Genomic DNA, 113,761 nt, shown 5'->3' with positions numbered 1-113,761 from the left:
GATGAAGGAGATCACCGAGCACACCACGAAGGTCCGCTGGGTGAACAGCCGCGGGGGCAGGACCGGCTCCTCGGCCCGGCGCTCGATGAACACGAAGACGGCGACCAGGGCGACCCCGCCCACCGCGAGGGCGATGGTGGCGGGCGAGCCCCACGGCAGGGTGCTGCCGCCGAGCGAGGTGAAGAGCACCAGGCAGGTGGCCGCCGCGGCCACCACGGCCATGCCGAGGTAGTCGATCCGGTGTGACGTGCGGCGCACCGGGATGTGCAGGACAGCGGCGATGACGATGAGCGCGACGGCGCCGATCGGCAGGTTGATGTAGAACACCCATCGCCAGGACAGCTGCTCGGTGAACACCCCGCCGAGCAGCGGCCCGAGCACGCTGGCGGCGCCGAACACCCCGCCGAAGACGCCCTGGTAGCGGCCCCGGTCGCGGGGCGGCACGATGTCGCCGACGATCGCCATGGACAGCGCGATCAACCCCCCGCCGCCCAGGCCCTGGAGGGCGCGGAAGGCGATCAACTCCCCCATGCTCTGGGCGATGCCGCACAGCGCTGAGCCGATCAGGAAGATCACGATGACGGTCTGGAACAGCCGTTTCCGGCCGTACATGTCGCCGAGCTTCCCCCACAGCGGGGTGGCGGCGGTCGACGCGAGGAGGTAGGCGGTGACCACCCAGGACAGGTGGTCGATACCGCCGAGTTCGCTGACGATGGTCGGCAGCGCGGTCGACACGATGGTCTGGTCGAGGGCGGCCAGCAGCAACCCGAGGGCGAGGGCACCGATCGCGATCCGCACCTGGCGCCGGTCCTGGTCCGCGCCCGGCGCCACGGCGGTGCTGGTGTCCTGCGCCATGAAACGGCTCCTCGCGTCGCCCCCCGACGGTCGGACTCTCATATTGACACCGTTTGTATGGTTGTGACCTGCGGGAGTGCGCCAGCGGGGAGGGGACCGGGTATGCGGCGGCAAGGGGTATCGGCATAATCACTGACACGTCTTTGCGAACGCGCGAACGACGCGGGAGGGGAACCCAGTGGCGCCGCAACAGCCGGACCTGACGGTAGGGCCGTACGAGCCTGACGATACCGATGTGACCGGTGTGACCAGCGAGTACGCCGAGGTCACGGGGGCTGACGACGAGGGCGGCGGCGAGGTCAGGGCCGCGGAGCGGTCCGCCGAGCGGGCCGCCGCGCTCGCGGTGACCGAGGGCTTCCACCCGCTGCGGGTACGCCCCTACGTCGGCGACCCGGACGACACGTTCGGCGGCGGTACGACCGTACGGCCGCTGCTCGACGTGCGGCGCGGCGGCGACGGCCCCGACACCCAGGACCTCGGGCTGTTCCCCGCGGCATATGCCGCGATGGCCGCCGCCAAGGAGTACCCGGCGGACGACGGGGCCCGCGAGGTGGCCGCCGCCGTGGCGGCCGCGCACGGCCGCCACCGCCGGCGGCGGCGCGGCATCGTGGTCGCCGCCGCGGCCGTGGCCGCCTCCGCGCTGGCCGCGGGCGCGGTGGCCGTCACCGGCTCGGTGATGGGCGAGGAGCAGGGCGGCACCGACCGGGCGCTGCCCGAGCCCGCCTCGGCCGCGCCCGACGTCACGCTGCCGGCGGACGCGGCACCGGGCGCCGTGACCGAGCCGGTGAAGGTGACACCGCACCATCCGATGCGGGCCACGACGACGCCGGCGCCGAAGGTGGCGACGTCGTCGCCGCCCACATCGGCGGCGCCATCCACGACGGCCTCGGCGTCGGCCCCGGCCGCCACCGCCACCACGACGGCGCCGCCGCCCTCGTCGTCGTCCCCGAGCCCCCCGCCGTCGGGGACGCCGTCCACGCCGGACGTCCTGCAGCTCGGGGCAAGCGGGCCCGAGGTCACCGACCTCCAGCAGCGGCTCACCGCGGTGTGGGTCTACCACGGGCCCATGGACGGCCACTACGACTCGGGCGTCGAGCACTCGGTGGCGATGTTCCAGGTCTGGTACGGCGTCCACGGTGACCCTTCGGGCGTCTACGGCCCAGCCACCCGCGCGGCCCTCCTCCACGCGACCCCTTCCGACCACACCCACCACCACTGAGCCGGTTCCTCTCTGCGACCCCCTGCCACTTGCGGCGGCCCGCCGCCTTCTCACCGGTGGGGGCTGAGCGCGCAGTTCCCCGCGCCCCCAGGTGATTGCCACTTGCGGTGGCGTTCGCACCTTTCCCACCATCTCGGCTGGTCGCGCAGTTCCCCGCGCCCCTGCAAAAAACGCTCACCCTCCGCGCAGAGGGCAAGCCCCCAAGGGGCGCGAGGAACTGCGCGCGCAACCACAGCGGCGGTGAAGGCGATCTGCCACCGCAAGGGGCAGCCCCCCAGGGGCGCGGGGAACGGCGCGACCAGCCACGACCGGCGAGAAGGCTGCGGGCCACCGCAAGTGGCACTGGCCCACGAAAGAAAACTAGGCTCGGCGGAGTGCCGCACTTCGGACTTCCCCAGTTCCAGCTGGTCCTGCTGCGCAGGATGGCCGACCATCACCCCGACCTCGTGGACGACGCGCTCCGCGCGCTGGCGGCGTCGCACGCCGACTTGCGGGAGGCGCACCGCGGCTGGCAGGCGCGGCTGCGGAGCCGGACGTATCCGGGCGGCGAGCGGGGCTACCGGCTGGCGCTCGGGCCGCCCGTGGCCGAGGTCGAGCGGGAGGTCGGGGACCTGTCGTGCCGCGCGCTCCAGTGGCCGATGCCGCTGTGGCCCGACCTGCGGTTCGAGGTGCTTGTCGCCCCCGGCGGCACCGCGGTGTGGAACGAGTGGCTGGTCCGCGCCCCCGGCGCCCCGCCGCCGCGGCTGGAGCGCGTCGAGGACCTGACGCCCTGGTCGTGCGTCGTGGACGACGTGGCTCGCGCCTTCCCGCCCGCCGCCCCGCTGCCCGCGGACGCGCCGAGCCGTGCCCGGCTCGCGGTCACCGCGCCCGGCACCGGTCAGCGGGTGGTGGCCCACTTCACCTGGGGCCTGCTGCAGTTCGTCGTGATGCCCTGACGTCAGGGGTGGCGCACCGCCCCCCTGTTTTGTATATTCGAGGAACAAAGTGGCTCCGCCCGTTCGCCCTGACCGGCGGGCGGAGCCACGGAGTAGACCCGAAGGCAGTCCGAGGAGCCCCATGCCGTCCGTGTTCACCGCCCGCGCCCTGCTGCTCGACATGGACGGGACGCTGGTCGACTCCGACGCGGTGGTGGAGCGCTGCTGGACCCGGTGGGCGGTCGGCAAGGGCCTCGACCCCGCCGCCGTGCTCGCGGTGGTGCACGGCAGGCAGGGCCACGCGACGATGGCCGCACTGCTCCCGCACCGCCCGACGGAGGAGAACTACGCCGAGAACTCGGTGGTCCTCGCCGAGGAGACCGCCGACCTCGACGGCATCGTCCCGGTCCCCGGCGCCCCCGCCTTCCTGGCCTCGCTGGCCGGCCTGCCGCACGCCCTGGTGACCTCGGCGGGCGTGGAGCTCGCGACGGCCAGGATGGGCGCCGCCGGGCTGCCGCTGCCGCCGGTCATGGTGACCGCCGAGCGGGTGGGCGCCAGCAAGCCGGATCCCGAGGGCTTCCTCAAGGGCGCCGCGGAGTTGGGCTTCACGCCCGCTGAGTGCCTGGTCTTCGAGGACGCCGAGGTCGGCATCGCGGCGGCCCGCGCCGCCGGGATGCGGGTGGTCGGCGTCGGACCGCGCGCCGTCGCCCACGCGCCGTCGGCCCATGCCGCGTCCCTGGAGGACGTACGGGTGACGGCCGCGGACGGCGTGTTCACCGTCACCGTGGGCCGGGACTGAGCCCGAGGGCCCAGTCCCCGCCGCGGCGTGCGGCCCGAACTCAGCCGGCCGCCGCCTCGTAGAGACTGAAGCCGGCCAGCACCACCATCACCCCTGCGGCGATCTTCGTGATCAGTGACAGCGGCACCCGCTTCATCAGCATCCGGCCGCCGAAGATCCCGAGGCCGCCGACCGCCCACAGGCCGAGCGTGGCTCCTATCCCGACGGAGACCGGATTGTCGTAGCGGGCGGCGAGGTTGGCGGTCATGATCTGGGTGAGGTCGCCGAACTCGGCGACCAGGATGAGCATGAAGCCCGTACCGGCGACCTTCCAGAAGCTCTGGTCGGCGGGCGGTTTGACGGTCTCCTCGTCGTCCCCCTTGGACAGCAGCAGCATCGCCGCACCGCCGAGGAAGAGCAGCCCGACCACGCCCTGCACCCACCGGTGCGGCAGCAGCGTCAGCAGGCTGCCGGCGGCGATGGCGAGGCCGACATGGACCAGGAAGGCCGCCGCGACGCCGGTGAAGACGTACGAGGCGCGGTAGCGGGTGCCGAGCATGAGACCGGCGAGCGCGGTCTTGTCGGGGAGTTCGGCCAGGAAGATCACGCCGAAGACGACGGCGATGACGGTGAGGCTGAGCACGGTCGGATTCCTCGATCGGTAGGGGGCTGCCCTGCCGCGAGAGACCTGCTGGAGAAGTGGGGTCGCTTCGGCACGGCAGCGTCGGAACACTGCGGCCGAAGGTCTCGCTGGCCGCGTCACGTTTCCGCATCGCTGCCTCCGGGCGCCGGCCCCGGTCCCTCGCCGCACCTCGCGGCGCCGCGTGCGAACCCGGGCAGTATGTCGACGGTCCGGCGAAGAGCTACTCCCCTTCTGCTGCCGAACAGTGTACGGGACGCCGGACCTGGGCAGTTTTCAGCAACGGCGTTTTCCGGCAGCCATGGGCCGGAACGGCGCCGGCGCGGCATTGCCGCGGCACGGGGCACCATCCCGAGGAACGAAGCGCTCTTCCGGTGAGTATTCCTGTCGTGACAAGGTCGTGATTGTCTCGTACGTCACGCACCCTGACCGGTGCCGTCGGCCCGTGCTGGCGTACGCTGTACGGCTGACGGTGGTTGAAGATCCGCTCCCGTCGACGAGAGACCGGCACTGACAGCTCCGCCAGGCCTTGACCAGCGCAACTGGTACGGACACGGCACGGATCAAGCACCGCCAGCTATCGGAAACTCTTCTTGCGGCACTGCAGGACCCGACAGGACCGGTATACGGCGCGTAGGACTGGCGAAGGACGAGGAGGCGCGGTGCTGCAAGGCCTGGGCTCTCTTTTCGAGTGGCCGTGGATCTACCTGCTCGTGGCACTCTCCGTCCTGCTCGACGTCTTCGTGCCGGTGCTGCCCAGCGGTGTGCTGGTGGTCAGCGCGGCGACCGCCGGGTCGTCGGGCACCAGTGACGGCATACTCGACGTCCTCGCCCTGCTGGGCTGCGCCGCCGTGGCGTCCTGCCTCGGCGATCTGATCGCCTACCGGCTGGCCTTCCGCGGCGGTGACTGGTTCGACCGCCGGATGGCGTCCTCGACCCGGCTGGCGGCGGCGCACGACCGGCTGGACCAGGTGCTGGCGAGCGGCGGCGGCGCCCTGGTGGTGCTCGCCCGTTTCGCGCCGGCGGGCCGCAGCGTGGTCAGCCTCGGCGCGGGTACGGCCCGCCGCCGCCCCGGCGAGTTCCTGCCGTGGTCCGCGCTGGCCGGCGTCTGCTGGGCCACCTACAGCGTGGGCCTGGGATGGGTCGGCGGCGAGTGGCTGGGCGCCAGTTGGCTCGGCACGCTGATGTCCTTCGTCGCGCTGCTCGGCGCGGGCGCCTTCGCCGCCTACGTCTTCCGCCGCGAGCGCCGTACGGCGATCGCCGCAGCCTACGCGGCGGTGCCGTTGACGATCCCGCCGCAGGGCACTGCGGGCCCGGACCGCAGTTCGGTCGTCGAAGCGCTCTGACCCGGAGCGCGGGGCCGGCCTCCGCGCCGCCCGCCGACGGGGAGTTGTCCGTCGCACTCCCCCACCGACGTCAAAAGTATTCTCACTCGATACGGCAATAGGCAGCACGCAGCGTCACGGAAAGAATACTCCCGTATCACCCCCATACGGGAAGGACATGCACATGTCGGTTGATGCGGGCCAGGACACCGCAGTCGGCAATTCGCAGGAAGACCCGCGTACGAGCCTCGACACGGCCGCCGCGCGGAATCTGGCCACGACAACCAAGTCCGCGCCCCAGATGCAGGGCATCTCCTCCAGGTGGCTGCTGAAGGTACTGCCCTGGGTGCAGGTCAACGCGGGCACGTACCGGGTCAACCGGCGGCTGAGTTACGCCGTCGGGGACGGGCGGGTGACGTTCGTCAAGACCGGGTCGCAGGTCCGGGTCATCCCGCAGGAGCTGGGGGAGATCGCCGCCCTGCGCTCCTTCGACGACACCGATGCACTGTCCGCGCTCGCGGACCGCTTCGTGCAGCGGGAGTTCGGCCCCGGTGAGGTGCTCGCCGAGGCGGGACAGCGGGCCGACACGGTCTTCCTGATCGCCCACGGCAAGGTGGAGAAGCTCGGTGAGGGGTCGTACGGCGAGCAGAACCGTCTCGGCACCCTGGCGGACGGCGACCACTTCGGCGAGCAGGCGCTGATCACCGGTGACGGCGAATGGCCTTTCACCGCCCGCGCCGTCGCGGCCACCACCGTGCTCGCACTGCCCCGGGAGGCCCTGGAGCAGCTGCTCGGCCAGGCCGCGCCGCTGCGCGAGCATCTGGACGCCGTCCGCACGATCCCGCACCAGCGGGCGAACAAGCGCGGCGAGGCGAACATCGAACTCGCCTCCGGGCACAAGGGCGAGGCCCAACTGCCCGCCACCTATGTGGACTACGAGGTCAGGCCCCGCGAATACGAACTGAGCGTCGCCCAGACCGTGCTGCGCGTGCACAGCCGGGTCGCCGACCTCTACAACGAGCCGATGAACCAGACCGAGCAGCAGCTCAAGCTCACCGTCGAGGCGTTGCGGGAGCGCCAGGAGCACGAGCTGATCAACAACCCGGAGTTCGGGCTGCTCAACAACGCGGAGTACGAGCAGCGCATCCAGCCGCACGCCGGCCCGCCGCTGCCCGACGACCTGGACGAGCTGATCAGCCGGCGCCGCGGCACCCGCTTCCTGCTGGCCAACCCCAGGACCATCGCGGCCATCGCCCGGGAGTGGACCCGGGCGGGCATCTACCCCGACCCGGTGGAGTGCCTGGGCTCCACGGTGCCCGCCTGGCGCGGCATCCCGATCCTCAGCTGCAACAAGATCCCGGTCAGCGAGGCCCGCACCAGCTCGATCATCGCGATCCGTACCGGCGAGGACAACCAGGGCGTGATCGGCCTCAACCAGACCGGCCTGCCCGACGAGTACGAACCCGGCCTGAACGTGCGCTTCATGGGCGTCGACGAGAAGGCCATCATCAGCTACCTGGTCAGTACGTACTTCTCGGCGGCCGTCCTGGTGCCCGACGCGCTGGGCGTGCTGGAGAACGTGAACGTGTCCAACTGGCGCTGAGCACGGCCTGAAAGGGGTGTGGCCCCGCCGCCCGGACCTGACCGGGCGGCGGGGCCACACTTCTGCGTGCGGGCGGTGCCCGCCGGCTCAGAACAGCTGGCGGAAGACGTCCGCGGAGACGGCCAGACCGCTGCCGAACGGCGCGTCCAGGTCCCAGATCAGGAACAGCAGGAAGGCGATGAGCGCGCTGAACACGCCGGCCAGCAGCAGCTCCTTCGGCGACCTCCTGATCTGCAGCGTGAAGATCAGCCCGACCGTCACCAGCGCGCCGGTGACCAGCCCGAACCACACCACCCCCGGCATCGTCGCGCCCGCGCTCTGGCCGCGCGAGGCCCGTGCGGTGTCGGCGGCGGCGACCTCGTCCACCACCGGCTGGTAGGCCTGCGCCGCCAGATCGCTCTTCGGGTCGAACCGGGTGACGTCGGTGCGCACCTGGTTGAGCAACTGCGTCCCCTGCGGCGAGAGTTTGCCGTGGTCGCGCATGAAGGACCATTCCTTGTCGGCGACGAAGGCGGCGTAGGCGTCGACGTCGGCGCGGATCTTGTCCCTGACGGCGGGCGGATAGACCTGCACCCGGGCCTTGACCTCGTGCAGCGCCTGCGCCTCGGCCAGCACGTCGGCCTGCGCCGCCCCCCGGCCCTCCCACACTCCGGCGATCGCCAGGCCCAGCACGATCGCGTAGATCACCCCGATCATCATGACCATGTACTCGATGACGTCCGGCGTCTGGCTCGGGTCGTCGTCCTCGGCGATCCTGCGCTGCCTGAGGACGACCACGCTGACGACGACCGCGGTGACCGCAGCCATCGCGATCAGCAGTACCACCCATTGCGACATCTGAACTCCCCCTCGCGTCCTACCGGTTGTTCCTGCGATACGCCCCGGAGCCGGGCTTGAGCACGGCGGCCGCCAGCAGTCCTGGCACCGTGGTGAGCAGCAGCGTGGTCGTGAGCTTCCGCCGGTGCGGCGCGGGTGCCGCGGCCGGCCTGACCACCTGCCGCGGCCAGTGCACGACGGCGGGCGGCGCGGGTTTCGGCGTGGGCTTCTGCACCGGTACGGGTTTCGGCTTCGGTGCGGGTGTGTGCACCGGCTGGGGTGCTGGCTTCGGTACGGCTCTCACCACCGGTTTCGGCTTGGGTACGGGTTTGGGCGCGGGTTTGGGTGCCGGTTTCGGCGCGGGCCTGGGCGCCGGCTTCGGCGGCGGCACGGGGGTGGGTGTCGGCGCCGGCTTGGGCGGCGGCGCGGGCTTGTGGCAGTGCAGCGGCTTCGGCCACTTCCAGTGCGGATGCCAGTGCCCGCACCAGTAGGCAGGCCGCGGCAGCCGCGGCCGGTGCGGCAGCCAGGGATGGTGCGGGTGCGGCGGGTCGGGATGGTGGACCGCCGGCGGCTCGGGATGGTGCGGCGGCTTCGGCTCGTGGGAATGCGGCGGCTTCGGACGGTGCGCCGGCCGCGGCAACTGGTGATCGACGGACACGGGTACCCGCACATGGACGGGCCCGGGCAACACGGGCAGGCGTACGGACACGGCTACGGGCAGGCGTACCGGCACGGGCGGGTGCGGGTGGGCCGGGGCGGCCGCGGCCGCCCCGCACAGCCCCCACGACCCCACGGCCGCCGTCACCACGGCAAGTGCCGCCCACGCGCGTACGCGCTTCCCCCTCGGAGTGCTCACGCGTTCATCGTCAGCACCCCGGCAGTCGCCGTGACCGCATATGTCCGCCGTTCCCCGGAAGGAGTAATAGGCACGGCAAACAATCGATCATATGTGCGACTCGGCACCGGGGAGTCCCGGCCGGAGCCGCGGGACGGGGAGGGAGGGTGGGCGTGGACGGTTTCGAACCGCCGACATCCGCCTTGTAAGGGCGGCGCTCTACCACTGAGCTACACGCCCCGGAGACTGCGACGTCACAGGTTACCCCGCCGCGGGGGCCGGTGGGCAAGCGCCTCCGCCGACGCGTACGGGGAGCGTGCGCGGGGCGGACCGGGCCGTGTGTTCGGGGCGGTCGGGTGGGAGTATGGAGCGGACGGGGTGGGCGGCGAGCGCGGGGAGAGAGAGTCACTGTGACGACGGCACGTTCGTGGTGGCGGCGCGGCGACAATCTGCGTGCGGAGGCTCAGGCCGCGAAGGACGCCGCCGCACAGGCCTTCTACGAGCTGGACACCGCCCAGCGCGAGCTGGAGATCTCCATCGAGACGATCTCGGCGGTCGAGCAGTCCCCGGAGGCGAGCAGGGCGCTGTCCGGCTTCCGGTCCCTCGGCGAGCGGATCGACCAGGTCAGCGCGGCCTATATCGCCACCGTCGACGCCCACGACCTGGACCGGGACGAGCTGGACCACGCGTCCGCCGCCCGGGCGGTCAGCGAGCTGACCCGCGCCAAGGACGACCTGGTCAACGCCAGGACCGAACTGGAGCGCTACCAGTCGACGATGACGCCGCTGCTGAACCGCGCGGAGACCCAGCTGGCCCGGCTCGCCCCGGCCCGGGAGCGGGCCAAGCAGTCGCTGCTCGCGGCCAGCAACGCGCTGGACGCGGTGCGCGCCGCCGGGATCACCGCCGACGACCTCGCGTCCCGGCTGGCGGCGCTGGCGCCCGAGCTGACCAAGCTGAACGAGGGCCCCGCCAAGCACGGTGTGAAGGAGACGGTGCAGCGCGCCGACGACGTCCGCCGCAAGGCCGACGCGGTACGGGCCGAGGCCGAGCGGCTGCCCGAGCAGGCCAGGGAGATCGACAAGCGGCTGGTGTCGCTGCGTACGCGGGTGCAGGCGCTCGGCACCCGGGCGGAGGGCGTCGCGCCGGTGCTCAGCGAGCTGCGGCGGCGCTTCTCGCTCGCCTGCTGGGAGGACCTCCAGCAGGTGCCCGAGCAGGCCGCGCAGGCGGTGCGGCAGGCGGAGACGGCGCTGGCCGAGGCACGCAGGGCGCGGGACGGGCAGCAGTGGGCGCAGGCCACCGCGAAGCTCGCGTCGGTGCGCGCGCTGATGGACGACGTGGACGGCGCGGTGGGCGCCGCGGGCGACCGGCTGCGCCGGCTCAACGAGGTCAGCAAGGACCCGAAAGCCGAGGTCGAGCGGACCCGCTTCGTGATCAGGGACGCCCAGCGGCTGGCGATGCAGGGCCGTACGACCCCGGAACCGCGGCACGCCAGGCCGCTCGACGAGGCGGTGGCCCGGCTGGACCGTGCGCTGGCCGCCCTGGAGGGCCGGCACCCGGACTACTGGGCGTTCCTCACCGAGACGGCCGCCGTCCGGGAGACGGCGAACCGCGTGGTGTCCAACATCAGGGAGGACCGGGCGGCAGGCCGCGCCTGACGCCCCCGCTCCCGCGTGCGGTCAGCCGCAGCCGCAGGCGCCGCCGCAGCAGCCGCCCCCGCCGCCCGCGGGGGCCGGCGCCGGACCGGCGGAGCCGGCGGTCGAGGCGGTGCCGCCCACCGACACGGTGGAGAGCAGCTTCACCGTGTCGCCGTGGCCCTGCGGGCAGGGCGCGGGGGCGCTGGACTGCGACATCGGCCGGCGCATTTCGAACGTGGAGCCACAGGTCTTGCAGCGGTACTCGTAACGAGGCATGGCCTCAGCGTAGCGGGCGCCCCCCGCCTGGTGCCGCGCTGCTGCCCTGGCGACCCGCACCTATCCTGAAGGCTACGGCGTCCTCGACGAGTCCAGCCCCCGAAGGAGGCGCCCATGCGACTCGACGACAAACAGCCCGCAGACCACCGGCTCAGCCAGGTCTACCGGTACGGGGCGGGAGCGATGGGCGTGCTCCTGTTCGTCTTCGGGATCCTCGGCCTGCTGAACGACGTGTCGTACCTCTCGGAGGCCGGCAAGCGCATCGCCGGGCTCAACTCCAACGGCGCCCTCAGCACGATCTCCATCGTGATCGGCGCGCTGCTCTTCGGCGGGGCGATCATCGGCGGCCACATCGCCTCCACGCTGAACATCTGCCTCGGTGTCGCCTTCCTGCTGAGCGGTTTCGTGAACCTGGCCCTGCTGGACACCGACAGCAATCTGCTGGCGTTCAAGATGTCGAACGTGCTGTTCAGCTTCGGCGTGGGGTGCCTGCTGCTGTTCTTCGGGCTGTACGGGCGGGTCACCGGCGGGTTGCCGCACGACAACCCGTACTGGAAGCGCCGCCATCCCGAGGAGGTCACCCGTGAACGCCAGGCCAGGCAGCACGCGGCGGTGGCCGCCAGACGGCCACCGCCCCGCCGCCGGCAGCCCCAGCACTGACGTGGCTCAGGGGAGTCTGCGGGCCAGGGTGAGGCCGTCGGCCACGGTGAGCAGCACGTCGTCCACCCGGCCGTCGGCCCGCACGTGGTCGTTGAACGCGCGGACGGCGGCGCCGCCGCCGCGGGCCGCGGGATCGGCGACGTCGCCGTGGTAGAGGGTGTTGTCGACCACCAGCAGGCCGCCGGGGTTCATCCGCGGCACCAGTTCCTCCCAGTAGTCGATGTACGACTCCTTGTCGGCGTCGAGGAAGACCAGGTCGATCCAGCTGCCGCCGGGCAGCGCCCGCAGCGTCTCGATCGCCGGGGCGAGCCGCAGGTCGATCCGGTCGGCGACGCCCGCCTTCGCCCAGGCCTCGCGGCCCACCGCGGTCCACTCCTCGGAGACGTCACAGGCGATCAACTGCCCGCCGGCGGGCAGCGCCTGCGCCATCGACAGCGTCGAGAAGCCGGTGAAGGTGCCCACCTCCACGATCTGCCGGGCGCCGGTCAGCCGGACCAGGAAGGCCAGCAGCGGGCCCTGTTCCTCGGCGGTCTGCATGCCGGCCGCGTGGGCGAGGCGGCGGTGCGTGGTGTCGACCAGTTCGCGCTGGACGGGGTCAAGCGGCGGGTTGTGGTCGAGGACGTATCCGTACAGCTCGGGCGTGAGCTGCGGGTTCTTCGTTTCGTACAAGGGTCTGCTCCGATGTGTGGCGCTTAGGGTGACGGGATGCTTGTCGATGACGCGGTCGCCCTGGTACCCAGCATCCCAGGCCGTCGCGCCCTGCTGGGCCTGGCGGGGGCGCCCGCGGCCGGCAAGTCGACGCTGGCACGGCGGCTGGTGGCGGGCGTGAACGACCGGCTCGGCGAGGGCACCGCCGCGTATGTCCCGATGGACGGGTTCCACCTGTCCAACGCCCAGTTGGACCGGCTGCGGCTGCGCGACCACAAGGGCGCGCCGGAGACCTTCGACGTGGACGGCTACGTGGTGCTGCTGCGGCGGCTCCGCACGGAGCGGTCCTCCCCCGTCTACGCGCCGGACTTCGACCGGCGGCTCGACGAGCCCGTCGCGGCGGGGCTCGTCGTCCCGCCCGGCACGGCGCTCGTGGTGACCGAGGGCAACTACCTCGCCGACGACGGGAGCGGCTGGGCGCAGGTCCGCGACCTGCTCGACGAGCTGTGGTACGTCGAGACCCCACGGCGGCTGCGGGAACGTCGCCTGCTGCGGCGGCACGTGCGCGGCGGGCGCAGCGAACACGAGGCTCGCGCGTTCATCGCGTCCAGCGAGCGGTCGAACGCCGCGCGCATCGAACGGACGCGCTCGCACTGTACGCGCGTGGTCACCCCCCGCGACCCCTAGCCAGGGGGGTGGGGTGCCACCGCGCGTGGCAGTCACCCCGGCGTACCGCCGGAGGTCGTGGTGGACAGGAAGCTTCGCAGGATCTGTTCGCCGGCTGCCACGCCGCCGATCGGGAGGGCGGTGACGTGGGGGGCCGTCCAGCCGGAGTCGGCGAGTTCGCCGTGGGCCGGGGTGAAGCCGATGTCCGCGGCCAGCAGGAGGTCCGCGTCGAGGAGGGAGTCGCCGGCCGCCAGGACCCGGTCGGCGCCGGTGCGGCGGACGACCTCCGCGAGCGCCGCGCTCTTGGACAGCGGCTTGGGCACGGCGTAGATCTTGCGGCCCTGGAGGGACACGGTCCAGCCCAACGGCTCGGCCCAGGCGGCGAGTTCCTTGACCCAGCCGGCGGGCAGGCGGTCCCGGTCGACCACCAGGTAGGCGAAGAGGTCCTCCGCGATCCGCTCCTTGCGCAGCCACTCGGGGTCCGCGGTCGCGGCCAGGTGCTCGCGGACCTCGGCGAGCGGCGCGGACCCCTCCGCGAGCCGCCGCCGCATCTCGGCGTTCCAGTCGTGGTCGGTGCGCCCGGCGACCAGCAGGTGCCCGCCGTTGGCGCAGATCGCGTAACCGGGCTGCGGTCCGGGCAGGCTGATCCGCCGGTACTGCTTGCGGGTTCGTGTGGTGGCGGGCACGAAGCGTACGGCGTCGGCGAGTTCGACCAGTATCCGGCCCGCCGTCTCCGTCATGTAGGAGAGCGGCTTCGCCTCGTGGACCTCGACGGTGAGCAGCCGGGGCGCGTCCTCGTCGGGCATGGACAGGGCGAGCGCGGCGGCGGAGTAGATGAGGGTGCGGTCGAGGTCGCTGGCGACGATCGTCCGGCTGTGGGTGCGGTTCACTGGCCGGCCACCGCCTTGCCGTCGGTGCCGGTGGCGCCGCGGGTGTAGCGGGGGTGGATGAGTCCGACGCACGAGTAGGGCAGCCCGTCGGTCTCCTCGACCGGAACGCCGCGCTGGGCGGCGAGCAGGCGTACGTGGTCCAGGTCGGCGCCGGCGCCGCGCTGGGCGAGGATCTTCCACGGCACGCGGCGCAGCAGCACCCTGGTGGTCTCGCCGACGCCCGGCTTGACGAGGTTGATGTCCCCGATGCCGTACTCCTCGCTGATCCGCTCCACCGCGGCCCAGCCGGCCCAGGTGGGCGAACGGTCCTGGGAGCGCAGCGACTTGACGTCCTCGGTGACGGCGTCGCCGACCGTGTCGAAGGCGGCGGCGACGGTGTCGAGGAAGAGGCCGGAGACGTCGGAGCCCGCGAGGTCGCGGTAGAACTTGGCGCCGTGGAATTCGCCGGGCCCGATCAGGTCGGCGCGCAGCACCGTACGCGAGACCAGCCCGGACACCGTGGAGTTGAGGCACGCCGAGGGGATCAGGAAGTCGTCGCGGGTGCCGTAGGTGGACACGCAGCCGCCGGGGTCTGCAAGCACCGCGATCTCCGGCCGGAAGCCGGGGAAGTCGGCCATGGCGTCGGCGAGTTCGCGGGTGATGGCGCCCTTGCCGGTCCAGCCGTCGACGAAGACCGCGTCGGCCGGGTCGTGGTGGGCGGCGAGCCAGCGGAGCGCGGCCGGGTCGATGCCGCGGCCGCGGACGATCGAGACGGCGTAGTGCGGCAGTTCCAGCCCGTGGGCGTGCCGGGCCCAGCGGCGCATCAGCACGCCGACCGGGGTGCCGGCCCTGGCCAGCGACACCAGGACGGCGTCCGGGCCGCGTTCGGCCAGCACGAGTTCGGTGACGGCGCCGACGGCGCGGGCGATCCGCTCGGCGGAGGTGGCGAGCGCGGCCTTGAAGAGCTGCTGGTACTCGGGGCTCGGCTGGTACTCGACCGGCAGGGACTCCGCGTAGTGGGCGCCGCCGCTCTGTATGGCCTCCTCGCGCTCCTCGGTGGGGGCTTCGAGCCGCACGTCGGACAGGTCCTTGAGCAGCCAGCCCACCTCGTCCGCCGCGTACGATCCGAAGGCGGGGCCGCGCAGCGGCCGGGGGGATGCACTCATGAGGCCGGGGTTTCCGTTCGGTCGGTAGGAGGGCACGACAGCGAGCAGCACCGTGCCGGTGTGCGGGGCCAGCTGGGCGAGCAGCCCGCCGGGGGCGTGCAGCGCGGGGGTGTCGCCCGCGGAGTCGACGACGCAGAGCACCGCGTCGAAGCCGCCGCCCGCGACGTTGTAGGCGTACCTCTCGGGCGATCCGCCGTCGGTGGGGTCGTCGTGCGCGGGGAAGACCAGGCGGCTGCGGATGGCGTAGCCGGGGTCGTCCACGGCGAGCACGGGTGACCGGGTGGTGGTGGAGAAGTACGCCTGCACGCCGTCGCCGGTGTGCGCCTCCAGCGCCTGCGCGAGCCGTAGCGGCGCGTACATCAGCTCCTCGTTGCCGAGGACCAGCACCCGGCGGGCGCCGGGGGGCAGTGCGGCGGCGATCCTGGCGCCCATCGCGGGCAGCGCGGCTGCCAGGCGCTCGCGGTGCGCGGGCAGGAAGCCGTGCCTGCCCCCGTCGGGTATCCCGGCCGGCCAGCCGAGCTCGACCCGGTCCGCCGGCGCCGCGGGAGCCCGCGGGTCGTCGGCGGCGGGGAAGGACGCCACCAGGGCCTGCGCGCGGGTGAGCACGTCGGCCGGGAGGGAGACCGTGCCCGCGGCCAGCGACAGTATGTCCACCCGGGCGCCGAGGTCGGCGGCGAAGGCGGCCAGCCTGGCGTGGTCGGCCGGGGAGCGCATGTCGGTGAGGGCGACCACGACGTAGCGGTCGCGCGGGTGGCGGCGGTGCAGGTCACGGACGGTGTTGAGCACGGTCTGCCCGGTGGAGAACTCGTCGTCCACCAGCACCAGCGGTCCGGTGCCGGTGAGCAGGGTGGGGTCCTCGGGCAGCAGCAGATGGCCGGTGGCGTGGCTGTGCTCCTCCTGGAAGGCGCCGCCGGAGGCCATGCCGGGCACTTCCCGGCGGGTGGAGTGCAGGTAGGCCGCCGCGCCGACGCCGTCGGCGACCGCGTGGCCGAGCCCGGTGGCGGTCTCGGCGTAGCCGACGACGACGGCCGCGGCCGCCTCCTGCTCGCCCAGCAGGGCGCGGACCCGCAGGCCGAGGTCGTACGCGTGCCGGTAGACCGTGCCGGGGCGCTGCGGGACGTGCTTGCCGAGCACGTGCGAGACCAGCAGGTGGGCCCGCTTGGGGTTGCGCCGCAGGGCCAGGCCCAGCAGGTCCCGCAGGCCCTCGCCGTGCACGGCGATGCCGAGGCGGTCGGCGACCCACTGTCCGGACCAGGTCGGTGTGGTCAGCATGCGGTGGCGGTCTTCTTCCGTGGATTCCATGACTACTACAAGGATGCCTGGTCAGCTCGGCGGCAGGCTGGCCGCGAGCAGCTCGACGAAGCTGATGCCCTCGCGGGCGACCCCGAACAGCTCGGCCCTGCGCAGGGTGCGCTCGGCCCAGGCCCGGTGCGGCTTGACCTCGTTCATCTTGTTCGTGTACGCCGAGCGCAGGACGCCGCCGCCGCTGCGGTCCTGGTGCAGGATGTCGGCGGCGTCGGTGTATTCCTCGTGGGTGACGACGCTGAGCGCGTGCACCACCGGCACATGGGTGGGGTGGATGCAGGTCTTGCCCTGCAGCCCGTTGGCGCGGTCCAGCTCGATCTCGCGCAGCAGCCCGTCCATGTCGCGCTCCAGCAGGGCCTCACGCAGGTCCTCGGCCTCGGGGCTGAAGGGGCTGCGGCGCAGCTGCGGCTTGAACATCCGCTCCTGGTGGCGGAAGTACTCCCAGACCGGCCCGGTCACCACGAAGCCGGTGCCGTCGGCGCGGCCGAGCACGTTGACCACGTCGGCGATCACCGCGGCGACGATCTGGACGTCGTAGGCGGTCATGGCCGGGGCGCGGCGCAGCCCGTAGGGGGAACAGAAATCGGTCACGCCGAGTCGCAGCGCGAGCACCCGCTCGCGGTACTTGTCGACGGTGCGGGAGATCCCGTAGAGCGTCTCGACCCGGCTCTCCAGGTGCAGCAGCTCGGGTGACTCCAGCACCGGCATGGCGAAGAGCCTGCGGCCGCTGGCGGCCTCGGCGAGGCTGAGCGCCTCCAGGAAGGGGACGCCGGACTCCTCGGTGAACTTCGGCAGCACGAAGCCGGTCAGCAGCGCCACGGTCTCGCCGAGGCGCTGGACCAGGTCGGTGATCTGGGCGGGGGTGCGGACCCGGATGAAGAGCAGCGGGATCGCGCCGGCCGCGCCGGGGCGGCCGGCCAGCTCGCGGAACTGCCGGACGAGGTTGGCCTCGCCCGCGGGCACGTCCCGGTCGTCGATGGAGTCCTCCAGGCACAGCACCATGGAGACGACCCCGCGGGCGGCCTGCTTGAGCACGTCGTCGGCGAGGGTGCCGCGGGTGGCAGGGCTGTACAGGGTGGCGCCGAGGGCGGCCGCGAGCACGCCCGCCGGCGAGTCGGCAGTGAACTCCTGCGGCTCGCGGTGGAACAGTTCTTCCCTCGTCTCTGCGGCGAGGTGTCCGAAGTGTCGCATTGCGCCCCCTTTCAAACATACGGGCCCTGAGCGCATCTGGCCGATTATCGTACGGGTGAGCTTGTGAGACACGTTCCCTTTGCGCGTGAAAAACAGGTAACCGACACAGGTCCACCATGTGACCTTCCGCCTGCCGAGCGCAGTCCCTCCGCTTGCGGGCGGGTCCGCCGGACATGTCGCCCGGCCGGCGATCTCCGGCCGGAACCCCGGCCCGGCGTTGTGGGAGGCCCGGTGGGAAGGGCAGGATGACCGGCATGACGCACGTGATGGTGAAGGGCTCGAACGTCCCCCTCGACGCCCCGGGCATCCGGGCGGTGCTGCGCTGGAGCCCCGGCTCAGGCACACCGGACGTCGACGTCTCCGCACTGCTGCTCGGCCGCGACGGCCGGGTGCGCTCGGACGACGACTTCGTCTTCTACAACGAACCCCGGCACCCCTCGGGCCGGGCCCGGCACCTGCCCAAGCAGCGGGTGGCCGAGGGCCTGACCGACACCGTGGAGATCGACCTCGCCGCACTGGAACCCGGCGTCGACCGGGTGGTGATCGCCGCCTCCTGCGACGGCGGCCCCTTCCGGCTCGTCCGCGACCTGTGCGTGCTGCTCTACGATACCTCCGGACCGCGGCACTCCCCGCTGGTCACCTTCGAGGTCCGCCCCGACACCGGCGGCGAGACCGCGCTGAACTGCGGCGAGCTGTACCGCAAGGACGGCGGCTGGAAGTTCCGGGCGGTCGGCCAGGGCTACACCAGCGGCCTGGTCGGCCTCGCCACCGAGTTCGGCATCACGGTCGACGACGTGGAGACCGGCTCAGGCCGTACGCCGCCGCCACAGGCCGCCGGGCCGTCGCCGGCGCAGTCCCAGGAGCTGGAGCCCACCAGGGCCTCGCAGGAGGCCATGCCCACCAGTGCCTACGGATACCCGCTGCCGGCCCCCGCGGGCGGCCATGTGCCCGCCCAGCCCGCCTACGGCTACCCGCAACCGGTCGCCGCGCCCCTTCCGCCACCGGTGGGCCCGCCTGTCGCCCCGCCGGTGCACCAGCAGCCGCAGCCGGGATATCCGGCGTACGGCTACCCGCAGCCGGTGGGCGCCGCGGCCGCCGCCAACGGCGGTACGGCCTTCACGCTGCCCCCGCAGGGCCCGCAGTTCCAGCCGGGGCGCTGAGCGGTCCGGCCCTGCGGGCTCAGACCTTGGTCTTGTAGCCGCGGCCCCACTGCAGGCCCCAGCCGTACAGCCGGTCGATCTCCGCCTGGAACCCGTAGACGTACCTGACCTCGCGCCGTACGGTCAGCTCGCCCTTGACGTTCTCGATCAGCACCACCGCGCAGGAGCGCGCCTGCGGCTCCCGCTCGGTCAGCGGTATCTCGATCCGCGGGCCGGAGCCGGGGAAGATCTCCACCTTGGCGTGCGTGCGGTCGAAGGCGGGCGTGCCGTCGTAGATGTACACGAAGACCAGCAGCCGCTTGAACTCCTCGCGCTTGTCGAAGTTGATGTACAGCGTCTCGCCCGAGGTGCCGCCGAAGCGGTCGTCGCCGCTCATCTGGATGTACGGGGGCGCGTCGAGGTCGCCGAGGAAGTTGCCCAGCGGCTGGACGACGCCCTTGGAGCCGTCCGCCAGCTCGTACATGCAGGCCAGGTCCAGGTCGACGTTGACCATCGCGGGGCCCGCCGCCTGCACCACCTGCGGGCGGAAGACGTCGAACTGGCGGCGCAGGAAGCCGCGCCGGTCGCTGTGCCAGCCGCCGGTGTCGGAGGTGCGCATCGACCACGACAGGTTGACCCGCATGTTGCCGACCGCCGCGCCCTGCTTGGTCAGCGACACCACCGGATGGCGCTTGGTCAGCTCCACCGTGTGCGCGTTCGCGACATCGAACTGGCCCGCACCGCTCGGCCGGAAGAAGTCCCACCAGGCCATCCGCCGCCACCCCTCCCCTTGTTGCCCGCACACACCGCTGCCCCCGCCGGACGACGGGGGCAGCGTTTCGCCGTAAGCGACCGGTCATACGCCGGTCTTCACTTCCGTCTTGTCGTCGTCCGACTCATGGGATCCTTCCCCGAGACGGCGGTTGCGTACCACCGACGACCAGTACGAAGCAGCGATCAGCAGCACGCCGACCAGGCCGGTGACCACTTCGCTCACGTCGTACTTGATGGTGATCAGCAGGATGATCGACAGCGCGCCGATCGCGTAGTGCGCCCCGTGCTCCAGGTACACGTAGTCGTCCAGGGTGCCCTTGCGGACCAGGTAGACGGTCAGCGACCTGATGTACATCGCGCCGATGCCGAGGCCGAGCGCGATCTCGAAGATGTCGTTGCTGATCGCGAAGGCGCCGACGACACCGTCGAAGGAGAAGGACGCGTCGATGACTTCCAGGTACAGGAACATGAAGAACGCGGCCTTGCCGGCCAGCCCGGCCACCTGCCCGGCGGTGGGACCGCTCTTGGCCGGCGCGCTCCCCGCGGCCTGCCCGGCCTCGCCGCGGTCGTCCCCGGCGTCGTCGTCATCGTCGTCATCATCCTCGTCCTCTTCGAGGCGATCCTCGAAGAAGCCGGAGACCCCGCCGACCACCAGGTAGGTGATCAGACCGCCGACACCGGCGAGCAGCACCGTCTCGGCCTTGTCGATGGTGCCGTGCCCCCCGTGCACCGGCACCCCGGTGGCGACCGTGGTGGCCACGATGACCAGCGCGATCAGCGCGATCGCCACCGAGAGCATGTCCAGCTTGCCGAGCCGGGCCAGCGGCTTCTCCAGCCAGCCCAGCCAGGTGATCTCGCGCTCCTCGAAGATGAAGTCCAGGAAGATCATCAACAGGAACATCCCGCCGAAGGCGGCGATGGCCGGGTGGGCCCCGGTGACCAGGCTCTCGTAGCGGTCGTGGTCGTTGATCGCGACATTGACCGCCTCCCACGGGCTCAGCTTCGCGGTGATCGCCACGATGATGATCGGGAAGATCAGCCGCATGCCGAAGACCGCGATGAGCACGCCGACGGTGAGGAACATCTTCTGCCAGAAGGCGTTCAGCTTGCGCAGGATGCCCGCGTTGATGACGGCGTTGTCGAAGGAGAGCGAGATCTCCAGGACGGAGAGGATCGCCACGATCGCGAGCCCGTTCCACCCCCAGAGGGCGAAGGCCAGGGCGAGGCCGGCGGCAGTGATGCCCAGCGACCAGCCGAATGTTCTGAGGAGCACGTGCTTCCCACCCAATCCTTGTGACCTGTGACCACGAGGTCCCCCGCGCGGTACGCGGCTTTACGAAACGTTGACCCCGAAGTCTAGGGCGATTCCGCGCAGGCCGGACGCGTACCCCTGTCCTACCGCCCGGAACTTCCACTCGCCCCCGTAGCGGTAGAGTTCGCCGAAGATCATCGCGGTCTCCGTCGAGGCGTCCTCGGTCAGGTCGTAGCGGGCCAGTTCGGCGCCGTCCGACTGGTTGAGCACCCGGATGTAGGCCTCGCTGACCTGCCCGAACGTCTGCACCCGGGAGTCGGCGTCGTAGATCGAGACCGGGAAGACGATCTTGTCGACCTGCGGCGGGACCAGGGTCAGATCCACCAGGATCGTCTCGTCGTCACCGCCGCTGCCGCCGGTCAGGTCGTCGCCGGTGTGCTCGACCGAACCCTCCGGACTCTTCAGGTTGTTGTAGAAGACGAAGAAGTCGTCCCCCAGCACCCGGCCGTTGCCGCACAGCAGCGCGCTGGCGTCGAGGTCGAAGTCGGCCCCGGTGGTCGAGCGGGCCCTCCAGCCCAGGCCGATCTGCACCCTGGTGAGATTCGGCGCGGCCTTGGAGAGGGAGACGTTGCCTCCCTTGGCGAGCGTGACGCCCATGGTGGTCCTTTCCCCCTTGGCGGGTGCTGCTCAGACGTTGACGCCGAAGTCCTGCGCGATACCCCGCAGCCCGGAGGCGTATCCCTGGCCGATGGCACGGAACTTCCACTCGCCGCCGTGCCGGTAGAGCTCGCCGAAGACCATCGCGGTCTCCGTCGAGGCGTCCTCGGTCAGGTCGTAGCGGGCCAGTTCGCGCTGGTCGGCCGCGTTGAGCACCCGGATGTAGGCGTTGCGGACCTGGCCGAAGCTCTGCTGGCGGGACTCGGCCTCGTAGATCGACACCGGGAAGACGATCTTGACGACGTCGGCGGGCACCCCGGCGAGGTTGACGTTGATCACCTCGTCGTCGCCCTCACCCTCACCGGTGAGGTTGTCGCCGGTGTGCTCGACCGAGCCGTCCGGGCTGCGCAGGTTGTTGAAGAACACGAAGTGCTGGTCGGAGAGCACCTTGCCGGTCTCGTTGGTCAGCAGCGCGCTCGCGTCGAGGTCGAAGTCGGATCCGGTGGTCGTCCGCGCGTCCCAGCCCAGACCGACGACGACCGCCGTGAGATTGGGGGCCTCCTTGGTCAGCGAGACGTTGCCACCCTTGCTCAGGCTGACTCCCACGAGTCCTCCCCTATCGGTTCGATTGTGTACGTTATGGCCGCCGGGCCGATTGCCCGATCAACGAGCCGAGCTTAGTGACCGGTTCCCGTCGACCGCACCGCTTCCAGCGCCTTTACGTACTCATGAAGGTCCCGGGCGTCCGGCAGGCCGTTCACCACGGACCACCGGACGATGCCGGCCCGGTCGATCACGAAGGTGCCGCGCAGGGCGCAGCCCTTGTCCTCGGCGAACACCCCGTACGCACTCGCCGCCGCCCCGTGCGGCCAGAAGTCGGAGAGCAGCGGGAGCTCCAGGCCCTCCTGGTCGGCGAACACCCGCTGGGTGTGCATGGAGTCGCAGGAGACGGCGAGGATCTCGGCGCCCTCCTCCCGGAAGGCGGCGGAGTTCGCCTGCAGCGCCTGCAGCTCACCGGCGCACACGCTCGTGAAGGCGAAGGGGAAGAACACCAGCACGACGCTCTTGGCGTCGCGGAAGTCTGCGAGGCGGGTGGTGCGGCCGTGCTGGTCGGGCAGTGCGAAGCCCGGGGCCGGGGTGCCGATGTCGACCATGGGGAGTGTCCCGCCTTCTCGCTGCGCGGCTCGGGTGAGTGCCACGTGCGGTGGCGTCGCCTGCTTTCCCGCCGCCGTGGTTGCGCGCGCGGTTCCCCGCGCCCGTGACGGTGCACGTCTTCCGCGTCGACCAGCCATAACAGGGGCGCGGGGAACCGCGCGACCAGCCACGCACGTGGGGCAGTCGGCAGCGCACCGCGAGCCCGGCGGCGGTGGGCCGAAAAAGCGCGGGCCCCGCCTCCGCGGCGATGGGCCGCGAAGCCGGGAAGCCCGCCGGAAAGGGCTAGCGCTTGCCGGCGCGCGCGGCCTTGGGGGTGACGAGCCGGCTGCCGGTCCAGTCCTTGGCAGCGTTCACGCTGCTGGTCTGTGCGAGACCGGCCGTCTGGGCCGCCTCACCGATCTCGCTGGGCTCGACGTGGCCGTCGCGGCCCGTCTTGGGGGTCATCAGCCAGATCGGGGCGCCGGGATCGACGGTCGATGTGGCGTCGACCAGCGCGTCGGTGAGGTCGCCGTCGTCCTCGCGGAACCACAGCAGGACGGCGTCGGGCACGTCGTCGTATTCCTCATCGGCGAGCTCTTCGCCCGTGAGCTCCTCGATCCCCTCGCGAAGCTCCTGGTCGCAGTCCTCGTCGTACCCGAGCTCCTGGACCACCTGTCCGGGCTCGAAACCAAGCCGGCTCGCCGGGTTGGTCCGCTCCTCCGCGTGGTCCGCGGTCGCGCTCACGCTTTGCCTCCTGTCATGGGGACTGTCGGTTCGTGTCAGTCCAGTGTGTGCCCGCGCGCACGCGGACTTATTGGCGGTAGTCCACACGGGCGCGGCGGATCGCGCAAGTACCCGGCGTACGAGACCGCCGAAACAGTGACGATTCGACCGTGTCGCCGCAACCCGTACCCCCAATGGTGACGCAGCTCACGACGGTTTGCCGGTGTTGCGCACGATTGGCACCGCCAGTCGGCCGTACGTCCGACTGGGCGTAGAGTTCAGGTTTGGCCGCAGGGGCGACCACCGGTCCCGCAGCCGCCGTCCCGCAGGCCCTGCGGTTACCACTGGGTAGAGATGACGTTTCGCGCGGCGCGGTACACGATGGATGCGACGCGACCCAGTAGAGCACCGAGCACCGACGAGCAGCAAAGGAAAAGCGTGGCTTCCGGATCCGATCGCAACCCGATCATCATTGGCGGCCTTCCTAGCCAGGTCCCGGATTTCGATCCCGAGGAGACGGCGGAATGGCTGGACTCGCTGGACGCGGCCATCGACGAGCGCGGCCGTGAGCGTGCCCGTTATCTGATGCTCCGCCTCATCGAACGCGCGCGCGAGAAGCGCGTCGCGGTGCCCGAGATGCGCAGCACCGACTATGTGAACACCATCGCGACCAAGGACGAGCCGTTCTTCCCCGGCAACGAGGAGATCGAGCGGCGCATCCTGAACGCGACCCGGTGGAACGCCGCGGTGATGGTCTCCCGCGCGCAGCGCCCCGGGATCGGCGTCGGCGGCCACATCGCGACCTTCGCCTCGTCCGCGTCGCTCTACGACGTGGGCTTCAACCACTTCTTCCGCGGCAAGGACGACGGCCTCGGCGGCGACCAGATCTTCTTCCAGGGCCACGCCTCCCCTGGTATCTACGCGCGCGCCTTCCTGCTCGACCGGCTGAGCGAGCCGCAGCTCGACGGCTTCCGGCAGGAGAAGTCCAGGGCGCCCGACGGGCTGTCCAGCTACCCGCACCCGCGGCTGATGCCGGACTTCTGGGAGTTCCCGACCGTGTCCATGGGCCTCGGCCCGCTCGGCGCGATCTACCAGGCCCGGATGAACCGCTACATGGAGGCGCGCGGCATCGCCGACACCTCCGGCTCGCACGTGTGGGCCTTCCTCGGCGACGGCGAGATGGACGAGCCGGAGTCGCTGGGCCAGCTGTCCATCGCCGCCCGCGAGGGCCTGGACAACCTGACCTTCGTGGTCAACTGCAACCTGCAGCGGCTGGACGGCCCGGTGCGCGGCAACGGCAAGATCATCCAGGAGCTCGAGTCGCAGTTCCGCGGCGCCGGCTGGAACGTGATCAAGCTGGTCTGGGACCGCTCCTGGGACCCGCTGCTGGCCCAGGACCGCGACGGCCTGCTGGTCAACAAGATGAACACCACCCCCGACGGCCAGTTCCAGACGTACGCCACCGAGTCCGGCGGGTACATCCGCGAGCACTTCTTCGGCGACGACCAGCGGCTGCGCAAGATGGTCGAGAACCTGACCGACGAGCAGGTGCTGCACCTGGGGCGCGGCGGCCACGACCACCGCAAGATCTTCGCGGCGTACACCGCGGCGCTGGCGCACAAGGGCCAGCCGACGGTGATCCTCGCCCAGACCATCAAGGGCTGGACGCTCGGGCCGAACTTCGAGGGCCGCAACGCGACCCACCAGATGAAGAAGCTCACGGTCGACGACCTCAAGCGCTTCCGCGACCGGCTGCACCTGCCGATCACCGACCAGCGGCTGGACGAGGGCTACCCGCCGTACTACCACCCGGGGCGCGACTCCGAGGAGATCCAGTACATGCACGACCACCGCAAGGCCTGCGGTGGCTACGTGCCGACCCGGATCGTCCGCGCCAAGCCGCTGCCGCTGCCCGGCGACAAGGCCTACGCGACGGCGAAGAAGGGCTCGGGACAGCAGTCCATCGCCACCACCATGGCCTTCGTGCGGGTCCTCAAGGACCTGATGCGGGACAAGGAGATCGGCAAGCGCTTCGTGCTGATCGCCCCCGACGAGTACCGCACCTTCGGCATGGACGCGTTCTTCCCGAGCGCGAAGATCTACAACCCGCTCGGGCAGCAGTACGAGTCGGTCGACCGCGAGCTGCTGCTGGCGTACAAGGAGTCGCCGACCGGGCAGATGCTGCACGACGGCATCTCCGAGGCGGGCTGTACGGCGTCGCTCATCGCCGCCGGTTCGGCGTACGCCACGCACGGCGAGCCGCTGATCCCGGTCTACGTCTTCTACTCGATGTTCGGTTTCCAGCGCACCGGCGACCAGTTCTGGCAGATGGCCGACCAGCTCGCGCGCGGCTTCGTGCTGGGCGCCACCGCGGGGCGTACCACCCTTACGGGTGAGGGCCTGCAGCACGCCGACGGTCACTCCCAGCTGCTGGCGTCCACCAACCCGGCCTGCGTCGCCTACGACCCCGCGTACGGCTTCGAGATCGCGCACATCGTGCAGGACGGCCTGCGCCGGATGTACGGCGCCACCGCGGACGGCAAGCCGGGCGAGGACGTCTTCTACTACCTGACCGTCTACAACGAGCCGATCCAGCACCCGGCGGAGCCGGCCGACGTCGACGTCGAGGGCATCCTCAAGGGCGTCCACCGCTTCAAGGCCGGCGAGTCCGGTGCCATCCCGGCGCAGATCATGGCGTCCGGCGTGGCGGTGCCGTGGGCGCTGGAGGCGCAGCAGCTGCTCGCCGCGGACTGGAACGTACGCGCCGACGTGTGGTCCGCGACCTCATGGAACGAGCTGCGGCGCGACGCCGTCGCCGTCGAGCAGCACAACCTGCTGCACCCCGAGGAGGAGCAGCAGGTCCCGTACGTGACCCGCAAGCTGTCCGGGGCCGAGGGGCCGTTCGTGGCGGTCTCCGACTGGATGCGCTCGGTGCCCGACCAGATCGCCCGCTGGGTGCCGGGTCGCTACAGCTCGCTCGGCGCGGACGGCTTCGGCTTCGCCGACACGCGCGGCGCCGCACGACGTTTCTTCCACATCGACGCGCAGTCGATCGTGCTCGCGGTGCTCACCGAACTGGCGCGCGACGGGAAGATCGACCGGTCGGTGCTCAAGCAGGCCGTGGACCGCTATCAGCTGCTCGACGTGGCCGCGGCCGACCCCGGCGCGGCCGGCGGCGACGCCTGACCGCACCCGTCACGGAGCCCCGACCGGCAGCCCGCCGGCCGGGGCTCCGGCGTTTTCGGCCGTCCTTTCCTCCCGGATCACGCGCCCGCGAAACCTGATCCGGGTCCTTCCGCGTCCGCGGGGCGCCGCCGATCTTCTACGCTGGCCCGGCCGCCCGTGCTCCCGGCACGGGCGGCCGTCCGTGCCCGGCTCCCCGGCTCCGCCCTCCCCCCGCGAGGCATCCGCGAGTGACCCTCCTCGAAGCGCGTATGAGCCCCACCTCCTTGCGTGCCCTGCTGGCGCTCGCCGTCGTCTTCGTCATACTCGGCACCACCGGCTGGACGGCGGTACGCCCGCACGGGCCGGCCGACCTGCGGACCGCCGCGGTCTCGGCGTGGATGCGCGCCACCGTCGCCGGCCACCGGCTGCCGGACCCGGACAGCGCGCCGGCTGGCGCCGTCGCCCGCTTCTTCGCCTCGCTCACCCACCCGCAGGCGCTGCGCCTGGCCCGCCGGCACCCGCTGGTCGTCGGCAACCTCAACGGCGTGCCGCCCGCCCTGCGCTACCGGGCCAACCGCTACGAGCTGGCCAGGGCAAGGGCCGGCGAGCGGGCCCGCGCCTCGGGCAACACGCTGACCCCGGCCGGCCGCAAGGACGCCGCCCGGCGGGCCGAGCGCTACACCTCGCTGCTCGCCGGGCACCGGCAGATCCTGGCCTTCGACCCCAGCGGCGCGGGCCGGGCCGCCGAGGTCTTCGGCGACCTGGCGACCGCCACGCGGGTCGCGGTCGTGGTGCCCGGGGTGGACACCAACATCCTCACGTTCGAGCGGGAGACCAAGACCTATCGGGCGCCGGTCGGCATGGCCCGCGCGCTCTACCGGCGCGAGCAGGCCGCCGAACCCGGCGCGAAGGCGGCGGTGATCGCCTGGGCCGACTACGTGACCCCCAGCGGGGTGGGTCTCGACGCGTCCACCGCGAATCTGGCCGAGCACGGCGCGACCCGGCTCCAGGCACTGCTCAGCGCGCTGCCGCGGCGGCAGCGGGTGTCGCTGTTCTGCCACTCCTACGGCTCGGTGCTGTGCGGGGTCGCCGCGCCCGGCCTGGCCGGCGGCCAGATCGCCGACATCACCGTCTTCGGCAGCCCGGGCATGCACGTGCGGCGGGCCGCGCAACTGCACACCACGGCGAACGTGTGGGCCGCCCGGGACAGCAGCGACTGGATCGAGGACGTCCCGCACCTGGAGTTCGCCGGCCTCGGCCACGGTACGGATCCGGTCTCCAGGAAGTTCGGCGCCCGGGTCGTCAGCGCGCGGGGCGCCGCCGGCCACCCCGGGTACTTCGCGCCGGACACCACCAGCCTGGCCAACTTCACCGACATCGCGCTCGGCTCCTACGCAGGCGTCGTCTGCGGCGACAGCACGGCTCCGACCTGCACATCCGGTCTCATCTGACCCCGCCAGTCACGCCCGTCCCGCGGGTGCGGGGGATTCGCGGCGCCCGGGGGCACAAACCTGCCCGGAGTGCGCTTCGCGCAATAAGCTGACGCGTATGGGCGATGTTCTGGCCGGAACCAATGCCGTATGGGAGTTCGAGCCCGACGCAGTCGTGATCCGGTACAGCCGGGGGGCACGGGGAGCGCGGCTGCTGCACGCGCTGGGCGAGCGGCGGGTGCCGCACGCCGCACTGGAGTCGGTGGAGCTGGCGGAGGGGCGGCGCGGCCATGTGGTGCTCAGGGCGGTGCCGCGCGCCGGAGCCGACCCGCTGGTCGAGGCGGCCGCGGGCCAGCTGAAGGACAGCGCCGACCCGTACCGCCTGGTCCTGCCGGAGCAGTCGGGCACCCTGGCGGAGTTCTACCGCGACGAGCTACGCGCGAAGATCGGCGGTCCCGGTGAGGCGGCGACCCGCTTCCTGGTCGACGCCCCGGCGGCGCCGCGGTCCTTCAAGGCCTACGACGCGAAGGCCCTCTTCGACGGGCGCACGGTGAGCTTCCGCTGGTTCTGGACCGGCGCGTCCACGGCGAAGTGGAAGGCGGGCGACCAGAGCTTCCCGGTCGAGGAGCTCAGCGGCGTCGACTGGCGCTCCCCGGAGATGCTGCACGGCTATCTGCGGCTGCTGCGCAGGGACGGCGGCGGGGAGCAGCCGGGCGAGCCCGACCAGGACCCCACCGCCGTGGTCTTCGGCCTCGGCTACGGGCTGGTGCACGAGTCGCTGCCGTTCGCGGCGGCCGTGCTCGCCGCCATCCGGTCGGTCCGCCTGCGGCAGCAGCCGTAACGGCTACTCGCGGACGGTCGCCGTGGTGCTCATGTCCGGGTAGCGGTCGCCGGCGACCTGCGCCGCGATCGGCTCCAGCTCGGCCAGCTCCGCCGCGTCCAGGGTGATCGCGGCCGCCGCGGTGTTCTCCAGCACCCGGGCCGAGCTGCGGGTGCCCGGGATCGGCACCACGGTCAGGCCGTGCACCCGCGCCTGCTGGTGGACCCAGGCCAGCGCGATCTGGCCGAGGGTGGCCTCGTGTGCCTTGGCCAGCCGGCGGACGGGCGCGAGCAGGTCCGCGTTGTGCCGGGCGTTCTCGCCGGTGAAGCGGGGCTGGCGGCGCCGCATGTCGCCGTCCGCCAGCTCGCTCGCGGCGTCCTGGAAGGCACCGGTCAGGAAGCCGCGGCCGAGCGGGGAGTACGGCACGAAGGCGACGCCCAGCTCGGCCGCCGCGCCCACCACGGACCGCTCCACGTCCCGGCTGAACAGCGACCACTCGGACTGGACCGCGGCGATCGGGTGCACCGCGTGCGCCTCGCGCAGCTCGGCGCCGGTCACCTCGGACAGGCCGAGGTGGCGGACCTTGCCCGCCGCCACCAGCTCGCCCATCGCGCCGACCGACTCGGCCAGCGGCACGCCGGGGTCGCGCCGGTGCATGTAGTACAGGTCGATGATCTCGACGCCGAGCCTGCGCAGGCTGGCGTCCACGGCCTGCCGGATGTAGGGCGGGTCGTTGCGGATCGCCCGGTAGGCCGGGTCGTCCGGCCTGCGCTCGTTGGCGAACTTCGTGGCAAGGGTGATCTCGTCGCGGTGCGCCTTGACGAAGGGGGCCAGGAACTCCTCGTTGGCGCCCTGGCCGTACATGTCCGCGGTGTCGTAGAGCGTCACCCCGGCGCCCAGCGCCGTCTCCAGCGTCTCGCGGGCCGCGGCCTCGTCGGTGGCGCCGTAGAACTCGCTGATCCCCATGCAGCCCAGGCCCTGGACGCCGACCTGCGGCCCGTCCGTACCCAGCTGTACCGTCCCGATCCGTGCGGCCGACATCAGGCGCCCGTCCTCTCCGGCGCCGGCTCGGCGCCCGCGTACGTTCCGATCTTGTAGTCGAGCACCGTGAGGGTGTCCTGCAGCTCGGCGATCCGCCGCACCACGTCCGCCCGGGTCGCCTCCAGCAGCGCCTTGCGCTGCGGCTCGGTGCGCTTGCCGGCCTTGACCAGCCCGGCGTACGTCACCATGTCGGCGACCGGCATCCCGGTCAGCCGCAGCTTGCCCACGAAGGCCAGCCAGTCGAGGTCACGGTTGCTGAAGCGGCGCTGCCCGGTGTTCGAACGGTCCACGTGCGGCATCAGCCCGATCCGCTCGTACCAGCGCAGCGTGTGCGCGCTCATACCGGTGAAGGCGGCGACCTCGCTGATCGTGTACTGGTCCCTGCCGTCGGGGCGCGGGTGCGGATCCTCCGCGACGCACACCGCCAGCGGGCCGGTTTCCTGGTTCACCATCTCCACGACCGTCATGGCCTCCACGCTAAGACCTTGGAGTGCACTCCAGGCAAGAGCGGGCCATCAGGGCCCGCCCGGGTGGATCTCCGCGCCGTCGCGGCGCCCGGTACGCACACCTGCCGCGTTGTCGTCGGTCGACGCCGCTCCTCCCCCCAACGGAGACCCGCACGACAGGCCCTAAGCTCACCATATGGACAGCCTACGGTTGATCGATCAGTGGCCGGTGCCGAACGCGGCGGCGGTCGTCGTCCGCCGGGACGGCACCCTGGCCGGGTCGTACGGGCCGCAGGGGCACTCCTTCGCGCTCGCCTCGGTGACCAAGCCGCTGGTCGCCTACGCGGCGCTGGTCGCGTACGAGGAGGGCGTCTTCGAGCTGGACGACCCGGCGGGACCTCCCGGGTCCACCGTGCGGCACCTGCTCGGGCACGCCTCGGGGCTGGCCTTCGACGAGCACCGGGTGCAGGCCGCGCCCGGCACCCGGCGGATCTACTCGAACGCCGGGTTCGAGGTCCTCGGCGACACGATCGCCAAGGCGGCGGGCATACCTTTCGCGTCCTACCTCCAGGAGGCGGTGCTCCAGCCGCTCGGGATGACGAACACCACCCTCGACGGCTCGCCCGCCGCGGGCGCGGTCTCCACCGCCGAGGACCTCGGGCGGTTCGCGGCGGAGGTGCTGGCGCCGCGGCTGCTGGACGCGTCCTCCGTGGCGCTGGCCAGGGAGGTCTCCTTTCCCGGGCTGCGCGGGGTGCTGCCCGGGTACGGGCCGCAGAACCCCAACGACTGGGGGCTCGGGTTCGAGATCCGCGGCCACAAGTCGCCGCACTGGACCGGGGCGCGGTCCGCCCCCACGACTTTCGGCCACTTCGGGCAGGCGGGCACGTTCCTCTGGTTCGACCCCGCCGCGGGTGCGGCGTGCGCCGCCCTCACCGACCGCCCCTTCGGCCCCTGGGCCATCCCCCTCTGGCCCGCCCTCACCGACGCGGTCCTCTCCGACCTCACCTAACCGGCTGCGCCTGCGCCTGCACCCGACCTCTCCGCCCCGCCGTCTCGGCTGAGCGCGCAGTTCCTCGCGCCCCTGAGGTGAGTGCCACTTGCGGTGGCGTTGCTTCCTTTCCCACCGTCCCGGCTGGGCGCGCCGTTCCCCGCGCCCCTGGGGGGGCTGCCCCTTGCGGTGGCCGTGCTGCTTTCCCACCGCGGTGGTTGCGCGCGCAGTTCCCCGCGCCCCTTCGGGCGCGGTTCCACCTGCGCCCAGCGTTTTCCCCTGCCAGGGGCCTCGCCCTTCTGCCGCAGCGGGCAAGCGTTATCCGGGGGCGCGAGGAACTGCGCGACAGACAGGGGCAACCGCCCGGGTCAGGGGAGGGACCAGAGGAGGAAATCCGTGGCGGGGGAGGTGTGGAGGGGGAGGGTCGGCGGGCCGGACAGCCGGGCCGCGTCGCCCGGGTGGAGGAGCTCGCCGCCCAGGCGCACCGTGCCGCGGATGACGTGGAGGTAGGCCAGGGGGGCCGGGGGCAGCGCCACCTGGTCGGGGGCGAGGGGGCGGCCGGCCCACAGGGCGGCACCCCGGCGGCGCAGCCGCAGCGGCGCCGCAGCGCTTGGCTCTCCCGAGGCCAGCAGCGTGAGCCCCGCCCCCCGCCCGACCGGCGAGGTCACCGCGGCGTATTCGGGCGGCCCCCCGAAGACGTCCGGTTCCAGCCACATCTGCAGGAAGCGCAACGGCCCGCTCCCCGCGTTGCGCTCCTCGTGCCGCACCCCGCCCCTCGCGCCCAGCAGCTGCGCGTCGCCGGCAAGCAGCCGCGCGACCCGCCCGCCGGCGTCCCGGTGTTCGAGTTCGCCCTCGATGACCCAGGTGACGATCTCCGTGTCACGGTGCGCGTGTTCGGCGAATCCGGCGCCCGGCGCGAGCCGCTCCTCGTTGCAGGCCACCAGCGGCCCGAAGCGCACGTTGCCGGGGTCGTAGAAGCCGGCGAAGGAGAAGGCGTGGCGGGTGTCGATCCCGGCGTCCGGCTCTCCGCCGGAGTAGCGGTCGGCGCCCCGGCGTACGTCGATCATGCCCCTACGGTAGACGCCGGGACCGGCGGCGCCCCGCCGCCGCGGGAAGCCGGAAAAACCGACCCCATAGGCTTGGCTTCGTGCCGAACGCCACGCAGTCACCGCAAACCCCCGCCGAACCCGGTCGCGGGGAGCACTCCGCGACGCTGCGCCGGCTGGAGAAGTCCGCCGGGCGACTGGCCGCGAACGCCATCGCGCGGATGGACGCGCAACTGCCCTGGTATCGGGCGATGCCGCCGGAGAACCGTTCCTGGATCGGCCTGGTGGCGCAGGCCGGCATCGCCGCGTTCACCGAGTGGTTCCGGCACCCCGAGGCGCCGCAGGCGATCAGCACGGACGTGTTCGGCACCGCGCCGCGGGAGTTGACCCGGGCGATCTCGCTGCGGCAGACCGTGGAGATGGTGCGGACCACGATCGAGGTGATGGAGGCCGCGATCGACGAGGTCGCCGCGCCCGGCGACGAGGCGGTGCTGCGCGAGGCGCTGCTGGTCTACGCGCGGGAGATCGCCTTCGCCACCGCCCAGGTGTACGCGCAGGCCGCCGAGGCGCGCGGCGCGTGGGACGCGCGGCTGGAGTCGCTGGTCGTCAACGCGGTGCTGTCGGGCGAGGCCGACGAGGGCGTGCTGTCCCGGGCCGCCGCGCTCGGCTGGAACTCGCCGGACAAGATCGTCGTGGTGCTCGGCACCGCGCCGAGCGGCGACAGCGAGCTGACCGTCGAGGCGATCCGGCGGGCGTCCCGGCACGCGAAGCTGCAGGTGCTGACCGGCGTGCTCGGTGAGCGCCTGGTGGTGGTCGCGGGCGGCGACGACGACCCGCTGCGGGTGGCGAAGGCGCTGATCGGCCCGTTCGCGGCGGGCCCGGTGGTGGCCGGTCCCGTGGTGGGCGACCTGCTGTCGGCGACGCGCTCCGCGCAGGCCGCCGCGGCCGGGCTGCGGGCCTGCCACGCGTGGCCCGACGCGCCGAGGCCGGTGTCGTCCGACGATCTGCTGCCGGAGCGTGCGATGGCGGGTGACCGCCATGCGCGTGAGCAGTTGGTGGAGGAGATCTACAGGCCCCTGGAAGAAGCGGGCTCCGCGCTGCTGGAGACGCTGAGTGTCTATCTCGAACAGGCGTCGTCCCTCGAAGGGGCCGCGCGGATGCTTTTCGTGCACCCCAATACCGTCCGCTACCGGCTGCGACGTGTGACCGATGTCACCGGATGGTCACCCTCCGACGTGCGTTCGGCGTTCACACTGCGCATCGCCCTCATCCTGGGCAGGCTCTCCGATGCGGAGCGCCCGGGCTGAGCCTTTGTGGGACACCCACAAATCGCCCGACAGTTCTTGGTCCCTGTCCCCACGGGCGGTCATCCCCGCCCGCGAGAGAGAGTGTGAGGGTGCTCGTACTCGTCGCTCCCGGCCAGGGCGCACAGACGCCCGGCTTCCTCGCCCCCTGGCTCGAACTCCCCGGCGCCGCCGACCGCCTCGCAGGCTGGTCCGCCGCGGCGGAGCTGGATCTCGCCCGCTTCGGCACCAAGGCGGACGCGGACGAGATCCGCGACACCAAGGTCGCGCAGCCGCTGCTGGTCGCCGCGGGCCTGCTGTCCGCGGGTGAGCTGGGGCTGACCCCCGACCTGGTCGCCGGGCACAGCGTCGGCGAGATCACCGCGGCCGTGCTGGCCGGGGTGCTGTCCGCGCAGGACGCGATGACCTTCGTGGCGGCCCGCGGCCGCGCGATGGCCGACGCGGCCGCGGTGACCGCGACCGGCATGTCCGCGGTGCTCGGCGGCGACCCGGACGCGGTGGTGGCCCACCTGACCGGCCTGGGGCTGACCCCGGCGAACGTGAACGGGGCGGGCCAGATCGTCGCCGCGGGCACCCTGGAGCAACTGGCCGCGCTCGCCGCGGACAAGCCGGAGAAGGCCCGGGTCATCCCGCTCAAGGTCGCCGGCGCCTTCCACACCGCCCACATGGCCCCCGCGGTCGCGACGCTCGAGGCGCTGGCGCCCTCCCTCACCGTCTCCGACCCGGCGCTGCCGTATGTTTCGAATGCGGACGGGCAGGCGGTCGGCAACGGCGCCGACGTCGTACGCCGTCTGGTCGCCCAGGTGTCCAATCCGGTGCGCTGGGATCTGTGCATGGAGACGTTCAAGGAGCGCGGGGTCACCGCGATCATCGAGGTGTCGCCCGGCGGCACGCTGGTGGGTCTGGCCAAGCGGGCGCTGCCCGGGGTGCGGACGCTGGCGCTGAAGACGCCCGACGACCTCGACGCGGCCCGCGCGCTGGTGGCCGAGGCGGCGGCCGAAGCCGCTGCCCCGGACGCCGTACCCGAAGCCTCACCCGAACAGGAGCCGTTGCAGCGATGACAGCGAAGATCAGCCCGAGCAAGGGCGCGCCCTACGCACGGATCCTCGGCGTCGGCGGCTACCGCCCCACCCGGGTGGTGCCCAACCAGGTGATCCTGGAGCACATCGACTCCAGCGACGAGTGGATCAGGTCGCGGTCGGGCATCGCCAGCCGGCACTGGGCGGGCCCGGACGAGACGGTGGCGGAGATGTCGCTGGCGGCCGGCGGCAAGGCCATCGCCGACGCCGGGATCAGCGCCTCGGACATCGACGCCGTCGTCGTCGCGACCGTCTCGCACTTCAAGCAGACCCCCGCGGTCGCCACCGACATCGCGCACCGGATCGGTGCGGGCAAGCCGGCCGCGTTCGACATCTCGGCGGGCTGCGCGGGCTTCACCTACGGGCTGACCCTCGCCAAGGGCATGGTCACCGACGGCACCGCCGGCTACGTGCTGGTGATCGGCGTCGAGCGGCTGAGCGACCTGACGGACCTGGAGGACCGCGCGACGGCCTTCCTGTTCGGCGACGGCGCGGGCGCGGTCATCGTCGGCCCGTCCAACGTGCCCGCCATAGGCCCGACGGTGTGGGGCTCCGAGGGCGACAAGTCGGAGACGATCAAGCAGACCGTCTCCTGGGAGGTCTACCGGGACACGCCCGGCGAGCAGGTGCGTTTTCCGTCGATCACGCAGGAGGGCCAGGCGGTCTTCCGCTGGGCGGTCTTCGAGATGGCGAAGGTGGCCCAGGAGGCGCTGGACGCCGCCGGGATCACCGCGGACCAGCTCGACGCCTTCATCCCGCACCAGGCGAACATGCGGATCATCGACTCGATGATCAAGGCGTTGAAGCTCCCCGAGCACGTCGCCGTGGCCCGCGACGTCGAGACCACGGGTAACACCTCCGCCGCCTCCATTCCGCTCGCCATGGAGCGGCTGCTCGCCACCGGCCAGGCCAAGAGCGGGGACACCGCGCTGGTCATCGGCTTCGGGGCGGGTCTGGTCTACGCGGCGACTGTGGTTACTCTCCCCTAGTCACACACACCCTCGCGGCGCCGCAGTCCCGCCCGCCGCGCCATCGGTACACATCAAGGAGCGCCGTAAACAATGGCCACCCAGGAAGAGATCGTCGCCGGTCTCGCCGAGATCGTCAACGAGATCGCCGGCATCCCCACCGAGGACGTCAAGCTTGAGAAGTCCTTCACCGACGACCTGGACGTCGACTCGCTGTCGATGGTCGAGGTCGTGGTGGCGGCCGAGGAGCAGTTCGGCGTGAAGATCCCGGACGACGACGTCAAGAACCTCAAGACCGTCGGCGACGCCGCCGACTACATCCTCAAGGCGCAGCAGGCCTGACGCCGCTGGGCCGAAACGATCCCTCGGCGCGTAGCCCGCGGGATCGGCCACCGGGACGACGTGTCTGTCGCCCGCCCTTCTAGACGTGGAGAGACAATTCCTGTGAGCCCGACCAATCGCACCGTGGTCGTCACCGGTATCGGAGCAACCACACCGCTGGGTGGCGACAGCGCGTCGACCTGGGAGGCGCTGCTGGCCGGCCGGTCAGGTGTGCGCCCGCTCGAACAGGACTGGGCGGCCGAGCTGCCGGTAAGGATCGCCGCGCAGATCGCCGTGGAGCCCCTGGAGGTCCTGCCCAGGCCGCTGGCCCGCAAGCTGGACCGCAGCGCGCAGTTCGCGCTCATCGCGGCCCGTGAGGCGTGGGCGGACGCCGGTTACACGGCGAAGGCCGGCGAGGACCCGGCGGTCGACCCCGACCGGCTCGGCGCGGTCGTCGCCTCCGGCATCGGCGGCGTCACCACGCTGCTGGGGCAGTACGACGTGCTCAAGGAGCAGGGCGTGCGCAAGGTCTCGCCGCACACCGTGCCGATGCTGATGCCCAACAGCCCCTCCGCGAACGTCGGTATCGACATCAACGCGCGCGCCGGTGTGCACACCCCGGTCAGCGCGTGCGCCTCGGGCGCCGAGGCGATCGGCTACGCGGTCGAGATGATCCGCACCGGCCGCGCCGACGTCGTGGTGGCCGGCGGCACCGAGGCGGCGATCCACCCGCTGCCGATCGTCGCCTTCGGCAACATGATGGCGATGTCCAAGAACAACGACGACCCGCAGGGCGCCTCGCGGCCGTACGACGCCGGGCGGGACGGCTTCGTCCTCGGCGAGGGCGCGGGCGTGGTGGTGCTCGAGTCGATCGAGCACGCCAGGGCGCGCGGCGCCCGGGTGTACGCGGAGGTGGTCGGCCAGGGGATCTCGGCCGACGCGCACCACATCACCCAGCCGGAGCCGACCGGCCGCGGTATCGCGGCGGCGCTCCAGCACCTGCTGGACGGCTCCGACCTCAAGCCGGCCGAGATCGTGCACGTCAACGCGCACGCCACGTCAACCCCGCAGGGTGATGTGGCGGAGATCAAGGCGCTGCGGCGGATCTTCGGCGACGACGTGGACCACATGGCGATCTCCGCCACCAAGTCCATGACCGGCCACCTGCTGGGCGGCGCCGGCGGTATCGAGACGGTCGCCTCCGTGCTGGCCCTCTACCACCGCGTGGCCCCGCCGACGATCAACCTGGCGGAGCAGGACCCGGAGGCCGACGCGGACATCGTCCGCGACAAGCCCCGCCCGCTGCCCGAGGGCACGATCGCAGCCCTGAACGACTCCTTCGGCTTCGGCGGCCACAACGTCGTTCTGGCACTGCGCAGCTTCGAGAGCTGACCTCTGCGGCGACGGCGCCCTGGGGTGATTGCCACTTGCGGTGGCAACGCGTCCTCCCCGCCGTCGTGGCCGGTCGCGCACTTCCCCGCGCCCCTGATGGCTTGCCCTCTACGCAGAGGGCGAGCGTTTGTCAGGGGCGCGGGGAACTGCGCGCGCAAGCACGACGGCGCCGCAGTCGACCGGCCAGCGCCAGGGGGTATCCACCCAGGGGCGCGGGGAACTGCGCGCCCAGCCCCCACGCACCGCAAGTGCGACAGACCACCGCAAGGGGCAGGCAGTCACCCCAGGGGCGCGGGGAACTGCGCGCGCAAGCACGACGGCGCCGCAGTCGACCGGCCAGCGCCAGGGGCACCCGTTTATTCGGGCCAGCTGGCGAAGTAACCGGCCGCCATGTCGCCCGCGCCGTGGCCCTGGGCCTCCGCGCGGCGGAAGCGGGCGGCTGCGGCCGCTGCGAGGTCCATGCGGACGCCGGCCGACTCGCCGGCCGCGACGATCAGGTCGAGGTCCTTGGCGGCGCCGGTGACCGTGAAGTTGGGCGTGAAGTCGCCGCTGAGGATCGCGGCGGCCTTCATCCGCAGGTAGGGCGTGTCCATGGAGCCGCCCTCGATGGCCTGGAAGAAGCGGTCGGGGTCGACGTCCAGGGCCTTGGCCAGGGCCAGGGTCTCGCCGGTGGCGGCGGTCAGGGCGAGCACCCAGTTGTTCAGCACCAGCTTGAGCCGGCTGGCAGGCCCGTCCGCAGCGTCCCCCGGCAGCCACATGGTGCTGCGGCCGATCGCGTCGAAGACCTTGTCGGCGACCGGGCGGACGGCGTCCGGGCCGGCGGCCAGCACCGTCAGCTCCCCCGCGTCGGCGACCGAGCGCGTACCGAGGACGGGCGAGTCGACGAAGCGCAGGCCGCGCTCGGCGGCGAGGGCGGCGAGGCCCGCCTGCGCCTCGGGCCCGACCGTGCCGGTCTGCAGCCAGACCGCGCCGGGGCGCAGGCCCTCGGCGGCGTCGCCGATCACCTCCGCGGTGGCGGGCCCGTCGAGCAGCATGGTGACGACGGCGTCGGCGTCGCGTACGGCCTCGGCGGGGTCGGTGACGACCCGTACGCCGTGGGCGGCCAGCGGCTCCGCGCGGGACGGGGTGCGGTTCCAGGCGCGGACGTCATGGCCCGCGGCGGACAGGTTGCGTGCGATCCCGGCGCCCATGAGGCCGGTGCCGAGGACCGCGACGGTGAGAGTGTCGGACATGACGGCAGGCTACGCGGCCGGGCCCGGTCACGCGGGCACCGGGGACCGCGGGCTGAGCGGGTGTCAGACGACCTGGTGCAGCCAGCGGACCGGCGCGCCCTCACCGGCGTAGCGGAACGGCTCCAGCTCGTCGTCCCACGGCTTGCCCAGCAGCCGGGACAGCTCGACCTCCAGGTCGGCCTCGCCGCTGCGGGCCCGCTGCATGGCGGCGCGCAGCCGGTCCTCGGGGATCAGGATGTCGCCGTGCATGCCGATGACCGCGTGGAAGATGCCCAGCTCCGGCGTGGCGCTGTAGCGCTCGCCCTCGGCGCCTGCGGACGGCTCCGCGGTGACCTCGAAGCGCAGCAGGTGCCAGCCGCGCAGCGCGGACGCCAGCTTGGAGGCCGTGCCGGGCTCGCCCTGCCACGAGAACTCGGCACGCCACGTGCCGGGCGCGGCCGGCTGCCTGATCCAGTCCAGGCTCACGCGCACGCCGAGGACGCCCGCGACGGCCCATTCGACATGCGGGCAGAGCGCGCGCGGTGCGGCGTGCACGTACAGAACACCACGTGTCGTCACCGGTACCTCCAGTGTGGGACGAGGTTCGCCTTCCCCAGCGGCCTCAACACCCGAACCGGCTGCTCCGGGGGCAACATGAGAGACATTCTGCACTATTCGCGGCAAACAGGACAACTACTGACGGTTTGCCGCCCGGTCGCGGCCGACCTCCCGTCACATCGATCCGAGTGTCAGGGAAAAAGCTACCCTGCGGCGTCTCCCAGAGCGTGGCGTACCGTCGGGCTGTCACCCGATGTCACCCACTCCTCGGAGGGATGTCCCGTATGCGACCACTGCTACGACGCGGCCTGGCACTGGCCTGTGGTGCCCTCCTGCTGGGCGGATGCTCCTCCGGCGGGTCGCCGGACGGCGGGCGGGCGTCCACGGCCGGGTCGCCCACCGCACACACCTCGCATTCCGCGCCGCGGCCCGCGCCGGCGGCGCCTGTTCGCCCGTGGAACGTCCATCCGGCGTCGGTGGCCGCCCTCGGCGACTCGATCACCCGCGGCTTCGACGCCTGCAAGCCGCTGTCCGACTGCCCCGAGGTGTCCTGGGCGACCGGCTCACGGCTCGGCGTCGACAGCATCTCCAGCCGGCTGACCGGGGCCGGGCCCGCCACCCGCAGCTGGAACCTCGCCGACACCGGCGCCCGGGTCGCCGACCTGGCGGCCCAGGCGCGGGAGGCGGCCGCGTACCACCCGGCGATGGTGACGGTGCTGATCGGCGCCAACGACGCCTGTACGTCGTCGCCCGGCACGATGACGCCGGTCGCGGACTTCCGCACCGACTTCGGCGCGGCCATGGCCTATCTGCACAAGACGCTGCCGACCACCCAGATCCTGGTCGCCAGCATCCCCGACCTGCAGCGGCTGTGGTCGGTGGGCCGGTCCAACGTGCTGGGCAAGCAGGTGTGGAAGCTCGGCCTGTGCCCGTCGATGCTCGGCGACCCCGACTCGCTGGGCGCCGCCGCCACGGCCAGGCGCACCGCCGTCCGCGACCGGGTGGTCGCCTACAACAAGGTCCTCGCACAGGTCTGCGGGCGGTACGCGCGCTGCCGCGACGACGGCGGGGCGGTCTTCGCCTACCGCTTCGGCACGGACGAGCTGAGCACGTGGGACTGGTTCCACCCGAACGAGAAGGGCGAGGAGCAACTGGCGGCGCTGCTGGCCGCGGTCGCCTTCCGGCCGCAGTAGCGCGACCCCGCTGCCATGCGGACAGAAGCTGACCGCGTGCACTTCTAGCGTGTTCCTCATGGACACCACGAACGACCACGCTCCCGCACGCTCCGACACCCCGGGCTCGGCCGCCGGGCTGCCCGGCCGGTGGATCGGCTACACCGCGGTGCTCGCCGCCAGCGTCATGGACCTGCTGGACTCGACCATCGCGAACGTCGCCGCGCCCTCGATCCGTACGTCGCTCGGCGGCTCCTACGCCGACCTGCAGTGGATCGCCGCGAGCTACACCCTGGCGATGGCGGTCGCCCTGCTCATCGGCGGTCGCCTCGGCGACATGTTCGGCCGCAAGCGGGTGCTGCTCACCGGGATGGCCGGCTTCGTGGTCGGCTCGATGGTCTGCGCGGCGTCCCAGAGCCCGTCCATGCTCATCACCGCGCGGCTCGTGCAGGGCGCCTTCGGCGCGGTGATGATCCCCCAGTGCTTCGCCATCCCCCGGGAGATCTTCTCGCCGCAGGAGGTGAAGAAGGCCTGGGGCATCTTCGGGCCGATGATGGGCCTGTCCGCGGTGCTCGGCCCGGTGGTGGCCGGACTGCTCATCCACGCCGACCTCTTCGGCTCCGGCTGGCGGATGATCTTCGGCATCAACCTGCCGATCGGGCTGGCCGCGCTGACAGTCGGCTGGAGGTTCCTGCCGCCCGTCAGGCCCGCCGCCCGCGACGTACGGCTCGACGCGGTCGGCGTGCTGCTGGCCGGCGGCGGCGCCTTCCTGCTGGTCTTCCCGCTCGTCCAGGGCCGCGAACTGGGCTGGCCCGCCTGGACGCTGGCGATGCTCGGCGTGTCGCTGCCGGTGCTCGGCCTCTTCGCCCTGCACCAGGTCCGGCGCAGCCGTGCCGGGCTCAGCCCGCTGGTCGAGCCGAGCGTCTTCCGCAAGCGGTCCTACGTCTCCGGGGTCGCCTTCGCCATCGCCTTCACCGCCTCCATGGGCGGCATGATCCTCACGCTCGGCGTCTTCCTCCAGGTCGGCCTCGGCTACACCGCCCTGCACTCGGCGCTGGCCACGGCGCCCTGGGCGGTCGGCGCGTTCTTCGGCTCCGCCGCCGGCGGGATCTTCATGGGCCGCCTCGGCCGGCGCGTCCTGCACATCGGCCTGGTCCTGATGGGCGCCGGCGTCCTCGGCCTCTACGCCGTCTTCCAGACGGCCGGCTCGGACCTGACCGCCTGGCAACTGGCCGCTCCGCTGGTGGTCGGCGGCGCCGGGATGGGCATGATCTTCGTGCCGCTCTTCGACATCATCCTCGGCGGCGTCGAGCCCCACGAGATCGGCTCCGCCTCGGGGACGCTGCAGGCGGTGCAGCAGCTCGGGATGACGCTCGGGATCGCGGTGCTCGGCACGATCTTCTTCAACGTGCTCAGCTCCGGGGCGCCGGGGGCGCCCGGCTACACGTCCTCGGCGGTGGACGCGGCGTCCACGACCTCGCTGTGCACGGGTGGGCTGATCGCCCTGGCCTTCCTCCTCGGCTTCTTCCTCCCCCGGGCGGCCCACTCCGAGCCGGACTCCGCGAAGAGCCCGGCCGAGCTGGCCACCGTCTGAGCCCCGGGCCCCGCCCGCTCCCCGTCGGGCGGGGCCCGGTCCCCCCTCGCACCCCTCGCGGTGCGGGGGGGCTTTGTCGCTCCGTCCCCGCGCCCTGGGCGGCTGCCGCTTGCGGTGGCGTCTCGCCTGCGGCCCGTTGAGAACTGCGCGCCCAGCAGCCCGGCTAGGGGAGGGGGGTCGTGAGGGGGCCCGTCGAGAGGTGGGAGGGGGGCGGGGGGAGGCGCCACGCGGCAGCGGATTGGTCCCAGGTGGAAACGGCTCGGCGGGGGACGGAGATGACCGCAGAGGCCGCCTCGCCCGGGGCCGCGGTCACGGAAGCGAAACCGGCGAGGGTGGCGGGCCCGCCCTCGGACCCGGTGAAGTAGAGCTGGAAGACCTCCCGCCCGGCCCGGGGGCCGACGTTCCTGACCCGCACCGTGATCTTGACCAGTTCCTCCGGAAGGGAACCCGGCACCGCCGTCAGCTCCTCGTACGCCCAGGACGTGTAGCCGAGCCCGTGCCCGAAGGGGTAGGCCGGGGCGGCCACCCCGGGCCGCTGCCAGGCCCGGTAGCCGACGTGGAGCCCTTCCTCGTAGGCCAGCACGCCCTCGCGCGGGGTGACCTCCGTGACGGGCGCGTCGGCGAGCCTGGCCGGCCAGGTCGTGGGGAGCCGCCCGCCGGGCTCGACCACGCCGAGCAGCACGTCGGCGAGAGCCGCGCCCCCTTCCTGCCCGGGGAACCAGCAGACGAGCACCGCCGCGACGTCCTCGCGCCAGGGCAGCTCCACCGGAGCACCGGCGTTGACGACCACGACCGTGCGGGGATTGGCCGCGGCGACCCGCGCGACGAGTTCGTCCTGCCGTCCCGGCAGCCGCAGGTCCCGCCGGTCGAAGCCCTCCGACTCGACGCGCTCCGTGGTGCCGACCACGACCACCGCCGTGTGGGCGGCCCGCGCCGCCGCGACGGCCTCGGTGAGCAACTCCTCCTCGTCCCGTTCGGGTTCGCCGTGCAGCAGGCCGAACCCCACTGCCACGATCGGCAGTTCGACGTCCTTGGGCGGCGCGTGGACCAGGCTCACCGCCACCGCCTCGCCCGCCGCGAGATACACCGTGCCGCGCTGTGTCGGCTTGCCGAAGAAGGCCTCGAAGGGATCGGAGTGCGGGTCGAACTGCGGTCCCTCGTAGAGGACCTGGCCCGCGACGGTCAGGGCGAAGCCCCCGGTCCCGCGGGTGCCGAACCGGTGCTCGCCGGCGACCGCGGGGGTGAAGGTGCCGCACACCTCGACGGTGTGCAGCTCGTCGTGGTCGATGCCGGGCGGCAGCTCGCCGAACCACTGCACCTGGCCCGACGGCAGGGCCTCGGAGCCCAGTTCGCGCCCGTCGGCCGCGCGGGCCACCGCCCGCAGCACGAACCCGCCCGCCGCGGGCGCCAGTTCCTCGCTGGGGTCGGCGCCGAGCGCGTGACCGAGCGGCACTCCGGCGGGCAGCGCCTCCCGCAGGGCGTCCAGCAGCGAGACCACGTGCGCGGGGAAGACCTCCGCGGATCCGCCGCCCAGGATGCGCGGTTCGCGCGCGGCCGCGCCGATCAGCGCGATGCCGCCCTGCACGGCGGCGGTGTCCAGCGGCAGCACCGGGGCCTGGTCGCGTACGGCGTTGCGCAGCAGCACGCAGCCGCGGCCGGCGATCTCCCGGGCCAGCGCGTCGCCGTCGACGGGCGCGGGCCGGTCCTCGGGTGCGACGGCCGGCGGGGCGCCGTCCAGCAGCCCGGCGCGGGCCGCCAGCCGCAGCACCCGGCGTGCCGCGTCCGCCACCAGCTCCTCGGGCACCTCGCCGGCCCTGACCGCGGCGGCCAGCGCCTCGCCGTAGACGGTGTGCGGGCCGGGCATGGCCAGGTCGAGGCCGCCGCGGATCGCGCCGACGGTGGAGCGGGCGGCCAGCCAGTCGGAGACGACGACCCCGTCGAAGCCCCATTCGCCGCGCAGCACGCCGTTGACGAGCTCGGCGTGCTCGGTCATGGTGACGCCGTTCACCGCGTTGTACGCCGCCATCACGCCCCACGGGCGGGCCCCGGTGACGATCGCCTCGAACGGTGCCAGGTAGAGCTCGCGCAACGGCCGCGGGTCGATCCGGTTGTCGACGGTGAAGCGGTCGGTCTCGGCCTCGTTGCCGACGAAGTGCTTGACGGTGACGCCGACGCCGCCGTCCTGCACCCCGCGCACGTACCCGGTGCCGATCGCCCCGGTGAGCAGCGGGTCCTCGCTGTACGCCTCGAAGTGCCGCCCGCCCAGCGGGCTGCGGTGCAGGTTGACCGTCGGCGCGAGCAGCACGTGCACCCTTTGCGGCGCGCCTCCTGGGCGAGCAGCCTGCCCGCCCTGCGGGCCAGTTCCGGGTCCCAGGCCGCGGCCAGCGCGGTGGGGCTGGGCAGCGCCACCGACGGGTCGTCGGGCGTCCAGCGCCTGCCGCGTACGCCGACCGGGCCGTCCGACATCACCAGCGAGCGCAGCCCGATCGCCGGTAGGGCGGGCAGCGACCACATGTCCTGCCCGGCCAGCAGCCGGGCCCTGTCCGCCAGCCCGAGTTCGCGCAGCGCGGCCTGCACGATCCGCTCACGCTCGGCGTCACCCGTCTCGACCGTCATCCGCCCATGCTGAACCGGCACTGCCGGGGAGGGCAACCGTCGGTGCCGCCCCAAGTGGCGGCCCGGGGGCGTGAAGGCCGCGTCAGCCGAACAGCTGGCGCCCCCAGTCCTGCCCGGCGGCGAGGCCGGGCGGCACGGCGAAGACGCCGCTGCCGATGTGCTGGATGTACTCGTTGAGCGCGTCGTGCGCGCCCAGCACCCGCTGGAGGGTGACGAAGCGGTCGGGGCTGTTCATGAACGCGATGAAGAACAGCCCGCCCAGCAGGTCGCCGGTCGCCTTGTCGATTCCGTCGGTGTAGGAGTAGCCGCGCCGCAGGATGCGCAGGCCCTTGTTGTTCTCGGGCGAGGCCAGCCTGATGTGGGCGTCGTCCGGGATGACGTACTCCCCGCCGGACTTCGCCGCGAAGTCCGGCGTGTCGAATTCGCCGTGCCCGGTCAGCGGGGCGCCGCTGCCCTTGTAGCGGCCGAAGACGTCCTGCTGGTCGCCGAGCCGGTCGCGGTCCCACTGCTCCATCCGCATCCGGATCTTGCGGCTCACCAGGTAGGCGCCGCCGCGTATCCAGCGCTGCGGCTCCTCCTCGCCGATCCACACGTGCTGGCCCATGACCGTCTCGTCGCGGGCGTCGATGTTCCGGGTGCCGTCCTTGAAGCCCATCAGGTTGCGCGGGGTGGCCTGTTGCGGGGTGGTGGACGACGTACGCCCGAAGCCCAGCTCCATCCAGCGCGGCAGGACGGTGCCGAAGCCGAGCCTGCGCAGGTTGCGTACCGCGTGGAAGGCGACCTGCGGGTCGTCGGCGCAGGCCTGGACGCACAGGTCACCGCCGGTGACCGACGGGTCCAGGTTCTCGCCGGGCAGCTGCGGCAGCTGCTTGAGGGCGGTGGGGCGGCGGCCGGCGAGGCCGAAGCGGTCGTCGAAGAGCGCCGGGCCATAGCCGACGGTGACGGTGAGCCGGCCGGGGGTCAGGCCGACCGCCTCGCCGGTGTCGTCCGGCGGGGTGTTGAGGTCGCCCTCGTCCCCCGGCACCGGGTGGCCCAGGGTCATCGCCTCGGCGGCGGCGGTCCAGGCGGTGAGCAGCGCGGCCAGATCGGCGCGGGTGGCGTTGGGCGCCACGTCGAAGGTCGCGAAGCACAGCCGGTCCTGGGACGGGGTGGCGATGCCGGCCTGGTGGGCGCCGCGGAAGTCGACCGTGGCGGCCGCCGGGTGGCCGGCCGGGGCGTGCGAGCCCGAACCGTTGTCGCGGCCGGCCAGTGCGCTGCCGCCCGCACCGAGGGCGGCACCGGCGACCGCCGCCCCCGCGCCGACCGCGCCGAGCAGCCGCCGCCGGCTGACGGCAGCGGGTGCCGGGCCGGAGGCGTGCGGGGCCCGCTCCGGGGTGATGTCGGGGGCGCCGTCCTGGCTCCGCGTGTCCCGTGCGGCCGGCTCCTGGGGCCCCTCTGCGGGGTCGTCGGGGGTGGTCACGAGTCAGGCGATCTTTCCGGCGATCTTGGACACCGACTCGGCGTACGCGTCGACCGCCTGGGCCAGGACGCGCCGCTGGGCGTCGGTGACCTTGCGGTAGTCGACGTAGCCGCTGTCCTCGTAACCGGGCGTGGCCGCGTACGCCTTGAGCGCGTCGGCGGTCGCCTGGTAGCGCTGGCCGACGGTGGTGGCGAGCGTCGGGTCCTTCGCCTTGAGCACCGGCAGCAGCACGGTGACCGCCTCGTTCGCACCGGCCAGGTTGCCGTCGAAGTCCAGCAGGTCGATGTGCGAGTAGCGCTCCTCCTCCCCGGTGATCTTGGAGGACTGGATCTCGTTGACCAGATCGGTCGCGCCGTTGGCGATCGCGGCCGGCTGGTACTCCACGCTCTGCACCTTGGTGTAGAGCTCGTGCACGTCGGCGCTCAACTGGTCGGCGAGCTTGCCCAGTCCGTCGGTGGAGTTCTTCTCCCACAGGCTCTGCTCGATGCGGTGGAAGCCGGTGAAGTCGGCGGCGGTGGCGGCGTCGTCGATGCGGCCGTCGATCCGGCCGTCGATGTCGCTCCAGGTCTCGGCGGTCGGCTCGATGCGCTCGTAGTGGATACGGGCCTTGCCGTAGAGGGTCTTGGCCTCGTCGGTCTTGCCTGCCTTGACCGCGGCGGTGAACGCGTCGGTGCCGCTGACCAGTTCCCTGACCTCGCCGGTGACCCAGGTCGCGTACTGCTGGGTGGCGGTGACCAGCGCCGGGTCGTCCTTCCAGGTCTTCTTCGCGGTGCCGGTGACGGTGAAGGCGGTCTTCTCGGTCTTCGCGCCGGGGCAGTAGACCTGGTACTTGCCGGCGTCCAGGTTGAGGGTGAAGTCGCCGGACAGGCCGGGCGTCAGGTTCTCCTTCTCGCCCAGGATCTTGCCGCCGTCGAGCAGTTCGGCCTCGGTGACCCGCCCGGAGTCCTTGTTGCTGACGTCGAACTTCACCGTTCCCGCGGGCACGGTCGCCGGGGCGGGGGCGCAGTCCTTGTCGCTGATGACGATCTTGACGGTGGAGGACTTGGCGTCGGCGTTCTCGGCGTTGGCGGGCGCGGAGCCCTTCGAGTCGTCCTTGCCGCCGCCGCAGGCGGTCAGCATCAGGCCTGCGGTGATCACGGTGGCCGCGCAGGCCAGGGCGCGGCGGCGGGTGGCTCGGGGGTTCACGGTCAGCTCCTGTTGGGGGTTTACGGAAGGGGGGCGGGAAGTCGTGCGGCGGGTCAGCCGGTGACCGGCTGGGGGGCGCGGGCCTTGCGCGGGCGGGCCGGCCACAGGACGACGGCGGCCATCGGGATCGCGTAGACCAGCCAGCCGATCACCATCGTCCAGTCGGGGAACGGCTGGATGCCGAGCACGCCGGTGACCACCGAGGCGGTCGGGGTGTTGGGGTGCACCAGCCAGGTCAGGTCGAAGGCCCGGGTGCCCTGTTCCAGCCAGCCGCCCTCGGCTGCGGTCATCAGCGCGGTGGACACCAGGCCGGCGGCGACCAGGATCAGCACCAGGCCGGTGACGCGGAAGAACCGCGAGAGGTTGAGCCGGACGCCGCCGCGGTAGATGCCGTAACCGACGACCGCGGCCAGCGCGACGCCCAGCGCGGCACCGGTGCCGCCGTACTTCGCGTTGCCGCTGGCGTTGAAGGTGGCCAGCAGGAAGACCGAGGTCTCGAAGCCCTCCCGCAGCACGGCGAGGAAGGCCATCAGCACCAGCGCGGAGGCCGAGCCCTCGGTGAGGGCGCGGCCGGCCGCGCCCTCCAGGTCCTTGCGCAGGTCGCGGGAGTGCCGCTTCATCCACAGCACCATGTAGCTGACCATCACCACGGCGATGGCGCCGATGACCGTCTCCAGCTGCTCCTGCTGCTTCTGCGGCAGGTCGCTGGAGTAGATCTGCAGTCCGATCGCGACCGCCACGCAGATCGCCACCGCGATGGCGACGCCCAGCCACACCTTCTTCAGCGCGTCCCTGCGGCCCTGCTGGGCGAGGAAGGAGGCGATGATGCCCACGATGAGGGCAGCCTCCAGTCCTTCGCGGAGTCCGATGACGAACGTGGGGAGCATGGGGGTCCTTCGGGATCCGGGGGCGGGCGACTATAAGGTAAGGCAGGCCTTATTTAGGTTAGGGCAGCCTTATTACAGGCCGTACACCGGGGTGCCGTCAAGAGCCCCCACCTGCGCCGATTTGGGGTGGCGGGGAATTTCCCGGCAAAGCCGGGACAAGCGGGAGGCCGGGGTTTCGTCGCGCCAGGCGGGTCACATATGGTCCATCCGCCATGGATTACTGCTACGCGTGCCGCCGGCACCTCAACGGCGCCTTCTCCTGCCCGGGATGCGGCACGCCCGCCGACCAGCTCAAACTGCCGCAGATCGGCGAGACCGCCCAACTGCCGCCGGTCGTCGACGGCCAGGACCCACCGGACGGCCCGCCGCTGCCGGGCGGCGGGCGCGCCGGCGCCCGCGGCAGGCAGCGCGGCAGGAACCGCGGGCGGCAGCAGCGGGTCGCCGTCTACGGGGTCGGCCTGGTGGCCGTCGTGGGCGCGCTGGCGATGCTCTCGATGGCCGCGCTGTCCGCCGCCGGCTCCGGCGGTACGGCGCCGGCTCCGCCGCCGGTCACCGACACCACCCGGGCGCCGGCCGGCACCGCCTCACCGGACACAGCCGGGCCGGCGCAGCCGCACAAGGGCGACGCCGGCAAGGGCGGGCAGCACCGGACCCAGAGCCCGACCGCCACCCCGACCACCAGCAGCGCGAAGCCGACCGCGCCGGCCACCACAGGACCGCCGCCCAGCAGCCACAGCCCGCGGCCCACCACGAGCAGCGCGCCGCCGTCCTCGACGCCGAAGCCGACGCACTCGGCGCACCCGTCGCCGTCGCCGACCTGCAAGAAGGTGCTGTGGTGGTGCCAGTGACGGCGCCGCGCGTGTCCGACCGGCCCGGCGCTCAGTCCTCGCCGAGCATCCGCCTGAGCAGGTCGCGCAGGGTCCTGCGGTCCTGCTCGGACAGCGCGGCCAGCGGCTCGCGCGCGAAGTCCAGGCCGTCCCTGAGCCTTTCCGCGGTCGCCAGTCCCGCCGCGGTGGCCGCGGCGAGCTTCACCCGGCGGTCGGCCGGGTCGGGCCGCCGCTCGGCGAGCCCCTGGGCCTCCAGGCGGTCGACGATCCCGGTGACGTTGGACGGCTCGCACTTGAGCCGGTCGGCGATGCGGCGCATCGGCATCGGCCCGGTCGCCAGCAGCGCCAGCACCTTCGCCTGCACACCGGTGAGCTGGAAGCCGGCGGCCGCCGCCTCGTAGTCCTGGTGGTGACGGGCCACCGCGGTGGCGATGAGGTCGACGACCTCGGTTGTCAGCGGGTCGGTGCGGCGGTTCATGGCACCAGGCTACCCCGATGCTTGACAACATGAAATATCCAGGTCCATGGTTAATTGACCAGCTGAATATTTGCCATGGTGAATCTGTGGCGGAAGGAGACGGTTCCCCTCATGACCGCGAGCACCCCGAGTACCCCGACCGGCCGCGAATGGCAGCTGGCGGCCCGGCCGCACGGCTGGCCGACGCCGGCGGACTTCGCCCTGGTCGAGGCCCCCGTCCCCGAGCCCGGCCCTGGCCAGATAGTGGTGCGCAACCTCTTCCTGTCCGTCGACCCCTACATGCGCGGCCGGATGAACGACAGGAAGTCCTACGCGGCGCCCTACGAGCTGGACCGCCCCATGCTCGGCGCCGCGGTCGGCCGGGTGGTGGCCTCCGCCGCCGACGGCGTCGCGGTGGGCACCCACGTGCTGCACGGGCTCGGCTGGCGGGAGTACGCCCTGGTGGACGCGGCCCACGCGGCGGTCGTCGACCCCGAGCAGGCACCGCTGTCCGCCTACCTCGGGGTGCTCGGCATGACCGGCCTGACCGCCTACGCGGGCCTGCTGCGTATCGCCGAGTTCAGCGCGGGCGAGACGGTGTTCGTCTCCGGCGCCGCCGGTGCGGTCGGCAGCCAGGCCGGCCAGATCGCCAGGCTCAAGGGCGCCGCCCGGGTGATCGGCAGCGCCGGCTCCGACGAGAAGTGCGCGCTGCTGGTGGACGAGTTCGGCTTCGACGCCGCCTTCAACTACAAGAACGGCCCGGTGGCCGAGCAGCTGAGGGCCGCGGCGCCGGACGGCATCGACGTCTACTTCGACAACGTCGGCGGCGAGCACCTGGAGGCGGCGATCTCCTCGCTGCGGGTGCACGGGCGGGCCGCGCTGTGCGGGGCTGTCGCGGCCTACAACGACACCGAGCCCGCGCCCGGCCCGCGCAACCTCGGCCTGCTGGTGAGCCGGCGGACCACCCTGCGCGGCTTCCTGGTCGGCGACCACCAGGACCTCAGGGACGACTTCGTCCGCGAGGTCGGCGGCTGGCTGCGGGACGGTCGGCTGGCCTACCGCGAGACGGTCACCACCGGAATCGATCAGGCCGTTTCCGCGTTCCTCGGGATGCTGCGCGGAGAGAACACCGGGAAGGCCGTCGTCGCCCTCCCGGAATGACCACCGCCGGGGTCAGGGCCCCGGCAATCTGCTGATGAGGAGCTCTTCATGGCCATCCAATACGTCGACGTGCTCTACACCGCCGTCGCGACCGCGGAGAACGGCCGCGACGGTCGGGTCGCCACCGACGACGGCAAGCTCGACGTCATCGTCAACCCGCCGATCGAGCTGGGCGGTACCGGCGCAGGGACGAACCCCGAGCAGCTGTTCGCCGCCGGGTACAGCGCGTGTTTCCAGAGCGCGCTCGCGGTCGTCGCCCGGCGGGCGAAGGCCGACATCACCGGGTCGCGGGTGACCGCGAAGGTCGGGCTCGGCAAGGCCGAGTCCGGAGGCTTCGGGCTCACCGTCGAGCTGGACGTCGCGATCCCGGATCTCGACCGCGACACCGCGGCCGCGCTGGTGGAGCAGGCCCACGAGGTCTGCCCCTACTCCAACGCGACGCGCGGCAACATCGCGGTCACGCTGAGCGTCGTCTGACCGCGGGGGCGCCGCCTCGGGCGGTCGGGGTTCAGCCCTGCGAACAGACCGAGGTGGGCGCCCTTTTGCCGAGGGTGTCGGTGACCCTGTCGAGCTCGGCGAGCTGGCGGTCGAGGGTCGTGGGATCGGCGAGGTAGCGCAGGACCGCGAGGGCGAAGGCGTCCCGGACCTGGGGCGGCATCGCGTCGGAGGCGTCGTAGCAGCGGACCGCGCCCGGGCTGCGCAGGGTGTCGGCCATCTCGCCGATCACACCGGTGTCCGGGTAGTCGGCCAGCACGGTGTGCTCGACGGAGAAGCCGGTCTGCGTGCCGATTCGAGCGCGTTGGGCCTCGTCGGAGGCGAGGTAGCCGATCAGCTTGCGGGACTGCGGGGTGCTGTGCAGGACGGCGGCGAGGTCACCGGAGACCTCCCAGCGGTTGCTGTCTGCCGAGGCGCCCGGGATGACCTTGGCGGAGTGCACGTACGCGGCTCCGCCGGCCTCGCGCCAGCCGACGCTGCCGCGGGCGAAGGACGACTGGTGTTCAAGACCGCAGGTCGGCGGCTTGCTGCCGGCGCCCTCGGCGGCGTCGCCGAAGTTCGTCTTCAGGGCGCGCACGGTGTATCTCGGGTCGCCGGCACCGACGAGCTTGCCCCAGGTCTGCCAGGCGGTGCGGACGCGGTCGTCCTTCCAGTGCACCTCGCCGTTCACCCATTGCGTGTAGGTGTCCTGGTCGGTCTGCTGGAGCAGGATGTCCTCGATCCAGTCGGAGCCCGGCCATCCGGAGGTGGCGTCGCTGCCCATGCCGAGGCACCAGGCGCCGGGCTGCCGTGCGGCCTTCTCGACCTCCGTGTCGTCCTGTCCCTGCGGGTGCCAGACCATGCTCTTCAGGTCGGTCTTGATCGGCAGCCAGTACGCGTGCGTCGTCCCGTCGGCGCCGATGGCCGGGGTGACCCAGGTCGAGCCGAAGTCGGCCTCGCGGACCAGGTCGTCCAGCGGGGTGAGCATGCCCTTGGCGGCGAATCCGGCGAGTTCGCCGGGGCCGGGCAGGACGGCGACGTCCGGCGGCGTGCCGAACTCGACGTCGGCGGCGAGCACCTGGCTCTCGGCCGAACTGCCCTGGTAGACCACGTGGATCCGGTACTTGTGCTCGAACTTGTCGATCACCAGGCGCTGGAACTCCTCCTGTTCGCCTCCGGTCCAGTTGGCAAGCAGCGTGACCGAGCCGTTCCAGCCGGTGGCCTGCACGACGACGGCGCCGCCGCCGGCCAGCACCACCAGGCACAGTGCGAGCACCCCCAGCGAACGGGGCCGGGGCCGGCGCAGTACGACGACCTTGAGGCGGTATTCGTTGATCCGCGGTTGCAGGCCGAGCACGACGAACGCCGCGAGCAGCGGCCCGCCGGCCAGGATCCAGTAGGCCGCCGCCGCGCGGAAGCCGGTGCCCGCCAGCCGGCGCGAGACCTCGGCTCCGGCTCGCGGTATCCCGTCGCCGGTCGGCGACGTCGCCAGCGCGGCGCGGGCGTCGGCCAGCCCGGAGTGCGTCAGCACGGTGAAGACGACCAGCACGGCGGTGCCCGCGACGAGCAGCACCGCCGCGCCCAGCAGTGCCGGATTCCACTGCCGCCGGAAGCGCGCGCCGGAGAAGCGGTGCGCCTCGGCGAGCAGCACGAGCAGCCCGAGGACCAGGGCGAGGGCGACGCCCCACTCCAGCCACAGCAGCGGTCCGAAGTCGGTCTGCTCGCGCACCACCTTCTGCTGCTCGCTCTGCAGCGCCTTGAGCCTTTCGATCACGCTGGCGTCCGTGGGGCTGTCGGCGTCACCCTGGAGCACGCTGCCGGCGTAGTCCTGGAAGGCCGCGGGCAGCGGACTCGGCTCCTTCCCGGCCGCCGAGGGCTGGCTGCCGGCGCTCTCGGCCTGGGCGTCCTCGATCCAGCCGGAGTAGGTGGCGATCAGGCCGGTCACCGTCTGGATCGTCTGGCGTCCGCTGAGCCCGGTGACGTCGGCGGCCGCGGCCCGGGCGAGGCTCTGGTGGGCCACCGAGATCCGGGTGTGGAAGTCACTGGTGGTGCCTTCGTCGGGCGCGAGGCCCTCTTGGGCCTTGGTCAGCGCGTCCATGGCGGTGTCGACCGCCAGCACGCCGGGAGCGCTGTAGCGCTGCAGCGGCACCGCGTCGGAGTGCACCCCGCGGTAGGCGTGGAAGAGCGCCAGCGTGGTCAGCACCACCGTGGCCAGCAACACCAGCCTGCGCCGGGTCAGTTCGCGCAGCGTCCCGCTCGGTCCCGCCGCCGGCGGCGCTGTCGCCTCGTCCTGGACGGTGTTCTCGCTCATGACTCCCCCAACGCCCGCCCGCAGCGCGGGCAGAAGCGGGATCTCGCCGGGATCCGCCGGTGGCAGGCCGGGCAGGACGTCAGGGCCGCGCCCAGTTGCACGCCGGGATCGGCCGCGGCACCGCCGCGCTCCGGGCCGTAGGTGCTGTGGCTGCCCGCGGTGATCAGGTGCTCGAAGTCCACCGCCTTGAGGCCGTCGCGCAGCGACACCTCGCCCTTCGCGAGGTCGTGGATCTCCACCAGCCGCCGCAGTTCCGCGAGTTGGCGGCGCGCGCCGGCCTGGTGCGCGAGCGCCACGGCCATGCCGAGGTGCTGCGTGGCCAGCTCCTTCCTGCCGCCGTGGTAGGCGGCCGAGGCTTCGGCCACGGCCTCGCCGAGCTGTTCGTAGAGCTGGAAGTGCACGACCTGCTGGTCGGTCATCCCGGACAGCGTCGGGTCGTCGGTCCAGTGCACCACCAGCGGCAGCGGGTCGGGCCGCCGGAGGCCGGCCTCGGGCGGGGCGCTGAGGCCGATCTCGGCGGCCAGCAACTCCTCGCCCTGCAACTGCCCTTCGGGGTCCACCGCGAGGCAGACGTGGTAGCGGCGCACTTCGTTGCCCCACGCCCGGGTGACGTACGTGCCCGGTGCGCCGGCCTCCGCCGCCAGCGGCGCCTCGGTGGGGAAGGTCTGCCGGACGTAACGCAGCGTGCTGCCGGGCAGGGGCTCCACGGTGAGGGTCAGCTCCGGGACCGCCTTGGCGAGCAGGCCGCGTACCAACTGTTCGTAGGCCTCGACGAGTTCGGACTCGCGGTGGACGGCGTCCGCGCTGCCGTGCAGGGCGCGGGCCACCGCGAGCAGCAGCTGGGCGTCCCAGTCCTCACCGATGCCCCAGGCGTCGCAGACGAACTTCCCCGCCGCCGCGGTCAGTACGTCCGCCAGCGGGCGGAAGTGGTCGTGCTCGTTGCGCCCGTCGGTGAGCATCAGCACGTGCTGGATCGGCGCTCCCTGCACGGTGAGCAGCTGCCCTGCCAGGTGCAGCCAGTTCCCGACGCTGGTGCCGCCGGCCGCCACCAGCCGGCGTACCGCGGTCTCCGCCTCCGCACGGGTCCGGTCGTCGGCCACCGCCATCGCCGTCCGGCCGCCGCTCGGCGGCGGATACGCGAGGACGGCGAACTGCGTGCCGGCCACGACGGCGAAGGGCGTGCCGTCGGGCAGCAGTCTCAGCGCGGCGATCGCGGCGTTCTTTGCCGCCCGGAACTTCTCCTCCGGACGGTCCATCGAGCTGGAGCAGTCCACCACCAGGACCTCGGAGAGCGCGGGCCCGGGCGTGGCGCCGTCCGCGCCACTGACCTCGACGGTCACGATGGCGTGCAGTTCCTTCTCCCCCGAGCCGGCGGGGAGGTACTTCTGCTGGCTGACCGCGAGGCCGATCGTGGTGTCCACGGTGCCCGTGACTCCCTTCCGATGAGCTGCTGTTGCCGTTGCCGCGAGTGGTGCGTGTCGAGGGGGCCTGCCGGTCGGAGTGGTCAGAATCGGCTCAGCGGGCGTACGGCGTAGGCCCGGTCCAGCAGTTCCGCGCGCTCGCCCTCCGGCGCCCGGCCGACGAGCGTGCGCAGCGACCCGTAGAGCAACTGGGCCAGCGCCCGGCGGCTGTTCGCACCCCCGAACAGCTCCCCCGGCGGCAGCTGCGGGAAGTCCGGCTCGCCGGGAGCCGGGGCGGCGCCGCGACCGGATCCGCCCGGGGTGACCGCGAGGGCCAGCCGGGTGCGCCAGGGGGCGGAGCGGTCGGTGGCCGGATGGCCGGCCAGCACGTTCTCCCGGATCTCGGCGACCAACCGGTCCCGGGCGTCGTCGTGCGGCATTTCCGCCAGCCGGTCGGCGGCCGCCCTGAGGTCGGCCGCCGACGGCGCCGTGCCGACCACCCACCCGGTGAGGGTCCGCAGGGCGGCGATCCGGGCCAGGTCGTAGTTGCGGGAGGTCGTCGGCACCTGGTCCAGCACCCGCACCGCGTCGGCCCGGTCGCCGTGCAGCAGCCGCAGCCTGGCCAGCCCGAAGGCCGCGCTGGTGTGAGCGCGGTCGCGCTCCCAGACGGCCAGGTAGTACGCCTTGGCCTCCGCTTCGGCCTCCGCCCGCGCCGCCTGTCTGGCGGCCTCCCGCCGCTCCGCCTCCGCCGCCGACGGCTCCGTGTCGGGCTCCACCGCCGGGCCCTGCGCCGCGAGGGCGTTGGCGAGGTGTTCCGCGCAGTAGCCGAGCGCCAGCTTCGGCGCCCACTCCCCCGGCACCGTCGCGTAGACCACGGCGAACTCGCCCTGCGCGTCCTTGACCTGGCCGCGCATCAGGTGCAGCAGCCCGCGGTGCCACGGCGGCCGCCAGTCGTAGCCGGCGACGTCGGGGCCCATCATCCGGACCGCCTCGGCCAGCCAGCGCTCCGCCTCCGCTCGGGCCGGCTCGCCCGCCGCGCCCGGCTCGCCGGCCAGCAGATACGACCGGCACAGCCACAGCGCGACCTCGACGGTCCCCAGCGTGGGATCCTCGCGTACCCGCTCCGCCGTCCGTTCCGGCGCGTCGCCCGCCAGTCCGCCGAGCAGCACCGCCGCGGGGTCGTCCGGGTCCGCGATCGGCCCCGGCAGCGCCCGGGCCGTCTCCTGCGGGCCGGGCGCCACGGTGGCCAGGTCCGGCGGCGCGGCGCCCACCGGCCGCAGCGTCCAGTGGCTGAGCGCGGGCACCGTGCCCAGCGCGGCGCCGAAGACGACGGCGGTCGGCTCGAAGCGGGTGGACCGCTCCGGGTGGCGCTCGCCCCGGTCCAGGGCGCGGTGCTCGCGCAGCACCTCCCACAGCTGGCGGGACATCTGGGGCGCCGAGGTGAAGCGGGCCGCGGGCTCGGCATGGGTCGCGCGGCCGATCAGCCGCTCGAAGGACCGGGCGGCGAGCCCGGCGGGCTCCTTGGCGTGCTTGGCGAGCTCCGCCAGCGTGCGGCCCACGGTGAACAGGTCGGTGTCGACCAGGAATCCGCGCTCGTCGCGCTCCCGCTTGGGCGGTGCGAACCGCGGGGTGTGGACCAGGGCGCTGGTGCGGTCGTCGATACGCCGGACCGCGCCGAGGTCGATGACCTTGATCTGCCGGTCGTAGTGGATGACGTTCTCCGGCTTCATGTCGCAGTAGAGCAGGTCCTGGTCGTGCAGGTACTCCAGGGCGCCGAGGATCTTGCAGCCGTAGGTGACGACGTGGTCGAACGCGAACGGCTCGCCGAACAGCCCGGTCAGCTCCTCCTCGCCGGCGCGCATGAGCTGGTCGAGCGGGCGGCCCGCGACGTACTCCATGACGATGTAGTCGGTGGGCTCGGTGTCGCCCTCGACCTGGTGCTGCTTGGACGCGATGATCCCGACGATGTCCGGGTGGTGCAGGGTCGTCAGCGAGCGGCGCTCCTCGACGGCCTTGCGGCGGGCCGCCGCGTCCCGGGTGTTGATCTGCGTCTTCAGCACCACCCGCTGGCCCGGCAGGTCGAGGTCCTCAGCGAGGTAGACCCAGCCGGTGCCGCCGGGCGAGAGATACCCCAGCACCTTGTACTGCCCGGCGACCACGTCGCCGGGGCCCAGTTGCGGGCGGAAGGAGTAGGGGGTGCCGCAGAGCGGGCAGAAGCCCTCGTCGGGGTCGGGCTCGTCGGGCTCGTAGGACAGCCCGATGGTGCCGCCGCACTCCGGCATGCCGCAGCGCCTGCCGCCCTCGGGGCGGCGGGCGGTGGAGCGGACGACGTCGTCGTCGTCGGGGCGCGGGATGCGGGGCAGCCGGACCAGGCCGTCGGGGTCGAGGGCGCCGACCGGCGCGGTCGGGCGGGGCACCGCCTGCGCGTCCACCGCCGGCGGCGCGGCACGCGGGCCCGGTACGGTCGCCGGGCCGGTGGTCCGGCGCGCGGGGGCGGTGGCCGAGCCGGGCGCGGTCGAGGGGTGGCGGTGGCAGGTGCCGCAGTAACCGGAGGGGCGGATGGCGCCCTTGCAGGGGTAGTGCGGGCAGGGGGCGCCGGGCGCGGTCATGTCGGCGTACCTCCTCCGTCGCGGTCGCCGTCGCGGTCATGTGCCCGGTCCTCGGCCTGGCTCTGCTGCCGGTCCTGCTGGCGGTCCTGCTGGCGGTCCTGCTGGCGGTCCTGCTGGCGGTCCGGTTCCGGCGGGGCTCCGGTGTCGCCGGCGGGCGGCCGGTCCGGACGGTCCACGAGGTCGAGGAAGCGGCGGACCGCGACCTCGGCGGCCGGCACGTCGCAGGGCCGCTCGCGCACCATCTCGTAGGCGGCGACATAGACGGCGTCGGCCTCCAGGTTCTCGCCGCGCGCGGCGCTCTCCTCGTAGAGCCGCCGGTACGGGCCGAGGACCCCGCGCAACTCCTCGCGGCGGCGCAGCAGTTCGTGCAGCGCGGTGATGGCGGCCTGCAGGTGCTGCTCGGCGCGGGCCGCCACGCGCTCGTAGCGCGTCAGGTCGGGGCCCTCGTCGAGCGCTCCGGCGAAGGCACCATGGGCTGCCCGCAGTTCGGTGCGGGAGGCGATCACATGGACCAGCGCGTCGACAGCCTTGTCGGTCAGCTCCTCGGCGCCGGAGACCCGGGCCATCAGGTGGTCCAGCTCCTTGGCGGGCGCCCCGGCGATGCGCTCCAGCCGCGCCCACAGCCGCGTGCGGCGCTCCTGCGCCGGGCGCAGCACCAACTCCTCCCGGGCGCGGGCGAAATGGTCGCCGGCCGTGCGGAAGACCAGCAATACCCGGCTGCCCCGGGCGACCAGCAGCGCCAGCAGGTCGATCAGCGACCCGGGGTCCACGGCGGCGTCCACACCGTCCACGACCAGGGTGATGGTCACCTTGGCCGCCGCGATGCGCTGCGCGGCGGGCAGTTCGGGGTGCTGCCACAGCCCCATCCGCCCGGCGATCCGGTCGGCGACGTGGTCGGTGGTGCGGCCGGTCGCGTAGACGGCGAGGTCGAGGCCGCCGGCCGCCGGTATGGTCCCCGGCGCGTCGAGCGACGGGCGCCCGGTGGAGAAGCGGCTGCGTAACTCCCGGTCGGCCAGGGTGATCGCGCGGCGCAGGGTGGCCGCGCGCACCGCGTCGTCGTCGGGGACGAGGCTGATCTTGACCTGGCGGGCGGTGCCGTCGCCGCGCAGCCAGTGCGCCAGCCGCTCGGCGAACGGCTGGTCGAGCGGCGACTCGTCGTCGCCGGACGCGGCGGAGCGCAGTTCCTCGTCGACCGCGGTCGGCCCCACCGTCCACTCGCCGACCTCGTCCAGGTGCCGCAGCACGGTCTCGGCGGGGCTCATGAACGACCAGCCGGCGCCCTCCTCCGGCGCGCTGGCCACCACCATGCCGATGACCCGGTCGGTAGCCAGGTCCACCACCCCGCCGCCGCTGAACCCCGGCCTGGCCACCTCCGCTGGGCTGGGCGGCCGCAACTGCACCTGGCCGTCCCGGCCGCAGCCGCCAAGGATGGTGGCGGGCAGCCACAGTCCGCCGTTGTACGCGGCGGGGAAGCCGTACATCCGCACCTCGCGGCCGGGCGCCGACACCCGGTGCAGCGAGGTCGCCTCGCCGGCCGGCCGCGGCCGGTCCAGTTCGAGCAGCGCCACGTCGCCGATGGGGTCGCCGTTGTTGTCCCGCTGCTTGGGGCGGTAGGCGTCCCCCGCGACCCTGGCGGGCACCTCAGGCACCCGGAAGCCGGCCGCACCGACGAACTCCGCGGTGACCTCTTCGTCCCGCCCGACCACATGTGCGCAGGTCAGCACCCGGTCTGGGCTCAGCAGAATCCCGCTGCCCGCGATCGTCCCGTTGGCCCGCCGGATACGCACCGCCCAGGACGGCGTCGCCAGGGAGGACCCGATACCGACTCCCCCCTCGGCCTCCATGCCGTGCACCTTACGCCTGACATCCAGTCATGTCGCGCTAAAAGTCCTACACTTGTGCCCCGCTCGCGAGATCACCCCTGGGGGCAACACCCGTGGAACCGCCGTCCTTCGTCGGCCTGGCCGAGGTCATCCAGCAGATACGCGGCGAGCTGGAGCAGGCGCAGACCGCCGCTACGGGCAAGCGGATCGGCTTCTCGGTCGACAAGGTCAGCCTGGAATTCACCGTCCAGGTGCACCGCGCCGGCACCGCGGGCGGCGGTCTGCGCATCGGCGTGGTGACCGCGGAACTCGGCGGCTCCATCGACCGGGGCACCACACACCGGGTCCAGGTCGACCTCCAGCCCCACACCACGACCACCCCGCGTGGCCCCGTCGACGTCTCCCGCGACGACTTCGCGCACTAGGGGACTTCGCATGCCAAGGCCGGTCCGCCGGTGCGGCCCGCCGCGCACGGGCCGCCGGCCGGCACCGGACAGAGCTGCGCCCCGCCGCCTGGGGGGCGGCGGGGCGGCGGGGCGTGTCAGGCCCTGCGCTTACGGCTCTTCGAGTGCCGGAAACCGAACGGCCCGGGCAGGTCCCACGAGGTGGTCCGCCTGCCGGTCGAGGACCGGGTGTAGTGCGGACCGTGGTTCTTGAACCCGAAGGTGAAGGAACGGGAGTTCCGCCCCACGTTGAGGCGCACCCCCGGGAAGATCCAGAAGGACTTACGAAATGTGACGGGCATGTCGGACCCCCTTGGTGTTGGCGTCGCCGTCACCCAACCGACTGCCCTGCATAGTCACTTGCAGTCCACGGAAAACCGGTGGAACCGCGCTCCCGGGTGCGGTTACCGTGCTCCCGCCCGCAACCACCCTGCCGAGGACATGCCGTTGTACACCGTGTGAGAACCCCCGAGCGCTGATCCGTCGCGCGTCGCCCCCGTGCGCCGCGCTCCTTTCCGCTGCGGTCTTCTCACGAGAACCGGTGTGTCTGCGTGTCAACGAATCCGGTGGCCCTGGCCACCTTCCTGCACGTCGCTCCACCCCGCCGCCGCAGGGCCGACCGGCCCGCCTGGCAGTCGCCGTACGGTCCGCCGCCGCGCCGCGCCCACCGCGGCCGGTGGGCGCCGGTGCCGGGGGTCGGCGCCTCGTCGTCCGCCCTGCGGCCCGGGTTTCCGTCAGGACGGTGCGACTGACGGCCGGCCCCGGCGGCGGACGGCTCACAACTCGGCGCCGGGCCTGGCGTAGGGGGCGAGGCGGCCGCACATGCCCAGGACGTCCTGCGGTGGCGCGGGCAGCCGTGCCACCGCGGCGTCCTGGAGGTGGCGGACGTCGCCCCGGCGCAAGGCGGCGATCTGCCGGCCGGTCTGCTCGGCGGCCGCGGCCGCCCGCTCGCGCCAGGCCCGCTCCCAGTCGTCGAGCCGCGGTGCGACCAGGGCCGCGGCGGCGGCGTAGAAGGCGTCGAGCTCCTCGCCGTGCCCCGCTTCGACCTGGGCGACGAGGTGGCGGAAGCCGGTGATCGCCAGGTCCCGTCTGGCGCGTGCCCGTCGGGCCCGCTCCTCCGGCGTCCCCTCGCCGAGCCAGGCGGCGGCGCGGTAGGCGTCGGGGTCGGCCAGCCGGGCCGGCGGGAACGTCATCACGGCGTCTCCGGCTTCCGGCAGCCCGTCGTTCTGCATGATCACCACGACGTCCAGATCCCCGGTGTTCACCGCCCGGTGGACGGTGCCCGGCGTGAACCAGACCGCGTCGCCCGCGTTCAGCGGTGTGCGGCGCAGCCCCGAGGCGGTCAGGGTGTGCAGTTCCCCGGTGCCCGACCGGACGACATAGCACTCGGTGCAGGTCAGGTGCGTGTGCGGGGTGCCGCCGTGGAGGGCGTCCTCGGTGGGCCAGGGGTACACCCGTAGCCGGGACAGCCCGACACCCCCGGGCAGCAGCGGTACTTCGGTCATGCGATCCCTTTCGCGCGCTCGTCGGCTTCCGGTCGACCACGGTAGCCGGTTCCGGCAGATCGGTCGGCATCCGCACGGAAAGTTTTCCGAACGCCAGGAACAGCGCGGACCTGCGTGTTCCACGAGCCCGTCGGGTGGATCGTGTGCAAGGTGTTGACGGTGGGACAGCCCGGACGTAGCTTCCTGGCCAGCAAAGTTTCCGATCGAACTCCGACCGTTTCGAAACGCTGAAACGCGCCTCGGATGAGCTGGAGGCATGGGTGCCCGGCAGGACCTTCCGCGTGGCCGTCGTCGGAACCGGCGGCATCGCAGCGGTGCACGCGCAGAATCTCGCGGGGCTCGGCGACCGCGTACGGCTGGTGGCGGCCGCCGACATCGACCAGGAACGTCTCGACGCCTTCTGTGACCGCTGGGAGGTGCCAGGGCGCCACCGCTACCTGGAGACGCTGCTGGCCGACGCACGTCCGGACCTGGTGCACCTGTGCACACCGCCCGGGCTGCACAGGCAGCAGGCGCTGACCGCGCTGGGCGCGGGGGCGCACGTGCTGTGCGAGAAGCCGCCGGCCCTCAGCCTGGCCGAGATCGACGAGATCGCGGCGGCGCAGAAATCCGGCGGCGCGTCCTTCGCCACCGTCTTCCAGCACCGCTTCGGCTCCGGCGCAGAGCGGCTTCGTACGGCGATGGCCTCCGGAGCGCTCGGCCGTCCGCTGGTCGCCGTGTGCCACACGCTGTGGTACCGCCCGGACGACTACTTCGCCGTGCCGTGGCGCGGCAAGTGGGAGGTCGAGGGCGGCGGGCCGACCATGGGCCACGGCATCCACCAGTTCGACCTGCTGCTGTCCGTACTCGGCGAGTGGCAGGAGATCAGTGCCGTGGCCGCCCGGCTGGCCAGGCCCACGGCCACCGAGGACGTGTCGTGCGCCGTGGCCACCTTCGCCGGCGGGGCGGTGGCCACGGTGGTCAACTCGCTGCTGTCGCCACGGGAGACCAGCTATCTGCGCTTCGACTTCGAGTACGCCACGGTCGAGGTCGAGCACCTCTACGGCTACGGCGACGACGACTGGCGCGTCCACCCCGCCCCCGGGCACGAGGACGCGGTCACGGCCGCCTGGCAGGCCGGGCCCAGCGGCCGGCCGTCCGGCCACGGCGCCCAGTTCGCGGCGGTCCTCGACGCCCTGGAGGCGGGATCACCGCCGCCGGTGACCCTGCCCCAGTCCCGCGGCACGCTCGAATTCGTCGCGGCCACCTACGCCTCCGCCTTCGAACGGCGCCCGGTGCGGCGCGGCGAGATCGGCGACGGCAGCCCCTTCTACCGGCGTATGCACGGCGGCGGCGCCCCGTGGACGTCCGCCCCGCCCGCCGCCCGAGTCCAGGAGACGACCCTGTGAATGCCCGTCAGAGGCCGTACGCGCCCAGCACCGAGCCCGCCCCTTCCGGCCTGGCGGTCGACCACGAACTCGACACCTCGCTGCGGATCAGCTTCGAGGGACGTCCGCTGACCCGCTACGTATACCGGCCCTGGGACGACCAACTGGAGTCCCCCCGACCGTACTTCCACCCGCTACGCACCCTCGGCGGCGACCTGGTCAGCATCTACCGCCCGCACGACCACATCTGGCACAAGGGGATCTCGCTGTCCCTGCCCAACGTGGAGACCGAGAACTTCTGGGGTGGCGCCACCTACCGGCGTGGCACCGGATACGGGCAGTTCGACAACAACGGGTCGATGGACCACGAGGGCTTCGACGAACTCTCCCTGACCGGGGGCCGGTTGCAGGTCGCCGAGCGGCTGCGCTGGCACACCGAGCACGGGCAGCCCTGGTTCACCGAGTCCCGCAGGTTCGCCGTGGAGGTGCTGCCGGACGAGGACGCGTGGGTGCTGGTCTTCGAGACCGCGATCACCAACGTGCGGGGCACCCGTACGGTCATCGGCAGCCCGACCACCGAGGGCCGGGAGAACGCCGGTTACGGCGGCCTGTTCTGGCGCGGCCCCCGGTCCTTCACCGGCGGCACCGTCCACACCCCGGACGCCACCGGCGGCGACGACCTGATGGGCGTCCGCGCGCCCTGGCTCGGCTTCACCGGACGCCACGACGACCACGGACGGTCCTCCACCCTCGCCTTCGTGGACGCCGCCGGCAACGAACCAGGCGGCGAGCACGTCACGTGGTTCGTCCGTGCCACGCCTTTCGCGTGCGTGTGCCCCGCGCCCTTCTTCGACACCGAAGTGACCGTCGAGGACGGCGAGACCCTCACCCGGCGCTACGCCGTCGCCATCGCCGACGGCGACCGCGGGCGGGCCGGCACCGAGAAGCTGGCCGAGGCCGCGACGGCGTCGCTGGCGGCCGCCGGCGCGACGACGCCGTCCGGCTGAGGGAGCGTGCACCGTGCAGACCACCCGACCGACAGGCACCAGACCGGCGGACCCCGCGACCGACCGCATCCACGCAACCGCGAAGCCCCGCCGGATGACCCTGCGCCAGCGGCTCAGGCGCGACCGGGTGCTCCTGATCGCCACCGTGCCCGGCATCGCCCTGCTGCTGATCTTCCAGTACCTGCCGCTGCTCGGGAACGTCATCGCCTTCAAGGACTACCAGCCCTATCTCGGCACCAACGGCAGCCCCTGGTCCGGCCTGCGCAACTTCGACGTGATCTTCAACGGCGACCCCGCGTTCGTCAACGCCCTGGAGAACACGGTCGAGATCACCCTGCTCCAGGTGCTGGTGGCCTTCCCGATCCCCGTCGGGCTCGCGCTGATGCTGGAGAGCATGGTCTCGGAGCGGGTCAAGCGCACCGTGCAGAGCATCCTCTACCTGCCGCACTTCCTGTCCTGGGTCATCGTCGTCGCGATCTTCCAGCAGATGCTGGGCGACGCCGGTCTGCTCAACACCTTCCTGCGCAGCCATGACATCGGCACCGTCCATGTCGTCGGAAACGCCGCGGTGTTCAAGGAGATGATCACCGCGCAGGTGCTGTGGAAGGACGCCGGCTGGTCCATGATCCTCTTCGTCGCGGCCCTGTCCCGTATCGACCCGGGCCTCTACGAGGCGGCGGCGGTGGACGGTGCGAGCCGGTGGCGGCGGATATGGCACGTCTCGCTGCCGGGGCTGCGCAGCATCATCGTCCTGCTGCTGATCCTGCGGCTCGGCGAGTCCCTGACCGTCGGCTTCGAGCAGATCGTGCTCCAGCAGGGCGGAGTGGGCATCGGCGCCAGCGAGGTGCTGGACACCTACGTCTTCAACAACGGCATCCAGCAGGGCGACTGGGGCGCCTCGGCGGCGGTCGGGCTCGTCAAGGGCGTCGTGGGCCTGCTGCTGGTGCTGGGCGCCAACAAGGTCGCCCACCGGCTCGGTGAACAGGGGATCTACCAGCGATGACCGGCAACACGCTCGGCCCGGCACACATCGGCCGGCCCACCCTGCTCGGCAGGACCGTCAAGACCGTGATCCTCACCGTGTGCTGCGCGGCGGTGCTGATCCCCTTCGTCGGCATCTTCTCCACCAGCCTCGCCGACCGCGCGGAGATCACCGGCAACGGCGGCTTCGTGCTGCTGCCCCACGGGGTGCACCTCGCGGCTTACCGGGCCGTGCTGTCCGGCGGCGTGGTCACCCGGGCCGTGGTCATCAGCCTGCTGGTCACCGTGGTGGGCACCGCGCTGTCGCTGGTGTCGACCACGCTGCTGGCCTACGGGCTCAGCCGCACCGACTCGGTGGCCCACCGCCCGCTGCTCATGACCGTGCTCTTCGCGCTGCTGTTCACGCCGGGCATCATCCCCAGCTACCTGGTGGTCAAGCAGTTGGGGCTGCTGGACAGCTACTGGTCGCTGATCCTGCCCGCCATGGTCAACGCCTTCAACGTGGTGATCGTGCGCGCGTTCTTCATGGAGCTGCCGCGCGAACTCCTCGACAGCGCCCGCATCGACGGGGCCGGCGACTGGACCGTGCTGTGGCGGATCGTCCTGCCGCTGAGCCGCGCGGTGCTCGCGGTGATCGGCCTCTTCTACGCCGTCGGCTACTGGAACTCCTTCTTCAGCGCGCTGCTGTACCTCAACGACAACTCCAAGTGGCCCTTGCAGCTGGTGCTGCGCACCTACGTCGTCAACAACACCTCACTGGGCGTGGACCAGGTGGGCGCCGCGGGCTCGTCGCTCCCGCCGCAGACCGCCATCCAGATGGCGATCCTGGTGATCTCCATCGTCCCGGTCCTGGTCGTCTACCCGTTCGTCCAGCGCCACTTCAGCAAGGGCGTGCTCACCGGCGCCGTCAAGGGCTGACGCCGGCCCCCCGCCCGCAGCCCGCAGCCCGTACAGCCCAGAGGACCCGCGCAGCCGTAGGACCCGTACGTCAGCGGGCCCGTACCACCGCGGACCCGTACCCCCCACAGACCCGCATCCCAGGGAGAGGCCATGACCAGCAACCCCGCGCCCCTAGGCAGAAGAGCGTTCCTGCAGAGCGCCGCCCTCGCCACGGTGGGCGCCGCCACGGCCGGCGGCCTGCTGAGCGCGTGCAGCACGTCGAGCTCCGGGAAGGCCGACACCGCCGCCGACAACACCGCCGTCAAGCTTCCGACCTACCAGCCCTACGCCGGGGTGCGTCCCGACTACCCGGGCAACGCCCAGGGGCTGCTCAACGGCTTCGCCGGCTACCCCGCGAACCCGGCCAGGACCATCAGCGCGCCGCCCGCGCACGGCGGGACCATCTCGGCCTTCGTGGAGACCGGTTCGCCGATCCCTCCCGGCATGAACAGCAACCCCTACTGGCAGCAGCTGAACAAGCGGGTCGGTGCGAACCTGGACCTCACCATCGTCCCGGCCGCCGACCTGACCACGAAGTTCGCCACCCTGATCGCCGGCGGCGACCTGCCCGACTTCATGGTGCCGCCGCTTCCGCCGCTCGCCGGGATCCGCGGCCTCCCGCAGTTCCTCGCCGCCAAGTGCCAGGACCTGACCGAGTTCCTTTCCGGCGACGCCGTGAAGGAATACCCCTATCTGGCCAACATCACCACCGACGCGTGGCGTTCGTGCGTCTTCAACGGCGGCATCTACGGCCTGCCGGTCTCCCGGGGCGTGGCCGGCAGCCTGATGTTCTACCGGGCCGACCTCTTCGAGAAATTCGGGGCGAATCCGAGCCCGGGCAGCTTCACCGAGTTCTTCCGGACCTGCAAGGACGTCACCGACGCCAAGAAGAGCCGCTGGGCGCTGGTCACCGCCGGCTCCGCGGTCGCCTTCGTCGCCCAGATGCTGGGCGTGCCCAACGGCTGGGGCGAGAAGGACGGCAAGCTCACCAACTACTACGAGGACGAGCGGTACAAGCAGACGCTCTCCGCGGTACGCACCATGGTCCAGGCGGGGGTGATCCACCCGGACAGCTTCGACCCGGCTGCCCCGTGGAAGCAGTGGTTCAACGCGGGCAACGGCCTGATGGGCGAGGACCGTTACACCGCCTGGCCGCAGTATTACGCCGACAACGTGGCCGGCCCGACGTTCAAGGTCGCGGGCATGCGGCCGCCGAAGTACGACGGCGGGGGCTTCGCCGGCACGTGGCAGTCACCCCCGGTCAACAACTTCACCCCGCTGAAGAAGGCCGCCAAGTCCCGGATCAAGGAGCTGCTGTCGGTGGCCAACTGGCTGGCCGCCCCGTTCGGCACCGAGGAGTACCTCTTCCGTAAATTCGGCGTGCCCGGCACCGACTACACCATGCAGAACAACAGCCCCTCCCCCACCCAGGCCGGTCTCGCGCAGACCGTTCTCGGCATCCGCTACATCACCGACGCGCCCGACACCATCTTCATCCCCGGAAATCCCGGAGCGACCAAGGCCTGCTACGACTACCAGAAATCGATCATTCCGACGTCCGTGAAGGACCCCACCGTCTCGCTGTTCTCCGAGACGTTCTCGCGGTCCGGCGCGGTGCTCGGCCAGCACCTGGCGGACGCCGCGAACGACATCCTCACCGGGCGCAAATCGATTTCCTCCTGGGACTCGGCGGTCAACCAGTGGCGCAGCTCGGGCGGCGACAAGATACGCGCCGAATTCGAGAAGCAGTTGAAATGACGGCGGCAGGCGGCCGGTGCGGGGCGCACCCCCCGTACCGGCCGCTCGTGGCAGCTGACCTCGGCCCGGCTGCCTGCGCCCCGGTGCCACGCGGTAGCATGGGAAGGTGACCGTGCCCACCTCGCCCAAGCGGCAGTCCAAGAGTGCACGGGGTGAGTTGGCGGCAGCCGGTACCGCGACGCTCGCCGAAATCGCCCGGCAGGCCGGCGTATCCGCACCCACCGTTTCGAAAGTGCTCAACGGGCGCGCCCATGTCGCGCCCGCGACCCGGAACAAAGTGGAGGAGCTGCTCCGCGACCACGGTTACCGCCGCAAGCGCGGTGCCGTGCGCAATCGCCCCTCGGGATTGCTCGAATTGGTCTTTCACGAGCTGATCAGCCTGTGGGCGACGGAGATTATCAGGGGCGCGGAGAATGTCGCCCGCCAGGAGGGTCTGACCCTCGTGCTCTCCGAATCCGCGGGCCGCGAGGAGATGGGTATTTCCTGGGTCGACGGTGTCCTCACCCGCGACCCGGCCGGCGTCATCCTGATCATGTCGAATCTGACCGCCGGGCAGCGGGCGCTGCTGGACAGCCGGGACGTCCCCTTCGTCGTCATGGACCCGGCCGGCTACCCGGCTGACGACGTCCCCTCGATCGGCACCACGAACTGGCAGGGCGGCTACACCGCCACCCGCCACCTGCTGGACCTGGGCCACCGTCGCATCGGCGTCATCTGCGGCCCGGCCGGCGTGCTGTGCAGCCGCGCCCGCATCGACGGTTACCGTGCCGCCCTGGAGACCGGCGGCGTCACGCCCGACAGCGCGCTGGTCCGGCACGGCACGTTCCAGCACGACGCCGGCTACCACATCGGCAAGGAACTGCTGGCCATGGCGGACCGCCCCACCGCGCTGTTCGCGGGGAACGACGTCCAGGCCATGGGCGTCTACCAGGCGGCACGCGAGCTGGGCCTGCGGATCCCGGAGGACCTGAGCGTCGTGGGCTTCGACGACCTGCCCATCTCCGCCTGGATGGGCCCCCCGCTGACCACGGTGCGTCAGCCCCTGGTCGACATGGCCGAGGCCGCGGTCCGGCTCGTCCTCGAACTGGGCCGCGGCGGCCACCCGGGCATGCGCCGGCTCGAACTCGCGACCAGCCTGGTCATCCGCGACAGCACGGCGCCGCCCCCGCCGAGATGACCACCGGCGCTGGTGGGCGGCCGGCGGAGCGCCGATCCGCGGGCCCGGACCCTTGACACCGCGTCGGCTTTTTGGCCTCTCCGACCCTCGGTCATAGTCCCCGCCATGGACTTTGACTGTGACGTGGTGGTGGCCGGAGGCGGCCCGGTCGGACTGATGCTGGCCTGCGAGCTCCGGCTCGGAGGCGCGCGGGTGGCCGTCCTGGAGCGCCGCACCGAAGTGGACCCGACGATCAAGGGCGGGGCGATCACCACGCCGAGCGCCGAGGCGCTCTACCGCCGAGGCATGCTGCCCACGCTGGCCGAGGTGCAGCGGCAGGCGATGGACCGCTTCCGGGCCTTCATGCGCGAACGCGACGGCGGCGACCGCGGCGTTGCCGCGGGCCAAGGGCTCGGGGTCGTCGGGCACTTCGCCGGAATCATGCTGCGCGCCGACCTGGTCGACCGTACGGAGCCGGGCCTCGGCGACGCCGGACCCGCCGGCGAGATCGCTTTCGTGGCACAGCAGGACATCGAGCGGCTGCTCGGCGGGCGCGCGGCCGAACTCGGCGTCGAGGTGCGCCGGGGAGTGGAGCTGACCGGCTTCGACGCGGACGACCGGGCCGTCACCGTACGGACCAGCCACGGGGCCCTACGCGCCGGCTGGCTCGTGGGCTGCGACGGCGGCCGCAGCACGGTCCGCAAGCTCGCGGGGTTCGAATTCCCCGGTACGGACCCGGAGACCACCTGCCACCAGGCGATCGTGGAGATGACCGGCGCCGAGGACCTGGCGGTCGGCTGGGCCGCCACGGACACCGGGGTCTACGCCCACGGGCCGATGCCGGGCCGCATCGTCACGGTGGAGTTCGACGGCCCGCCCGCCGACCGGGACGCGCCGGTCACCACCGAGGACCTCCAGGCGAGGCTGCGCCGCGTCTCCGGCGTGGACGTCACGATCACCGAGGTGCGGACCGCGACCCGCTTCACCGACCACGCCCGCCAGGTCGCCGAGTACCGCAAGGGCCGGGTGCTGCTGGCGGGCGACGCGGCGCACGTGCACTCCGCGTTCGGGAGCCAGGGGCTGAGCCTGGGTATCGGCGACGCGATGAACCTCGGCTGGAAGCTCGCCGCGGTGGTCGGCGGCCGGGCGCCGGAAGGGCTGCTCGACACCTACGGCACCGAACGGCACCCGGTCGGCGCGCAGATCCTGGACTGGACCCGTTCCCAGGTCGCGGCCATGCGCCCGGACCCGCAGTCCCGGGCACTGCGCCAGATCGTCAGCGACCTGGCGCAGACGGTCACGGGCACCACGTACCTCACCGCCCGGCTCAACAGCGCCGGCCTGCGCTACGACCTGCCGGGCGGGCACCCGCTGACCGGCCGCAGCGCCCCGGACCTCGAACTCACCGACGGCGCCCGCCTCGCGGACCACCTCCACGCCGGCCGCGCACTCCTGCTCGACCTCACCGACGACCCACAACTCCGGGCCCTGGCCGCGGAGTACGCCGCCGGCGTCGACACCCTGACGACCGGCAGCCCGTCCCACCCCGAACTGGCCGCGGTCCTCGTCCGCCCGGACGGCTTCACGGCCTGGGCGGCTGACGCGGGGACGCAAGCGCCGACATTGACGGCCGGGCTGGCGGAGGCGCTGCAAAGGTGGTTCGGACTGCCGGCGGGTGCGGTGACACCGGGCTGAGACGTCGCTGCGCAGGCCGCCTCGAAGGACATCGCGACGATCTACGTGGGAGACGGGTACGTCGGCGGGTCGGCGCAGTTCATTGCCCTGGGAGACAAGCTCGTCGTCTGCGACAGAAAGAACGGGGACGGTTACGGGGCCGGCGCCTGGCTTCGGGACGTCGATACAGGCAAGACGCTCGAGTCGGTCTACGACGGCGTCCCCGACGGCACGTGCGACCAGCTCCAGTGCTGCGCGGGGCGGCTCTCCGCGCCTCAGCCCCTGGTCAGGGTGCGCCCGAGAAGGGGCAGCAGGCGGTCCCAGTGGCGCTGCAGCGCGGCGGGGTCGAAGGCATCGGTGTCAGACATGGTGAAGCCATGAACGGTGCCGGGATAGATCTCGGAGGTGTAGCCGACACCCGCCGCGCCCAGGGCCTTGTTGAGCTCGCCAAGAGCCTCGGGCGACAAGTCGCTCTCCGCATGGCCGAAGTGGACCTCGGCGGAGAGCTTGGAGAGGCTGTCGGGTCCGTCGGCTCCCACCGGGCCGTGGAATGCGGCGAGGGCGGCTATCCGGCCGGGGTGGGCCGCGGCGGTCCGCGTCGCCAGGAGGCCGCCGATGCAATAGCCGGTGACCGCGACCGGTCCGGCGCTGGCCTCGGGCTGAGCACTGAGGAACCTGAGGTACGCGTCAGCGTCTCGCAGCACTCGGTCGGCGGTGTGCGCCTCGATCATGGGCATCAGCTGACCGAAGACCGCGGGCCGGGTCTCTTCTCCGATGTGCTCGGGAAGTTCGATCACCGGTGCCGGACCATGCCGGTAGAAGACATTGGGGACGAGCACGTAGTACCCGTGCCCGGCCAGCTCGCGGGCCATTTCTCGCAGCACGGGCCGAATGCCGAAGCCGTCCGCGTACATCAGCACCCCTGGGTGCTGACCGCCGTGGACGGGCAAGGCGGCAAAAGCATCGGCCTGGCCGTCCGGGGTCGGAATCTGCAGCGTCTTGGTCACCATGAATTCTCCTGTCGTGGTTGATGTGTCGAACCTGCGATCAACACGACAGAGGCGGAGCCCGCGCGCCAGCGCACGATCCTCGCTCGAACAGCGGGCCCGCACTGGCCCGTACGGCGCTCAGACGGGCACCGGGTCACCAATCCGTGTGTGGCACCATGCCGTCCCGGTGGTCATGCCCGCAACATAGCCCACCCGACGAAGCCGCCGCCAACACCGTCAGGCCACGATCAGTTCGCAAGAATGATCTCGGCCAACACCTCGCTCCCGAACCCGCTCGACGCGCTGCCGCCCGTGCGCACCCCTACCGGTCCTGAAGCACTGCACGGTGAAACACCTCCTCGCCTCAACACGCACGAGGTGACAGAGACTCGGCTGACCGGGGTTCACGCGACCTGCTGACCGTCGACCCCGCGGAGCCCGAGGCGATCGGAGAAGTCAACGCGGACACCTCCCGGGTCGCCAGGGGCGGGTGGCGAGACAGCGTCCGCTGGATCAGACTCCGCCCGGATCTGGCTCCCGGGAGCCTGAGAGCCGGCCCCGGCGGTCACCTACGCGGCGGTGCGCAGCGGCCGGTCGGAGTGCAGACCTGGTCCGGCGTGACATGTTCGCGCTCGAGGACAGTGCGGGCCTGCTCGGTGCCGGCGGGCCCGCTGAGGTCGCGGGTCGCGCGGCAGTCCCCGTGGTACACGATGCGCGCCGGGCCGCTCGGTCGGGACCTGGTCAAGAAATTGCAAACCCTCTCCAAACCTGCAGCTGGTAAAGGGGTTCTCCCCGCGCAGGCGGGGGTGGTCCGGGGCCGCCCGCCGCCGCCTGCGGCGGTCCCGTGTTCTCCCCGCGCAGGCGGGGGTGGTCCATTCCAGCGGGCCGCCAATAAGCTAGTGCCGTAGCAAGCAACGTTTGCCCTGTTGTGATGTGACGCGCCGTCCCGGTGCTGTGCCGGGCGGCGCGTGGTCGTCACTCTGTCCGGGTGGCGGAACGAGTACGTGTACGCGAGATCGATGATGACGAAGGCAGACGGCTGCTTCAGATCATCCGCCGGGGAACCGGGTCGGTAGTGCCCTGGCGGCGGGCCCAGATGGTCCTGCTGTCCGCCCAGGGCATGCCGGTGGCGAGGATTGCCGAGGTGACGTTCACCAGCGCGGACCGGGTCCGGGATGTGATCCACAACTTCAACGCCGACGGCTTTGACTCTCTGTATCCGAAGTACAAGGGGGGCCGGCCCAGGACGTTCACCCTGCCCGAGCGGCGCGAGATCAAGAAGATCGCGAAGTCCAAGCCGACCGAACACGACCTGCCCTTTTCGACCTGGAGCCTGACCAAGCTGGCGGACTTCCTGGTCGCCGAGGGGGTGGTCGACGACATCAGCCACGAGGGCCTGCGCATCCTGCTCCGCGAGGAAGGCGTCTCCTTTCAACGCCTGAAGACTTGGAAGACCTCCCGCGACCCCGACTACGCGGCCAAGAAGGCCCGCGTCGAACACCTTTATGCGATCGCCGACGGCGAGGTCATACCCGAGGAGGGCGAGCCCGAAGTCGTCTTATGTATGGACGAGTTCGGGCCGCTCAACCTGATGCCCCACCCGGGCCGGCAGTGGGCCGAACGCTCCGGCAAACACAAGGACCCCGACCGCGAACCCCGCCGCAGGCGGCGGGCGACCTACAACCGCTACGGCGGAGTACGGCACCTGTTCGCCGCCTTGGACCTGGCCAGGGATAAGCTCTATGGCCACATCAAGCCGGTCAAGAAGCGCACCCAGTTCCTGGAGTTCTGCCGCTACCTGCGAACCCTCTACCCGCCCGAGGTCCGTATCGCGATCGTCTGTGACAATTTCTCCCCGCACCTGACCACGAAGAGGTGCCAGCGGGTTGGCACCTGGGCCGCGGCGAACAACGTCGAGATCGCCTACACCCCTACAAACAGCTCCTGGCTCAACCGCATAGAAGCCCAGTTCACCGCCCTGCGGTACTTCACCCTCGATGGCACCGATCACGTCAGCCACAAGGAGCAGGGCAGCATGATCCGCCGCTACATCATCTGGCGAAATCGCCACGCCGACGATCGGCGCCTACGCTCCGTCGTCGACAGGGCCAACGTCGCCTAATGGCACGGCAGTAGCTACACCTTGGACGGGATATGGACAGCCGCCATTACGGCACGTTCCACCCGAGCACGACTGGCAGCTTGTGCTCGTAACTCAGCGTGTTGATTGTCCCCGGATGCGGGTGCCCGAACTGCCGCGCGGCCGACGCGTCGAGCCCGAGCCAGCGGGCGGTGAGTATGCGTGACAGGTGGCCGTGCGCAACGACGGCCACGTCGCCCTTGTCCAGTAGCGGCCGGACCCGGCCGAGGAAGGCGTCAACCCGCACCGTCACGTGCCCAAGGTCCTCGCCGGCGTCGACGCCGTCGCGCCACAGCCAGCCGGGCTTGGATTCCTGGATTTGCTCGGCGGTCAGCCCCTCGTAGCGGCCGTAGTCTCACTCGATCAGGTCGGTGTCGGGCTCCGCGCCGCTCAGCCCTGCCAGTTCGGCGGTCCGCACGGCGCGAGTCAGCGGGCTGCTGTAGACGGCGGCGAACTCCCGTTCGGCCAGCCGAGGTGCGAGCGCACGCGCCGCGTCCTCCCCCGCCTCGGTCAGCGGCAGGTCGGTGCGGCCAGCATGCTGGCCGGTCCGGCTCCATGCGGTCTCGCCGTGCCTGATCAACACCAATTCGCCCACGGCTGAGGACCATATCTCACATCGAACACAGGGCGAACGTTGCTGATACGGCACTAGCAGCTGCGTCACATCCCACCGCCTCCACAGAACGTCGCGGCGCCGGCAGGCGCCGCCGTGGTTCGAGCGGCGCAGCATACCCTTCGCGGCCGTGAACTGCTTCGACGGCGCCCGGGTGCACGTCGCCGAGTCGGTCACCGACGCGCTGGACCTCGACCCCGGGGCCGGTGGTCCCGCGACGCGCGGGAGCGCGAGTCGGCCAACAAGGTGCTGATCACCATGGTCGATCACGCGGCGGCGAGGGCGCCCGCTGACCGCGCACCCGCCGCCACGTGAAAGGCCGCCCGAAGGGCCCGGCCCGCTCCTCCCTTTCACCCCGACCGCGGAGTCACCTGGCTGCTCTCGCTCGCCGTGTTCCCCTGGTCGTCGGTGACCGTCAGCGTGACGGTGTACGTGCCGGCTGCCGGGTACACGTGGGAGACGGTCAGTCCGGAGCCTGTCGTCCCGTCGCCGAAGTCCCAGGCGTACGCGGTGATCGTCGCGTCGCCTGCGATGGAGTCCGTCGCGTCGTAGTCGCAGTCGAGTGCGAACACGCACAGGTAGGAGAACCGGGCCTGCAGATCGGTGTTGCCTCCGGCTGATGCCTGTACCTGGGCGGTCTTGGTTCCGGTTACGCCCTGGTCGTCCGTCACGGTCAGTCTGACCGTGTAGGTGCCCGCCTGCGGGTAGGAGTGCGAGGCGGAGACGCCGGAGCCTGTCGTCCCGTCGCCGAAGTCCCACGCGTAGGAGTCGATGTCGCCGTCGGGGTCCTTCGACGCCGACGCGTTGAAACCGCAGAAGAGGGCCGTGCAGGAGGGGGAGAAGGACGCGGCCGGTGCGGCGTCGGTCGTGCCGATCGTGAGGCTCCTGCTGGCCGACGCCGTCAGGCCGTTGCTTGCCGTGACCACTACCGTGACCGTGTATGTGCCCGCCGTGAAGGCGTGCGACGGCTCCTCCCCGGTGTCACTGGCACCGTCCCCGAAGGTCCACGCAAAGCCGGTCACCGACGTGCCGTCGGCCGCCTGTGATTCCGACGCGTCGAAGGTGCAGGTGAGTGTCGCGTTGAGGCAGGAGGTCCGGAAGGTGGCCGTCGGCGGTGCGTCGAACGACTCGGTCTGCTCGGTCGAACCGGACGCCCCCCTGTTGTCGGTCACCCGCAGCGCCACGATGTAGGTGCCCCCGGTGCCGTACGTGTGCGAACTGGTCGCCCCGGAGCCGCTGCTGCCGTCGCCGAAGCTCCAGTCGTAGCCCGTTATCGATCCATGGGTGGAATCGGACGCCGACGCGTCGAAACGGCAGGTGCGGGTGGCGGCGACGCACGTGGCGGTGAAGCGCGCGGTCACTCCGCTCGCGGACTGCGGTGTCACCGGTGCCGAGGCCGCAGACGGCGGCCCGCTGCCGACGGCATTGGTCGCGGTCACGGTGAAGGTGTACGCCTGACCGTTGGTGAGTCCGGGGACAGTCGCGGTCGTGCTGGTCCCGTCGACCTCCACCGAGCTGCCGGACGGTGCGGGGGTGACGCGGTATCCGGTGAGGGTGGCGCCGCCGTCGGCGGGCGCCGTCCAGCTCACGGTGGCCTGTGCGTCTCCGGCCGTCGCGGACACGGCGCCGGGCGCGGCCGGCACCTTGGGCGCGGCGAAATACCCGTAGGTGTCGATCCACACGCTGACCGCGACGCTGCTCGTGTTGACGATGACGATCTTGCCGTCGGCCCCCACCTTCACCGGGACGTACTGGGCGTAGTAGTCGGTCGCCAGGTAGTCGATCGATCCGCCCGCGGGCGGGCCGGTCTGCCCCGAGGGGTAGACGCGCAGGCTGCCGGTGCCGGTGCTCTTCGTCGTGAAGTTCAGCCCCACGGCGCTGACGCCCGCGGTGGGTACGCCGCCCTTGCCCAGCGGTGCGACGGTCAGCGATCCGTTGGCGGCGATGCTCGCGGCCGACAGGGTCCGTACCGGCGTGAGCGGGACGGCGGCCGACCCCGCTGCCGCCGTCCCGGGGGCGGCGAAGTAGCCGGCGACGTCCACGTAGACGTTGACGGCCGCGGTGCCGGAGTTGTAGATCTTCAGCTTTCCGTCGGAACCGAGCTCCCCGAAGACCATGTTGGAGATGAACTCGTTCGCCCGGTAGTCCAGCACGGTGTCCGTGGGCAGCGCGCTGCCGCTGGGGTACGCGGTCAGCTTCCCGTCCGCGGTGCCCTTGGCGATCAGCGAGAAAGCGACGGCGGTCACCCCGGACGCCGGGATGCCGCCGAGCCCCTGCGGAGCCAGGGTGTAGGTCCCGCCCGCGGGGACGCTCACCTTCGACACGATGCGGGCGGTGCCCAGGGGCACGTAGGTCGAGCCCGGCGTCGCGGAGGCCTGGGACGTGACGTAGCCGTATATGTCGGCGAAGACGTATGCCGAGACCGCACCGGTGTTCGCGACCTTGATGTACCCATCGGTGCCTGGCTGGACCACCAGGAGTCCCTGGTTGTAGACCCCGCTCTGGTAGGGCACTCCTGTCACCGCCGGCTGGGTACCGTCCGACGGGTAGGCGATCAGCCCTCCCGAACCGGCGTTCCCGCCGACAGCGAAGTTCACGGCCACGGCCCTCACGCCAGTGGCCGGGATTCCGCCGACCCCGGTGACCTTCACCGAGAGGGTGGACTTGGCCGGCAGCAGGAACTCGTCCTGGGCACGGTAGCGGACGGGGTAATACTGCCCGGGTGCCGCCTGCAGCGCCGCGACGGCGTTCGCCTGACGGCCGTTCGCCGCGGCGCCCGGCGCGGTCGCCGCGGACGCCAACGGGCGGGCCGCGGCAGCCGCGGCCACGGGCGAGCCGAACAGCACCGACACGAAGCACAGCAGCAGGGCGCCGATTCCCACCCCGCGGACCGACCGCCGGGTCCTACCCACGCCGGGCCCCCGACCGACGCGAGATCGACGGCGTTGGCCCCCATGGCGGCGTTGTCGTGCTCATCCCGTACAACTGCGCCGCTTTCGTGGGCCAGTCATTGCTGCCGATCAGGCAAAATTCGACGATGTGGTCAGGGTCGCCCGTGTCGCCGTGGATGCCGAACTTGTACTGTACCTGTACATTCTTCGACCAGCCGCTGGTGGCGCCGAGCGAGATCCCGCCCACAGAGACGCCGCCGGCGAACTTCACGTTGCGGCCGCCCCACTTCTTGACGCCGTCGCCGTACTTGTAGCAAGCGCCTTCCCACGCGCACGGCAGCCGGCCCGAGCACGCGTCGACACCCGTAGGCAACTGCCAGATGTTCCCGGTCCACCCGGTGGGGACGATCTGGTAGAAAAATCCAAGAGTTCCGTAGATCACCAACTGGTACTCGAAGTTCTCGCCGATCTTCACGTAGGAGGCCGCCGGGTTCATTTCGCCCCCGTCGATCACCACAGGGTTTACTTCGTACCCCGTCGAGGTGCCCATGTGCGCCGAGCCGGAGATCGAAAAGGTCTTCCCCGCGTCGTATGAGATCCCGATGTCGAAGTCGGTGTCCTGCGTCTCCGAGTAGGTGAACGCGGCGCTGGAGTTGCGGGGCACCTCCACCCGGGCCACGGGCGTCGCGACATTGGGGTACTCGGTGATCGGGACACCGGACAGAGCCATGGTGTCGCCGGTCGAGGGCTCGGCGGCTGCGGCACGCCGGGCGACGGAGAGTTGCCGCGCAGCATCGGTTCCCGGGGCGGGTTGCGTGATCCGGTTGCTCGCCTGCAGCAGCAGAGAGCTCTCCGCAGCCGCGGTTCCGGAGCGCGACACCCAGCCGTCGGGTTTCTGCTGGCGGGAGAAGTACTGGACCCCGACCCGGCCGTCGTCCACTGTCAACGCCATCAGGTTGCTCCAGCCGTCGTTGGCCGCGGCGGCCGCGGTCACGTTCGCCGCTTTCGACGGGTCCAGGGAGATCGTGAAGCCGCCCTTCGCGTCGGCCTTGGTGTGCGCGAGGGACGTGGTGCCGACGCCGGAGGTCACGTCGAAGAGGTAGACGTCGGCGCCCGAGGCGGGGGAGCCCGCCGCGTCCAGGCTGACCCCGGTGAGGACCGTGTCAGCTGTCAACCGTGCCGCGGACGCAGCGGACGCCGTGACGGCCGGCAGTTGTGCGGCAGCGGCGAGCATGGCCGTGACGAGCACGGCCGTCGGGCGGAGAGCCCGTAAACGCATATCCTTCCCCTTTCAAGGGAAACGGCGGGCTGTGGCGACCGGCGCAAGGGCAGCCGAACGGTGAACTCGCCTGCATGTCGAGAGTGCTGGGCTTCGCCGCGATTCCGCCTGACCCATCGCATTAAGCCCGGTCAGGGAAATCACGCAGTCTCAGCATCAACGGCCATGGGGACTCCGGCGACCTGATTCTGTCTGGCCAGAATCAGGAACATTCCGGCAAGATCGGACCGGCTGCTCGCGATAGGCAGGGGGACGATCACGGTGTACCGCATCCACTTCACGATCGAGGACTTGGCCAGGACCCGTGTGTCCGCGGCACCCATGCCGCTGGCCGAACTGACCCTGGCGGCACGGGTGCTGCAGGACCGCAGCCGGCCGGCGCTGCTGGACTCCTGGCGGCGCCGCGTCCGGCTGGGCCTGACGGCCCCGCAGCGGGCGCTCCTGTCACTGATACCGCCTGTCGGCTGGTCTCCGACCTTTCTCAGTCCGGCACGGACCGGGCCGCTGGAAGAACTCATGGAGCACGTGAGGGCGACACCGCGCCGCAAGATCCAGGCGGACCTGGCGGCGGTCGCCGAGCATCAGCCCGTGCCGACATGGACCCGGCACCTTGCGGACGACGAGCGCCTGCGCAGGCAGATGTACGACGCGCTCGAATGCCTCTACGGCACTCTCCTGCGACCTTACTGGGAGCATCTGGCGGTTCAGTTCGCGGACGACCGGGCCCTGCGAACTCGCCTGTTAACCGCAGGAGGCATCGAAGGCGTCTTCACCCACGCCAATCCGCGGTGGATGCGCTGGAACCCGCCCGTGCTGGAGGTCCGGATGAAGAACCGCACTGACTACGACCTCCGCCTCCAGGGGCAGGGCGTCCTTCTCGTGCCGTCGGTGTGGTGGACGCGCACCATCGTCGACAACGACACTCAGCCGCAACCTATCGTCAGTTATCCGGTCGGCGGTGACCGCCTGAGCCGGCTGACGTCACTCGCGCCCGTCTCCGGCCGCCCCGGATCCACCGGAGCCGTGACGAAACTGCTCGGCCGCACCCGGGCCGCGGTGCTCGGCGCCATCGCCGACCACCCCGGCTGCACCACCAGGCAACTAGCCGTTCTCGCGCACGTCGCCGAATCCGGGGCCAGCGAGCACGCCGCCGTCCTACGCGAGGCAGGGCTGATTTCCACCCTGCGGCACCGCAACACCGCACACCACAGCCCCACCCCCCTCGGCCTGGCCCTCCTCAACAACCGGCCGGTAGCACGGGAGTGGGCCCGCGACGGCATCTGACACGGCCCGCAACGCCGGTACTCGCGTGCTTGCACCGCCTCGCGCATCGCCGGCTGGGTGTCCTCCTGCCAGTGCGCCCTGACCGCCTCCACTTACTAGTGCCGCATCAGGCAACGTTCGCCCCGTCCTTGCAGCGGGAAATCGAGCTGCTGTGGCTGGGGTTGCCGCGTAGCCTGCACGGTTGTGGACAGGGATCGCAGTGCTCGGCAGCTTCGGCTGATCGGCGAGACGGTGGAGATCGCGAAGTCCCTCGGTGTGGAGGTGTGGCTCCGCGGGGGCTGGGCCATGGACTTCTTCATCGGCGAGGTCACGCGCGACCATGTGGACATTGGCTGGTTCGCCTGGGCGGATGACGCCTCCGATCTGACCGACGGCCTGCTGCGTTCCGGCTATGACCCGCTGCCCGGACCGGCGAGCCGTGGATCAGGGTCTCCCCACGCGGCAAGCGGGAGGAGCCCGAGAGCCTGGTGGCCATCAAGGGCGAGATCGAGCGGCGCTGGGGCACCATCGACCGCTGGACATCCTGAAATACGCCGGCTCGACACGGACTTCATCGCCGAGTTCACCTCGGTCGTTAGCAGAGAGATGCTGTCGAAGGATGTGCTGGGGCGCCGGCTGCTGCTGGTCCTGTTCGGGGTGGGCACGAACATGGGGATCAAGCGGATCGCGGTGACGGGCGAGCAAGGCGAGTCGGAGGCGACGCTGCGGCGGGTGCGGCACCTCTTCGTCAACCGCGCCACCATGCGCGGCCTTGCGCAAGCTGGTGAACACCACCTTCGCCGTCCGCGATGAGATGTGGTGGGGCACGGGCAACGCGTGCGCCTCCGACAGCCGCAAGTTCGGCGCCTGGTCCTCCAACCTGATGACCGAGTGGCCAGCGCTACCGGGGCCCCGGCGTGGTGATCTACTGGCATCTCGAGCGGAAGTCCGTCTGCATCTACTCCCAGCTGAAGTCATGTTCGGCCTCCGAGGTCGCCTCGATGATCGAGGGCGTGCTGCGGCACTGCACCGACATGGTCGTTGACCGGCAGTACACCGACACGCACGGTGCCTCCATCGTTGGGTTTGCCTTCGCGCACATGCTCGACTTCAAGCTGATGCCGAGGCTGAAAAACATCGGCTCGGCGAAGCTGTACCGGTCCGCGGCCGGGGAGGACGACCAGTGGCCGAACCTGGGCCCGGTGCTCTCCACCAAGACGATCGACTGGGACCTGATTGCCCAGCAGTACGACCAGATCGTGAAGTACACCACCGCCCTGCGCCTGGGTACCGCCGAGGCCGAGCAGGTCCTGCGTCGGTTTACCCGGGGAGGGCCGAAACACCCGACGTACCGGGCGATCGAGGAGCTGGGCCGGGCGGTGAGGACCTCGTTCGTCTGCGACTACCTGGCCGACGTCGCGATGCGGCAGGAGATCCACGAGGGGTTGCAGGTGGTGGAGAACTGGAACTCAGCGAACAAGGACCTCTTCTACGGCAAGGACGGCGACCTGGCCGGTGCGGACAAGGAGTCCCAGGAGATCAGTATGCTCGCGCTGCACCTGCTCCAGTCGGCGCTGGTGCACGTCAACACGCTGCTGATGCAGGAGATTCTGGCCGATCCGAAGTGGGCGGACAAGCTCACCGACGCGGACTGCCGGGCGCTTTCGCCGCTGTTCTGGACTCATGTGAATCCGTACGGCCGGTTCGAGCTGGACATGAACAGCCGTCTCGATCTGGACCTGTCCATCCGTGAGATGGTGCCCGGCCCGCGCACTCCGCAGGGGGAGGCAGCAAGCTCCACGGCTCCGGGTCTGGCCGAAGCCGTGGTGCTTGCTCAACCGGGCAGGGTGACGAGCCCCATCTCGTAGGCGGTGATCACGAGCTGGACCCGGTCCCGGGCGCCCAGTTTGGTGAGCAGGCGTGACACGTGCGACTTGGCGGTGGCCACCGTGATGAAGAGGTCCTCCGCGATCTCGGCGTTCGTCCGGCCGCGCCCGATGAGGGTCAGGACTTCCCGTTCCCGCTCGGTGATGCCCGCGACCGGCCGCGGGGAGCGCCGCGGGGGGTGCCCGACGAAGTCGGCGATCAGTCGGCGCGTGACCCCCGGCGCGATCAGTGCATCGCCGACGGCGACGACGCGGATCGCCGCGAGGATGTCGTTCAGCGCCATGTCCTTGACCACGAAGCCGCTCGCTCCGGCCCGTAGCGCACCGTAGACGTAGTCGTCCTCGTCGAACGTGGTCAGGACGAGGACGCGCGTCGCGGTCGGGCCGGCGGTGATCAGGCGGGTTGCCTCGATCCCGTCCATGCCGGGCATCCGGATGTCCATCACCACGACGTCGGGGCCAACGTCCCTGACCAGTTGGACCGCCTCGGTGCCGGTTGCGGCTTCGCCGACGACCTCCAGGTCGGGGTGATCGGCCATGACCAGGCGCAGGCCGGACCGCACCAGTGGCTGGTCGTCGGCGAGTACGACGCGTACGGGACCGGTGGTCATCGGGCCTCCACCGAGACTTTGACGGGGTCGGGCAGAGGCAGCCGGGCCGTCACCCGGAAACCGCCCTCGGGGCGCGGCCCGGCGCTGAGGTCGCCGTACAACAGGACGACCCGCTCCCGCATGCCCACGAGACCGAAGCCGTGGGCCAAACTGTTCTCGGTAGCACCGCGCCCATCGTCGACGACCTCCACGGACAGCTCCTCGTCCCCGTAGTCGATGAGCACCCGACAGCGTCCGGTGCCCGCGTGGCGGATCACGTTAGTCAGCGCCTCCTGAACGATACGGAAGGCGGACAGGTCGATGTCGGCCGGCAGGGGGCGCTCTTCCCCACTGCGGCGCACATCCACCTGTACCCCCGCGTCGGCCGTGGCCGCCGTAAGCCGGTCGATGTCCGCCAGACCCGGCGAGGGCGCGAGGGCTGTCTGGTTCCCCGAGGCCGCCGCGCCCGGGTCTGCCTGACGGAGTGCTACCACTGTGCGTCGAAGGCCCGACAGGGTCTCCCTGCTGGTGACCTCGATGGCCCGCAATGCCTCACCGGCCTCCGTGGGCCGGGTCCGGATGACCTGGCTCGCCGCCCCGGCCTGGATGGCGATGATGCCGATGCTGTGCGCGACCATGTCGTGCAATTCCCGTGCGATCCGCAGCCGTTCGGCGATCACGGCCTCGGCCACCTCCTGTGAACGCAGCGCCACCGTGTGCTCGCGGCGCTCGCGGCTCAATAGTCCACCCGTGCAGGCCGCGGCCATCGCCAGGAGGGCGATCACGACGTTGACGGTCAGGTTGTCCCCGTGCGAGAAGCCGCTGATGACCAGGAGCTGGACGGTGAGGGATCCGGCCACGGCGACGATCGAAGCTCGCCGCGTGCAGGTGGCGACGATGAGGCCCAGGACGAGGTCCACCGCCAGATACGACAGGAACTGGCCTTGATACGCAGCCGACAGGCTCGCCCGGGCGGCGCCCGGGGGGCCCACCACTACGGCGGTGGACCCGAAGAGCGCTATAGATAGAGCCAGATGCGGCGTGCGTCGCAGCACACCGGCAAGCAGACTCGCCGCAAGCAGTGCCCCGAAACCGTGGACCGTGCCCGAAGCCCGCGGCGCACCTCCCACGAGTAGACCCACCGCGAGGAGATATAGGGCACCTCCCACCCAGGCCATGGTCTTCGTTCTCGTCATCGCTGGTGTGGCCTCTCAAGAGGGAGACCGCAGTGTGCGACGCGCACGGGCAACGGGGTGGTCGGTATGGCGTCCATCCCGCGAGAGTATCCAGCTGCCGCCCCTGTGGGATCTGCCCGCGGACGTACGCCCACGGGCGAAGGCGGCCGCGCGATTGCCACCCACGGCCCCATGACCGGACGGGGCCCTCCCGGGAGGGTGGTCCCTGTGATCGAAATCAACGAACTCACCAAGCGCTACGGCGACAAGACCGCCGTCGACCAGCTGTCCTTCACCGTGCGACCGGGCCAGGTCACCGGATTCCTAGGTCCCAATGGAGCAGGCAAGACCACCACCCTGCGGATGATCCTCGGCCTGGACGCGCCCACCGGCGGCGCATCCACCGTCAGCGGCGTCCCCTTCCGCAGCCACCCGCGCGGACTGCGCCACGTCGGCGCACTTCTCGACGCCGGCCAGGTCCACGGCGGACGCACCGCCGCGGCCCACCTGTCCGCCCTGGCCCACAGCAACGGGATCTCCCCACGCCGGGTCGACGAGGTGCTGCACGAGGTGGGCCTGGCCGACGCCGCGCCCCGCCGCATCGGCGGCTTCTCGCTCGGCATGAAGCAGCGGCTCGGGATCGCCACCGCGCTGCTCGGTGACCCGCCGGTGCTGATGTTCGACGAACCGGTCAATGGCATGGACCCGGAGGGCGTGCTCTGGATGCGCCGCCTCTTCCGGCGCCTCGCGGCCGAGGGCCGCACGGTCTTCCTCTCCAGCCACCTCATGTCGGAGATGGAAAACACCGCCGACCAGCTCGTCGTCATCGGCCGGGGCCGACTCATCGCCGCCGAGTCAGTCCGGGACTTCGCGGCACGCAGCACCCGCCTCGGCGTCCTGGTGGGCACGCGGCAGGCCGCCGAGCTGACGGCGGTACTGACCACCGCAGGCGCCTCGGTCGAGCCGGAGGGCTCACCAGGCACCGAGAAGCTAACCGTGACCGGGCTGTCGGCGGACCGGATCGGAGCACTCGCCTTCGAGAACCGGATCCAGCTCAGCGAACTGACCACCCGGACCGCCTCACTGGAGGAGGCCTTCATGGAACTCACCACCGACAGCGTCGAATACCAGGCAGGACAGCCGCGATGACCGCAGCCACCTCCGTCCGCACGGCCACCTCGTCCGCACCCGTCGCCGAGCCGCCCGCCCGCTTCCGCGACCTGCTCACCTCCGAGTGGATCAAGATGCGGTCCCTGCGCTCGACCCCGTGGACGCTCGCGCTCACCGCCCTGTTCGTCATCGGATCCGCCGCCGTAGCGGCACTGGCGGAAATCAACAACCTCCGGACGATGAGCCCGGCCGCGAGGGCCAATCAGGGCTTCAATGTGTTCGTCGCGTTCCCCGCGGCCGGTTACATGACGCTGATGCTCGTCGCCGGCAGCGTCGGTGCCCTCAGCGTCGTGAGCGAGTACAGCAGCGGCCTGATCCGCACCACCACCGTGGCCGTCCCCGCCCGCGGAGCGGTGGTGCTGGCCAAGGCGGTCGTCACCGCTGCGCTCTGGACCGCAGTCGGCACGGTCATCTCCACGGGTTGCTTCCTGATCTCCCAAGCCATCCTGAACGGACAGCAGGCAGGGGTTCCGCTCACCCATCCCGGAGTGCTCCGGGCGCTGATGGCGTCCGCCCTGCTGGCCCCGGTCTGCGCACTGACCGGCCTCGGCTTCGGGACTCTGATCAGGCACAGCGCCACCACCATGGTCACCAGCGCCTTCACCCTGGTGCTGCTGCCGCCGATCTTCTCGCAGAGCGCCCGTTGGTCCGCCGCCATAAGCCACGCTATGCCGGTCACGGCATGGAAGCGCCTGGTCCAGAACTGGGCCCCGGATCCCCATTCGCTCGCCTACAGCGCCACTGTCCCCGGCTCGTGGGCCGTGTACGCGCTCTGGCCACTGATCGCGGTTGTACTCGCTGTGGTCGTCGTCCGGCACCGCGACGTGTGAACGTGCCTCCGAGACGCGCATATCGCGCCCCGGAAACACAGGGGCAAGGCCCTGCAACCTCGATGAACGTCTCTCATAACGACCCTTTCTCAGAGCAAGATCAAGAACAGTCGACGGAAGCGGTCCGGGTCGCGGATTCACTGAGCCTTTTCCAACCTGCCCTGCCGGTCTGGTAGTTGGCGTGACAGACGAGTGAAGCCCCTGGTAGACGGGTTCACGACCAAGATCACCCGCGCTGCCAGAGGCTTCACGTGTTTGTCTATCCGTCCGGGCTGGACCTGTCCAGCCCGCATCTTCGCTTCCTCACCGCCCGTCTGCGCGAGCGTCGCCGTGCGATCGGCAGCCGGTGGCCCTGATTGAGCGCCGGCCGACAGGCGCTGCTCGCCCTCGCCCACTTGCGCATGGGACACACCTACGCCCAGCTGGCAGCCGGGTTCGGCATCGGCACGACGACGGCGTATCGGTACATCACCGAAGTCGTCGACCTCCTGGCCGCCCTGGCACCCACGCTCGAACAAGCCGTCCGCCAAGCGTCAGCGAAGGCGTTCGTCTTGCTCGACGGCACTGTCCTGCCCATCGACCGGATCGCTGCCGACCGACCGTTCTACTCGGGCAAACACAAGAAGCACGGCATGAACGTCCAAGTCCTCGCCGACCCGGCCGGACGTCTTCTCTGGGCCTCCCCCGCCCTGCCCGGAGCCGTCCATGACATCCGCGCCGCACGCGAACACGGCATCCTCGACGCCCTGACCTCAGCAAAGATCCACTGCTGGGCCGACAAGGGCTACCAGGGCGCCGGACCTGCTGTCCGCGTGCCGTACCGAGGCCGATGGGAGACCCTCTCCGAGGGCCAGCAGGCCGTGAACCGCTCACAGGCCAAGATCAGGGGGGAACTTCATTCGGGAACTGCCCGCGAGTCCCGACGGCCCTGCGTTATGAGGGCGTTGAGGGACTCAGCTCGTTCGTCGAACAGATGACGGTGCGATGGTCCGCTCGGAGACCTCACCCCGGAGCCGCTGAGAGATCACGGTTCGACCCGGGTCGGATACTCCGCGAGTAACCGGCCCCGGCCGGGGTCGGCATCAGCTGATGAGGCGATGCCGACCCGCGCCCAGCTGTCCGAAGGCTCTGTCTGGCCGGCTTGTCAGTCCTTGCGCTTCAAGACGTCCTTGACGGCGTCCTTGGCCTTCTCGCCCGCCTCGCGCACATCACCCTTGGCCTGGTCGCCGCGCCCCTCGGCCTCCAGGCTCTCGTTGCCGACCGCGCTGCCGACTGCCTCCTTGGCCTTGCCCTTGGCCTGCTCGGTCTTGGCTTTGGCCTTGTCGCTGCCGCTCATAAGGACTCCTCGGTTTTCGGCCTCGCCAACCGCCGTGTCAGCCACGGAAAAGCAGGAGAAACGGCGTCGGTGAAGCAGCTTTGGTGCCAAGTGCCGGAAGGCTTCCGGCGGAGGTTGAGACGCTGCACGTTTTCCGGAAACCTCCCGGCAGGAGACTCCTGTCCCTGAATTTACCAGGCATTCCCGATCGCACCGAAGATATGCGGTACAGCGGTGCGGGCGGTGGCCCACCCGCTCGGGGTGGGCCACCGCCCGCACTGCCTACCTGCCGTTCTACCAGCGGTACCAGCGGTTCCTGCCGCCGCTTGAGTGCGTGCCCCGCATGACGAAGCCGAGCGCCCACACGATGATGACGACCACAGCGATCCACCACAGTAGATGCAGCGCGAAACCCCCGCCGAACAAGAGGAGCGCGAGCAGAAGAACTATGAGCAACGGTCCCATGATTATCTACCTCCGACAGGCCGTATTCCCCGACCTGAACCTGTCATGCATCACGTAAAAGCGGGTGTGGCGCATCGTCAGGGTGCGGAAGGCCTGTGGAGAAACCCCGTTCGCCCGGTGCGACGGCGAACGGCGGGGGGCCGCAGCCAATTCGAGCGGCTGCGTCAATGGGCAACCACTACGGTCGTGTTCGGCGCGGGCACCGGGCCGGGGTCCGGTATCGGCGACGGCACGGGAGCGGGGCTGGGAGCGGGAGTCGGCGGCGGCACCGGGGTGGGACTGGGAAGCGGGGTAGGACTGGGGATCGGCTCTGGAACGGGAAGGGGTGTGGGAGCCGGTCGTGGGGCCGGGCCGGGTGTGGGTTCCATGCCCGCCCAACGCATCCCGGGTGCCAGCCGTTCCGTGGGCCCCACGAGTTCGGATCTTCTCCGGCGATGGCACCGCGCGCCAGTATGGGGGAAGACGACGGGCCGGAAGTAGATCACGCCCGACGTGCGTGGTCTGCCCACCGCAGGCAGGCTGGGGTCATGGACGCACGAGTGGTGGTCGATCCTCAGGGCCGGGACGGCGGTCGCCGGGTCCGTGTGGATGCCGAAACTCTCGGCATCGCGTACCGCCCAGAAGACGTGCTGGAATTCCTGCGGCGATCCGGTCTCGAAGACGTTGACCAGATCGACCTTGCGAACACGCCTCTGATCGATTGGCATGGCGGCGGCCCTGCGGCGTGGGACTGAGTGGGGCTCGCGCATCGGGGTGTCCAGGCGAAGGAGACGGCCGATGCCGACGCGAGTGCGGACTGATCCTCCGCCGAAAACTTCGCCACCCGCAGGCGACCCCTGCGCACACTGGCTGCGATCCCGCCTCGCCCTTCCTCTGCAGGGGTCCACTAGGGCGTGTTTCGAAAGTGGCTGCTGCTGTGTCAGCATCTGCGAGCGTCCGATGCACAGCAGTACGGAAGGTGGTGTCGGGGTGGTCTCACGTGCTGTGGTCAGTTCGGGGATGATCAGGGACTTGCAGGAGAGGGCGGCACAGGCCCTTCCCGCTGAGTACATCGAGCACGCGGACGGCTGGTGGCTGCGGCACGCCCCCAGTAGCTCCTGGTGGATCGGAACGGTGCTGCCGCACGGTGATGCCCGACCAGACGAGTTGCTGCGCCGGGTGGTCAGGGCCGAGGAGTTCTATGCGGCACGCGGTGAAGTCGCGCGGTTCCAGGTCACTCCGGGTGTGTGCCCGCCAGGGCTCGACGCGGTACTGACAGAGCGCGGCTACCGTGCGGAGAGCCCGGTGTCGTTGCAGGTGGCCCAATCCCCGCAGATCGACGGTCCGTCGTCGACGCAGCCATGCCAGGTCAGCGTGGACGATCACCCGACGGGCGCCTGGTTCGACGTCTGGCACGCCGTGAACGGAGGCGATCTGCAGGCCGCGTGGGACGTGCTCGCACGCCTGGAGCGGCCATGCGGCTACGCCAGTGTGACGTTCGGGAATGAGGTCGTCGCGGTTGGCCGCGCGGTCGTCGACGACGGCTGGGCCGGGCTGTTCGGCATGGCGACGTTGCCCCAGGCACGCGGCAGGGGCGCAGGTCGTCACGTGCTCGCAGCGCTGGCCCGCTGGGCGGAGGCCCGCCAGGCCGACCACATGTATCTCCAGGTGGAGCGCGACAACGTTCCCGCTCTTCGGCTGTACGAGACAGCGGGCTTCACCGAAGCCTGCGCCTACCACTACCGCACGGCACCCTGAGCTCCAGCCGACTGCTCACAGCCACTCTTCGATTGCGGCGACCAGCACGATGGACTCGTAGCGAACCGCAAGCTTGTCGTACCTCGTGGCCACTGCGCGGTTGCGCTTGAGGCGATTGATCCCGCACTCGACCGCGTGGCGCTGCTTGTAGTCGTGCTTGTCGAACTTGGGCGGGCGGCCACCTCGGGAGCCGAGCTTCTCGCGGTTCCGGATCTGGTCCGCCTTCTCCGGAATGGTGCACTTCACGCCGCGTCGGCGCAGGTAGGCGCGGTTCGCGCGAGAACCGTACGCCCTGTCTGCGCGAACCCTGTCCGGCTTCGTGCGAGGCCGGCCGGGCCCGGTCCGCAGTACCCGGATAGCGTCGAGGACCGGCTGGAACTGGGGACTGTCGTGCCGCTGACCGGCCGTGACGAGCAGGGACAGCGGCTTCTGTCCCTGCTCGACCGCCAGATGCAGCTTCGTGGTCAGCCCGCCACGCGAGCGGCCGAGGCCGTGGTCGTCGGGCTCGGTTCGACGCCTCCGGGAGGCTCCTTCTGGAGATCCCCCCCTTTTACGGGCCCCGGCGGCGTGCTGGTGGGCACGGGCGATGGTCGAATCGACGCTCACGTCCCACGTGATCAGGCCTTTCGCATCGGCCTCGGCCTGCAGCTGCTCGAAGATCCGTTTCCAGCTGCCGTCGCGCTGCCAGCGCCGGAACAGGTCGTAGGCCCGGTCCCACGGCCCGTAACGCTCGGGCAGGTCACGCCAGGGTGCCCCGGTCCGGGTCCGCCACCGTATGCCGTCTATCAGCTGCCGGCGCGTCCAGGTCCACGGGCGGCCTGGCTTCTTGCCTACCGGCAGCAACGGCTCCAGCCGCTCCCACTGGCCGTTCGTCAGATCGCCACGTCCCACGGGCTTTGATCATCTACGATCTTGATCCACTTTCACAACAGACCCTAGGCGACCAGCGTGGTCTCGCCGACCCCTTCGCCTGGCCTGCCTTTGCCACCGTCCGGGTGCTGCCGCTCCAGGCCGAGCAACCGCAGCAGGCGGCCGTCACTACTCGGTACGCGTTCCCCAGACGCAGCACCCTGACCGGGTAGCGCCCCTGCCTGGCAAGTGCGTAGCCGGTCGACCGCCCGATCATGAGGGCCCGGTTGGCAGTGTCCAGGTCGATGGCCGCCGGCAGACCGAGAAGCTCTTCGCCCGTCAACCCTCGCACCTCACCGCGCGAGTTGAGTGCTTTCACGATGACCCTCCTGGTGCTCGCAGTGCCCTGTGCACGGAGAAGGTGTATCACAGAGTTGCAGATGCACTTTTACCGATACTAGAGTGCAACAATGACACCAGAGCAGTGGCCGACAACCTTCACCGCCCGCGTGGTCCAGGCGATGCGCGAGGCCCGGCAGGCCGCCGGCCTCACCATGAGCGACCTCGCCCAGGGCTGCACCGACCGCGGGTACCCCGAGATCAAAGAGCAGACCATCAAGAACCTGGAGGTCGGGCGCCGGGCCAACATCACGATCGCCGACCTCGTCGTCTTGGCCGACGTCCTCGGCGTCCCGCCCGTCGCCCTCCTCTTCCCTCTCGGTACCGAAGCGTCCGTCGAGGTCCTGCCGGGGCGAGAGGTCTCCACCTGGGACGCCCTCGCCTGGTTCACCGGCGAAACCCCCACCAACCAGCCAGCCCCCCAGGGCACCGCCCGCGACCTGCTCGACCTCTTCCGCAACCATGGCGACCTCGTGGCCGCTGCCACCGCCTCCAGCACTCTGGCCAAGGAGCGTCGGCGCGAGGCCAGTACCACCCTGGACCGAGCCCGCAGAGCCGCCCTCCTAGAACGCGCAGCCGGATACGAGGAACACGCCTTCGAAGACAGCGCGGATCTGCGCGCCTTCCGTAACCGGATGCGGGAGCGAAACCTCGTACCCCCCACACTCCCTGACGACCTCGCCTTCGTCGACCAGCCCGACGCGGAAGTCTGATCCGCCGACGAAGCAACGGCGGCGAACAAGCAGTTCACCGAGTAAGGACACAGATGTGAAAGGCTCGACATTCCGGCGGTGCGCCTGCCGTGACCCCGAGACCGGCAAGCAGTACGGCTTGTCATGCCCGAAGCTCTCGCAGCGCCGTCACGGCACCTGGACCGTGCGACAGGAGCTTCCCGCCCGGGAGGACGGCAGCAGGCGGACCTTCCGCCGAAGCGGTTACGAATCCGCGAAGGCGGCTCAGGACGACCTCGACAAGATACGAGCCCTTCTCGCCATCCCCGAGGCCGACGACGACGAGGGACGGCTCAGGATCGCGGAGCTGCTGGAGGTCACGTCCAAGGAGAAGTCGCCACTACCGCGCCTGGAGGACACGCGCCGGAAACTGCACGCCGGCCAGTCACTCACCACGCACCTGACCGTCGGCGAGTGGCTGGACATCTGGCTCGCCACGAAGAAGACCCGCACCACGACGACGAACGGATACCGTTCCCACATCGAGGTGCACCTCAAGCCGCGCCTGGGACGCATCCGTCTGGACAAGCTGACGAGCGGCCACGTCCAGGCGATGTTCGACATGATCGTCGACGACAACGAGGTCGTCCTCGCGGAGAACATGGCACGGCGGGAGCAAGCTGCACGCTCCAAGCCGGGGAGGCCCGGCGCTCCCAACACCGCCGAACGCCGCCGGCTGGCCGCCGAACGAGCCAGGCTCGCCGAGATGAGACCCTTCCGCCGCGTCACCGGCGCCGCCACCCGCCAGCGCATCCGATCGACCCTGCGCGCAGCGCTGAACCTCGCGGTCACCCGACGCCTCATCAGCTACAACCCCGCGGCAGGGGGAATCGAACTGGCCTCAGGGAAACGGCCTAAGGCAGTGCTGTGGACGCCCGAGCGCGTCCGGCGCTGGGAAGCCACCGGCGAGAGGCCGTCGCCGGTCATGGTGTGGACGCCGGAGCTTTTGGGCCGCTTCCTGGACAAGGCCGAGGGCGACAGGCTATACGCGCTGTTCCACCTCGTGGCCTTTCGCGGTCTCCGGCGCGGCGAGGCCGTCGGCCAGGACTGGGCCGACATCGACCTGGAACACGGCGAGCTGACCGTGACCAAGACGATCGTCCAGGACGGCTGGACGCCCTACGAATCCCTACCGAAGACGGACGGCAGCGCGGCGACCATCCACCTGGACAGTCTCACCGTGGCAGCTCTCCGCGCTCACCGCCTCCGGCAGGCCCAGGAACGCCAGGCATGGGGCGAGGGCTGGCAGGAGACCGGCAATGCCTTCACGACCGAAGACGGGGGCTGGCTCCACCCAGAGAAGGTGTCCGACGCCTTCCGGCGCATCGCCATGACCGCCGGTCTTCCACCGATCAGCTTCCGGGATCTCCGGCATCTGGCTGCCACCCTGATGCACGCCAGCGGCGCGGACACGCACACGATCAAGGAGACGCTTCGGCACGCCTCGATCCAGCTGACTTCCGACACATACACAAGCCTGCTGCCCGAGCTGGACCGCGAGGTGGCCGAGAAGGCCGCCCTGCTCGTCCCACGCGCCGCCGGTAAGACGATCTCGCGAACCTCCGGGCTCACCTCGGGCTCACCAGCCTTCATGAAGGAAGGCCTCTTCCCCCTGGCCAAGCCCGCCACCGCAAAGGGTGCGCAGGTCAACCGGCATATGCCGGTGAGTGGCCATGGTGGGGCGGGTGGGACTCGAACCCACGACCGGCGGATTATGAGTCCGCTGCTCTAACCGGCTGAGCTACCGCCCCGTACGGCGTGGCGTGCGCGCCGTCTGCCGCAGCATAGCTGCTCATACGATCTGTCGCCCTCGTGGGTCACAGAAGCGCCATCAGGTGGACTCGCCGGGCGGGCGGATGGTTCCCGCAGGAATGAAAAAGGACCCCTACGGGGCCCTGATCCGGCGCTCCCCCGACTGGACTCGAACCAGTAACCTGCCGGTTAACAGCCGGCTGCTCTGCCAATTGAGCTACAGGGGACCGAGCTCCCCCGACTGGACTCGAACCAGTAACCTGCCGGTTAACAGCCGGCTGCTCTGCCAATTGAGCTACAGGGGATCGCTCTGCGTGCACCGAATGCACCCGCCGGGGTGGTCCCGGAAGGCGCGCTCTCCGTGCGACACATACATTAGCGCAAGTGGGGGGGTGCTCCGCCAACCGCTTGCCCCGGGGTTGTCAGCCGGGTGCGGAGGGTAGGCGCGGAGCGACGCGCGGTGCGACGGGATCCGGTGAGAAAGGGTGGAGCCATGCGCTACAAGCTGACGTTCATCGTGGGAGCCGCGTTCGGCTTCGTGGTCGGCGCACGGGCGGGTCGGGAGCGCTACGACCAGCTGCTCGCCGCCGCACAGCGCTTCGCGAAGAACCCCGCGGTGCGCAACGCCGCGGAGAGCGCCGCGCAGCAGAGCAGGACCGCGGCGGTGAAGGCCGCCGACACCGTGTCGGCGAAGGTCGGACCGCGCCTGCCGGACGCGCTGGCCGAGAAGGTGCGGTCGATGCGCAACGGCAACGGGCCTGACGACGAGTGGGGTACGTCCAACACCTGAGCGCGGGCGGCTCGAACACCTGCCGCAGCTGACGCCGAACCGTGAGGCGCGGCGGGTGCCGGGTACGGCATCATCGGCCGTATGGGCAAAGTGGCCGGTATAGACAGCTCCACCGCGGGTACCACCGTCGTCGTATGCGATTCCGACACCGGTGAGGTCCTGCGGCAGGGGTACGCACCCCACGAGGTGCCGGACGGCGAGAAGCCGACCGAGATCGACCCGCAGGAATGGCTGCTGTCGCTGGGCGAGGCGGCGAAGGGCGGGGTGCTCGAAGGTGTGCAGGCGATCGGGATCTCCGGGCAGCAGCACGGGCTGCTCGCGCTGGACGCGGGCGGTGTGACCGTACGCCCGGCGCTGCTGCGCGGGGACAAGCGGGCGCAGGTGCAGGCCGCGGACCTGACGCAGGAGCTGGGCGGGCCGGCCGGCTGGGCGGAGGCGGTGGGCGCCCAGCCGCAGGCGGCGTATCCGGTGGCGAAGCTGCGCTGGCTGGCGCAGCACGAGCCGGCCGCGGCCAAGCGCATCGCGGAGGTGCTGCTCCCGCACGACTGGCTGGTGTGGCAGCTGCTCGGCCAGCCGACCCGCCGCACCACCGACCGCGGCGACGCGTCCGGCACCGGCTACTGGTCGGCGGCCACCGGCGACTACCGCGAGGACCTGATCGAGCTGGCCCTGGGCCACCAGGTGGCGCTGCCCGACGTGCTGGCCCCCGCCGAGCCCGCGGGCCAGACGCCCGAGGGCCTGCTCATCTCGGCCGGCACCGGCGACAACATGGCCGCCGCCCTGGGCCTCGGGCTCGGCCCGGGCGACGCGGTGGTCTCGCTCGGCGCGGCCGGCACCGTCTTCGCGGTGCACCACGAGGCGCTGAAGGACCCGACGGCCACGGTCACCGCCTTCGCCGACGCGACCGGCCGCCACCTGCCGGTGGTGCAGGTGCGCAACGCCGTACGCACCCTGCGCGCCACCGCCGAGCTGCTGGGCACCGACCTGGCGGGGCTCTCCGAGCTGGCGCTGCAGTCGACGCCGGGGGCGTACGGGCTGGTGCTGCTGCCGTATCTGGAGGGCGAGCGGACCCCGGACCTGCCGCACACCGCGGGCACCCTGTCCGGGCTGCGGCGGGACTCGATGAAGCGGGAGCACCTGGCGCGGGCGGCCTTCGAGGGCATGCTGTGCGGCCTCGCCGACGCGCTGGACGTGCTGCGCATCAAGGGCGTCGAGGTGCACCGGGTCTTCCTGCTCGGCGCCGCGGCCGAACTGCCCGCGGTGCAGGCGCTGGCCCCCGCGCTGTTCGGCACCCTGGTCGTGGTGCCGCCGCCGGCGGAGTACGCGGCGATCGGTGCGGCCCGGCAGGCCGCCTGGTCGCTGGGCGCGGTGCTCGGCTCCCAGTCGCAGAGCGAGCCCCCGCACTGGTCGCGGCCGGGAGCCCTGCTGCTCGACCCGGCTGACGGCGCGCCGGCCGAGGGCGCGGAGCACGGCGGCGGGCCGGGCGGCCCCGACGGCACGGGCAACGGCGGGGGCGGTACGGCGGTCGGCTCGGCGGTGCGCCAGCAGTACACCGCGGTACGCGAGCAGACCCACCCGGGAGCTTTTGCCTCGCTTTAATCACGTGCGGCACGGCGATGCCTGAGGATAGTGTTGCCCGCCGACGGGGGGCCGCGCCGGCCCGGCGCCCGGGCGGTGCCGCTGGACATGCCGCTGGACATGGCGCCGGACGTACAGGCCGACGTACCGGGCCGGACGGATCAACCCCGGGCGGTGCGCCTGCGTCCTAGCGGTTAAAAAGGGTTCTGTCCTTAGCGTCCCCTACCGCCGTACGACCGCTCCGCCGTGCCCGAGCCGACCGACCCCGAGGTAGTCAGTGTGCTGATCCGTCTCCTGCGCTCCCACCTGGGACCGTACAAGCGCCCCATCAGCGCGCTGGTCGCGCTGCAGCTCGTCCAGACCATCGCGGCCCTCTTCCTGCCCACCCTCAACGCCGACATCATCGACAACGGCGTGGTCAAGGGTGACTCCGGCTACATCCTGGGCATGGGCGCCACCATGATCGGCGTCACCGTCGTGCAGGTGGTGTGCGCGATCGGCGCCGTCTATTACGGCGCCCGCACCGCCATGGCCGTCGGCCGGGACATACGCCGGTCGGTCTTCGACCGGGTGCAGAGCTTCTCGGCGCGCGAGGTCGGTCAGTTCGGCGCGCCCTCGCTGATCACCCGGACCACCAACGACGTCCAGCAGGTCCAGATGCTGGTGCTGATGACGTTCACCATGATGGTCTCGGCGCCGATCATGTGCTTCGGCGGCATCGTCATGGCGCTCGGCCAGGACGTGCCGCTGTCGTCGCTGCTGCTGGCCGTGGTGCCGGTGCTCGCCGTCGCCGTCAGCCTGATCATCCGCCGGCTGCGCCCGCTGTTCCGCACCATGCAGAAGCGCGTCGACACCGTCAACCGGGTGCTGCGCGAGCAGATCACCGGTATCCGGGTGATCAGGGCCTTCGTCAAGGACGACTACGAGAAGCAGCGCTTCGGCAAGGCCAACGACGAGGTCACCGAGGTCTCGCTGGCCACCGGCCGGCTGCTGGCGCTGATGTTCCCCACCGTGATGGCGATCGTGAACATCTCCAGCGTGGCCGTGCTGTGGTTCGGCGCCCACCGGATCGACAGCGGCGGCATGCAGATCGGCGCGCTGACCGCCTTCCTGAGCTATCTGATGCAGATCCTGATGTCGGTGATGATGGCCACCTTCATGTTCATGATGGTGCCGCGCGCCGAGGTGTGCGCCGAGCGCATCGAGGAGGTGCTGAACACCGCCTCCAGCGTCGTTCCGCCCAGGGCGCCGATCACCACCCTGCGCCGGCACGGCGAGCTGGAGCTGTTCAACGTCGACTTCGCCTACCCCGGCGCCGAGGCCGCGGTGCTGCGGGGCGTGGACCTGATGGCCAGGCCGGGTGAGACCACCGCGGTGATCGGCTCCACCGGCAGCGGCAAGTCCACCCTGCTCGGGCTGATCCCGCGGCTGTACGACGCCACCGGCGGCCGGGTGCTGGTCGACGGCGAGGACGTGGCGGAGCTCGACCCGGCGCTGCTGGCCAGAACGGTCGGGCTGGTGCCGCAGAAGCCGTATCTCTTCTCCGGCACGGTGGCCTCCAACCTGCGCTACGGCAAACCGGACGCGACCGACGACGAGCTGTGGCACGCGCTGGAGGTGGCGCAGGCCAGGGATTTCGTGGAGCGGCTCGAGGGTGGCCTGGACGCCCCGATCGCGCAGGGCGGCAGCAATGTCTCCGGCGGGCAGCGGCAGCGGCTCGCCATCGCGCGGGCGCTGGTGCGGCGCCCGGAGATCTACCTCTTCGACGACTCCTTCTCCGCGCTGGACTACGCCACGGACGCGGCGCTGCGGCGCGCGCTGGCGGCGGAGACCGCGCAGGCGACGGTGGTGATCGTGGCCCAGCGGGTGTCCACCATCCGCGAGGCCGACCGGATCGTCGTCCTGGACGAGGGCCGGGTCGTCGGCACCGGCACGCACGCCGAGCTGATGGCCGGCAACGAGACCTACCGGGAGATCGTGTTGTCCCAGCTGACCGAGCAGGAGGCCGCGGCATGAGCGACCCCGAAGGCAAGGCCGGCGCTCCCGGCGGTCCCGGCGACCCTCTGAGCAAGGGCGGCCCGGCGGGCAACGGCGCCGCGCCGGGCGGCGGCCCCGGGCCCGGCGGCGGCAAGCCGCTGGCGGTCCCGCGCCGCGGCCCGGCCCCGATGGGCGGCCCCGGCCGCTTCATGAGCGGCGGCCCGATCGAGCGCTCGATGGACTTCAAGAACTCCTTCAAGCGGCTGATCGGCCTGATGCGCCCCGACCGCCTCCTGCTCTACGTCGTCCTCGCCGTCGGCACGGTCAGCGTCGCGCTCGCCGTCACCGGCCCGCGCATCCTCGGCCACGCCACCGACCTGATCTTCGCCGGGGTGATCGGCCGCCAGCTGTCGGGGACCACGAAGGACCAGGCGCTCGACTCGCTGCGGGCGCACGGCAAGGGCGGGGTGGCCGACATGCTGTCGGGCATCGACTTCACCCCCGGCAAGGGCATGGACTTCCACGCGATCGGCGGCGTCCTGCTGCTGGCGCTCGGGGTGTACGTGGTGGCGTCGCTCTTCAGCGTCGTCCAGATGCGGGTCGCGATCATCGTCATCAACCGGACGGTCTACCGGCTGCGCAGGGATGTCGAGGCGAAGCTGTCCCGACTGCCGCTGCGGTACTTCGACCAGCAGCCGCGCGGCGAGGTGCTCAGCCGCGCCACCAACGACATCGACAACATCGGCCAGACCATGCAGCAGACCATGGGCCAGCTGATCAACTCGCTGCTGACCATCGTCGGCGTGCTGGCGATGATGTTCTGGATCTCCTGGCTGCTGGCCCTGGTGGCCCTGATCACCGTGCCGGTGACGCTGCTGGTGGCCACCCGGGTCGGCAAGCGGGCGCAGCCGCAGTTCGTGCAGCAGTGGAAGACCACCGGCAAGCTGAACGCGCACATCGAGGAGATGTACACCGGCCACTCCCTGGTCAAGGTCTTCGGCCGCGCCGAGGAGTCCGCGGAGGCCTTCCGGCTGGAGAACGAGGCGCTCTACGACACCGGCTTCAAGGCGCAGTTCATCTCCGGCACCATCCAGCCGATGATGATGTTCATCGGCAACCTGAACTACGTCCTGGTCGCCGTCGTCGGCGGTCTGCGGGTCGCGTCGGGCGCGCTGTCCATCGGCGACGTGCAGGCCTTCGTGCAGTATTCGCGGCAGTTCAGCCAGCCGCTGACCCAGGTCGCGAGCATGGCGAATCTGATCCAGTCCGGGGTCGCCTCGGCGGAGCGGGTCTTCGAGCTCCTCGACGCCGAGGAGCAGTCGCAGGACCCGAAGGCCCCGGCCCGCCCCGCCGAGCTGACCGGGCGGGTGGCGCTGGAGGACGTCTCCTTCCGCTACGACCCGGACACCCCGCTGATCGACGGCCTGTCCCTGGCCGTGCAGCCCGGCCAGACGGTGGCCATCGTCGGCCCGACCGGCGCGGGCAAGACCACGCTGGTCAACCTGCTGATGCGCTTCTACGAGGTCTCCGGCGGCCGGATCACGCTGGACGGCACCGACGTCGCGGCGATGTCCCGGGAGGAGCTGCGCTCCTCGATCGGCATGGTGCTCCAGGACACCTGGCTCTTCGGCGGCACGATCGCCGAGAACATCGGCTACGGCACCGAGGACGCCACCCGCGAGGACATCGAGGCGGCCGCCAGGGCCGCGCACGCCGACCGCTTCATCCGCACCCTCCCCGACGGCTACGACACCGTCATCGACGACGAGGGCACCGGCGTGAGCGCGGGCGAGAAGCAGCTGATCACCATCGCCAGGGCCTTCCTGTCCGACCCGGTGATCCTGGTCCTCGACGAGGCGACCAGCTCGGTGGACACCCGCACCGAGGTCCTCATCCAGCGTGCCATGGCCCAACTCAGCCACGGCAGGACGAGCTTCGTGATCGCCCACCGGCTGTCCACGATCCGTGACGCCGACGTCATCCTGGTCATGGAGTCCGGCTCGATAGTCGAACAGGGCACCCACGACGAACTCCTCGCCTCGGGCGGCGCGTACGCCCGCCTCTACGCGGCCCAGTTCGCCCAGGCGGTGGCCGAGGTCGACTGACCCCCCTCACCGCGCCCCCCTGCGCCACACGGCCCCGGGCGGCCCCGGGCGGCCCCGGGCGGCCCACCGGATTATCGGGTGGACCTCTTCCGGAGGACTTCGTGGGGAGGGGGGCGCAGTATGGGGTGGGGTCGAGTGGATGGTGGGAGCAGCCATGGGCAGAAGGCGAGCACTGCGGGTAGGCGGCATAGGGGCCGCTGCGGTCGTAGGTGTGCTGGTCGCGGGCTGCTCGGGGGGCGGTGGCGGGGGCGGCGGTGCCTCCCCCAGCGCGACCAGCAGCAGCAGTAGCAGTAGTGGGGGCGGCGGGCCGAGGTCGTTCCTGACCGGGGAGGCGGGGGCCGCCGGGCATGTGCTGGCCGTCAAGATCGACAACGTGCCCGCGGCCCGGCCGCAGACCGGGCTCAATGATGCCGCGATCGTCTACGCCATAGAGGTCGAGGGCGGCCTGTCGCGGCTGATGGCGGTCTTCGACAGCAACCACCTGCCGCCGGTCGTCGGCCCGGTCCGCAGCGCGCGGCAGACGGACGTGCAGCTGCTCCAGGAGTACAACAAGCCGGCGCTCGCCTTCTCCGGCGCCCAGAGCCAGCTGCTGCCTGAGCTCAAGAAGAACGACGACCTCACCGCCGTGACCGGCACGAAGGACTTCTTCCGCAACCACGACCGCCCCGCCCCGCACAACGAATTCCTCCACCCGGCCAAGCCCGCGGACAAGGGCGGCACCGCCAAGGACATCGGCCTGCGGTTCGCCGACGCCACCCCGGCCGGCGGCGGCCCAGGCACCAGCGCCTCGGCGAAGATGCCCGCCGCCCGCTTCTCCTTCAGCTGGAACGGCTCCCAGTACCGCGTCGCCATGGACGGCAAGACCTCGCCCTGGACGGCGGACAACGTCATCGTCCAGCACGTGACCGTCAGGGAGTCCGACTTCCACAGCCGCACCGGCTTCGTCCCCTTCTCCCAGACCGTCGGCCACGGCTCCGCGCAGATCCTGCGCAACGGCCGCTCGTACGCCGCCACCTGGGACCGCCCGGCGGCCGGCGACGGGACGACGTACACCTTCGACGGCCGTACGCTGCCGCTCCATCCGGGCCGCACCTGGATCGTGCTGGAGCCCTGACCGCCGTCCTATGACGGTGCCGCGCACACCGCCCACACCAGCTTGCCGACTCCGCCGCGGCTGCTGACGCCCCACTGGTGGGCGGTCACCGCGTCCACCAGCAGCAGGCCGCGGCCGCCCTCGTCGGTGTCGGACACCCGCCGCAGCACCGGCCGGTCGTCGCCCGCGTCGTGCACCTCGATCCGCAACCGCCCGTCCGACAGCCGGAAGAAGCGCGTCTCGATCTCCCGGCCGCGCGGACTGCCCGCGTGGGTCACGGCGTTGGTGACCAGCTCCGACAGTACGAGGACCGCCGAGTCCTCCAGCTCGGTCAGCTTCCACGCCGCCAGCGTGTCGAGCAGTTCACGCCTGGCACGCGGCACCGACCGCGCGGAGTTGGGCCAACGGCGCACGACTTCACCGTCGTTCGCCGTGCCGATCTCGGTTGCCATCAATGGACCTTTCGCCGTTCTTGTCCCACGCCTCCTTGGCTACTCCTAGGCTGTCGGCCAGCCACACAAAGTGATAGAGCGTCAGCTTGGACGGCCCCGACCGTCCATCGCCCCCCGGGAGGTCACGCCATGAGCGTCGACACCGAGACCACCGCCGACCCCACCGCATCGCCCCTGCGCTACTTCGGTTCCGAGGTCAGACTCGAACGCGAGCGGCTCGGCATGTCCCGGGCCGAGTTGGGCAAGATCGCCTGCTGCAGCTACTCGCTGGTCGCGAAGATCGAGACCGGTGAGCGCGTTCCTACGCTGGACTTCGCACGCGCCTGTGACGCCACGTTCCCGCACGCGAACGGCCGCTTCGAACGGTTCTGGCCACTTGCGTTGCGGTACGCCTTCCCGCCGTGGTTCCGCCCGTACGCGGAGCTGGAGTGGACCGCGACGGTGGTGCGGATGTTCCACCCGCAGCTCTTCCCCGGGCTCACCCAGACCCCCGACTACGCGAGGGCCGTGCTGCGCACCGGGCGCCCGACGAACCTGGACGACCTCGTCACCGCGCGGGTGGAGCGGCAACGCATCCTGACCAGGGAGGAGGACCCTGCGCGTCTGTGGCTCGTCCTCAACGAGGCGGTGCTGACGAACACCGTCGGCGACACGGCGATCATGCGCCAGCAGCTGATCCGCCTGCGGGAGCTCGCGGAGACGCCGCAACATCGAGTGCAGATCATCAGGCGCAGAGGATGGCAGTACGGAACGGAATCCGGGTGGAGCCTGCTTTCGTTCGCGGGAGGCGCCGATGTGTCGCACGTTGATGGATTCCCCCGGGGGTACATCCTCGCGGATCCGAGCGACGTCGCCACGGCGCAGGACGCCTATGATCTGCTCAAAGCCGTGGCGGAACCGCCGGACGAGACGGCCAAGTTGATCGACTCCCTCCTGGAGGACCGTTACTCATGACGCACCCTTCGAGCCCTGCCGGCGACTGGCGCAAATCCTCCTACAGCGGGAGCAACGGCGGCGACTGCGTCGAATGGGCCCCGAGTCACCTCGCTGCGACCGGCGAGGTCCCCGTCCGGGACAGCAAGGACCCGCACGGCCCCGCCCTGTCCTTCGCCCCGGCTGCCTGGTCCGCCTTCATCGCCTCCGTGAAGTCCGCCGACTTCTCCTCCTGAGGTGAAATAGACAGCCAACTGCACAGTTCGCTGTCGAAGCGCTATGCTGGGGGTATGAACGCACCCCAGCCGCAGCCGCCGGCCGACACCGCCGCCCTCGCGGGCGAGCTGCGGGTCGTGCTGTCGCAGTTGCTGCGCAGGCTGCGGGAACAGGCGGACGGCAGCGACCTCACCCGGTCGCAGTCGTCCGTCCTGCTGCGGCTGGAACGGGACGGGGCCGCCACCGCGACGGCGCTCGCCCGCGCCGAGGGCGTCCGGCCGCAGTCCATGGCGAAGATCGTCGGCGCGCTGGAGGCCGCCGGGCTGATCAGCGGCTCGCCCGATCCGAAGGACGGCCGCAAGACCGTGCTGAGCCTCACCGACGCGGCCCGGGAGGAGTTCCGCACCGGGCGGCTCGCGAAGAACGACTGGCTGACGCACGCGATCGAGGGCGCGCTGTCCCCCGAGGAGATCGCGGGCCTCGCCTCGACCACCGACATCCTGCGGCGGCTGGCCCAGTCGCCCTGACCTCAGCCTCGCCCTGCCCGACCGCGAGGCCGTACCCAGCTTCGGCATGCCCCTGAGCTGCCGCTTGTCCACCGGAGGGAACCGCATGCCCGTCACCACCCTCGATCCGACCACCGCCCTGGTCGTCATCGATCTGCAGGCCGGGGTCGTCGCGATGCCGCTCGCCGACCCGGTCGAGGACGTCGTCGCGCGCACGAAGGACCTGCTCTCCGCCTTCCGCGAGCGCGGGCTGCCCGTCGTGCTGGTCAACGTCGCGGGCACACCCTCGGGACGTACCGACCTCGGGGTCCGTACCCTCGACGTCCAGGACGGCTGGACCGAGCTGATACCAGAGCTCGGCGTGCAGCCCGCCGACCTGCTCGTCACCAAGCACACGCGCAGCGCCTTCCCCGGCACCGGACTCGCCGGCCGGCTGCGGGACCTCGGCGTGACCCAGGTGGTCGTCACCGGCATCTCCACCAGCGGCGGCGTCGAGTCGACCGCCAGGGACGCGCACGAGCAGGGCTTCCACGTCACGCTGCCGGTCGACGCGATGACCGACCCCGAGCCGGAACGCCACGAGTACAGCGTGTCGCGGATCTTCCCGCGTATCGCCGAGACGGGCACCACCAAGGACGTCCTGGACGCCCTCGCCGGCCAGTCGTGACCGCCGCCACCGACGGCACCACCGCGACCGCCGGTACGACCGGCCGGAACCCGTTCGGCTGGCGGTTCGTGAGCCCGCTGCTGCTCGGGTCGACGCTCAACCCGATCAACAGCTCGATGATCGCGACCGGTCTCGTCGGGATCGGCCTCGACTTCCACAAAGGTCCAGGCACCACGGCCTCGCTGATCTCCGTGCTGTATCTGTGCAGCGCGGTGATGCAGCCGACGATGGGCAAACTCGCCACGATCTTCGGCGCGCGGCGCATCTTCGTCACCGGCGTGCTGATCCTGCTGGCGGCGGGTGTCATCGGGGCGGCGGCTCCCGCCTTCGGCTTCCTGCTGGTGTCCCGGGCGCTCATCGGGATCGGTACGTCCGCCGCGTATCCGACGGCCATGGCGCTGGTCAGGAAACGGGCCGACGAGTTGCGCACCGGTGTGCCCAGCAGGGTGCTGGGCAACTTCTCGATCGCCTCGCAGGTCACGATCGTCATCGGCCTCCCGCTCGGCGGGCTGCTGGCCGGGGCCTGGGGCTGGCGGGCGATCTTCCTGGTCAACGTGCCGCTCGCGCTGGTCACCCTGGTCTTCACGCTGATCGGCGTGGCACCGGACCGGCCGGCCGCGAAGGACGGGCGCGGCTCCCTCTTCACGACGGTCGACGTGCCGGGCATCGTGCTCTTCGCCGGGTCGATCACCACCCTGCTGCTCTTCCTGGCGGACCTCACGTCCCCGACCTGGTGGCTGCCCGTCGTGTCCGTCGCGCTGGGCGCGGCGCTGGTCGTGCACGAGCGGCGTACGAGCAGTCCGCTGATCGACGTCCGGATGCTCGGCCGCAACCAGCGGCTGCTGCGTACGTACCTGCGCCAGGCGCTCGTCTCCCTCGGCACGTACACCGCGCTCTACGGCACCAGCCAGTGGATGGAGGAGAGCGCGCACTACAGCGCGTCCCAGGTGGGGCTGATCCTGCTGCCGCTGTCCGGCGTGAGCGTCGTGGTCGCCCGGCTGGTGTCCGCGCGCGGCTGGGTGCGGTGGCCGCTGATCCTTACCGGGGTGTCGATGGTGCTGACCGGTGCGGTGATGCTGTTCATCACCCATACGTCACCGGTGCTGGTGCTGCTGGGCATGTCGATGCTGTTCGGCTTCGCCAACGGCTTCAGCGGTTACGCCAACCAGGCCACCCTCTATGTCCAGTCCCCGGCCGCCGAGATCGCGGTCGCCTCCGGCCTCTACCGCACCTTCGCCTACTTCGGCGCGATCTTCTCCTCCAGCCTGATCGCCATCGCCTTCGGCAACGCGGCGACGGACGCGGGCTTCCACGCGGTGTCGTTCGTCATGGTCGGCATCGGCGTGCTGGTCCTGCTGATGACGGTTCTGGACCGCCACATTCCCGCTCGCGCGGACCGTTAGGGGGGTGGGGACGCCTGCTCCTCCTGCTGGGCCAGCAGGGTCTGGCGGGCGTCGGCGAGGTTGGCCCGGCTGAGCAGAGTTCCCGATGCCGCCCAGCCCGTGGATCGCGTAGGTGCCGCCCGCCGGCTGGACGACCGCCGCCGTCTCGTCGCCCTGCGCCAGCAGCGCCCGGAGCCGTTCCAACTCATCACCCCGGCCGACGAAGACGCCCGACGCCGACCCGGGCAGATACCCCACCCCCTGCCACACCGTCACTCCCCAGGAACAGCCTAGGGGCCCGGCAGGACCAGAACAGGGGAATCCGCTTCAGGCCGCATCACCCCGATACGCCGTCAGGCCTTCTTGCTGAAGCGCAGGGTCGAGCCCATCGCCGTCCAGGCCGCACCTGCCGACCCCCCGCCGGCGTCACCGGTCCCGGTGGGCACCTCGTCGCCGGGCATGACACCGGTCCCCTGCCAGACGATGCCCGTCGCCGACCGGGCCGCGCGCAGCGTCCAGTCGCCCTCGCCGAGGTCGGCTATGCCGGGCATCAGCGAGCTCGCCGCGACGGACATCTCCTCGGGCGTGCCCTCGGCGAGCACGACCGGACCGCCGAGAGCCGGGACCTGCGCCACCAGTGCCGTGCCCACCGCGTCGAGCGAGGTGATCCCCTCAGCCGGGACCAGGACGCTGCCGTCGAAACTGCGGATCCGTACGCTGCCCATGGCCGCGTTCCCTCCACTCGGCCTCCCGGCGAGGAGGCGCCTGCCCTCTCGGACGCAGGCGCACCGGACGATGGTTGCCCCCGCGCCCGAGCGGCGTCAGCCCCTCTTGCGCTACTCCAGGTATCCGCGGAGCTGGTCGGCGAAGGTGTGGTCGCGGAGCTTGTTCAGGGTCTTGGACTCGATCTGGCGGATGCGTTCGCGGGTGACGCCGAAGAGGCGGCCGATCTCCTCCAGGGTGCGGGGGCGGCCGTCGGCGAGGCCGTAGCGGAGCTGGACGACCTTGCGTTCGCGTTCGCCGAGGGTCGACAGGACCGCTTCGAGGTGTTCGCGCAGCAGCATGAAGGCGGCGGACTCGACGGGGGAGGCGGCGTCGCCGTCCTCGATGAGGTCGCCGAGGGAGACGTCGTCCTCCTCGCCCACCGGGGCGTGCAGCGAGACGGGTTCCTGGGCCAGGCGCAGGACCTCGCCGACCCGCTCCGGCGTGATGTCGAGCTGGGCGGCGACCTCCTCGGCGTTGGGCTCGTAGCCGCGTTCCTGGAGCAGGCGGCGCTGGACGCGGACGACGCGGTTGATCAGCTCGACGACGTGCACCGGGACCCGGATCGTCCTGGCCTGGTCGGCCAGCGCGCGGGACATGGCCTGGCGGATCCACCAGGTGGCGTAGGTGGAGAACTTGTAGCCGCGGGCGTAGTCGAACTTCTCGACCGCCCTGATCAGCCCGAGGTTGCCCTCCTGGACCAGGTCGAGCATGGTGAGGCCGCGTCCGATGTAACGTTTCGCCACCGACACCACGAGCCGCAGATTCGCCTCGATCAGCCGCCGTTTGGCCATCCGGCCCTGCACGACGATGCAGTCCAGGTCGACCGCGAGCTGCGAGTCGAGGTCGGGGAAGGCGGTCAGCTTCTCTTCGGCGAAAAGGCCGGCCTCGACCTGCCGGGCCAGGTCCACCTCGTCCTGTGCGGTGAGCAGCGGGATACGGCCGATCTCGCGCAGATACTGCCGGAAGAGGTCGGCGGAGGGGCCGGTCGGTTCGGCCCGCGGCCGGCGCCCGACGGGCAGGTCGATCACCACCGCGCCGACGACGGCGTCCGCCGCCGGGTCCACCAACGGATCGGCCACCGATTCCCCCGCCTGGTCGAAGAGCGCCCGGTCAAGGGGCGTCGCGTCATCGGAGCCGTCGTGGTCGCCGCCGAGCGGGGGTTCGGATTCGGCCCGCTGCTCGGGCACCCGTGCGTGACCTGCCGGTTCAGTGCCCAGCGCGACGGGCGCGAGGACCGGCCGCCCGGAAGGCACCGGCAGCGGCACCTGAACCGGTAGCGGAATCGGAACCGGAGCCGGTAGCGGCACCGGGTCCGGGACCGGGCCCGCTGTGGGGATCTGCGCCTGCTTTTGGGTTTGCGTCTGCACGGAAGCGACCTCCGCGGTGAGCGCGACTTTGGGCTCTGGAAGGGCTCGGAGAAGGCTCGGAAGGCGCCGAGGCGGGCTCTGGGCCGTCACCCAGTGTGGCCCACACAAGGCCAATGCCACGAGGGTCGTGCGGCTGGTTTTTCGTTTTCCGTTACGCTTCGCGTTCGCTCCGACACGCTCTCCCCCGGGTGCCGCCGGGGCGCGTACGGGCGTGGGCCGAGCTCAGAGCGCCGCGGCGCCCTGCTCGCGCAGCCGCTGGCCGTACTGCTGGAGCGCCCACAGCTCGCTGTTGACCGCGGTCAGCTCGGGCGCGTCCGGCCGGACGCCCTGGGCGTTCAGCCTGGCCTGCGTGGCGTGCACCTGGGCGACCCGGCGCTCGACGGCCAGCATCCGCACCCGGACCAGCACCTCGCCCGCGTAGAACTCCGGGGCCTTGTGCATGACCGGCTCGACCGCCAGCTCGGTCACCATCATCCGCACGCTGTCGTCGGGGGCGGCCTCGCGCACCCGGACCAGGAATTCGGCGTCCGCCTGCTCCACCCCGCCGACCTCGGCGATCACCCGGCGCACCTGCGCGTAGGGCGGGCCGGTGAACTCGTCCTCGCCGTAGGCGTCGAAGGCCGGCGAGACCAGGGCCGGATACTGCAACGCCAGTTTCAGCAGCTCGCGTTCCACCCGGTGGGCGGGGCTGCGCAGGTCCAGGCGCGGCCCGGGCGGCGCGTTCTGCCCGGGGGCGGCGGCCGGGCGGCGCTCCGCCCGGGGGTCGGACCTGGGGTCCTGGCGCCTGGCGTAGTCGGGGCGGCCGGTGGTGCTGCCGCCGCCGGCCGCGCGGGCGCGGGCCATCGCGCGCACCCGGCGGATCATCGACTGCTCCTCGGCCTGGCTGCCGATGCCCGCCATACCGACCAGCCGGATCGCGTAACGGTCTCGCAGCGCCTGGTTCTTGATCGCCGCGACCACCGGGACGGCGGCGTCCACCGCCGCGACCCGGCCCTCGTCGGTGTCGAGGTTGTAGCGCGACACGATCGAGCGCAGCGCGAAGGCGAACAGCGGGGTCCGCCCGTCGATCAGCCGCTGCACCGCCGCGTCGCCCTCGGCGAGCCGCAGGTCGCACGGGTCCATGCCGCCGGGGGTGACCGCGATCGACGTCTCCGCCGCGAACTTCTGGTCGTCCTCGAACGCCCGCAGTGCGGCCTTCTGTCCTGCCTCGTCGCCGTCGAAGGTGAAGACCACCTCGGAGGCCGCGTTGTCCATCAGCAGGCGGCGCAGGATCTTGATGTGGTCGCCGCCGAAGGAGGTGCCGCAGGTCGCGATCGCCGTGGTGACCCCGGCCAGATGGCAGGCCATCACGTCGGTGTAGCCCTCCACGACCACCGCCCGGCCGGTCCTGGCGATCTCCTTCTTGGCCAGGTCGATGCCGTAGAGGACCTGGGACTTGCGGTAGAGCGGGGTCTCCGAGGTGTTCAGATACTTCGGCCCCTGGTCGTCCTCGCGCAGCTTGCGGGCGCCGAAGCCGATCACCTCGCCGGTGATGTCCCTGATCGGCCAGATCAGCCGGCCGCGGAAGCGGTCGATCGCACCGCCGCGGCGGCTCTCCAGCGCGAGCCCAGCGGTGATCATCTCCTTGTCCGAGAAGCCCTTCCCGCGCAGGAACCGCACCAGGTGGTCCCATCCCGCGGGCGAGTAGCCGACCCCGAAATGCTCCGCCGCGGCCTGGTCGAAGCCCCGCTCGGCGAGGAACTTCCGCCCGATCTCGGCCTCGGCGGAGCCCAGTTGCTCGACGAAGAAGGCGGCCGCCGCCCGGTGCGCCTCGACCAGCCGGATGCGCTCGCCCTGCTGGCGGCCGGGCACGTGCCCGCCCTCCTCGTACCGCAGGGTGATGCCGGCCTGGCCGGCCAGCCGCTCGACGGCCTCGGTGAAGGACAGGTGGTCGAGCTTCATCACGAAGGCCAGCGTGTCGCCGCCCTCGCCGCAGCCGAAGCAGTGGAAGAGGCCCTTGGACGGGCTGACCTGGAAGGACGGCGACTTCTCGTCGTGGAAGGGGCACAGGCCCTTGAGATTGCCGCCGCCGGCGTTCTTGAGCTGGAGGTATTCGGAGACGACGGCGTCGATCGGGACGGCGTCACGTACCGCCTTCACGTCGTCGTCCCTGATCCGGCCTGCCACGCGTGAAGTCTACGGCTCGGTTCGGACAGGTCGCGCCGCCCTGCTCGTAGCGGGGTACGCGCGGATTCCATCGGAGCGCCGGCTGCCCGGAAACCCGCCCACGGGACGCTGCGAGGGCGGCAGGAGAACGTGCTCCAGGGGCACGCGCTACCGCTCTCCGCGTTCGCTGTCCGGGCCGGGCATGTCCCTGATGTACGAGGACAGGTGCGCGGTCATCGCTTTCAGCTGTTCCATGACATCCAGGTCCGGCTGGTCCGGGCTGTACGGAACGTAGTCAGCCAACATGCTGAATGCCCAGCGCAGTGTGCGCTGTGGCGTGTCCGCGGGCCAGCGCCACTGGAAATCGGACATCGCCTCGGACTGCTGCCTGTCGGTGAGCCACATCAGTGCTTTCTGGGCGTCCTCGACGGGCAGCGCGCACAGCGTCGCCAGGATCTCCGTCCCGTAGAAGTCCACCAGTTCTTTGACGGTCCGGGGGTCGTCGGTGCCGTGAGCGCTGGAGACCCGCGCGGTGTAGGCGCCGAAGGCCGCGTCGAGCGCCTGCACCCGCACGGTGATCTCCCCGATCGACTTCGCCGTCGCCGCCAGGGCGGTGTCGAAGGGCCCGACGATCGCTTGGCGCTGCTCCTCCAGTGTCAGGCCGGCCCCGCGGTGCACGGCGTCGTCCATCGCCTGCCGCAGGGAGCGGTCCGAGTCATCGGGGAAGCGCCGCTCGTCGGGCACCGCGCCGCGCACGGCGGTACAGGCGGCGACCTCGTCCGCGATCACCATCTGCGGACACTGCGGCTGTGGCAGCTGCGCGGCGGCGGCCACGACCTGGTCGACGTGCGCGAACGGCGCTACCAACGGTTGTCGCGCCAGGGCCAGTTCGGCGGTCTTGCCGGTGCGCAGTGCGTCCAGCGTCGGCACTCGGCCGATCAGTTCGGCGACGGCGTCCGACGCGGCCTGGACTCGGGCGAGGATCTCGCCCCCCGCGGCGGTCGCCGGTGCGAGGCCGGCGAGCATGCGCCGGGCGTCCTCGGTCGGCTGGCCCAGTTCCTGCTCGGTCGGGCGTGGATCCTTCTGCTGCAGCAGCACGAACACCTGGTCGGCGAGTTCGGCACGCCGGGGGCGGATCACGTCGTGCAGGAGGCGCTCACCGCTCTCGCGTGCGTCTTCCTGCACCCGCTGCGCCCACCAGGCGCGCCGCTGCGCCGTCGTGACGCCCGTCAGCTGTTTGCGCAGGGCCTCGGCGTCGGCCCCTACGCCGCGCACGGCTCGCTCCGTCTCGTCGAGCCACCGCTGTACGGATTCCTCGGCGGTCTTGCGCAGACGCGCGTCGGACGCGGGTGTGGTCATGGTGCCCTCCCCCTGAGTGACGTATCCGGAGTGTCCCACCATGGGCCGGATGCCGGAATCCCCTCAGGCGAAGCAGGTGCGCACGGAGTCCCGCACTCAGCGGCGGTCGAGGTCCTTGGTCACGAAGACGTAGTGCGGACCGCTCGGCTCGATGACGAACTCCTCGCCGACGGAGGTGAAGCCCAGCCGCTCGTAGAAGCCGGCGGCCGCGACGCGGCCGTTGCACCACGCCAGGCCCGCGCCGCGGGCCGCGCACTCGCGCAGGCCCGCGAGCAGCGCGGCGGCGCCGAAGCCCCTGCCGCGTATCTCGGGCGCGCTGCCCATGCCGCGGAAGCGGTACGCGAGTGCCGCCTCGCCGGGGAGGAGATCGGGGAAGAAGGTGGCGCAGCCCTTGACCGCGCCGGCCTCGTCGTAGGCGGCGATGTGGAAGACGTCCGGCCGGGCGTCCTCCGGGTAGACGGCCGTCTCGCGAGGCAGGCCGGTCCGCAGCACCGCCCACCGCAGGGCGAAGATCTCCTCGACGGGTACGACGGCGGTGCGCGGAACGGGCATGGCGGAGGTCCTTCCTGGTCAGTCCAGGAACGAGGTTAGCTGGACCGCCGGGTCCGACAGGGCGTCGGGGTCGACCTGCCGCCCGGAGCGGATCAGCTGCTGGATCTGCTCGGTCACGTCCCAGATGTTGACGTTCATCCCCGCGAGCACCCGGCCGTCGCGCAGCCAGAAGGCGATGAACTGCCGCTTGCCGACGTCACCGCGGCACACCACCTGGTCGTACGAGCCGGGGACCGCGTGTCCGGAATACTCCATGCCCAGGTCGTACTGGTCGGAGAAGAAGTACGGGATCCGGTCGTAGGACACCGGGCGGCCCAGCATGGCCCGGGCGGCGGCGGGACCGCCGTTCAGCGCCGTCGCCCAGTGCTCGACCCGCAGCCGCCCGCCCAGCAGCGGGTGCTCGGCGTTGGCGAGGTCGCCGGCCGCGTAGATGTCCGGGTCGGAGGTGCGCAGCGACGCGTCCACCGCGACGCCGCCGCCCTCCTCCCTGGTGGCCATCGCCAGGCCCGCGATCTCCGCGAGCGCGGTCCGCGGGGCGGCGCCGATCGCGGCGAGCACGTCGTGCGCCGGGTGCTCCTGGCCGTCGTCGGTGAGGGCGGCAAGGACCATGCCGTCCTGCCCGATGATCTCGGTCAGCCGGGCACCGAAGTGGAAGCGGACGCCGTGCTCGACGTGCAGGTCGGCGAAGACGGAGCCGAGCTCCGGCCCGAGCACCCGGTACAGCGGCGTCGGGTCCTTCGCCACGACGGTCACCTCGGCGCCGTAACCGCGGGCCGCGGCGGCCACCTCCAGGCCGATCCAGCCCGCCCCGGCGATCACCAGGTGGCCGTTGTCCCGGCCGAGGCTGGTCAGCACGTTCTTCAGCCGGTCGGAGTGCGCGAGGCGCCGCAGGTGGTGCACACCGGCCAGGTCCGTGCCGGGGATGTCCAGCCGGCGCGGCTCCGAGCCGGTCGCGAGCAGCAGCTTGTCGTAGATCAGCGTGGTGCCGTCGCCGAGGGTGATCGTGCGGGTGGCCTTGTCCAGGTGCACCACGGGCTGGCCCAGGTGCAGTTCGACGTCGTGCTCCGCGTACCAGCCGGGCTGCTGCACGAAGGCGGACTCGCGCTCCGCGCTGCCGGTCAGATACCCCTTGGACAGGGGTGGCCGTTCGTAGGGGTGGTCGCGCTCGTCCCCGATCAGTATCACCCGGCCGGTGAAACCCTCGGAGCGCAACGTCTCCGCGGCCTTCGCGCCCGCGAGTCCCGCTCCGACGATCACGAAGGTCTGGTGTGCGTCCACCACTTTTTGCCTCCCCAGGGGGTCGTTCCTTATACGCGAGCGTCCCCTACGGCGGGGCCCGCGGGAAGGGCGCCGCGCCGCACGGATCCCGCGGGCAGGGCCTCCGCGGGGAGCGGAATCAGCTGCACAGGCGGGCGTGGAGCGCTGTCGCCGCCGTGTCCGTGAGGGACGCGATCTGGTCCACGATGGCGCGCCGGCGCGCCCGGTCGTCGGCCGCGGCCTCGAATATCGCCGCGAACTGCGGGTCGAGCCCCACCGGGGCCAGCGCCAGCAGGGCGGCGGCGAGTTCCGCGATGACGATCCGCTGCTCGGCGCGCCGCCGCGCCTGGGCGGCGCGCTGCATGACGTAGCAGTCGGCGACCGCTTTCAGGACCGCGCATTCGAGCCGCTGCTCGCGCGGCACCACCAGCTCGGCCCCGTACCGGGTGAGCCGCGCGGTCCCGTACCGCTCGCGCGTCGCGCCCTCGGCCGCGAGGCAGAAGCGGCCGATGAGCTGGGAGGCGGCGTCCTTCAGGCGGGCCTGGTCGAGGGCGGTGCCGTCGTAGTGGGCCGGCCACCACGGCTGGGCGAGCAGCCGGTCGAGGGCCGCGGCCAGTTCCTCGGAGGCCGCGCCGGCCGGGGCGTAGCGGGCGGCGGCGCAGCCGAAGACTTCGGCCCGCTCCGGGCCCGAGGTGAGCGCCCGGGGGTCGATGTGGCCGGCCTGCAGGCCGTCCTCGACGTCGTGCACCGAGTAGGCGACGTCGTCGGCCCAGTCCATGACCTGCGCCTCGAAGCACTGCCGGCCGTCCGGTGCGTCCTGCCGGGCCCAGCGGAAGACCGGGAGGTCGTCCTCGTAGACGCCGAATTTCGGGCTGCCGGGCGCGCCGGGACCGCCGCCCAGCGGCCAGGGGTATTTGGTGGCGGCGTCCAGCGCCGCCCGGGTGAGGTTGAGCCCGACGCTGACGTTCCCGGCCGCGAACCGCTTGGGTTCGATCCTGGTGAGCAGCCGCAGGCTCTGCGCGTTGCCCTCGAACCCCCCGCAGTCCGCGGCGAATTCGGCCAGCACCATCTCGCCGTTGTGCCCGAAGGGCGGATGCCCGAGGTCGTGCGCGAGGCACGCGGTCTCGACCAGGTCGGGGTCGCAGCCGAGAGCCGCGCCCAGTTCCCGGCCGACCTGCGCGCATTCCAGGGAGTGCGTGAGCCGGGTGCGCGGGCTGGTGTCGGGCACGGCGGCGTCGCTGACACCCGGGTCGACGACCTGCGTCTTGCCCGCCAGCCGGCGCAGCGCGGCGGAGTGCAGCACCCGCGCCCGGTCGCGCTGGAAGGCCGTCCGCCCGGGCCTCTTGTCCGGCTCGGGGACGTAGCGGTCGATGTCGGCCGCCCCGTAGGGGCCGTACCGCTCGTAGGGCCCCAGCCGCAGATCGTCGCTGTCCATAGCCCGACCGTAACCGGCCCGGCGGGCGCCGGGTCCGCGCGGCCCGCCGGTTCAGCTCGCGCGGGCCAGCGGGAGCGGCAGGGCGGGGGCTCCCAGCGTGCGGACGGCCTCGTCGTAGCGGTGCAGGACGAGCCGGGCCATCGCCTCGTGCGCCCCGAGTGGCGCCGCCGCGATCCAGGGCGCTACGGCGGACGTCTGGGCGGCGAAGCGCCCGGGCGCGGTGAAGTACGAGGCGAGCGCGATACGCCGCCGGGCGGCACCGGCGGCGGCCAGCGCTTCGACCGCCTCGCCGACGGTGGGCGCGGCGGCCGAGGCGTAGGCCGGCGCCACCGGCACCCCGAGGCGGGCGGCGAGCAGCGCGGCGGTGCGGGCGGTGTCGGCGGCGGAGTCCGGGTCGCGCGACCCGGCGGCGGCGAGCACGACGGCGTCGCCCCCGTCCCAGCCGGCCGCCAGCAGCCGGTCGTGCAGCACCTCGGCGAGCAGCCGGTGCGGGCCGAGGGGGGCGGCGACCGTGCCGCGCAGCCACGGGGCCGCGGCAAGGGCCGCGGGCAGGTCGTGCTTGACGTGGTGGCCGCGGCCCAGCAGCAGCGGGACCAGCACTGCCTCGCCGCGGAGTGCGGCCAGGGTGGCGGGGAGCAGCGGCTCGTCCAGCTCGACATGGCCGAGGCGTACGTCCACGCCGGGCCGGGCGGCCCGTACCCGCTCCAGCAGCGCCTGGACCACGGGCAGCGCGCGCGGGTCGCGGCTGCCGTGCGCGACGGCCACCAGGGTGGGGCGGACGCTCGCGGGTGCGAAGGGCGTCATACCTCCATAGTGCGGGACCGGGGTTGCGACCCCGTTGCGCGCGAGGTCACGGATCTTTGCCCGGGCATCACACCTCGGCGGCGCCGCCGGTGAGGCTGTCGCGGTGGCGCCAGTCCCCGCCGGGGATGCGGTCGGCGGTGGGCAGCATCTCCCGGGTGAGGACCGGGCCGGCCACGTAGAGCCACGCCTCGGTCTCCTCCCGCTCGCCTCGCACCACCCGGCTCACCCGCTCGTAGCGGTTCGCCGGGTCGCCGGCCGCGTAGCCCTCCAGGCGGTCCAGGTCGGCGAGCACAGCGTCGTACACCGCCGCGGGTATCCCGACGACCTCGCCGCGCACCTGCCCGTCCCCGGCCGGGTCGAGCACGGCGACCGGATAGCGCGGGCCGCGGAAGAGCAGCGCGCCCGGCAGCACCGCCGGGGTCCACGAACGCGTACGCCCCGCCAGCAGCGGGTGGTTGCGCTCGCCGGGCAGCAGCGTGCCGTAGACGAAGATCGGCAGACGGCGGTCGGTCACGGTGGCCTCCGGGGGCGGCGGGCGGATGACACCACTGTGCCGGGCGGCAGCGCAACCGCGGGTGCGACCGGGGCGTCGATCATGGTGACGAGGGAGGTACGGCATGCGGAGGCTCCGACTGCCGCGGACCCGCACGG

At 71.7% G+C, this 113,761-nt stretch carries 98 protein-coding genes, 4 tRNA genes and 6 pseudogenes (2 of these 108 running past the window's edge); 53 read left to right on the top strand and 55 right to left on the bottom strand.

The window, feature by feature from the left end; all coding sequences use genetic code 11:
• Nucleotides 1-969, bottom strand: partial view of an MDR family MFS transporter gene (locus OG702_RS25830; protein WP_327291323.1) — the 5' end (the start) only. 1,194 nt of this gene lie to the left of the window's left edge; 969 of the gene's 2,163 nt are visible here — the first part of the coding sequence; the start codon lies at nt 967-969; its stop codon lies off the left edge, out of view.
• A gap of 121 nt (nt 970-1,090) precedes the next feature.
• Between OG702_RS25830 and OG702_RS25825 the strand changes: the two genes are divergently transcribed.
• From OG702_RS25825 to OG702_RS25815, 3 genes are all read left to right on the top strand, one after another.
• Nucleotides 1,091-2,074, top strand: coding sequence for a peptidoglycan-binding domain-containing protein (locus OG702_RS25825; RefSeq protein ID WP_327291322.1), 984 nt, complete (start codon nt 1,091-1,093; stop codon nt 2,072-2,074).
• A 422-nt stretch (nt 2,075-2,496) separates the two neighbouring features.
• Nucleotides 2,497-3,009, top strand: a complete 513-nt coding sequence (locus OG702_RS25820) for a hypothetical protein (RefSeq protein ID WP_327293372.1) — start codon at nt 2,497-2,499, stop codon at nt 3,007-3,009.
• A 121-nt stretch (nt 3,010-3,130) separates the two neighbouring features.
• Nucleotides 3,131-3,787 (top strand): HAD-IA family hydrolase, encoded by a 657-nt coding sequence (locus OG702_RS25815; protein ID WP_327291321.1) that lies wholly within the window; start codon nt 3,131-3,133, stop codon nt 3,785-3,787.
• A gap of 40 nt (nt 3,788-3,827) precedes the next feature.
• On the opposite strand, the gene OG702_RS25810 is transcribed toward OG702_RS25815, so the two are convergent.
• Entirely contained in the window at nt 3,828-4,409 is a 582-nt protein-coding gene (locus tag OG702_RS25810) for a TMEM165/GDT1 family protein (protein ID WP_327291320.1), read from the bottom strand.
• Between the two features lie 659 nt (nt 4,410-5,068).
• Between OG702_RS25810 and OG702_RS25805 the strand changes: the two genes are divergently transcribed.
• Nucleotides 5,069-5,752, top strand: a complete 684-nt coding sequence (locus OG702_RS25805) for a DedA family protein (protein WP_327291319.1) — start codon at nt 5,069-5,071, stop codon at nt 5,750-5,752.
• 163 nt (nt 5,753-5,915) lie between these two features.
• Nucleotides 5,916-7,334: a family 2B encapsulin nanocompartment shell protein gene (locus tag OG702_RS25800; protein ID WP_327291318.1), complete on the top strand. Its 1,419-nt coding sequence runs from the start codon at nt 5,916-5,918 to the stop codon at nt 7,332-7,334.
• Nucleotides 7,335-7,421: 87 nt separating this feature from the next.
• On the opposite strand, the gene OG702_RS25795 is transcribed toward OG702_RS25800, so the two are convergent.
• The 3 genes from OG702_RS25795 to OG702_RS25785 form a co-directional block, all read right to left on the bottom strand.
• Nucleotides 7,422-8,171: a bestrophin-like domain gene (locus OG702_RS25795; RefSeq protein WP_327291317.1), complete on the bottom strand. Its 750-nt coding sequence runs from the start codon at nt 8,169-8,171 to the stop codon at nt 7,422-7,424.
• Between the two features lie 19 nt (nt 8,172-8,190).
• Nucleotides 8,191-8,385: a hypothetical protein gene (locus tag OG702_RS25790; RefSeq protein ID WP_327291316.1), complete on the bottom strand. Its 195-nt coding sequence runs from the start codon at nt 8,383-8,385 to the stop codon at nt 8,191-8,193.
• Between the two features lie 768 nt (nt 8,386-9,153).
• Nucleotides 9,154-9,225, bottom strand: a tRNA-Val gene (locus OG702_RS25785).
• Nucleotides 9,226-9,395: 170 nt separating this feature from the next.
• On the opposite strand from OG702_RS25785, the gene OG702_RS25780 reads away from it, so the two are divergent.
• Nucleotides 9,396-10,640 (top strand): hypothetical protein, encoded by a 1,245-nt coding sequence (locus OG702_RS25780; RefSeq protein ID WP_327291315.1) that lies wholly within the window; start codon nt 9,396-9,398, stop codon nt 10,638-10,640.
• 21 nt (nt 10,641-10,661) lie between these two features.
• On the opposite strand, the gene OG702_RS25775 is transcribed toward OG702_RS25780, so the two are convergent.
• A complete protein-coding gene (locus OG702_RS25775; RefSeq protein WP_327291314.1) occupies nt 10,662-10,895 on the bottom strand; it encodes an FmdB family zinc ribbon protein in 234 nt (77 codons plus the stop codon).
• Between the two features lie 114 nt (nt 10,896-11,009).
• Between OG702_RS25775 and OG702_RS25770 the strand changes: the two genes are divergently transcribed.
• Nucleotides 11,010-11,555, top strand: coding sequence for a DUF4383 domain-containing protein (locus tag OG702_RS25770; RefSeq protein ID WP_327291313.1), 546 nt, complete (start codon nt 11,010-11,012; stop codon nt 11,553-11,555).
• A 6-nt stretch (nt 11,556-11,561) separates the two neighbouring features.
• Here OG702_RS25770 and OG702_RS25765 read toward each other — a convergent pair whose 3' ends face one another.
• Complete coding sequence (locus tag OG702_RS25765; RefSeq protein ID WP_327291312.1) at nt 11,562-12,224, bottom strand: O-methyltransferase; 663 nt, start codon at nt 12,222-12,224, stop codon at nt 11,562-11,564.
• 36 nt (nt 12,225-12,260) lie between these two features.
• Here OG702_RS25765 and OG702_RS25760 point away from each other — a divergent pair, with 36 nt between their 5' ends.
• Nucleotides 12,261-12,890, top strand: a complete 630-nt coding sequence (locus tag OG702_RS25760; protein ID WP_327291311.1) for a nucleoside/nucleotide kinase family protein — start codon at nt 12,261-12,263, stop codon at nt 12,888-12,890.
• Nucleotides 12,891-12,922: 32 nt separating this feature from the next.
• Here OG702_RS25760 and OG702_RS25755 read toward each other — a convergent pair whose 3' ends face one another.
• Genes OG702_RS25755 through OG702_RS25745 form a run of 3 tightly spaced genes read right to left on the bottom strand, consistent with a single transcriptional unit; the run spans nt 12,923 to nt 17,400 of the window.
• Nucleotides 12,923-13,759 (bottom strand): HAD family hydrolase, encoded by an 837-nt coding sequence (locus OG702_RS25755; RefSeq protein WP_327291310.1) that lies wholly within the window; start codon nt 13,757-13,759, stop codon nt 12,923-12,925.
• Nucleotides 13,756-16,176, bottom strand: coding sequence for a phosphoribosyltransferase (locus tag OG702_RS25750; RefSeq protein ID WP_327291309.1), 2,421 nt, complete (start codon nt 16,174-16,176; stop codon nt 13,756-13,758). Before OG702_RS25750 ends, OG702_RS25755 begins: the two co-directional genes overlap by 4 nt.
• Before the next feature lie 51 nt (nt 16,177-16,227).
• Nucleotides 16,228-17,400, bottom strand: coding sequence for an HpcH/HpaI aldolase/citrate lyase family protein (locus OG702_RS25745; RefSeq protein ID WP_327291308.1), 1,173 nt, complete (start codon nt 17,398-17,400; stop codon nt 16,228-16,230).
• 245 nt (nt 17,401-17,645) lie between these two features.
• Between OG702_RS25745 and OG702_RS25740 the strand changes: the two genes are divergently transcribed.
• Nucleotides 17,646-18,560, top strand: coding sequence for a TerD family protein (locus OG702_RS25740; RefSeq protein ID WP_442814535.1), 915 nt, complete (start codon nt 17,646-17,648; stop codon nt 18,558-18,560).
• 19 nt (nt 18,561-18,579) lie between these two features.
• On the opposite strand, the gene OG702_RS25735 is transcribed toward OG702_RS25740, so the two are convergent.
• The 6 genes from OG702_RS25735 to OG702_RS25710 form a co-directional block, all read right to left on the bottom strand.
• Nucleotides 18,580-19,311, bottom strand: a complete 732-nt coding sequence (locus tag OG702_RS25735; RefSeq protein WP_327291306.1) for a TerD family protein — start codon at nt 19,309-19,311, stop codon at nt 18,580-18,582.
• Nucleotides 19,312-19,395: 84 nt separating this feature from the next.
• A complete protein-coding gene (locus OG702_RS25730) occupies nt 19,396-20,586 on the bottom strand; it encodes a DUF475 domain-containing protein (RefSeq protein ID WP_327291305.1) in 1,191 nt (396 codons plus the stop codon).
• A 60-nt stretch (nt 20,587-20,646) separates the two neighbouring features.
• Nucleotides 20,647-21,222 (bottom strand): TerD family protein, encoded by a 576-nt coding sequence (locus OG702_RS25725; RefSeq protein WP_327291304.1) that lies wholly within the window; start codon nt 21,220-21,222, stop codon nt 20,647-20,649.
• 30 nt (nt 21,223-21,252) lie between these two features.
• Complete coding sequence (locus OG702_RS25720) at nt 21,253-21,828, bottom strand: TerD family protein (protein ID WP_073494229.1); 576 nt, start codon at nt 21,826-21,828, stop codon at nt 21,253-21,255.
• A 71-nt stretch (nt 21,829-21,899) separates the two neighbouring features.
• On the bottom strand, nt 21,900-22,376 hold the full coding sequence (locus OG702_RS25715; protein ID WP_327293371.1) for a peroxiredoxin: 477 nt from the start codon (nt 22,374-22,376) through the stop codon (nt 21,900-21,902).
• Between the two features lie 283 nt (nt 22,377-22,659).
• Nucleotides 22,660-23,100 carry a DUF3052 domain-containing protein gene (locus tag OG702_RS25710; RefSeq protein WP_033175114.1) on the bottom strand — a complete coding sequence of 147 codons (441 nt, stop codon included), beginning with the start codon at nt 23,098-23,100 and terminating at the stop codon, nt 22,660-22,662.
• A gap of 417 nt (nt 23,101-23,517) precedes the next feature.
• On the opposite strand from OG702_RS25710, the gene aceE reads away from it, so the two are divergent.
• The 3 genes from aceE to OG702_RS25695 all read left to right on the top strand — a co-directional run bounded on the left by aceE (nt 23,518) and on the right by OG702_RS25695 (nt 28,515).
• On the top strand, nt 23,518-26,265 hold the full coding sequence (aceE, locus tag OG702_RS25705) for a pyruvate dehydrogenase (acetyl-transferring), homodimeric type (RefSeq protein WP_327291303.1): 2,748 nt from the start codon (nt 23,518-23,520) through the stop codon (nt 26,263-26,265).
• Between the two features lie 248 nt (nt 26,266-26,513).
• Nucleotides 26,514-27,695 carry an alpha/beta hydrolase gene (locus OG702_RS25700; protein WP_327291302.1) on the top strand — a complete coding sequence of 394 codons (1,182 nt, stop codon included), beginning with the start codon at nt 26,514-26,516 and terminating at the stop codon, nt 27,693-27,695.
• A gap of 97 nt (nt 27,696-27,792) precedes the next feature.
• Nucleotides 27,793-28,515: a DUF4429 domain-containing protein gene (locus OG702_RS25695; protein WP_327291301.1), complete on the top strand. Its 723-nt coding sequence runs from the start codon at nt 27,793-27,795 to the stop codon at nt 28,513-28,515.
• Nucleotides 28,516-28,518: 3 nt separating this feature from the next.
• Here the strand turns inward: OG702_RS25695 and OG702_RS25690 are convergent, their stop codons facing one another.
• Both OG702_RS25690 and OG702_RS25685 read right to left on the bottom strand, forming a co-directional pair.
• Nucleotides 28,519-29,535 (bottom strand): aldo/keto reductase, encoded by a 1,017-nt coding sequence (locus tag OG702_RS25690; protein ID WP_327291300.1) that lies wholly within the window; start codon nt 29,533-29,535, stop codon nt 28,519-28,521.
• Nucleotides 29,535-30,002 (bottom strand): MerR family transcriptional regulator, encoded by a 468-nt coding sequence (locus OG702_RS25685; RefSeq protein WP_442814534.1) that lies wholly within the window; start codon nt 30,000-30,002, stop codon nt 29,535-29,537. Before OG702_RS25685 ends, OG702_RS25690 begins: the two co-directional genes overlap by 1 nt.
• 175 nt (nt 30,003-30,177) lie before the next feature.
• Between OG702_RS25685 and OG702_RS25680 the strand changes: the two genes are divergently transcribed.
• Nucleotides 30,178-30,990 carry a serine hydrolase domain-containing protein gene (locus OG702_RS25680; protein WP_327291299.1) on the top strand — a complete coding sequence of 271 codons (813 nt, stop codon included), beginning with the start codon at nt 30,178-30,180 and terminating at the stop codon, nt 30,988-30,990.
• 347 nt (nt 30,991-31,337) lie between these two features.
• On the opposite strand, the gene OG702_RS25675 is transcribed toward OG702_RS25680, so the two are convergent.
• On the bottom strand, nt 31,338-32,036 hold the full coding sequence (locus OG702_RS25675; RefSeq protein ID WP_327291298.1) for a pirin family protein: 699 nt from the start codon (nt 32,034-32,036) through the stop codon (nt 31,338-31,340).
• 80 nt (nt 32,037-32,116) lie between these two features.
• Between OG702_RS25675 and OG702_RS25670 the strand changes: the two genes are divergently transcribed.
• The 5 genes from OG702_RS25670 to fabF all read left to right on the top strand — a co-directional run bounded on the left by OG702_RS25670 (nt 32,117) and on the right by fabF (nt 37,079).
• Nucleotides 32,117-33,322, top strand: a complete 1,206-nt coding sequence (locus tag OG702_RS25670) for a PucR family transcriptional regulator (RefSeq protein ID WP_327291297.1) — start codon at nt 32,117-32,119, stop codon at nt 33,320-33,322.
• An 89-nt stretch (nt 33,323-33,411) separates the two neighbouring features.
• The gene (locus tag OG702_RS25665) at nt 33,412-34,380 is read left to right on the top strand and encodes an ACP S-malonyltransferase (RefSeq protein ID WP_327291296.1); all 969 of its coding nucleotides are present in this window, start codon (nt 33,412-33,414) and stop codon (nt 34,378-34,380) included.
• Complete coding sequence (locus OG702_RS25660) at nt 34,377-35,387, top strand: ketoacyl-ACP synthase III (RefSeq protein WP_327291295.1); 1,011 nt, start codon at nt 34,377-34,379, stop codon at nt 35,385-35,387. The genes OG702_RS25665 and OG702_RS25660 overlap by 4 nt, the downstream gene beginning before the upstream one ends.
• Before the next feature lie 72 nt (nt 35,388-35,459).
• Nucleotides 35,460-35,708: an acyl carrier protein gene (locus OG702_RS25655; RefSeq protein WP_327291294.1), complete on the top strand. Its 249-nt coding sequence runs from the start codon at nt 35,460-35,462 to the stop codon at nt 35,706-35,708.
• A gap of 102 nt (nt 35,709-35,810) precedes the next feature.
• Nucleotides 35,811-37,079 carry a beta-ketoacyl-ACP synthase II gene (gene fabF, locus OG702_RS25650; RefSeq protein ID WP_327291293.1) on the top strand — a complete coding sequence of 423 codons (1,269 nt, stop codon included), beginning with the start codon at nt 35,811-35,813 and terminating at the stop codon, nt 37,077-37,079.
• Nucleotides 37,080-37,435: 356 nt separating this feature from the next.
• On the opposite strand, the gene OG702_RS25645 is transcribed toward fabF, so the two are convergent.
• Together OG702_RS25645 and OG702_RS25640 are read right to left on the bottom strand one after the other, a co-directional pair.
• Entirely contained in the window at nt 37,436-38,311 is an 876-nt protein-coding gene (locus OG702_RS25645; RefSeq protein WP_327291292.1) for an NAD(P)-dependent oxidoreductase, read from the bottom strand.
• A gap of 63 nt (nt 38,312-38,374) precedes the next feature.
• Entirely contained in the window at nt 38,375-38,869 is a 495-nt protein-coding gene (locus tag OG702_RS25640; RefSeq protein ID WP_327291290.1) for a DUF3145 domain-containing protein, read from the bottom strand.
• A gap of 263 nt (nt 38,870-39,132) precedes the next feature.
• Here OG702_RS25640 and OG702_RS25635 point away from each other — a divergent pair, with 263 nt between their 5' ends.
• Together OG702_RS25635 and OG702_RS25630 are read left to right on the top strand one after the other, a co-directional pair.
• Complete coding sequence (locus tag OG702_RS25635; protein ID WP_327291289.1) at nt 39,133-40,041, top strand: SGNH/GDSL hydrolase family protein; 909 nt, start codon at nt 39,133-39,135, stop codon at nt 40,039-40,041.
• 58 nt (nt 40,042-40,099) lie between these two features.
• Nucleotides 40,100-41,614, top strand: a complete 1,515-nt coding sequence (locus OG702_RS25630) for an MFS transporter (protein WP_327291288.1) — start codon at nt 40,100-40,102, stop codon at nt 41,612-41,614.
• A gap of 163 nt (nt 41,615-41,777) precedes the next feature.
• Here OG702_RS25630 and OG702_RS25625 read toward each other — a convergent pair.
• From OG702_RS25625 to efeU, 4 genes and pseudogenes are all read right to left on the bottom strand, one after another.
• A pseudogene (locus OG702_RS25625) lies at nt 41,778-44,230 on the bottom strand (glycoside hydrolase family 3 C-terminal domain-containing protein).
• A gap of 82 nt (nt 44,231-44,312) precedes the next feature.
• Entirely contained in the window at nt 44,313-45,608 is a 1,296-nt protein-coding gene (efeB, locus tag OG702_RS25620) for an iron uptake transporter deferrochelatase/peroxidase subunit (RefSeq protein WP_327293369.1), read from the bottom strand.
• Between the two features lie 84 nt (nt 45,609-45,692).
• Nucleotides 45,693-46,874, bottom strand: coding sequence for an iron uptake system protein EfeO (efeO, locus tag OG702_RS25615; RefSeq protein WP_327291286.1), 1,182 nt, complete (start codon nt 46,872-46,874; stop codon nt 45,693-45,695).
• A 53-nt stretch (nt 46,875-46,927) separates the two neighbouring features.
• On the bottom strand, nt 46,928-47,761 hold the full coding sequence (gene efeU, locus OG702_RS25610) for an iron uptake transporter permease EfeU (protein WP_327291285.1): 834 nt from the start codon (nt 47,759-47,761) through the stop codon (nt 46,928-46,930).
• Between the two features lie 212 nt (nt 47,762-47,973).
• Here efeU and OG702_RS25605 point away from each other — a divergent pair, with 212 nt between their 5' ends.
• Nucleotides 47,974-48,609, top strand: a complete 636-nt coding sequence (locus tag OG702_RS25605; protein ID WP_327291284.1) for an SCO2400 family protein — start codon at nt 47,974-47,976, stop codon at nt 48,607-48,609.
• A gap of 31 nt (nt 48,610-48,640) precedes the next feature.
• On the opposite strand, the gene OG702_RS25600 is transcribed toward OG702_RS25605, so the two are convergent.
• Entirely contained in the window at nt 48,641-49,066 is a 426-nt protein-coding gene (locus OG702_RS25600; RefSeq protein ID WP_327291283.1) for a MarR family winged helix-turn-helix transcriptional regulator, read from the bottom strand.
• 111 nt (nt 49,067-49,177) lie between these two features.
• Between OG702_RS25600 and OG702_RS25595 the strand changes: the two genes are divergently transcribed.
• On the top strand, nt 49,178-50,206 hold the full coding sequence (locus OG702_RS25595; RefSeq protein ID WP_327291282.1) for an NADP-dependent oxidoreductase: 1,029 nt from the start codon (nt 49,178-49,180) through the stop codon (nt 50,204-50,206).
• 48 nt (nt 50,207-50,254) lie between these two features.
• Nucleotides 50,255-50,683 carry an organic hydroperoxide resistance protein gene (locus OG702_RS25590; RefSeq protein WP_327291281.1) on the top strand — a complete coding sequence of 143 codons (429 nt, stop codon included), beginning with the start codon at nt 50,255-50,257 and terminating at the stop codon, nt 50,681-50,683.
• Nucleotides 50,684-50,714: 31 nt separating this feature from the next.
• Here OG702_RS25590 and OG702_RS25585 read toward each other — a convergent pair whose 3' ends face one another.
• The 4 genes from OG702_RS25585 to OG702_RS25570 form a co-directional block, all read right to left on the bottom strand.
• Nucleotides 50,715-52,991: an ABC transporter substrate-binding protein gene (locus OG702_RS25585; RefSeq protein ID WP_327291280.1), complete on the bottom strand. Its 2,277-nt coding sequence runs from the start codon at nt 52,989-52,991 to the stop codon at nt 50,715-50,717.
• Nucleotides 52,988-54,412, bottom strand: coding sequence for a VWA domain-containing protein (locus OG702_RS25580; protein ID WP_327291279.1), 1,425 nt, complete (start codon nt 54,410-54,412; stop codon nt 52,988-52,990). Before OG702_RS25580 ends, OG702_RS25585 begins: the two co-directional genes overlap by 4 nt.
• Nucleotides 54,413-54,495: 83 nt before the next feature.
• Nucleotides 54,496-57,000 carry a tetratricopeptide repeat protein gene (locus OG702_RS25575; RefSeq protein WP_327291278.1) on the bottom strand — a complete coding sequence of 835 codons (2,505 nt, stop codon included), beginning with the start codon at nt 56,998-57,000 and terminating at the stop codon, nt 54,496-54,498.
• Nucleotides 56,997-58,844, bottom strand: a complete 1,848-nt coding sequence (locus OG702_RS25570; protein WP_327291277.1) for a S1 family peptidase — start codon at nt 58,842-58,844, stop codon at nt 56,997-56,999. Before OG702_RS25570 ends, OG702_RS25575 begins: the two co-directional genes overlap by 4 nt.
• Nucleotides 58,845-58,936: 92 nt before the next feature.
• Between OG702_RS25570 and OG702_RS25565 the strand changes: the two genes are divergently transcribed.
• Nucleotides 58,937-59,248 carry a trypco2 family protein gene (locus tag OG702_RS25565; RefSeq protein ID WP_327291276.1) on the top strand — a complete coding sequence of 104 codons (312 nt, stop codon included), beginning with the start codon at nt 58,937-58,939 and terminating at the stop codon, nt 59,246-59,248.
• 116 nt (nt 59,249-59,364) lie between these two features.
• Here the strand turns inward: OG702_RS25565 and OG702_RS25560 are convergent, their stop codons facing one another.
• Nucleotides 59,365-59,568, bottom strand: a complete 204-nt coding sequence (locus OG702_RS25560) for a DUF4236 domain-containing protein (protein ID WP_327291275.1) — start codon at nt 59,566-59,568, stop codon at nt 59,365-59,367.
• A 474-nt stretch (nt 59,569-60,042) separates the two neighbouring features.
• Nucleotides 60,043-60,771: a cupin domain-containing protein gene (locus OG702_RS25555; protein ID WP_327291274.1), complete on the bottom strand. Its 729-nt coding sequence runs from the start codon at nt 60,769-60,771 to the stop codon at nt 60,043-60,045.
• Nucleotides 60,772-61,052: 281 nt separating this feature from the next.
• Between OG702_RS25555 and OG702_RS25550 the strand changes: the two genes are divergently transcribed.
• From OG702_RS25550 to OG702_RS25520, 7 genes are all read left to right on the top strand, one after another.
• The gene (locus OG702_RS25550) at nt 61,053-62,159 is read left to right on the top strand and encodes a Gfo/Idh/MocA family protein (protein ID WP_327291273.1); all 1,107 of its coding nucleotides are present in this window, start codon (nt 61,053-61,055) and stop codon (nt 62,157-62,159) included.
• The gene (locus tag OG702_RS25545; RefSeq protein ID WP_327291272.1) at nt 62,156-63,145 is read left to right on the top strand and encodes a PmoA family protein; all 990 of its coding nucleotides are present in this window, start codon (nt 62,156-62,158) and stop codon (nt 63,143-63,145) included. The genes OG702_RS25550 and OG702_RS25545 overlap by 4 nt, the downstream gene beginning before the upstream one ends.
• A 13-nt stretch (nt 63,146-63,158) precedes the next feature.
• Nucleotides 63,159-64,148, top strand: coding sequence for an ABC transporter permease (locus OG702_RS25540; RefSeq protein ID WP_327291271.1), 990 nt, complete (start codon nt 63,159-63,161; stop codon nt 64,146-64,148).
• Nucleotides 64,145-65,044, top strand: a complete 900-nt coding sequence (locus OG702_RS25535) for a carbohydrate ABC transporter permease (RefSeq protein WP_327291270.1) — start codon at nt 64,145-64,147, stop codon at nt 65,042-65,044. Before OG702_RS25540 ends, OG702_RS25535 begins: the two co-directional genes overlap by 4 nt.
• A gap of 132 nt (nt 65,045-65,176) precedes the next feature.
• Nucleotides 65,177-66,823, top strand: a complete 1,647-nt coding sequence (locus OG702_RS25530) for an ABC transporter substrate-binding protein (RefSeq protein ID WP_327291269.1) — start codon at nt 65,177-65,179, stop codon at nt 66,821-66,823.
• A 112-nt stretch (nt 66,824-66,935) separates the two neighbouring features.
• A complete protein-coding gene (locus OG702_RS25525; RefSeq protein WP_327293368.1) occupies nt 66,936-68,000 on the top strand; it encodes a LacI family DNA-binding transcriptional regulator in 1,065 nt (354 codons plus the stop codon).
• A gap of 105 nt (nt 68,001-68,105) precedes the next feature.
• On the top strand, nt 68,106-69,674 hold the full coding sequence (locus tag OG702_RS25520; protein ID WP_327291268.1) for an FAD-dependent oxidoreductase: 1,569 nt from the start codon (nt 68,106-68,108) through the stop codon (nt 69,672-69,674).
• A 254-nt stretch (nt 69,675-69,928) separates the two neighbouring features.
• Here the strand turns inward: OG702_RS25520 and OG702_RS25515 are convergent, their stop codons facing one another.
• A complete protein-coding gene (locus OG702_RS25515; RefSeq protein ID WP_327291267.1) occupies nt 69,929-70,663 on the bottom strand; it encodes a dienelactone hydrolase family protein in 735 nt (244 codons plus the stop codon).
• A 544-nt stretch (nt 70,664-71,207) separates the two neighbouring features.
• Nucleotides 71,208-71,621: a DUF6233 domain-containing protein gene (locus tag OG702_RS35550; protein WP_442814533.1), complete on the bottom strand. Its 414-nt coding sequence runs from the start codon at nt 71,619-71,621 to the stop codon at nt 71,208-71,210.
• Nucleotides 71,622-71,630: 9 nt separating this feature from the next.
• On the opposite strand from OG702_RS35550, the gene OG702_RS25510 reads away from it, so the two are divergent.
• Complete coding sequence (locus OG702_RS25510; protein WP_327291266.1) at nt 71,631-72,764, top strand: IS630 family transposase; 1,134 nt, start codon at nt 71,631-71,633, stop codon at nt 72,762-72,764.
• Between the two features lie 46 nt (nt 72,765-72,810).
• On the opposite strand, the pseudogene OG702_RS25505 reads toward OG702_RS25510, so the two are convergent.
• The 3 genes and pseudogenes from OG702_RS25505 to OG702_RS25495 all read right to left on the bottom strand — a co-directional run bounded on the left by OG702_RS25505 (nt 72,811) and on the right by OG702_RS25495 (nt 77,565).
• Nucleotides 72,811-73,377 (bottom strand): annotated as a pseudogene (locus OG702_RS25505) (histidine phosphatase family protein).
• A gap of 368 nt (nt 73,378-73,745) precedes the next feature.
• The gene (locus OG702_RS25500) at nt 73,746-76,277 is read right to left on the bottom strand and encodes a PKD domain-containing protein (RefSeq protein ID WP_327291265.1); all 2,532 of its coding nucleotides are present in this window, start codon (nt 76,275-76,277) and stop codon (nt 73,746-73,748) included.
• Between the two features lie 22 nt (nt 76,278-76,299).
• Entirely contained in the window at nt 76,300-77,565 is a 1,266-nt protein-coding gene (locus tag OG702_RS25495; RefSeq protein WP_327291264.1) for a hypothetical protein, read from the bottom strand.
• A 291-nt stretch (nt 77,566-77,856) separates the two neighbouring features.
• On the opposite strand from OG702_RS25495, the gene OG702_RS25490 reads away from it, so the two are divergent.
• The 3 genes and pseudogenes from OG702_RS25490 to OG702_RS25480 form a co-directional block, all read left to right on the top strand.
• Nucleotides 77,857-78,849, top strand: a complete 993-nt coding sequence (locus tag OG702_RS25490; protein WP_327291263.1) for a winged helix-turn-helix domain-containing protein — start codon at nt 77,857-77,859, stop codon at nt 78,847-78,849.
• Nucleotides 78,850-79,032: 183 nt separating this feature from the next.
• Nucleotides 79,033-79,663: pseudogene (locus tag OG702_RS25485) on the top strand (Tn3 family transposase); the annotation flags it as partial.
• 73 nt (nt 79,664-79,736) lie between these two features.
• A pseudogene (locus tag OG702_RS25480) lies at nt 79,737-80,696 on the top strand (Tn3 family transposase); the annotation flags it as partial.
• On the opposite strand, the gene OG702_RS25475 reads toward OG702_RS25480, so the two are convergent.
• Entirely contained in the window at nt 80,663-81,325 is a 663-nt protein-coding gene (locus OG702_RS25475) for a response regulator transcription factor (protein ID WP_327291261.1), read from the bottom strand. The pseudogene OG702_RS25480 and the gene OG702_RS25475 overlap by 34 nt on opposite strands.
• Nucleotides 81,322-82,359, bottom strand: coding sequence for a sensor histidine kinase (locus OG702_RS25470; RefSeq protein ID WP_327291260.1), 1,038 nt, complete (start codon nt 82,357-82,359; stop codon nt 81,322-81,324). The genes OG702_RS25475 and OG702_RS25470 overlap by 4 nt, the downstream gene beginning before the upstream one ends.
• A gap of 348 nt (nt 82,360-82,707) precedes the next feature.
• Between OG702_RS25470 and OG702_RS25465 the strand changes: the two genes are divergently transcribed.
• The 3 genes and pseudogenes from OG702_RS25465 to OG702_RS25455 all read left to right on the top strand — a co-directional run bounded on the left by OG702_RS25465 (nt 82,708) and on the right by OG702_RS25455 (nt 85,456).
• Nucleotides 82,708-83,628: an ATP-binding cassette domain-containing protein gene (locus OG702_RS25465; RefSeq protein ID WP_327291259.1), complete on the top strand. Its 921-nt coding sequence runs from the start codon at nt 82,708-82,710 to the stop codon at nt 83,626-83,628.
• Nucleotides 83,625-84,479 (top strand): ABC transporter permease, encoded by an 855-nt coding sequence (locus OG702_RS25460; RefSeq protein ID WP_327291258.1) that lies wholly within the window; start codon nt 83,625-83,627, stop codon nt 84,477-84,479. The genes OG702_RS25465 and OG702_RS25460 overlap by 4 nt, the downstream gene beginning before the upstream one ends.
• Nucleotides 84,480-84,730: 251 nt before the next feature.
• Nucleotides 84,731-85,456: pseudogene (locus tag OG702_RS25455) on the top strand (transposase family protein).
• Between the two features lie 167 nt (nt 85,457-85,623).
• Here OG702_RS25455 and OG702_RS25450 read toward each other — a convergent pair.
• Both OG702_RS25450 and OG702_RS25445 read right to left on the bottom strand, forming a co-directional pair.
• Nucleotides 85,624-85,815 (bottom strand): CsbD family protein, encoded by a 192-nt coding sequence (locus OG702_RS25450; RefSeq protein WP_327291257.1) that lies wholly within the window; start codon nt 85,813-85,815, stop codon nt 85,624-85,626.
• A 273-nt stretch (nt 85,816-86,088) separates the two neighbouring features.
• Nucleotides 86,089-86,259, bottom strand: coding sequence for a hydrophobic protein (locus OG702_RS25445; protein WP_327291256.1), 171 nt, complete (start codon nt 86,257-86,259; stop codon nt 86,089-86,091).
• A 527-nt stretch (nt 86,260-86,786) separates the two neighbouring features.
• Here OG702_RS25445 and OG702_RS25440 point away from each other — a divergent pair.
• Together OG702_RS25440 and OG702_RS25435 are read left to right on the top strand one after the other, a co-directional pair.
• A complete protein-coding gene (locus OG702_RS25440) occupies nt 86,787-86,993 on the top strand; it encodes a hypothetical protein (RefSeq protein WP_327291255.1) in 207 nt (68 codons plus the stop codon).
• A gap of 265 nt (nt 86,994-87,258) precedes the next feature.
• Complete coding sequence (locus OG702_RS25435; RefSeq protein ID WP_327291254.1) at nt 87,259-87,996, top strand: GNAT family N-acetyltransferase; 738 nt, start codon at nt 87,259-87,261, stop codon at nt 87,994-87,996.
• Between the two features lie 15 nt (nt 87,997-88,011).
• Here OG702_RS25435 and OG702_RS25430 read toward each other — a convergent pair whose 3' ends face one another.
• Nucleotides 88,012-88,887, bottom strand: a complete 876-nt coding sequence (locus OG702_RS25430) for an IS5 family transposase (protein WP_327291253.1) — start codon at nt 88,885-88,887, stop codon at nt 88,012-88,014.
• A gap of 428 nt (nt 88,888-89,315) precedes the next feature.
• On the opposite strand from OG702_RS25430, the gene OG702_RS25420 reads away from it, so the two are divergent.
• Nucleotides 89,316-89,957 (top strand): helix-turn-helix domain-containing protein, encoded by a 642-nt coding sequence (locus OG702_RS25420; RefSeq protein ID WP_327291252.1) that lies wholly within the window; start codon nt 89,316-89,318, stop codon nt 89,955-89,957.
• Nucleotides 89,958-90,012: 55 nt separating this feature from the next.
• Nucleotides 90,013-91,443: pseudogene (locus tag OG702_RS25415) on the top strand (site-specific integrase); the annotation flags it as partial.
• Between the two features lie 206 nt (nt 91,444-91,649).
• On the opposite strand, the gene OG702_RS25410 reads toward OG702_RS25415, so the two are convergent.
• The 3 genes from OG702_RS25410 to OG702_RS25400 form a co-directional block, all read right to left on the bottom strand.
• Nucleotides 91,650-91,726, bottom strand: a tRNA-Ile gene (locus OG702_RS25410).
• 155 nt (nt 91,727-91,881) lie between these two features.
• A tRNA-Asn gene (locus OG702_RS25405) sits at nt 91,882-91,954 on the bottom strand.
• A gap of 5 nt (nt 91,955-91,959) precedes the next feature.
• Nucleotides 91,960-92,032, bottom strand: a tRNA-Asn gene (locus OG702_RS25400).
• A gap of 188 nt (nt 92,033-92,220) precedes the next feature.
• Between OG702_RS25400 and OG702_RS25395 the strand changes: the two genes are divergently transcribed.
• The 5 genes from OG702_RS25395 (at nt 92,221) to OG702_RS25375 (ending at nt 99,291) form a co-directional block, all read left to right on the top strand.
• The gene (locus OG702_RS25395) at nt 92,221-92,517 is read left to right on the top strand and encodes a YtxH domain-containing protein (protein WP_327291251.1); all 297 of its coding nucleotides are present in this window, start codon (nt 92,221-92,223) and stop codon (nt 92,515-92,517) included.
• 81 nt (nt 92,518-92,598) lie between these two features.
• Complete coding sequence (locus tag OG702_RS25390) at nt 92,599-94,116, top strand: FGGY family carbohydrate kinase (RefSeq protein ID WP_327291250.1); 1,518 nt, start codon at nt 92,599-92,601, stop codon at nt 94,114-94,116.
• A gap of 258 nt (nt 94,117-94,374) precedes the next feature.
• A complete protein-coding gene (locus tag OG702_RS25385; RefSeq protein ID WP_327291248.1) occupies nt 94,375-96,111 on the top strand; it encodes an ABC transporter ATP-binding protein in 1,737 nt (578 codons plus the stop codon).
• A 149-nt stretch (nt 96,112-96,260) separates the two neighbouring features.
• Nucleotides 96,261-98,177 (top strand): ABC transporter ATP-binding protein, encoded by a 1,917-nt coding sequence (locus OG702_RS25380; protein WP_327293367.1) that lies wholly within the window; start codon nt 96,261-96,263, stop codon nt 98,175-98,177.
• 154 nt (nt 98,178-98,331) lie between these two features.
• Nucleotides 98,332-99,291: a DUF3048 domain-containing protein gene (locus tag OG702_RS25375; protein ID WP_327291247.1), complete on the top strand. Its 960-nt coding sequence runs from the start codon at nt 98,332-98,334 to the stop codon at nt 99,289-99,291.
• Between the two features lie 8 nt (nt 99,292-99,299).
• On the opposite strand, the gene OG702_RS25370 is transcribed toward OG702_RS25375, so the two are convergent.
• A complete protein-coding gene (locus tag OG702_RS25370) occupies nt 99,300-99,722 on the bottom strand; it encodes an ATP-binding protein (protein ID WP_327291246.1) in 423 nt (140 codons plus the stop codon).
• A 129-nt stretch (nt 99,723-99,851) separates the two neighbouring features.
• On the opposite strand from OG702_RS25370, the gene OG702_RS25365 reads away from it, so the two are divergent.
• From OG702_RS25365 to OG702_RS25345, 5 genes are all read left to right on the top strand, one after another.
• On the top strand, nt 99,852-100,676 hold the full coding sequence (locus OG702_RS25365) for a helix-turn-helix domain-containing protein (protein WP_327291245.1): 825 nt from the start codon (nt 99,852-99,854) through the stop codon (nt 100,674-100,676).
• Nucleotides 100,673-100,891 carry a DUF397 domain-containing protein gene (locus OG702_RS25360; protein ID WP_327291244.1) on the top strand — a complete coding sequence of 73 codons (219 nt, stop codon included), beginning with the start codon at nt 100,673-100,675 and terminating at the stop codon, nt 100,889-100,891. The genes OG702_RS25365 and OG702_RS25360 overlap by 4 nt, the downstream gene beginning before the upstream one ends.
• A gap of 54 nt (nt 100,892-100,945) precedes the next feature.
• Complete coding sequence (locus tag OG702_RS25355) at nt 100,946-101,398, top strand: MarR family winged helix-turn-helix transcriptional regulator (protein WP_327291243.1); 453 nt, start codon at nt 100,946-100,948, stop codon at nt 101,396-101,398.
• 85 nt (nt 101,399-101,483) lie between these two features.
• On the top strand, nt 101,484-102,044 hold the full coding sequence (locus tag OG702_RS25350; protein ID WP_327291242.1) for a cysteine hydrolase family protein: 561 nt from the start codon (nt 101,484-101,486) through the stop codon (nt 102,042-102,044).
• A complete protein-coding gene (locus tag OG702_RS25345) occupies nt 102,041-103,447 on the top strand; it encodes an MFS transporter (protein ID WP_327291241.1) in 1,407 nt (468 codons plus the stop codon). The genes OG702_RS25350 and OG702_RS25345 overlap by 4 nt, the downstream gene beginning before the upstream one ends.
• A gap of 332 nt (nt 103,448-103,779) precedes the next feature.
• Here the strand turns inward: OG702_RS25345 and OG702_RS25340 are convergent, their stop codons facing one another.
• From OG702_RS25340 to OG702_RS25300, 9 genes are all read right to left on the bottom strand, one after another.
• Entirely contained in the window at nt 103,780-104,151 is a 372-nt protein-coding gene (locus OG702_RS25340; RefSeq protein ID WP_327291240.1) for a hypothetical protein, read from the bottom strand.
• 111 nt (nt 104,152-104,262) lie between these two features.
• Complete coding sequence (locus OG702_RS25335; RefSeq protein WP_442814532.1) at nt 104,263-105,648, bottom strand: sigma-70 family RNA polymerase sigma factor; 1,386 nt, start codon at nt 105,646-105,648, stop codon at nt 104,263-104,265.
• 132 nt (nt 105,649-105,780) lie between these two features.
• Nucleotides 105,781-107,724, bottom strand: a complete 1,944-nt coding sequence (gene dnaG / locus OG702_RS25330; protein ID WP_327291238.1) for a DNA primase — start codon at nt 107,722-107,724, stop codon at nt 105,781-105,783.
• A gap of 147 nt (nt 107,725-107,871) precedes the next feature.
• Nucleotides 107,872-109,062, bottom strand: coding sequence for a hypothetical protein (locus OG702_RS25325; protein ID WP_327291237.1), 1,191 nt, complete (start codon nt 109,060-109,062; stop codon nt 107,872-107,874).
• A 96-nt stretch (nt 109,063-109,158) separates the two neighbouring features.
• A complete protein-coding gene (locus OG702_RS25320; RefSeq protein ID WP_327291236.1) occupies nt 109,159-109,614 on the bottom strand; it encodes a GNAT family N-acetyltransferase in 456 nt (151 codons plus the stop codon).
• A gap of 18 nt (nt 109,615-109,632) precedes the next feature.
• Nucleotides 109,633-110,895, bottom strand: coding sequence for an NAD(P)/FAD-dependent oxidoreductase (locus tag OG702_RS25315; protein ID WP_327291235.1), 1,263 nt, complete (start codon nt 110,893-110,895; stop codon nt 109,633-109,635).
• A 115-nt stretch (nt 110,896-111,010) separates the two neighbouring features.
• A complete protein-coding gene (locus OG702_RS25310) occupies nt 111,011-112,306 on the bottom strand; it encodes a deoxyguanosinetriphosphate triphosphohydrolase (protein WP_327291234.1) in 1,296 nt (431 codons plus the stop codon).
• 51 nt (nt 112,307-112,357) lie between these two features.
• On the bottom strand, nt 112,358-113,110 hold the full coding sequence (locus OG702_RS25305) for a sirohydrochlorin chelatase (RefSeq protein ID WP_327291233.1): 753 nt from the start codon (nt 113,108-113,110) through the stop codon (nt 112,358-112,360).
• A gap of 67 nt (nt 113,111-113,177) precedes the next feature.
• The gene (locus OG702_RS25300; RefSeq protein WP_327291232.1) at nt 113,178-113,624 is read right to left on the bottom strand and encodes a gamma-glutamylcyclotransferase family protein; all 447 of its coding nucleotides are present in this window, start codon (nt 113,622-113,624) and stop codon (nt 113,178-113,180) included.
• A 103-nt stretch (nt 113,625-113,727) separates the two neighbouring features.
• Here OG702_RS25300 and OG702_RS25295 point away from each other — a divergent pair, with 103 nt between their 5' ends.
• Nucleotides 113,728-113,761, top strand: the beginning of a protein-coding gene (locus OG702_RS25295) for a SanA/YdcF family protein (RefSeq protein ID WP_327291231.1). The gene runs 635 nt beyond the window's last position; only the first 34 of its 669 coding nucleotides appear in the window; its start codon is at nt 113,728-113,730; its stop codon lies beyond the right edge, outside the window.

The sequence above is a fragment of the Streptomyces sp. NBC_01198 genome (assembly GCF_036010485.1).
Classification (GTDB): Bacteria; Actinomycetota; Actinomycetes; order Streptomycetales; family Streptomycetaceae; genus Actinacidiphila.
This window is presented reverse-complemented; position numbering and strand designations above follow the sequence as displayed.

What these genes read in the sequence shown, in the direction of transcription:
- OG702_RS25420 (WP_327291252.1), top strand. Translation starts at nt 89,316, where the DNA reads ATGACACCAGAGCAGTGGCCGACAACCTTCACCGCCCGCGTGGTCCAG.
- OG702_RS25310 (WP_327291234.1), bottom strand. Translation starts at nt 112,306, where the DNA reads ATGGACAGCGACGATCTGCGGCTGGGGCCCTACGAGCGGTACGGCCCC.
- OG702_RS25520 (WP_327291268.1), top strand. Translation starts at nt 68,106, where the DNA reads ATGGACTTTGACTGTGACGTGGTGGTGGCCGGAGGCGGCCCGGTCGGA.
- OG702_RS25355 (WP_327291243.1), top strand. Translation starts at nt 100,946, where the DNA reads ATGAACGCACCCCAGCCGCAGCCGCCGGCCGACACCGCCGCCCTCGCG.
- OG702_RS25680 (WP_327291299.1), top strand. Translation starts at nt 30,178, where the DNA reads ATGGACAGCCTACGGTTGATCGATCAGTGGCCGGTGCCGAACGCGGCG.
- OG702_RS25515 (WP_327291267.1), bottom strand. Translation starts at nt 70,663, where the DNA reads ATGGTGACCAAGACGCTGCAGATTCCGACCCCGGACGGCCAGGCCGAT.
- OG702_RS25570 (WP_327291277.1), bottom strand. Translation starts at nt 58,844, where the DNA reads ATGGAGGCCGAGGGGGGAGTCGGTATCGGGTCCTCCCTGGCGACGCCG.
- OG702_RS25695 (WP_327291301.1), top strand. Translation starts at nt 27,793, where the DNA reads ATGGGCGATGTTCTGGCCGGAACCAATGCCGTATGGGAGTTCGAGCCC.
- OG702_RS25560 (WP_327291275.1), bottom strand. Translation starts at nt 59,568, where the DNA reads ATGCCCGTCACATTTCGTAAGTCCTTCTGGATCTTCCCGGGGGTGCGC.
- OG702_RS25375 (WP_327291247.1), top strand. Translation starts at nt 98,332, where the DNA reads ATGGGCAGAAGGCGAGCACTGCGGGTAGGCGGCATAGGGGCCGCTGCG.
- OG702_RS25630 (WP_327291288.1), top strand. Translation starts at nt 40,100, where the DNA reads ATGGACACCACGAACGACCACGCTCCCGCACGCTCCGACACCCCGGGC.
- OG702_RS25740 (WP_442814535.1), top strand. Translation starts at nt 17,646, where the DNA reads ATGACCGGCATGACGCACGTGATGGTGAAGGGCTCGAACGTCCCCCTC.
- OG702_RS25735 (WP_327291306.1), bottom strand. Translation starts at nt 19,311, where the DNA reads ATGGCCTGGTGGGACTTCTTCCGGCCGAGCGGTGCGGGCCAGTTCGAT.
- OG702_RS25585 (WP_327291280.1), bottom strand. Translation starts at nt 52,991, where the DNA reads ATGAGCGAGAACACCGTCCAGGACGAGGCGACAGCGCCGCCGGCGGCG.
- OG702_RS25530 (WP_327291269.1), top strand. Translation starts at nt 65,177, where the DNA reads ATGACCAGCAACCCCGCGCCCCTAGGCAGAAGAGCGTTCCTGCAGAGC.
- OG702_RS25605 (WP_327291284.1), top strand. Translation starts at nt 47,974, where the DNA reads ATGGATTACTGCTACGCGTGCCGCCGGCACCTCAACGGCGCCTTCTCC.
- OG702_RS25660 (WP_327291295.1), top strand. Translation starts at nt 34,377, where the DNA reads ATGACAGCGAAGATCAGCCCGAGCAAGGGCGCGCCCTACGCACGGATC.
- OG702_RS25795 (WP_327291317.1), bottom strand. Translation starts at nt 8,171, where the DNA reads ATGTCGCAATGGGTGGTACTGCTGATCGCGATGGCTGCGGTCACCGCG.
- OG702_RS25380 (WP_327293367.1), top strand. Translation starts at nt 96,261, where the DNA reads ATGGGCGGCCCCGGCCGCTTCATGAGCGGCGGCCCGATCGAGCGCTCG.
- OG702_RS25370 (WP_327291246.1), bottom strand. Translation starts at nt 99,722, where the DNA reads ATGGCAACCGAGATCGGCACGGCGAACGACGGTGAAGTCGTGCGCCGT.
- OG702_RS25495 (WP_327291264.1), bottom strand. Translation starts at nt 77,565, where the DNA reads ATGCGTTTACGGGCTCTCCGCCCGACGGCCGTGCTCGTCACGGCCATG.
- OG702_RS25365 (WP_327291245.1), top strand. Translation starts at nt 99,852, where the DNA reads ATGAGCGTCGACACCGAGACCACCGCCGACCCCACCGCATCGCCCCTG.
- OG702_RS25760 (WP_327291311.1), top strand. Translation starts at nt 12,261, where the DNA reads ATGCTTGTCGATGACGCGGTCGCCCTGGTACCCAGCATCCCAGGCCGT.
- OG702_RS25440 (WP_327291255.1), top strand. Translation starts at nt 86,787, where the DNA reads ATGGACGCACGAGTGGTGGTCGATCCTCAGGGCCGGGACGGCGGTCGC.
- OG702_RS25390 (WP_327291250.1), top strand. Translation starts at nt 92,599, where the DNA reads ATGGGCAAAGTGGCCGGTATAGACAGCTCCACCGCGGGTACCACCGTC.
- OG702_RS25600 (WP_327291283.1), bottom strand. Translation starts at nt 49,066, where the DNA reads ATGAACCGCCGCACCGACCCGCTGACAACCGAGGTCGTCGACCTCATC.
- OG702_RS25745 (WP_327291308.1), bottom strand. Translation starts at nt 17,400, where the DNA reads ATGCGACACTTCGGACACCTCGCCGCAGAGACGAGGGAAGAACTGTTC.
- OG702_RS25645 (WP_327291292.1), bottom strand. Translation starts at nt 38,311, where the DNA reads ATGTCCGACACTCTCACCGTCGCGGTCCTCGGCACCGGCCTCATGGGC.
- OG702_RS25800 (WP_327291318.1), top strand. Translation starts at nt 5,916, where the DNA reads ATGTCGGTTGATGCGGGCCAGGACACCGCAGTCGGCAATTCGCAGGAA.
- OG702_RS25815 (WP_327291321.1), top strand. Translation starts at nt 3,131, where the DNA reads ATGCCGTCCGTGTTCACCGCCCGCGCCCTGCTGCTCGACATGGACGGG.
- OG702_RS25535 (WP_327291270.1), top strand. Translation starts at nt 64,145, where the DNA reads ATGACCGGCAACACGCTCGGCCCGGCACACATCGGCCGGCCCACCCTG.
- OG702_RS25435 (WP_327291254.1), top strand. Translation starts at nt 87,259, where the DNA reads ATGATCAGGGACTTGCAGGAGAGGGCGGCACAGGCCCTTCCCGCTGAG.
- OG702_RS25340 (WP_327291240.1), bottom strand. Translation starts at nt 104,151, where the DNA reads ATGGGCAGCGTACGGATCCGCAGTTTCGACGGCAGCGTCCTGGTCCCG.
- OG702_RS25395 (WP_327291251.1), top strand. Translation starts at nt 92,221, where the DNA reads ATGCGCTACAAGCTGACGTTCATCGTGGGAGCCGCGTTCGGCTTCGTG.
- OG702_RS25775 (WP_327291314.1), bottom strand. Translation starts at nt 10,895, where the DNA reads ATGCCTCGTTACGAGTACCGCTGCAAGACCTGTGGCTCCACGTTCGAA.
- OG702_RS25320 (WP_327291236.1), bottom strand. Translation starts at nt 109,614, where the DNA reads ATGCCCGTTCCGCGCACCGCCGTCGTACCCGTCGAGGAGATCTTCGCC.
- OG702_RS25655 (WP_327291294.1), top strand. Translation starts at nt 35,460, where the DNA reads ATGGCCACCCAGGAAGAGATCGTCGCCGGTCTCGCCGAGATCGTCAAC.
- OG702_RS25700 (WP_327291302.1), top strand. Translation starts at nt 26,514, where the DNA reads ATGAGCCCCACCTCCTTGCGTGCCCTGCTGGCGCTCGCCGTCGTCTTC.
- efeU (WP_327291285.1), bottom strand. Translation starts at nt 47,761, where the DNA reads ATGCTCCCCACGTTCGTCATCGGACTCCGCGAAGGACTGGAGGCTGCC.
- OG702_RS25350 (WP_327291242.1), top strand. Translation starts at nt 101,484, where the DNA reads ATGCCCGTCACCACCCTCGATCCGACCACCGCCCTGGTCGTCATCGAT.
- OG702_RS25555 (WP_327291274.1), bottom strand. Translation starts at nt 60,771, where the DNA reads ATGACCGAAGTACCGCTGCTGCCCGGGGGTGTCGGGCTGTCCCGGCTA.
- OG702_RS25325 (WP_327291237.1), bottom strand. Translation starts at nt 109,062, where the DNA reads ATGACCACACCCGCGTCCGACGCGCGTCTGCGCAAGACCGCCGAGGAA.
- OG702_RS25770 (WP_327291313.1), top strand. Translation starts at nt 11,010, where the DNA reads ATGCGACTCGACGACAAACAGCCCGCAGACCACCGGCTCAGCCAGGTC.
- OG702_RS25750 (WP_327291309.1), bottom strand. Translation starts at nt 16,176, where the DNA reads ATGCTGACCACACCGACCTGGTCCGGACAGTGGGTCGCCGACCGCCTC.
- OG702_RS25715 (WP_327293371.1), bottom strand. Translation starts at nt 22,376, where the DNA reads ATGGTCGACATCGGCACCCCGGCCCCGGGCTTCGCACTGCCCGACCAG.
- OG702_RS25675 (WP_327291298.1), bottom strand. Translation starts at nt 32,036, where the DNA reads ATGATCGACGTACGCCGGGGCGCCGACCGCTACTCCGGCGGAGAGCCG.
- OG702_RS25450 (WP_327291257.1), bottom strand. Translation starts at nt 85,815, where the DNA reads ATGAGCGGCAGCGACAAGGCCAAAGCCAAGACCGAGCAGGCCAAGGGC.
- OG702_RS25635 (WP_327291289.1), top strand. Translation starts at nt 39,133, where the DNA reads ATGCGACCACTGCTACGACGCGGCCTGGCACTGGCCTGTGGTGCCCTC.
- OG702_RS25590 (WP_327291281.1), top strand. Translation starts at nt 50,255, where the DNA reads ATGGCCATCCAATACGTCGACGTGCTCTACACCGCCGTCGCGACCGCG.
- OG702_RS25360 (WP_327291244.1), top strand. Translation starts at nt 100,673, where the DNA reads ATGACGCACCCTTCGAGCCCTGCCGGCGACTGGCGCAAATCCTCCTAC.
- OG702_RS25475 (WP_327291261.1), bottom strand. Translation starts at nt 81,325, where the DNA reads ATGACCACCGGTCCCGTACGCGTCGTACTCGCCGACGACCAGCCACTG.
- OG702_RS25595 (WP_327291282.1), top strand. Translation starts at nt 49,178, where the DNA reads ATGACCGCGAGCACCCCGAGTACCCCGACCGGCCGCGAATGGCAGCTG.
- OG702_RS25690 (WP_327291300.1), bottom strand. Translation starts at nt 29,535, where the DNA reads ATGTCGGCCGCACGGATCGGGACGGTACAGCTGGGTACGGACGGGCCG.
- OG702_RS25685 (WP_442814534.1), bottom strand. Translation starts at nt 30,002, where the DNA reads ATGACGGTCGTGGAGATGGTGAACCAGGAAACCGGCCCGCTGGCGGTG.
- OG702_RS25460 (WP_327291258.1), top strand. Translation starts at nt 83,625, where the DNA reads ATGACCGCAGCCACCTCCGTCCGCACGGCCACCTCGTCCGCACCCGTC.
- OG702_RS25725 (WP_327291304.1), bottom strand. Translation starts at nt 21,222, where the DNA reads ATGGGCGTCACGCTCGCCAAGGGAGGCAACGTCTCCCTCTCCAAGGCC.
- OG702_RS25445 (WP_327291256.1), bottom strand. Translation starts at nt 86,259, where the DNA reads ATGGGACCGTTGCTCATAGTTCTTCTGCTCGCGCTCCTCTTGTTCGGC.
- OG702_RS25305 (WP_327291233.1), bottom strand. Translation starts at nt 113,110, where the DNA reads ATGACGCCCTTCGCACCCGCGAGCGTCCGCCCCACCCTGGTGGCCGTC.
- OG702_RS25575 (WP_327291278.1), bottom strand. Translation starts at nt 57,000, where the DNA reads ATGACCGCGCCCGGCGCCCCCTGCCCGCACTACCCCTGCAAGGGCGCC.
- OG702_RS25820 (WP_327293372.1), top strand. Translation starts at nt 2,497, where the DNA reads ATGGCCGACCATCACCCCGACCTCGTGGACGACGCGCTCCGCGCGCTG.